The organism is Vibrio sp. QJM3NY_39, assembly GCF_057785895.1.
In genome coordinates, this window is record NZ_CM173506.1 from 1,614,802 (window position 1) to 1,730,144 (window position 115,343).

The 115,343-nt window shown below is 43.0% G+C and carries 82 protein-coding genes and 18 pseudogenes (2 of these 100 only partly in view); 45 read left to right on the forward strand and 55 right to left on the reverse strand.

The window, feature by feature from the left end; translation table 11 throughout:
• Together AC3CHU_RS23070 and AC3CHU_RS23075 are read right to left on the reverse strand one after the other, a co-directional pair.
• Positions 1-497, reverse strand: the 5' portion of a protein-coding gene (locus AC3CHU_RS23070; RefSeq protein ID WP_488525770.1) for a YfiR family protein. The gene continues 40 nt to the left of window position 1, outside the view; only the first 497 of its 537 coding nucleotides appear in the window; it begins with the start codon at positions 495-497; the stop codon falls past the left edge of the window.
• Complete coding sequence (locus AC3CHU_RS23075; protein WP_488525771.1) at positions 487-2,550, reverse strand: TonB-dependent receptor plug domain-containing protein; 2,064 nt, start codon at positions 2,548-2,550, stop codon at positions 487-489. Before AC3CHU_RS23075 ends, AC3CHU_RS23070 begins: the two co-directional genes overlap by 11 nt.
• Before the next feature lie 170 nt (positions 2,551-2,720).
• Between AC3CHU_RS23075 and AC3CHU_RS23080 the strand changes: the two genes are divergently transcribed.
• The 3 genes from AC3CHU_RS23080 (at position 2,721) to AC3CHU_RS23090 (ending at position 5,351) form a co-directional block, all read left to right on the forward strand.
• Positions 2,721-3,464 (forward strand): 5-oxoprolinase subunit PxpA, encoded by a 744-nt coding sequence (locus AC3CHU_RS23080; protein ID WP_017095551.1) that lies wholly within the window; start codon positions 2,721-2,723, stop codon positions 3,462-3,464.
• A gap of 176 nt (positions 3,465-3,640) precedes the next feature.
• Entirely contained in the window at positions 3,641-4,408 is a 768-nt protein-coding gene (locus AC3CHU_RS23085; protein WP_488525772.1) for a 5-oxoprolinase subunit B family protein, read from the forward strand.
• Positions 4,401-5,351 (forward strand): 5-oxoprolinase/urea amidolyase family protein, encoded by a 951-nt coding sequence (locus AC3CHU_RS23090; protein ID WP_372243723.1) that lies wholly within the window; start codon positions 4,401-4,403, stop codon positions 5,349-5,351. The genes AC3CHU_RS23085 and AC3CHU_RS23090 overlap by 8 nt, the downstream gene beginning before the upstream one ends.
• Before the next feature lie 305 nt (positions 5,352-5,656).
• Here AC3CHU_RS23090 and AC3CHU_RS23095 read toward each other — a convergent pair whose 3' ends face one another.
• From AC3CHU_RS23095 to AC3CHU_RS23105, 3 genes are all read right to left on the reverse strand, one after another.
• On the reverse strand, positions 5,657-7,111 hold the full coding sequence (locus AC3CHU_RS23095; RefSeq protein ID WP_488525773.1) for an FAD-dependent oxidoreductase: 1,455 nt from the start codon (positions 7,109-7,111) through the stop codon (positions 5,657-5,659).
• 531 nt (positions 7,112-7,642) lie between these two features.
• A complete protein-coding gene (locus tag AC3CHU_RS23100; protein ID WP_488525774.1) occupies positions 7,643-10,081 on the reverse strand; it encodes an ABC transporter permease in 2,439 nt (812 codons plus the stop codon).
• A 1-nt stretch (position 10,082) separates the two neighbouring features.
• On the reverse strand, positions 10,083-10,757 hold the full coding sequence (locus AC3CHU_RS23105) for an ABC transporter ATP-binding protein (RefSeq protein WP_004730959.1): 675 nt from the start codon (positions 10,755-10,757) through the stop codon (positions 10,083-10,085).
• On the opposite strand from AC3CHU_RS23105, the gene AC3CHU_RS23110 reads away from it, so the two are divergent.
• The 5 genes from AC3CHU_RS23110 (at position 10,756) to mrdA (ending at position 18,660) form a co-directional block, all read left to right on the forward strand.
• The gene (locus tag AC3CHU_RS23110) at positions 10,756-11,373 is read left to right on the forward strand and encodes an arylesterase (RefSeq protein WP_488525775.1); all 618 of its coding nucleotides are present in this window, start codon (positions 10,756-10,758) and stop codon (positions 11,371-11,373) included. The genes AC3CHU_RS23105 and AC3CHU_RS23110 overlap by 2 nt on opposite strands.
• Before the next feature lie 81 nt (positions 11,374-11,454).
• Positions 11,455-12,654: an enoyl-ACP reductase FabV gene (gene fabV / locus AC3CHU_RS23115; RefSeq protein ID WP_054546882.1), complete on the forward strand. Its 1,200-nt coding sequence runs from the start codon at positions 11,455-11,457 to the stop codon at positions 12,652-12,654.
• A gap of 178 nt (positions 12,655-12,832) precedes the next feature.
• Complete coding sequence (locus AC3CHU_RS23120; RefSeq protein WP_488525776.1) at positions 12,833-14,740, forward strand: sensor domain-containing phosphodiesterase; 1,908 nt, start codon at positions 12,833-12,835, stop codon at positions 14,738-14,740.
• A 119-nt stretch (positions 14,741-14,859) separates the two neighbouring features.
• A complete protein-coding gene (locus AC3CHU_RS23125; protein WP_237288892.1) occupies positions 14,860-16,515 on the forward strand; it encodes an ABC-ATPase domain-containing protein in 1,656 nt (551 codons plus the stop codon).
• A gap of 246 nt (positions 16,516-16,761) precedes the next feature.
• Positions 16,762-18,660: a penicillin-binding protein 2 gene (mrdA, locus tag AC3CHU_RS23130; protein ID WP_488525777.1), complete on the forward strand. Its 1,899-nt coding sequence runs from the start codon at positions 16,762-16,764 to the stop codon at positions 18,658-18,660.
• Positions 18,661-18,919: 259 nt separating this feature from the next.
• Here the strand turns inward: mrdA and AC3CHU_RS23135 are convergent, their stop codons facing one another.
• Positions 18,920-19,540 carry a DNA-J related domain-containing protein gene (locus AC3CHU_RS23135; RefSeq protein ID WP_017079221.1) on the reverse strand — a complete coding sequence of 207 codons (621 nt, stop codon included), beginning with the start codon at positions 19,538-19,540 and terminating at the stop codon, positions 18,920-18,922.
• Positions 19,541-19,848: 308 nt separating this feature from the next.
• Positions 19,849-20,688, reverse strand: coding sequence for an isopenicillin N synthase family dioxygenase (locus tag AC3CHU_RS23140; RefSeq protein ID WP_488525778.1), 840 nt, complete (start codon positions 20,686-20,688; stop codon positions 19,849-19,851).
• A gap of 202 nt (positions 20,689-20,890) precedes the next feature.
• On the opposite strand from AC3CHU_RS23140, the gene AC3CHU_RS23145 reads away from it, so the two are divergent.
• The gene (locus AC3CHU_RS23145; RefSeq protein WP_065206101.1) at positions 20,891-21,499 is read left to right on the forward strand and encodes a DUF2238 domain-containing protein; all 609 of its coding nucleotides are present in this window, start codon (positions 20,891-20,893) and stop codon (positions 21,497-21,499) included.
• 93 nt (positions 21,500-21,592) lie between these two features.
• On the opposite strand, the gene AC3CHU_RS23150 is transcribed toward AC3CHU_RS23145, so the two are convergent.
• From AC3CHU_RS23150 to AC3CHU_RS23170, 5 genes are all read right to left on the reverse strand, one after another.
• Complete coding sequence (locus tag AC3CHU_RS23150; RefSeq protein ID WP_017082269.1) at positions 21,593-21,844, reverse strand: hypothetical protein; 252 nt, start codon at positions 21,842-21,844, stop codon at positions 21,593-21,595.
• Between the two features lie 21 nt (positions 21,845-21,865).
• On the reverse strand, positions 21,866-22,774 hold the full coding sequence (locus tag AC3CHU_RS23155) for a DMT family transporter (protein ID WP_488525779.1): 909 nt from the start codon (positions 22,772-22,774) through the stop codon (positions 21,866-21,868).
• 65 nt (positions 22,775-22,839) lie between these two features.
• Positions 22,840-24,531, reverse strand: coding sequence for an SgrR family transcriptional regulator (locus tag AC3CHU_RS23160; RefSeq protein WP_237298114.1), 1,692 nt, complete (start codon positions 24,529-24,531; stop codon positions 22,840-22,842).
• Between the two features lie 154 nt (positions 24,532-24,685).
• Positions 24,686-24,919 (reverse strand): DUF3389 domain-containing protein, encoded by a 234-nt coding sequence (locus tag AC3CHU_RS23165; protein WP_004730938.1) that lies wholly within the window; start codon positions 24,917-24,919, stop codon positions 24,686-24,688.
• Between the two features lie 76 nt (positions 24,920-24,995).
• Entirely contained in the window at positions 24,996-25,421 is a 426-nt protein-coding gene (locus AC3CHU_RS23170; protein ID WP_108109013.1) for a hotdog fold thioesterase, read from the reverse strand.
• A 188-nt stretch (positions 25,422-25,609) separates the two neighbouring features.
• Here AC3CHU_RS23170 and AC3CHU_RS23175 point away from each other — a divergent pair, with 188 nt between their 5' ends.
• Positions 25,610-26,398, forward strand: a complete 789-nt coding sequence (locus AC3CHU_RS23175; protein WP_488525780.1) for a M48 family metallopeptidase — start codon at positions 25,610-25,612, stop codon at positions 26,396-26,398.
• An 85-nt stretch (positions 26,399-26,483) separates the two neighbouring features.
• Here AC3CHU_RS23175 and AC3CHU_RS23180 read toward each other — a convergent pair whose 3' ends face one another.
• On the reverse strand, positions 26,484-27,566 hold the full coding sequence (locus tag AC3CHU_RS23180) for a site-2 protease family protein (protein ID WP_488525781.1): 1,083 nt from the start codon (positions 27,564-27,566) through the stop codon (positions 26,484-26,486).
• 356 nt (positions 27,567-27,922) lie between these two features.
• Between AC3CHU_RS23180 and AC3CHU_RS23185 the strand changes: the two genes are divergently transcribed.
• The 4 genes from AC3CHU_RS23185 (at position 27,923) to AC3CHU_RS23200 (ending at position 33,906) form a co-directional block, all read left to right on the forward strand.
• Positions 27,923-29,176, forward strand: coding sequence for an outer membrane protein transport protein (locus AC3CHU_RS23185; RefSeq protein WP_488525782.1), 1,254 nt, complete (start codon positions 27,923-27,925; stop codon positions 29,174-29,176).
• An 18-nt stretch (positions 29,177-29,194) separates the two neighbouring features.
• A complete protein-coding gene (locus AC3CHU_RS23190; RefSeq protein ID WP_488525783.1) occupies positions 29,195-31,741 on the forward strand; it encodes a VolA/Pla-1 family phospholipase in 2,547 nt (848 codons plus the stop codon).
• Between the two features lie 264 nt (positions 31,742-32,005).
• Entirely contained in the window at positions 32,006-32,563 is a 558-nt protein-coding gene (locus AC3CHU_RS23195) for a PhnA domain-containing protein (RefSeq protein WP_004730927.1), read from the forward strand.
• Positions 32,564-32,712: 149 nt separating this feature from the next.
• Positions 32,713-33,906, forward strand: coding sequence for an ISL3 family transposase (locus AC3CHU_RS23200; RefSeq protein ID WP_488524348.1), 1,194 nt, complete (start codon positions 32,713-32,715; stop codon positions 33,904-33,906).
• Between the two features lie 38 nt (positions 33,907-33,944).
• Here the strand turns inward: AC3CHU_RS23200 and AC3CHU_RS23205 are convergent, their stop codons facing one another.
• From AC3CHU_RS23205 to AC3CHU_RS23225, 5 genes and pseudogenes are all read right to left on the reverse strand, one after another.
• Positions 33,945-35,099 carry a BamA/TamA family outer membrane protein gene (locus AC3CHU_RS23205; protein WP_488525784.1) on the reverse strand — a complete coding sequence of 385 codons (1,155 nt, stop codon included), beginning with the start codon at positions 35,097-35,099 and terminating at the stop codon, positions 33,945-33,947.
• Positions 35,100-35,355: 256 nt separating this feature from the next.
• A complete protein-coding gene (locus AC3CHU_RS23210; RefSeq protein WP_488525785.1) occupies positions 35,356-36,261 on the reverse strand; it encodes a LysR family transcriptional regulator in 906 nt (301 codons plus the stop codon).
• A 154-nt stretch (positions 36,262-36,415) separates the two neighbouring features.
• On the reverse strand, positions 36,416-36,841 hold the full coding sequence (locus AC3CHU_RS23215; RefSeq protein WP_488525786.1) for a hypothetical protein: 426 nt from the start codon (positions 36,839-36,841) through the stop codon (positions 36,416-36,418).
• A 16-nt stretch (positions 36,842-36,857) separates the two neighbouring features.
• On the reverse strand, positions 36,858-38,030 hold the full coding sequence (locus AC3CHU_RS23220; protein WP_488526328.1) for a patatin-like phospholipase family protein: 1,173 nt from the start codon (positions 38,028-38,030) through the stop codon (positions 36,858-36,860).
• 216 nt (positions 38,031-38,246) lie between these two features.
• A pseudogene (locus tag AC3CHU_RS23225) lies at positions 38,247-38,563 on the reverse strand (carbohydrate kinase family protein); the annotation flags it as partial.
• A gap of 359 nt (positions 38,564-38,922) precedes the next feature.
• Between AC3CHU_RS23225 and AC3CHU_RS23230 the strand changes: the two are divergent.
• On the forward strand, positions 38,923-40,254 hold the full coding sequence (locus AC3CHU_RS23230; protein ID WP_488525787.1) for a metal-dependent hydrolase family protein: 1,332 nt from the start codon (positions 38,923-38,925) through the stop codon (positions 40,252-40,254).
• A 225-nt stretch (positions 40,255-40,479) separates the two neighbouring features.
• Entirely contained in the window at positions 40,480-41,337 is an 858-nt protein-coding gene (pdxY, locus tag AC3CHU_RS23235) for a pyridoxal kinase (protein ID WP_488525788.1), read from the forward strand.
• A gap of 161 nt (positions 41,338-41,498) precedes the next feature.
• Here the strand turns inward: pdxY (AC3CHU_RS23235) and AC3CHU_RS23240 are convergent, their stop codons facing one another.
• The gene (locus AC3CHU_RS23240) at positions 41,499-42,410 is read right to left on the reverse strand and encodes a LysR family transcriptional regulator (protein ID WP_488526329.1); all 912 of its coding nucleotides are present in this window, start codon (positions 42,408-42,410) and stop codon (positions 41,499-41,501) included.
• A 226-nt stretch (positions 42,411-42,636) separates the two neighbouring features.
• Here AC3CHU_RS23240 and AC3CHU_RS23245 point away from each other — a divergent pair, with 226 nt between their 5' ends.
• The 3 genes from AC3CHU_RS23245 to AC3CHU_RS23255 all read left to right on the forward strand — a co-directional run bounded on the left by AC3CHU_RS23245 (position 42,637) and on the right by AC3CHU_RS23255 (position 45,352).
• On the forward strand, positions 42,637-43,380 hold the full coding sequence (locus tag AC3CHU_RS23245; RefSeq protein WP_488525789.1) for a hypothetical protein: 744 nt from the start codon (positions 42,637-42,639) through the stop codon (positions 43,378-43,380).
• A gap of 139 nt (positions 43,381-43,519) precedes the next feature.
• The gene (locus AC3CHU_RS23250) at positions 43,520-44,782 is read left to right on the forward strand and encodes a carbohydrate porin (protein ID WP_488525790.1); all 1,263 of its coding nucleotides are present in this window, start codon (positions 43,520-43,522) and stop codon (positions 44,780-44,782) included.
• A gap of 78 nt (positions 44,783-44,860) precedes the next feature.
• Positions 44,861-45,352 (forward strand): DUF3299 domain-containing protein, encoded by a 492-nt coding sequence (locus AC3CHU_RS23255; protein WP_488525791.1) that lies wholly within the window; start codon positions 44,861-44,863, stop codon positions 45,350-45,352.
• Positions 45,353-45,427: 75 nt separating this feature from the next.
• On the opposite strand, the pseudogene AC3CHU_RS23260 reads toward AC3CHU_RS23255, so the two are convergent.
• From AC3CHU_RS23260 to AC3CHU_RS23285, 6 genes and pseudogenes are all read right to left on the reverse strand, one after another.
• Positions 45,428-45,568: pseudogene (locus AC3CHU_RS23260) on the reverse strand (IS3 family transposase); the annotation flags it as partial.
• A 15-nt stretch (positions 45,569-45,583) separates the two neighbouring features.
• Positions 45,584-46,502, reverse strand: a pseudogene (locus AC3CHU_RS23265) (IS5 family transposase).
• A gap of 80 nt (positions 46,503-46,582) precedes the next feature.
• Positions 46,583-46,795 (reverse strand): annotated as a pseudogene (locus AC3CHU_RS23270) (transposase); the annotation flags it as partial.
• 308 nt (positions 46,796-47,103) lie between these two features.
• Positions 47,104-47,469 (reverse strand): hypothetical protein, encoded by a 366-nt coding sequence (locus AC3CHU_RS23275; protein ID WP_488525792.1) that lies wholly within the window; start codon positions 47,467-47,469, stop codon positions 47,104-47,106.
• Positions 47,470-47,496: 27 nt separating this feature from the next.
• Positions 47,497-48,855 carry a M20 metallopeptidase family protein gene (locus tag AC3CHU_RS23280; protein ID WP_488525793.1) on the reverse strand — a complete coding sequence of 453 codons (1,359 nt, stop codon included), beginning with the start codon at positions 48,853-48,855 and terminating at the stop codon, positions 47,497-47,499.
• A 614-nt stretch (positions 48,856-49,469) separates the two neighbouring features.
• Positions 49,470-49,613: pseudogene (locus AC3CHU_RS23285) on the reverse strand (IS5/IS1182 family transposase); the annotation flags it as partial.
• On the opposite strand from AC3CHU_RS23285, the pseudogene AC3CHU_RS23290 reads away from it, so the two are divergent.
• A pseudogene (locus tag AC3CHU_RS23290) lies at positions 49,604-49,750 on the forward strand (IS5/IS1182 family transposase); the annotation flags it as partial. The pseudogenes AC3CHU_RS23285 and AC3CHU_RS23290 overlap by 10 nt on opposite strands.
• Positions 49,751-49,916: 166 nt before the next feature.
• Here AC3CHU_RS23290 and AC3CHU_RS23295 read toward each other — a convergent pair.
• From AC3CHU_RS23295 to AC3CHU_RS23320, 6 genes and pseudogenes are all read right to left on the reverse strand, one after another.
• A complete protein-coding gene (locus tag AC3CHU_RS23295; RefSeq protein ID WP_488525794.1) occupies positions 49,917-50,288 on the reverse strand; it encodes a hypothetical protein in 372 nt (123 codons plus the stop codon).
• A gap of 9 nt (positions 50,289-50,297) precedes the next feature.
• Positions 50,298-51,962, reverse strand: a complete 1,665-nt coding sequence (locus tag AC3CHU_RS23300; protein WP_488525795.1) for an amidohydrolase family protein — start codon at positions 51,960-51,962, stop codon at positions 50,298-50,300.
• Between the two features lie 354 nt (positions 51,963-52,316).
• Entirely contained in the window at positions 52,317-53,174 is an 858-nt protein-coding gene (gene pdxY, locus AC3CHU_RS23305) for a pyridoxal kinase PdxY (protein ID WP_488525796.1), read from the reverse strand.
• Positions 53,175-53,380: 206 nt separating this feature from the next.
• On the reverse strand, positions 53,381-54,979 hold the full coding sequence (locus AC3CHU_RS23310; RefSeq protein WP_488519143.1) for a bifunctional aspartate transaminase/aspartate 4-decarboxylase: 1,599 nt from the start codon (positions 54,977-54,979) through the stop codon (positions 53,381-53,383).
• Positions 54,980-55,142: 163 nt separating this feature from the next.
• On the reverse strand, positions 55,143-56,858 hold the full coding sequence (gene aspT / locus AC3CHU_RS23315) for an aspartate-alanine antiporter (protein ID WP_488519144.1): 1,716 nt from the start codon (positions 56,856-56,858) through the stop codon (positions 55,143-55,145).
• A gap of 290 nt (positions 56,859-57,148) precedes the next feature.
• Positions 57,149-57,980, reverse strand: a pseudogene (locus tag AC3CHU_RS23320) (IS5 family transposase).
• A gap of 127 nt (positions 57,981-58,107) precedes the next feature.
• Between AC3CHU_RS23320 and tnpC the strand changes: the two are divergent.
• Positions 58,108-59,675 (forward strand): annotated as a pseudogene (gene tnpC, locus AC3CHU_RS23325) (IS66 family transposase).
• 77 nt (positions 59,676-59,752) lie between these two features.
• Here the strand turns inward: tnpC and AC3CHU_RS23330 are convergent.
• The 5 genes and pseudogenes from AC3CHU_RS23330 to AC3CHU_RS23350 form a co-directional block, all read right to left on the reverse strand.
• Positions 59,753-60,624, reverse strand: a pseudogene (locus AC3CHU_RS23330) (IS5 family transposase).
• A gap of 170 nt (positions 60,625-60,794) precedes the next feature.
• Positions 60,795-61,925, reverse strand: a complete 1,131-nt coding sequence (locus AC3CHU_RS23335) for a DcaP family trimeric outer membrane transporter (RefSeq protein ID WP_488525797.1) — start codon at positions 61,923-61,925, stop codon at positions 60,795-60,797.
• Between the two features lie 535 nt (positions 61,926-62,460).
• Positions 62,461-63,093 (reverse strand): DUF3299 domain-containing protein, encoded by a 633-nt coding sequence (locus AC3CHU_RS23340; protein ID WP_488525798.1) that lies wholly within the window; start codon positions 63,091-63,093, stop codon positions 62,461-62,463.
• Between the two features lie 41 nt (positions 63,094-63,134).
• Entirely contained in the window at positions 63,135-64,778 is a 1,644-nt protein-coding gene (locus tag AC3CHU_RS23345; protein WP_488525799.1) for an amidohydrolase family protein, read from the reverse strand.
• Between the two features lie 80 nt (positions 64,779-64,858).
• Entirely contained in the window at positions 64,859-65,692 is an 834-nt protein-coding gene (locus AC3CHU_RS23350; RefSeq protein WP_488525800.1) for a hypothetical protein, read from the reverse strand.
• 156 nt (positions 65,693-65,848) lie between these two features.
• On the opposite strand from AC3CHU_RS23350, the pseudogene AC3CHU_RS23355 reads away from it, so the two are divergent.
• The 3 pseudogenes from AC3CHU_RS23355 to AC3CHU_RS23365 all read left to right on the forward strand — a co-directional run.
• Positions 65,849-66,714 (forward strand): annotated as a pseudogene (locus AC3CHU_RS23355) (IS5 family transposase).
• Positions 66,674-67,092: pseudogene (locus AC3CHU_RS23360) on the forward strand (ISL3 family transposase); the annotation flags it as partial. The pseudogenes AC3CHU_RS23355 and AC3CHU_RS23360, both read left to right, overlap by 41 nt.
• A 44-nt stretch (positions 67,093-67,136) precedes the next feature.
• Positions 67,137-67,697, forward strand: a pseudogene (locus AC3CHU_RS23365) (IS5 family transposase); the annotation flags it as partial.
• Positions 67,698-67,826: 129 nt separating this feature from the next.
• Here AC3CHU_RS23365 and AC3CHU_RS23370 read toward each other — a convergent pair.
• Both AC3CHU_RS23370 and AC3CHU_RS23375 read right to left on the reverse strand, forming a co-directional pair.
• Complete coding sequence (locus tag AC3CHU_RS23370) at positions 67,827-69,488, reverse strand: autotransporter assembly complex protein TamA (RefSeq protein WP_488526330.1); 1,662 nt, start codon at positions 69,486-69,488, stop codon at positions 67,827-67,829.
• 224 nt (positions 69,489-69,712) lie between these two features.
• Positions 69,713-70,276, reverse strand: a pseudogene (locus AC3CHU_RS23375) (IS3 family transposase); the annotation flags it as partial.
• A 317-nt stretch (positions 70,277-70,593) separates the two neighbouring features.
• Between AC3CHU_RS23375 and AC3CHU_RS23380 the strand changes: the two are divergent.
• Positions 70,594-71,856, forward strand: a complete 1,263-nt coding sequence (locus tag AC3CHU_RS23380; RefSeq protein ID WP_488525801.1) for a carbohydrate porin — start codon at positions 70,594-70,596, stop codon at positions 71,854-71,856.
• Positions 71,857-72,034: 178 nt separating this feature from the next.
• Positions 72,035-72,172 carry a hypothetical protein gene (locus AC3CHU_RS23385; RefSeq protein ID WP_488525802.1) on the forward strand — a complete coding sequence of 46 codons (138 nt, stop codon included), beginning with the start codon at positions 72,035-72,037 and terminating at the stop codon, positions 72,170-72,172.
• Between the two features lie 39 nt (positions 72,173-72,211).
• Here the strand turns inward: AC3CHU_RS23385 and AC3CHU_RS23390 are convergent, their stop codons facing one another.
• Positions 72,212-73,132: an IS5 family transposase gene (locus tag AC3CHU_RS23390; RefSeq protein ID WP_488525803.1), complete on the reverse strand. Its 921-nt coding sequence runs from the start codon at positions 73,130-73,132 to the stop codon at positions 72,212-72,214.
• Between the two features lie 189 nt (positions 73,133-73,321).
• Here AC3CHU_RS23390 and AC3CHU_RS23395 point away from each other — a divergent pair, with 189 nt between their 5' ends.
• The 8 genes and pseudogenes from AC3CHU_RS23395 to AC3CHU_RS23430 form a co-directional block, all read left to right on the forward strand.
• Positions 73,322-75,409, forward strand: coding sequence for a carboxylesterase family protein (locus AC3CHU_RS23395; RefSeq protein WP_488525804.1), 2,088 nt, complete (start codon positions 73,322-73,324; stop codon positions 75,407-75,409).
• A gap of 84 nt (positions 75,410-75,493) precedes the next feature.
• Positions 75,494-77,230, forward strand: coding sequence for a hypothetical protein (locus tag AC3CHU_RS23400; protein WP_488525805.1), 1,737 nt, complete (start codon positions 75,494-75,496; stop codon positions 77,228-77,230).
• Positions 77,231-77,566: 336 nt separating this feature from the next.
• A pseudogene (locus AC3CHU_RS23405) lies at positions 77,567-77,671 on the forward strand (IS30 family transposase); the annotation flags it as partial.
• Between the two features lie 106 nt (positions 77,672-77,777).
• Positions 77,778-78,950 carry a patatin-like phospholipase family protein gene (locus AC3CHU_RS23410; protein WP_488525806.1) on the forward strand — a complete coding sequence of 391 codons (1,173 nt, stop codon included), beginning with the start codon at positions 77,778-77,780 and terminating at the stop codon, positions 78,948-78,950.
• 92 nt (positions 78,951-79,042) lie between these two features.
• Positions 79,043-79,207: pseudogene (locus tag AC3CHU_RS23415) on the forward strand (transposase); the annotation flags it as partial.
• A gap of 102 nt (positions 79,208-79,309) precedes the next feature.
• A complete protein-coding gene (locus AC3CHU_RS23420) occupies positions 79,310-81,025 on the forward strand; it encodes a cation:proton antiporter domain-containing protein (RefSeq protein WP_488525807.1) in 1,716 nt (571 codons plus the stop codon).
• Positions 81,026-81,185: 160 nt separating this feature from the next.
• Positions 81,186-81,546: pseudogene (locus AC3CHU_RS23425) on the forward strand (IS66 family insertion sequence element accessory protein TnpA).
• 109 nt (positions 81,547-81,655) lie between these two features.
• A pseudogene (locus AC3CHU_RS23430) lies at positions 81,656-81,913 on the forward strand (transposase); the annotation flags it as partial.
• 49 nt (positions 81,914-81,962) lie between these two features.
• On the opposite strand, the pseudogene AC3CHU_RS23435 reads toward AC3CHU_RS23430, so the two are convergent.
• Positions 81,963-82,415, reverse strand: a pseudogene (locus AC3CHU_RS23435) (IS5 family transposase); the annotation flags it as partial.
• A 224-nt stretch (positions 82,416-82,639) separates the two neighbouring features.
• Between AC3CHU_RS23435 and AC3CHU_RS23440 the strand changes: the two are divergent.
• From AC3CHU_RS23440 to AC3CHU_RS23465, 6 genes are all read left to right on the forward strand, one after another.
• A complete protein-coding gene (locus AC3CHU_RS23440; RefSeq protein ID WP_210450009.1) occupies positions 82,640-82,852 on the forward strand; it encodes a DUF1656 domain-containing protein in 213 nt (70 codons plus the stop codon).
• A gap of 10 nt (positions 82,853-82,862) precedes the next feature.
• Positions 82,863-83,729, forward strand: a complete 867-nt coding sequence (locus tag AC3CHU_RS23445; RefSeq protein WP_488519145.1) for an HlyD family secretion protein — start codon at positions 82,863-82,865, stop codon at positions 83,727-83,729.
• A 9-nt stretch (positions 83,730-83,738) separates the two neighbouring features.
• Positions 83,739-85,094 carry an FUSC family protein gene (locus tag AC3CHU_RS23450; protein ID WP_488519146.1) on the forward strand — a complete coding sequence of 452 codons (1,356 nt, stop codon included), beginning with the start codon at positions 83,739-83,741 and terminating at the stop codon, positions 85,092-85,094.
• Between the two features lie 321 nt (positions 85,095-85,415).
• The gene (locus AC3CHU_RS23455) at positions 85,416-87,074 is read left to right on the forward strand and encodes a hypothetical protein (RefSeq protein WP_488525808.1); all 1,659 of its coding nucleotides are present in this window, start codon (positions 85,416-85,418) and stop codon (positions 87,072-87,074) included.
• A gap of 191 nt (positions 87,075-87,265) precedes the next feature.
• The gene (locus AC3CHU_RS23460; RefSeq protein ID WP_488525809.1) at positions 87,266-89,380 is read left to right on the forward strand and encodes a carboxylesterase family protein; all 2,115 of its coding nucleotides are present in this window, start codon (positions 87,266-87,268) and stop codon (positions 89,378-89,380) included.
• A gap of 84 nt (positions 89,381-89,464) precedes the next feature.
• Positions 89,465-90,922: a phospholipase D family protein gene (locus AC3CHU_RS23465; protein WP_488519149.1), complete on the forward strand. Its 1,458-nt coding sequence runs from the start codon at positions 89,465-89,467 to the stop codon at positions 90,920-90,922.
• 88 nt (positions 90,923-91,010) lie between these two features.
• Here AC3CHU_RS23465 and AC3CHU_RS23470 read toward each other — a convergent pair whose 3' ends face one another.
• The 7 genes from AC3CHU_RS23470 to AC3CHU_RS23500 form a co-directional block, all read right to left on the reverse strand.
• Positions 91,011-91,892 (reverse strand): aspartate/glutamate racemase family protein, encoded by an 882-nt coding sequence (locus tag AC3CHU_RS23470; protein WP_488525810.1) that lies wholly within the window; start codon positions 91,890-91,892, stop codon positions 91,011-91,013.
• Positions 91,893-92,003: 111 nt separating this feature from the next.
• Complete coding sequence (locus tag AC3CHU_RS23475; RefSeq protein ID WP_488526331.1) at positions 92,004-93,722, reverse strand: autotransporter assembly complex protein TamA; 1,719 nt, start codon at positions 93,720-93,722, stop codon at positions 92,004-92,006.
• A 199-nt stretch (positions 93,723-93,921) separates the two neighbouring features.
• The gene (locus AC3CHU_RS23480) at positions 93,922-95,208 is read right to left on the reverse strand and encodes a DEAD/DEAH box helicase (protein ID WP_479307707.1); all 1,287 of its coding nucleotides are present in this window, start codon (positions 95,206-95,208) and stop codon (positions 93,922-93,924) included.
• Positions 95,209-95,351: 143 nt separating this feature from the next.
• The gene (locus AC3CHU_RS23485) at positions 95,352-96,092 is read right to left on the reverse strand and encodes a DUF1223 domain-containing protein (RefSeq protein ID WP_488525811.1); all 741 of its coding nucleotides are present in this window, start codon (positions 96,090-96,092) and stop codon (positions 95,352-95,354) included.
• A 213-nt stretch (positions 96,093-96,305) separates the two neighbouring features.
• Positions 96,306-96,494, reverse strand: a complete 189-nt coding sequence (locus AC3CHU_RS23490; protein WP_017079198.1) for a hypothetical protein — start codon at positions 96,492-96,494, stop codon at positions 96,306-96,308.
• Between the two features lie 312 nt (positions 96,495-96,806).
• Positions 96,807-97,808 (reverse strand): TerC/Alx family metal homeostasis membrane protein, encoded by a 1,002-nt coding sequence (locus tag AC3CHU_RS23495; RefSeq protein WP_488525812.1) that lies wholly within the window; start codon positions 97,806-97,808, stop codon positions 96,807-96,809.
• Positions 97,809-98,446: 638 nt separating this feature from the next.
• Positions 98,447-100,186, reverse strand: coding sequence for a bifunctional metallophosphatase/5'-nucleotidase (locus tag AC3CHU_RS23500; RefSeq protein ID WP_488525813.1), 1,740 nt, complete (start codon positions 100,184-100,186; stop codon positions 98,447-98,449).
• A gap of 238 nt (positions 100,187-100,424) precedes the next feature.
• Here AC3CHU_RS23500 and AC3CHU_RS23505 point away from each other — a divergent pair, with 238 nt between their 5' ends.
• On the forward strand, positions 100,425-102,230 hold the full coding sequence (locus AC3CHU_RS23505) for an ATP-dependent endonuclease (RefSeq protein WP_488525814.1): 1,806 nt from the start codon (positions 100,425-100,427) through the stop codon (positions 102,228-102,230).
• A 181-nt stretch (positions 102,231-102,411) separates the two neighbouring features.
• Here AC3CHU_RS23505 and AC3CHU_RS23510 read toward each other — a convergent pair whose 3' ends face one another.
• Both AC3CHU_RS23510 and AC3CHU_RS23515 read right to left on the reverse strand, forming a co-directional pair.
• A complete protein-coding gene (locus AC3CHU_RS23510; protein ID WP_146455691.1) occupies positions 102,412-102,906 on the reverse strand; it encodes a DUF1097 domain-containing protein in 495 nt (164 codons plus the stop codon).
• A gap of 204 nt (positions 102,907-103,110) precedes the next feature.
• A complete protein-coding gene (locus AC3CHU_RS23515; RefSeq protein ID WP_009845304.1) occupies positions 103,111-104,016 on the reverse strand; it encodes a LysR substrate-binding domain-containing protein in 906 nt (301 codons plus the stop codon).
• 260 nt (positions 104,017-104,276) lie between these two features.
• On the opposite strand from AC3CHU_RS23515, the gene focA reads away from it, so the two are divergent.
• Positions 104,277-105,728, forward strand: a complete 1,452-nt coding sequence (focA, locus tag AC3CHU_RS23520; RefSeq protein ID WP_054546901.1) for a formate transporter FocA — start codon at positions 104,277-104,279, stop codon at positions 105,726-105,728.
• A gap of 305 nt (positions 105,729-106,033) precedes the next feature.
• Here focA and AC3CHU_RS23525 read toward each other — a convergent pair whose 3' ends face one another.
• The 3 genes from AC3CHU_RS23525 to AC3CHU_RS23535 all read right to left on the reverse strand — a co-directional run bounded on the left by AC3CHU_RS23525 (position 106,034) and on the right by AC3CHU_RS23535 (position 107,570).
• Entirely contained in the window at positions 106,034-106,603 is a 570-nt protein-coding gene (locus tag AC3CHU_RS23525; RefSeq protein WP_114635371.1) for a YceI family protein, read from the reverse strand.
• Positions 106,600-107,139: a cytochrome b gene (locus AC3CHU_RS23530; protein ID WP_488525815.1), complete on the reverse strand. Its 540-nt coding sequence runs from the start codon at positions 107,137-107,139 to the stop codon at positions 106,600-106,602. The genes AC3CHU_RS23525 and AC3CHU_RS23530 overlap by 4 nt, the downstream gene beginning before the upstream one ends.
• Before the next feature lie 185 nt (positions 107,140-107,324).
• A complete protein-coding gene (locus tag AC3CHU_RS23535; RefSeq protein WP_488525816.1) occupies positions 107,325-107,570 on the reverse strand; it encodes a DUF2164 domain-containing protein in 246 nt (81 codons plus the stop codon).
• 285 nt (positions 107,571-107,855) lie between these two features.
• Here AC3CHU_RS23535 and AC3CHU_RS23540 point away from each other — a divergent pair, with 285 nt between their 5' ends.
• On the forward strand, positions 107,856-108,491 hold the full coding sequence (locus AC3CHU_RS23540; RefSeq protein ID WP_054546903.1) for a hypothetical protein: 636 nt from the start codon (positions 107,856-107,858) through the stop codon (positions 108,489-108,491).
• Positions 108,492-109,066: 575 nt separating this feature from the next.
• Positions 109,067-109,804, forward strand: a complete 738-nt coding sequence (locus AC3CHU_RS23545) for an EAL domain-containing protein (RefSeq protein WP_081279982.1) — start codon at positions 109,067-109,069, stop codon at positions 109,802-109,804.
• A 186-nt stretch (positions 109,805-109,990) separates the two neighbouring features.
• Here the strand turns inward: AC3CHU_RS23545 and AC3CHU_RS23550 are convergent, their stop codons facing one another.
• Genes AC3CHU_RS23550 through AC3CHU_RS23560 form a run of 3 tightly spaced genes read right to left on the reverse strand, consistent with a single transcriptional unit; the run spans position 109,991 to position 115,190 of the window.
• Positions 109,991-113,050, reverse strand: coding sequence for an efflux RND transporter permease subunit (locus AC3CHU_RS23550; protein WP_488525817.1), 3,060 nt, complete (start codon positions 113,048-113,050; stop codon positions 109,991-109,993).
• Positions 113,047-114,102 (reverse strand): efflux RND transporter periplasmic adaptor subunit, encoded by a 1,056-nt coding sequence (locus AC3CHU_RS23555; protein ID WP_488525818.1) that lies wholly within the window; start codon positions 114,100-114,102, stop codon positions 113,047-113,049. Before AC3CHU_RS23555 ends, AC3CHU_RS23550 begins: the two co-directional genes overlap by 4 nt.
• A complete protein-coding gene (locus AC3CHU_RS23560; RefSeq protein WP_488525819.1) occupies positions 114,102-115,190 on the reverse strand; it encodes an efflux RND transporter periplasmic adaptor subunit in 1,089 nt (362 codons plus the stop codon). Before AC3CHU_RS23560 ends, AC3CHU_RS23555 begins: the two co-directional genes overlap by 1 nt.
• A 150-nt stretch (positions 115,191-115,340) precedes the next feature.
• On the opposite strand from AC3CHU_RS23560, the gene AC3CHU_RS23565 reads away from it, so the two are divergent.
• On the forward strand, positions 115,341-115,343 hold the 5' end (the start) of the coding sequence (locus AC3CHU_RS23565) for a TetR/AcrR family transcriptional regulator (protein WP_114635377.1). Its footprint extends 738 nt past the window's final position; the window shows 3 of its 741 coding nt (coding positions 1-3); its start codon is at positions 115,341-115,343; its stop codon lies beyond the right edge, outside the window.

A 115,343-nucleotide genomic window follows, 5' to 3' on the forward strand; every position in this document is an offset into this window, starting at 1 on the left:
CCGATGACGTATTCACCGCGTCTTGCATTCACTAAGTTGATCTTAGGCTTTAGCTTATTATCGATGTGCGTTAGCTCAATGACTCCTCCCATGTCCGTAAAGTTTGGGATATCGCTAATCGTCACAGTATGTGGTGAGTGGGCTTTACGGCTAAATTCATCATTATCGAGATCCGATAGATAAGTGATATCACACTTAGGAGTCACCAATTGATGAACTTGAATAGCAAGAGAACGAATAGATTTTCCTTGTGTAATCGACGTCAGTGCTTTGCTTACCTTCTCATCGCCAATCACACAGAAGTTAACCGTATTCATTGTGCTTTCGTCGTTCCAACGAATAAAGTTGGCAATTCTAAATAGGTACACCGCTTTCACTTCATAAGGCTTGAAGCTAGCCGCCGATGTATTCAAAGGCACAATAAACATAGCTAAAGTGGCAATGCTGAGTTTAGTAAAACCAAGCTTAATACGGTACTTGAGCCACTTAGAATTCATGAGAGACCCTCACATATACGGACTCTTGGTTAGCACTTTTCTCAGACGTGAACTCAGCTTGATAACCGTCACTCTTACCAATGTTTTCAACGACCACTTCAATTAAAGGTGCTGCGGATGATTTTTTCCATGCAAGACGTGCATCAAAGGTTATTTCATGTGGGTAAGATTGCCATTCGTATTGAGTGCCATCGCCTGCTATCCAATAGTCTGGGTAATTCACATTAATGTATTGGCCGATAACATCGAATTGCCAGCTATCGGTGATATTCCACATCAACTGTGCCGTGGCTAAATGTTCATTATCAATATCGTAATAGACGCCAGTTTGTGGGCTAGATTTAGGGTCATCCCCCTTGTTTTCGCCTTCTAACGTTGAATAAGCATAACTAAGGTAACTGGTGAGATCTTCTGTAAGTTGATAACTTGCACCTAGCTCTAAGCCATAGGTTTTCGCTTTATAATCATCAGATAATGCACCGACATAGACATGATTCGCGGGGATATCATTCGGGTCATAGCTGTGGAAGCGTAGATTGTCATGTTCACTCAGGTAGATTGTTGCATCGAGCTCGAAATTTGAATTGTTAGAGTAGCGATACCCCATTTCAGCCGTTATGACGTCCTCTATTTCAAGGTTAGAGTTTGATTTATAGACATCCAGATAACTGTCGTTTGAATCGGTATTATAACTGTTGAAGTAGTATGTAGAGTTTGAATCCATATATGATGGTGCAACCACTGCACGGCTGAGCCCCGCCCACACAGAATGACGTTGAGTTAACTTATATAAACCTCGCAATTGAGGTGAAAGCTCAGTTGAATCATTCTGTGTAAAGTGCTCGACCTTGGCACCAATAGTAATAGATAGTGCTTCCGTCATTTGAATTTGAGACTGTATAAAAGCGTTCGCAATATAATCGTTGGCAGATTGGATATTGTAGGCTCGACCTTCGTAATCGGGATTGTACCAATCAACGTCCGAAATTTGGCTAGACGAGAAATCAAGATACATATATCGCAGGCCACCACCGAGTGTCATCTGATGCTTTACAGATAGCTGGTTGATATAGGTCGAATCAAAATCGAGGGTCGAGTAGCTTCCCGGAGCATCTGGCGCGTTATCCTCATTATATTCCCCCCATAACGAATATGAGAGTGTCGAACTTTCATCAAAATGGCGAGAGTCGTTGAATTGGACGTAAACAGATTGGCTCTTGTTATCGAAATCATTGGCTTGTGAACCGACAAACGAACCTGAGTTATCATATTGGAACGTATAGAGTTCCGACTCGTAAAAGCTTTTCTCGCCGCCGATACGCAATGACCAGTTTTCTTCAGTATTACTTGGTTGAAACACCATCCCAGCCGTTTGCGCTTTCCATTTTTCAGATTCGTTTGTGCGATACGTGGGTTCTTCTCGGTACTTATAGAATGCACGCACATTCACATCGTCATTAAAGCTTAAACCCTGACGAACACTAAACTCGTAATTATCAGTATTAGAAGCGACACCAGAGAGATACGTCCCTTGAGTATCATTGGAAGACTTAGTAATGATATTCACCACACCATTAACTGCATTGCCTCCCCAAATCGTTCCACCGGGGCCTTTTAATACTTCGATACGTTCGATGTCGGCAAGTATATAGTCAACATCGCTCCAATACGTGCCGCCATAGACTGGGCTAAATAAGCTTCGTCCATCCATCATCACGAGCATTTTGTTATACAGCCCATCATGAAAGCCGCGCGTCGAAACAAACCACGAGGTCTCGTTAAACTTAGTCACTTTGAGGCCGGGTACTAGCGTCAGCACTTCCGCAATGGTTTTCGCCCCACTGCGTTGAATTCGCTCATTAGAAAGTACATAAACCGATGAGGGAATGTCGGCAAGTTTTTGTGTCACTTTCGAAGCCGTTTCCATCTCAACATCTAACATAGACAACTCTTCAAGGCTCATCGACATGAGTTGGTCTAAAGAGTTTTCTTGAGCAGCTACAAAAACAGGTGTCGTTAATGCTAGTCCTAAGCAAACCTGGCGCGATATCATGTGCTCACCTAATATACAGATAGATATTAATCCTTTAATCAATAGTTCAACTATATATGAAATGCCATACTGGTAAATTTTCGGTATCGAAAGTTTGAGTCAGGTCACTGTTTATTTATGGCATTTATAAGACCGTCATTACTTACCTCAACGTAAAGGATTAGCACCACGTGACAACGAAGATTTTGCTTAATTGCGACATGGGAGAAAGTTTCGGCAATTGGAAGATGGGCGATGATGAGTCGGTCATGGAATGGGTCGATATGGCGAACATCGCTTGCGGCTTTCACGCGTCTGATCCGCACGTTATGTCCAAGACTATTAAACTGGCACAGCACTATCACACCCAAATAGGTGCTCACCCTGGTTATCAAGATTTAGTCGGGTTTGGTCGCCGTTCTATTCCTCATACTATGGACGAGATCAGTGAACTGGTTTGTTATCAAGTCGGTGCACTACAAGCCCTTTGCCGCTATCACCACACCTCTGTTGGCTATGTGAAACCTCATGGCGCCCTTTACAACGATATGATGGCGAATATTGATGTGTTTAATGCCGTTGCCCAAGCCGTCGCTGAATTTAACATCCCCTTAATGATCCTCTCTTCGTCAGACAATCAGCAGTATTTAGATATTGCTGACGATCATGACTTACCCCTCTTGTTTGAAGCGTTTGCCGACCGTGCATACTTGAATAATGGACAGTTATCGCCGCGAACACAAAAAGGCTCGGTTTACGTCAATCAAGATGACATCTACAACCAAGTCATGCAAATCATTAACTACGGTTCGGTCACGACCATTGAAGGTGAAAGACTGCCTATTGAAGCCGATACCATTTGTGTTCATGGTGATAACCCCCAATCCATCGCATTAATTAGAAAAATCAGACAAGACCTCAACGCTTTTAACTAATATGAAGCGTGTGATTGGTATGGCGCATGGCCTTATCGCTCGCCTTACGAGCACTTAACCAATTGCTCGTAAGGTCTAATTGCTTTGTATTGGTTTAGACACGGAAGTTAGAAACGCCAAATAAGCGAATAAAAGGCAGTAAGTAAATCAAAGGCAAGCAAAAGTATGGAAACGAAATGACGACGAATCAAATTGAGTTCAATATAGCGCCAGTCGCAGAATGCAGTGTTTTGGTCACCTTGGCGCTATCGCCTTCAAATAATCAATCTAGCGCTCAATATGCGCAGTACATGGCTCATTTTTCCGATGCTATTCGTCAAAACTTAGCATCTGTATTGATGAATGTGACACCGGCTTACCACACCATTCTGGTTGACTACTTACCTTATAGAATTTCAGAACATCAGCTCATGGAACAACTCAACGCCTTGTTGAGTCATGCTATTTCGTCCTTCTCTAGCGTTAGTAACACGCGTAACACTATCGAGCTTCCCGCCTATTACTCACCAGAAACAGCACTCGATTTAGACCGATATCAAGCCAAAGGCATGTCGCTGGATGAAATCATTCAACATCACACCTCACAAACATACAGCGTCAGTGCGATTGGGTTTACGCCTGGCTTTGCGTTTATGTCTAATGTGGTCAGCGAGCTTGCTTTGCCTCGTCATTCAACCCCACGTTTAAGTGTACCGAAAGGCAGCATCGCCATCGCGGATACGAAAACGGCGGTGTATCCTTCGGACTCACCGGGCGGTTGGAATATTATTGGCAATTGCCCGATCGCACTGTTTGATCACAGCCAATTGAAGAACGCTGATACCACGCAAACGCCGCTGTCTCTGCTTAATGTCGGTGATACGGTCCGTTTCATCGCGATTTCAAAACAAGAATTTGTAGAGCTTAGGCTTATGGAGATTAGTGGAGATGTCGCTAATGGTTAATACAATAGCTAAACCAACACTAACAGTGATTAAACCCGGCCCGTTGAGTTTGATTCAAGATTTCGGACGATTTGGTGTCGCTCATCTCGGGTTGACACAAGGTGGCCCTGTTGATGATTACTCGTATAGCTGGGCCAATCACCTGCTCGGAAACCCAGTCAACCAAGCGGCGTTGGAAATCACTCTTGGGCAATGCGCGTTACGAATCGACTTTGATTGTGAGATGGCGTTATGTGGTGGCGATTTACAAGCGAAGCTTGATGGCAAACCACAGTCGAACTGGCGTACTTTTCAAGCTTTCGCAGGGCAAGTTCTCTCATTTGGTTTACCTAAAAATGGTCTAAGGGCGTATTTAGCCATAAAGGGGGGCTTCGATGTTCCATCAACTCTTCATAGCTGTTCTACGGTGACTCGAGAAAAGATTGGTGGATTAACGCAAGATGGAGAGCCATGCCAGCAAGGGCAACAAATTGCGTTTACCCAACACAAACTCTCTCGCCCGTTTAAAGCGTTGAGTGTCACCTTCCGATACACGCCTAATTACAACCTACCAGTGAACCTGCGAGTGATTGAAGGCTATCAAAGCGAACTATTCTCCGAGTCAGCAAAAGAGACTTTGTATAACGCACAGTATCACGTTGACCAAAATTCAAATCGCATGGGTTATCGACTGAGTGGTGAATCGGTTGATTCACCTGATATTTCGCTATTGTCAGAAGGCATTGCCTTAGGTGCAATTCAAATCCCCCAAGATGGGCAACCTATCGTGTTGCTTAATGACAGACAGACTATTGGTGGCTACCCAAAGATTGGATGTGTCGCCAGAATCGATTTACCGCGCTTAGCACAAGCCAAACCTGGACATGCGATATCATTCAGCAAGGGAGATCGCTTAGGCTTACAAGATGTTTGGTGCCAATGGGCTCAATTTTTCGGTTATTGATGTGCCCCTGTAGATAAAAGCCACTTTAATACCAATCGTAGTAATTAACTGGTCACCCTAGCTTGTTAAAAATCTCGATAACTTCGTTAGAATTTTTGATTGTAGAATAACTACTTATCGAAAAGAGCCGCCTTGTTCTCAAGCTTTTTTCCTACGCTATTTTTGATCACTTACTTACTGTGATTGGTAGAATTTCGAACATGAAGCAAGACATATAAACTAAAAATCCAACTTACTGTTTGCAGCAAGCTGGATTTTTTTGGTGAGGTCATCATGATTTAAACGGTAGGTGAATCAGCGCAATTTTAAGCGTGGTCTTGACCTGACACCTTTGCAAGCGCTTCTGGGTATCCACGTTCTTGTGTCAAATCTATCGCTCTATTTTCAATAGCATTTAGATCAAGTGACATTGTCACCGAGTGCGTATCTTCAATCGATACTGACTCTGCGACATCAAACCAATGCTCAGCAACCTTTTGTGCAGCCTCTAGGGTTGAGGAAGCTTTGACTACTTCAAGTCGAGCATAGCGCTCACCACAGAATGAAACATCTGAAGCTCTTAAGCTCGGATCGGTTCCCGGAATCTGCTGTGCACCGAACAGAGGCTTACCACCTACCAGTGCAGAGCTAAAACTTGGGATGAACTGAGACATATGTGTTATCGCAGCGCGAGTTCTTAATTCAAGCTGCTCTTCACTCCAACCTGATACGATTTTCTTAAGAAGCTTAGAAGGCAGCTGAGGTTGTGATGAATCTGTTGATGATGAAACAAGCCCCCCCTCAAACAGAGTAATCCCTTCTGTCATACCGTGAAGTTGGAATACACCATCAGCGTACGGTGTTAGCTGAGCCATGCCTTGCGGTGTGCCTCTCGGGCCATGGAAGATAACCTCTGGCCACTCTTCCTTACATTCTTGCGAATACGGCCACTCTGTAACATATGCGGCTTTGAACTCAACAAGCCTTTGTTGCTTAGAACCGACAAAGTCATCCACGATGCCCGTCTCAAAGCCACTTGCATTAATCAAGTAGTCGGTCGTTAGATGACAGCTTTGGTTCTCAGCGTCTGTATAAGTCAAAGACCAGCCTTGCTCTAACGATTCAACAGATTGTAATCGGCTGTTGGTTAATACTGAGCAATTTGATTGTTGCCCCAAAGACAGTTGAGCGGTTGCAGATAAGCGGAATACACTCCAGCCATACTCTTGGACCATAGCAACAGGATACTTAAGGGTTTCTAGATCCGTATGTTTCGCAAAAGGAATACACCAATCATCAAGCGATGTTGGTTTCAGAGGCTGTGTTCGGGTAGCAAGTGCTAGTAACTCTTCTTTACCATACAGCTTGTAATACTCTTCCGGTTTACCAAGCACTTGGTTGCTTTTATCTTGATTAACAAGCTCAGCATAAGCGTTCTTGATTATCTTTAGACGCGGAAGTAGATCCAACGGCTCTCCACCATCACTGTGTGGAACAGCAATAATTGTCGGACGAATATTGATCGTGTGGGGAAACAAGCGGACAGTATCAATTGACTGAGTGAGCAACTGAAGACACTGCTCTACAGAAATATCCCGATACAAATTGCCGCCAGCGTGCAGGTGGCAAATTGGTGGGCCATTAACCAAACTCGGCCCTTTTTCCAAGATAGTGACCTTAAAACCCAACTCACTAAAGTGAATCGCGCTCGTTGTTCCGGCTATACCACCACCAACAATGGCAATAGAAGGCTGATTTGTATCCGTTTTGTTGTGGTTCATCGTGTTCTGTAGAATAAGATTAACTGCCGCTATTCTACTTTTGTTCTGCGATGAATTAAAACACATTTTTATCAAGGTCTTAGTTCGGTGGGATTTAATATCTATGTAAAAAACATAAATAATCTCTTGACTCAATAACTCCAGATAGAGTTTTAAAGGTTATTCTAACAGTCAAAATTGTCCTAAGTGACGCCACATAAAGGCTGCCTCAGTACTCTTAAAACATAGATGTTAACTTATCCCTAAAGTTATCCACCGTTTTTGTGGATAACTGTTGATAACGTTCTTGCTAAGTTGCGCAAACCCTTTGTTTACAGGGACTAACCGCTGTTCATTAAATCGGCATTATTGTGCGATTAGTTTTAAAAAACACTAAAAAATTGGAAAATTAAGGTGCGATATTCGTTACTTGTGCTACCCATTGGTCAAATAAAAAACGGTCTAAAGCGGCGCCATATAAATAGTGCATGACTAAATATAAATAATATCACTTTTAAACCGTTTTAAGCATTTGTGAGATCTCGCTAGCGACTAGCCAAAATCCTTGTTCACGGGGGCCAACAAACGTTTGATTAGGCTATTCACTACCGCGGCCAATGTGATGAACGTTAGTACAGGTAGCGCTATCCACAGCATTGGGTGGAGTGAAGGTTGTAATTCGAAGCCAAAGTTCATTACTCCTGCAACACTGAGCTCAGAACCCATCGCAGCAATCGAGCCAGCCACAAACGCCATTAACCCGTATTCACACCAAATAGTGTTGAGAATTCGCTTTTTACTCGCACCTAAAGTGCGGTACAAACGTATCTCTTGTTGTCTTTGAGACAAGCTCAATCGCAACAGAGTAAAGATTAGCAACAACCCTGCTACCACACCCAGAGCCGCAAGTACGGTTATCGACCAAACAATCTGTTTGAGCAACTCTTGGATCTTGCTACCCATCTTACGAATATCCATCAAACTCACGGTTGGGTGATTTCGAGAGAGTTCGTTGAGCATCTGATTATGTTGTTCTTCTAGTCGGAAGCTCACGAGCCAAGTAGAAGGAATAGAGCTCAAGACATCTGGCGTAAATATGAAGTAGAAGTTCGGCTTCATTTCTCGCCACTCTACTTTTCGGATGCTGTTCACCTTGGCAGAGACATTCTGGCTGTTGATTGTGAACGATAACTCATCGCCAATCTTTAGACCCAGCTGCTCCGCGACATCGGATTCTACGGATACGCCCTGCTCTTGTGTCCAGCTGCCTTCTAACACTTCATTGTACTCAGGAAGGCTATCTCCCCAAGTGAAGTTGATTTCGCGGCTTAGTGCATCTGTTTCTTGTGAGGTATCACTGTATTTTGCCGCTTCAACGCCATTAATGGTCGTGAGTCTTCCTCGTATAATTGGAAACGCTTGAGTACGCTCTACTCCGTTTGCATCAATCGTCTCGAGATAACTGTCTTTCTCATAGCTCGCAATATTCAGCGCAAACGCATTAGGTGCGTTCTCGGGCAAGGTTTGTTGCCAATCCGACAACAAGTCACTTCTCACAAGCCATATGATCGATAGCAGCATCAAAGATAGCGCTAGAGAACCAAATTGAATCCCTGTTGCTAATGGTGTGCGATTAATTCGGCTCAATGCCAAACGCATAGATGTCGACGTCGGCAGCTTGCCGACCAAACGCAGAACAAACGTACTGACAATCGCGAGCACTAAGAACAGGCATGCGATACCTGCTAGAACTATCCATACCAACAGATTGTCGCCGTACATCAGCATCATTGGAATTATAGGTACCAGCAATAACAAGTATTTCTTGTAGCTTTCATTTGATTGATGACTTGATTGAATCACGCTGATTGCCGAAGTGTTGACCAAGCCAATTAACGGAATACCAAGAGCAGGCACACCAATGAGGATGCTTGATAAAATCGCCAAAATGACAGGTTCAATACCATAGCTAGGAAGTGGTGTTGGCAACAAATCACCTAATGGTATACGAAGTAGAAACTCTAAGCCGACCCCTATTGTAATTCCCAGTACAGCGCCGATGACCACTAACAGAGACACCTGTACAAACAACCATTTAATGATCCATTGCTTGCTCGCGCCTAAACTCTTAAGCATCGCGATGGTTTTACGGCGACTCGCCACATAATGTTGGCAAGTGAGTACCAAAGTGGTCGCCGCCATGATCACAACGATAGCAACCGTTAGCGAAAGATATTGAGTTGTGCTCTCGAACATGTCGTTAGTGCGACTCGCAGAATCTTGCGTGCGCCAGCGATCGCTTGGTGTTAATTCTACGCTGTCTTGCGCGGCTTTCAGTTTTGTATCATCACCGTTTAGAAACAGCCTAAAGCTTACACGACTGCCCGGTTGAATCGCTCCAGTGGCCTCGATATCGCTGGTATGAATTAGCACAGCAGGCATTTGTTGGAATGGGTTAAAGCTCAAACCTGGCTCTTGGGTGATACGCCCTGTTATCGTTAAATCGGCATCGCCAATAGTGACATTGTCACCAATTTCAACCTCAAGCTGTGCAAATATACGCTCGTCTAACCAAAGTTCACCTGGCGCAACATGGTTACTAGACACATTGTCCGCACCTTCTAGTATCATTTCTCCACGTAATGGGTAATTACTTTCAACCGCTTTCACCGTCACTAGCTGCATCGAGTTATCACTGAATGCCATCGTTGAAAAACGGGTCAACTGAGAGCTTTTTAACTGTTCAACCTGAGTGAGGTCTAGCAAGGGTTGCGGGATTGGGTTTGCTGAGATAAACACGCTATCGGCAGTAAGCGCATCTTTGCCCTGTTTAACAATCACCTGCTCCATACGTTCGGCCAATGCCGACAATGCAAAAACACACGCAATGATCAGTGTTAATGCTATGGAAACTGGCCACAATTGACCGTGTCGAATCTCTTCGATACTCCATGAGAACAGGCGTTTATTCAGTCCGTTTGATGAATTCAATTTAGACTTCCTCTATCTGACCGACATGCATCTTAAGTGTTCGTTGGCAACGTTGTGCGAGTTTAGGATCATGCGTCACTAGAACAAGTGTTGTGCCATGTGATGAGTTCAACTCAAACAACAACTCGACAATTTTGGCTGCCGTTTGTTGGTCTAGATTACCTGTGGGTTCGTCAGCAAAAAGGATTTTTGGCTTGATCATAAAAGCTCGAGCTAAAGCGACTCTTTGTTGTTCACCGCCTGATAGTTGAGATGGCAGGTGATCAAGCCTGTCTTTTAAGCCCACTGATTCAAGCAAAGCCGTCGCACGTTCGATGTCTTCGTCTTCCCCTTTAAGTAGACAAGGAAGCGTGACATTTTGCAGCGCAGAAAGGCTTGGGATTAATAAGAAGCTTTGAAATACAAATCCTACCGATTCACTGCGGATCTTAGCCCTTGCTTCATCATCAAGCTGTGAAAGTGGCTGCCCTAATAAACTGATTTCGCCTTTCGTTGGCACATCAAGCCCTGCAAGCAATGTCATTAGGGTTGATTTACCTGCGCCAGACGTGCCGACAATCGCGACAGTTTCACCTTCACGAATATCAATATCGACGTGCTCTAGGATTGTTAAATGTTCTTGATTAGTAGACACTGTCTTCGAAACAGCTTCAGCTTTAATGATGGATGTATGCATGACTCGACTAATTTCCTTTTTATTCTTTATTATATTTTCAACCGCTTCTTTGGCTCAAGATACCGAGTTAGATTCTAAGTTACTGGTACTTGGTGATAGCTTGAGTGCTGGTTATAACATGGACATCAAACAGAGTTGGCCAAGTCTGTTGCCAAACGCATTAGCGAAGCATGACAAAACAGTTACCGTGGTAAACGGCAGTATTTCGGGTGACACAACTGGCAACGGGTTAGCTCGTTTACCACAATTACTTGAAGAACATGCTCCAGACACTGTTCTTATTGAGCTCGGTGCAAATGATGGCCTTCGTGGCTTCCCACCTAAGCTGATGTCTGCAAATCTTGATCAAATCATTGAGCAGATAAAAGCTGCGGGCGCCAAGCCAATTATGATGCAGATTAAAATCCCACCGAATTACGGTAAGCGTTACAACCAGCAATTTGAATACGTTTTTGCAGCGCTTGCTGATCAACAAAATGTGCCGCTTTTGCCGTTTTTCCTAGAGCATATCATCCTTAAACCTGAGTGGATGATGAACGACGGACTGCATCCAAAACCAGAAGCTCAACCTTGGATCGCTGAATGCGTCGCCGAAGAATTATATCAGTATCTTTAAGTTTTAATGGTCTAGCTCAATAAATTTTACACAGCTTTACGTTAGCCTGAGTGCATATCACCGTTAACTGTAAGGTTATTTATGCTGATCGAACCTATTATCAAGGGTGTGGTAGCCAAAAGCGCTCACCCTCTTGGCTGTCAAGAAGCTGTAAAGCAACAAATCAAGTTTGTTAAGAGTGCGCCGCAAATCAAAGATGGCCCCAAACGAGTACTGATTATCGGCGCTTCCTCAGGCTTCGGCCTTGCCGCTCGTATTGCCGTGACCTTTGGCGGTGCAAAAGCTGACACCATCGGCGTCTCATTCGAGCGCGGTCCTAACGAAAAGTCCCTCGGTAGTGCTGGTTGGTACAACAACATCTACTTCAAGAAAGAAGCCGAACGAGAGCAACGCACTGCTATCAACATCGTTGGCGATGCATTTTCACAAGAAACACGTACACAAGTTGTCGAAGCCATTGAAACCTACTTCGAAGGTGAAGTGGATCTGATTATCTATAGCTTAGCGGCGGGCGTTCGACCTAAGCCAAATACTGATGAGCTTTGGCGTTCTGCCATTAAGCCTATTGGTGAAAGCGTTACCGGCGCGACTATCTCGCTAGAGCACGACAACTGGGTGACAGACACACTTGCTGCAGCGACGGAAGAAGAAGCCGAAAGTACACTCAAAGTCATGGGCGGCGAAGATTGGGAACAGTGGATAGATGAGCTCATCAACGCTGAATCCATTGCCCCTGGTTGTAAAACCATCGCATTTTCCTATGTTGGTCCAGAAGTCACGCACCCTATTTACTTAGACGGCACTTTGGGGCGCGCTAAAATAGACCTTCATCAAACCAGCCATGCTCTGAATCTTGAACTAGCAAACTTCGGCGGTAATGCCTACGCGACTGTGTGTAAGGCACTCGTCACCAAAGCCAGTGTATTCATTCCGGGATTAAGTCCTTATTTGCTCGCTTTATATAAAGTGATGAAAGAGAAAGAGACGCACGAAGGCTGTATCCAACAAATGCAGCGTCTATTCAGCAGTAAACTGTATGGTCAATCAAAAGTCCCTCTGGACGGCGAACGCCTAATTCGGATGGATGAATGGGAACTCGATCCAGAAACCCAAGCCCATGTGACTGAGCTACTTGAAGCTATGGATGAAAACAACTTTCAAGCAATTGGCGACTATCAAGGATTCAAAGAAGAGTTTTTACAGTTGAACGGTTTTGCTCAACCGTCGGTAGACTATAAAGAGAAACTTAACACTGATGATTTTATAAAGTTAAAGCCTTAATCGAAACTTATCTCATTACTGAGACCCAGATTCACATTTGAAAACCTCTGCAAAATTGCAGAGGTTTTTTTGTGCAACATTTCTTATACTTAGTAAAAGTAAGATTCACAGTTTATTTGGTTCATCTTAATTAACACAGGATGTGTTGATGCATTTAGCATAATTGACTCGGAGTCATATGAAGAAGATAAAAACGATAGACTTAGATATCCCTGACGATATGGCCTCCAGTTGGCAGAATATTGTCGACCTCTTGGCTCAAATCACTGAAGTTCCCGCCGCACTTATCATGCGCGTTCACACCAACTACATTGAAGTTTTCTCTACCAGTCGCAGTGAGGATAACCCTTACAACAAAGGCGATTCTGAAACCTTAGGTAATGGGCTTTACTGCGAAACGGTGATGGAATCTCAGCAACAGCTTGTGGTGCCCAATGCGCTTGCCGAACCTGATTGGGAAAACAACCCCGATACAAAGCTTGGCTTAATCTCTTATTGTGGCATTCCGCTATTTTGGCCTAACGGCGAATTGTTCGGCACCATTTGTATCTTGGACTCGAAAGAGAATCACTATACGCCTACCTATATCAAGCTATTAGAGAGCTTTCGTACCTCGATAGAGTCCCAGCTTAAAACCTTGTTTCAGCACGCTAAGCTCACCCAAATGAATCGTGACTTAAAGAACCGGGTCTACACTCGCACTAAAGATCTTGCGAGTCTCAATTATTCTTTAAACCAAGAGATTGATAAGCGAAGAGCGGCTGAACAAAAGATAAACTTCCAAAAGAATCATGACATCGGCACCGGTTTTTTGAACCGAACCGCATTCGAGTCTCGCCTAAATAACAAACTATCGTCACAACAAAGGCTGACGGACAGTTCATTTGCGGTTATTCATATAGGGTTTACGAATGGAAGGCGCATACAGGCTCGATATGGCTATGACGCTTTAGACCAAGTGTTGGTTGAATACCGACAACGTATCGACAGTATCTCTGATATCGATGTACTAACTGCACGTCCTACTTCTATCGATCTCGTACTGGCCTTCAGCGTAAAAGATTTACACCAACGCCTAGAAGAACTTTGCCAGACGCTCGTTAAGGTCGGCCATTCAGAGTTCGATATCGACAGTGACAAAGTACATTTGCATGCCTTTATCGGGATTGCGATTACTGATAACGAAGACGATGCGGAAAGCATTCTCCAGAAATCATCAGAAGCCATGCTCGCCTGTAAAGATTCCGGGCAAAAATTCGCTTACTACTCTCAATCTCATACTGAACAACAAAGTCACATCAATAAGATCGAAGGTTATTTGCTTCAAGCTGTCCGTAACGATGACCTCATGCTCTACTTTCAACCTAAGGTATGTCCATTAACGCATCGTTGGGTTGGTGCTGAAGCCCTACTACGTTGGCGCCATCCAGTATTAGGTGATATCTCCAACGAAACCTTGATACATATGGCCGAGCAAAACGGCTTGATTTTCGAAGTCGGAAGCTTTGTTCTGCGTAATGCGATTGAAAAAGCGAAAGAGTGGTCCGAATACGTTGAAGATTTCAAGATGGCTGTGAATGTGTCTGCAATTCAACTCAAGAACGTGCACTTTGCGGAACAAGTGGTTCACCTACTCGAAACCTATCACCTAGAACCTCATTTTTTGGAACTCGAGGTGACAGAAAGTGGCCTGATTGCCGATGAAGTTGTCGCTAAGAATACCTTAGAATCGCTGCATGACATTGGCGTTACATTGTCACTGGATGACTTTGGGACGGGCTATGCCTCTTTCAGTTATCTCAAGAAATTTCCGTTCGATACGATTAAAATTGATAAGAGCTTCATCGATCAGATGCTTAACTCACACGAAGACTCGGAAATCGTTCGTTCTATTGTCCAAATCGCGAAGAAGCTCGACCTAAAAGTCACGATTGAAGGGATAGAATCTGAAGTTCAGGAGCAATTTATTATCAACGAGGGCTGCGATGTGGGACAAGGTTACCTTTATGGGCGGCCAATGCCGAGCCAAGAATTCGAACATAGTTTAATCAATCAAAACTATTTGGGGACAACCCGTTACGCTTAAAGCAAAAAAGAGCAGTTTGTTTTGGATTTAGGCCTACTTTCTCTTTACTCTAAAGGTGGTGATTTTTATAATCGCCGCCTTTCTGTTTTAATCTTCCCTTTATATAGGCATTCCTCGTTATGGATCAGTTGACTGCAAAGCTTAAAAAGCTCGAAAAACAAAACTTCCGCGCATATCAACAAATTAAAGGTCAATACGACTTTGCTGATTTCGAATTACACATCGACCACGTTCAAGGTGACCCGTACGCATCTTCTTCACGTTTTCGCGCAACACGCGCCTGGTCGTTAACAGGGTTAGGTTGGCTGAAAGAAAAGTCTTACGAATACCAAGTAGCAGCGCGTGATTTCATTGCACGTAGCTTCTCTGAATTTGCTAAGCAAGAAACGACTGTGTCTATCGCACTAACAGGCCAAACTGTTTTGGATAACACATCTGTGGTTTTCACCGAGCACGGTATCGAAATCCGTTTTCGTATCAACCTACCTGCTGATGGTCGTAGTATTCTTGCAAAGAAAGCAATCAACATCATTACATTCTATTTGCCTAAGTTTATTCGTCGCGCAACGCTTGAACGCGAACTCAACATTGAAGCGATGATTAAGCATTGTGAAGCCGTTGAAGACCAAGACGCGTTGCGTGCTCAATTGGAAGAAAACAACCTAGCGGCATTCGTAGCAAATGGCAGCGTATTACCTCGTATTGCTGGTAACTGTGACCTACCAATGAAAGGTGCGGTGCCTTTCTCTGCTCCAGAATCGTTGAGTGTTACGTTAAACACACCGAACAAAGGTGATGTGACTGGCCTAGGCATTCCAAAAGGTATCACGCTAATCGTTGGTGGTGGTTTCCATGGTAAATCTACGCTGTTGAACGCCGTTGAACGTTCTATCTACAACCATATTCCTGGTGACGGTCGTGAAGGTATCGTGACTGCGACTGATACAATGAAGATCCGCGCTGAAGATGGCCGCTGTGTTCACAACTTGAACCTATCAAATTACATCAACCATTTGCCGATGCAAAAAGACACGTCTGATTTCAGTACACAAGATGCGTCTGGCTCGACATCGCAAGCGGCTTGGTTACAAGAATCAATTGAAGCAGGCGTTCAAACGCTACTTATTGATGAAGATACGTCAGCGACTAACTTCATGATTCGTGACGAGCGTATGCAAGCGCTTGTATCAAAAGGGGCTGAGCCTATCACTCCACTTGTTGACCGTATTGGCCAACTTCGCGAAGAGATGGACATCTCAACTATCGTGGTAATGGGTGGTTCTGGTGATTACTTAGATGTGGCTGACACTGTGATTCAAATGCACGACTACCAAGCGGTCGACGTCACTGAAAAAGCACAAGAAGTCATCGCTCAACACCCTACTCAACGAACTAACGAATGTGAGACAGCATTAGAAACTTTTGTTCCTCGCTCGTTAAACCGTGCTGCACTGATGAACATTCTTACTGACGGCAAATTCCGAGTTAACGCGAAAGGCAAAGAGTCACTGCGTTTTGGTAAGGAATTCGCTGATCTTTCTGCATTAGAGCAGTTAGAGTCAACATCAGAAGTGAACGCGATTGGTTGGGCATGGTTCCAGTTTGCACAAACTCCGGGTTGGTCAAACAACCCTGCTAAAGAGTTTAGCGCTATCTTAAGCGATGAGTGGCACGTTAATATGCCAAACTACGGTGATTTAGCGAAACCAAGAGTATTGGATGTAATGGCCGCACTAAACCGTATGCGTAAGTCTCAGTTCAAACCTTCAAACTAAGTTAGATTCAAGCATCATAAATTGTATTGACGGCTCTCATTCTGAGGGCCGTTTTTTTATTCGCTAGCTCTAGATCTAAAGCCTTAAGACCGTCTCCTGCCTCACTTTTCTTGTTTGAAGATAAAACCCACCAATATTGTGCTTATCCTAAAAATCATGACACAGCTTTTACAAAACTATAGCGATATTCATATAAAGTTCCGACTCGACAGGTGTAACCAAATGTAACAAACCCTTGAGGCTTCAATGAATCATAAACGCGTTAAGATGCGTGACCATAAAAAAGAAGTAAATCTGTTCAAAAACCGTGTAACCGTTGCGTTTTGTGGGATCTTGCTGTTCACTCTTGTCTTAGTCGGCAACCTTTACCGACTTCAAGTCGAAAATTTTGAAAGCTATCAAACTCGTGCCGACGGCAACAGAATCAAAGTATTACCTATTCCCCCAACTCGCGGGCTCATTTACGACCGCAATGGTGTGTTGCTCGCCGAGAATGAACTTGTCTTTAATCTGACGATGATTCCAGAGCAAACTGATGATGTCGATGCAATGCTTACCAAGTTGGACAAATACATCCCGCGAGAGGCTGAGCAGATTGCTCGTTTCAAAAAGCGTTATCACAACACTCGCCGTTTCAAATCTGTCACGATACTAGAGAACCTAAGCGAAGAAGAAATTGCTAAGTTCTCAGTGCACCAGTACCAATTCCCCGGCTTATCGATCGATACCAGCTTGAAACGATTTTATCCAAATGGAGAGGTACTTACCCATGTCTTAGGATATGTCGCACACATCAATGATAGCGATCTTAAGAGACTAGAAGAAAAAGGCATCGAAGCGAATTATCAAGCGACGACCATTATCGGTAAGCTTGGTGTCGAACGCTATTACGAAGACATTTTGCACGGCACCAAAGGTTATCAAGAAGTCGAAGTAAACAGCCGTGGGCGAGTCGTCCGCACCATTGAGTATGTAGCTCCAGTAGCAGGAAAAGATATCGTATTAAATATCGATCTCGAACTACAAAAATACGTATTCGACCAGCTTGATCACCGAACAGGCAGCGCAGTCGTTCTGGACCCGAAAGACAACAGTGTACTTGCAATGGCATCAAGCCCCAGCTACGACCCGAATCTCTTTGTCGACGGTATTTCTAGCAAGAACTATCAGCGTTTATTGAATGATCCTGCTCACCCATTGGTAAACCGCACTACTCTCGGCGTTTATCCTCCGGCATCTACCATCAAACCATTTATGGCAGTAGCTGGCTTGCAAGAGCATGTCATCTCTGAGGATACGATTCGTGATGATCACGGTTCATGGCAAATCCCTGGTTCTAAGCGTAGCTCTAAATCATGGCGAGACTGGAAACGCTGGGGTCACGGCCCTGTCGACGTTACTCAAGCCATTGAAGAGTCAGTGGATTCGTTCTTCTATCAAACCGCTTTTGACTTGGGCATTGACCGTATCTCAAGCTGGATGAATCGCTTTGGTTTTGGTGAACCTACAGGTATCGATATCTATGAAGAGAGTACCGCCAACATGCCAACTCGAGAATGGAAGATGATGCGCTATCGTACCCCTTGGTATCAAGGTGACACAGTTCCAATTGGCATTGGTCAGGGTTATTGGACATCGACACCAATGCAACTGGCAAAAGCGACTTCAGTGTTGGTCAATCATGGAAAGGTGATGCCACCTCATATCCTGAGAGCAATCTTGGATCATGGTGAGGACTTTGACACACAACAACTCGTTACACCTGAACCTATGCCATCTATCACTGAAGTCCCTGACAAAATATGGGATGTACCCATCAATGCAATGAGACTCGTAAACCACGGCAGCCGAGGTAGCGGCAGGCGCGCATTTAAGGGAACTAGCTACACTAGCGGCGGAAAATCAGGTACGGCACAAGTCTTTGATCTTGCGAAAGATCAGGTCTATAACTCGAAGAAGTTGGCTAAGCATTTACTCGACCATGCGCTTTACACGGCTTTCGCACCTTACGAGCACCCTGAGTATGTCGCGACGGTGGTCATTGAACACGGTAACGGAGGTTCAAAAGTTGGTGCTCCTTACATTCGTAAGGTATTGGATTACGCATTTGAGCATAAAAGTGGTGAAAGCAAAGACCACTCGTAGCATCAATAAATGTAGTAGTAACAATAAATGAAGTAGTAACGACGCTTAATCTAGTTGCAACACATAGTGTAGAAACAGCGCATAATGTAAAAGCAACACATAACGTATTTACAAAACATAATATAGTTACAGAATATAGCTTAATGACGACAAAGCCCCACTTGTATCACTCACAATGTGGGGCTTTTCAATTTTATATATTAGGGCCTAAATTTCACTCCAAAGAGTCAATAAACCGCGCAATAAGAGTTACATTCGATTACGAGCTTCGTAATACATTCCATGCTTCACAGAGCGTCTGAAATTTCGCCGTATTTCCCTCGTCCCGATCTGGATGCCAGCGCAAAGCCAATTGTCGCCAGCGCTTTCTAATCTCATGGTGAGTCGCGTCCAACGGTAACTCAAACAAGTTTAACGCTCGGCTTCTATCCATATCGAGCTCATCACCACCGACAAACTTTCTGTACCGAGTCCAGAACTCGTTCAGCAGCCTTTTAACTTCGCCCTCGTCCGCTTCATAGTTAATCCAATTAATGTAGTATTCTCGAAGTGGGTCTTGATGATCGATGCTGTGACTGCTTCCGTGATAACGACCATTCATCAATTCAATGTCCATCGCTTGGACTTGTAGCCAACCATCAGGGTGTAAGGTTTCTTGAAGCTGATAAAGCGCATTCATGATGAGGAAGTTCTTTTTAAACAACTCTTTCTCAGGTGCTGGGTCTAGCACCGGCACAAACCCAAGGTCGTTAAGATGAGCCGCCAATGTGTGTACTTTCCAGCCGCTTGGCTTTTGCTTGAGCACTTCCATAATCGGCCAAAGCAATGGGTTCTCCATATGGCAATGAAAGTTTGCTCTCACCTCTTGATGATTCGACATAGTGGACTCAGTTAGATTTTCTGTATTAATGGATGACTAGGGCATTGGATACAATGAGCAACCTACATCATACCCATTGGCGTATCTCTTTTAATTGAAAGCGATTTTCTGTGATTTGTCGAGCTAATGGACCAACAACTTTCAAACGCTTGGCTCAAAGGCCCCCTTTCATCATGAAACTGAAAGTCATTAAGTGAGTGCAACCGCCATCAATGCAGAAGTGATCCTGAAGTACAGGTACAAAAAAGGTCAGCAATTTAGCTGACCTTTGATATCTATACCAATTTTAGCACGACATATTTCGCTAATTAGATAACGCCAAGTTCTCTTAGGCGCTCCATTAGGTACTCGTTTGCTGTGTACTTTTCTGACAGCACAACTTCCGGTTTCGGGTGAAGGAATAGAGGCAAAGAGATACGAGATTTCTCTTGGCGTTCACCTGATGGATTGATTACACGGTGAGTTGTCGATGGAAAGTAACCACCCGATGCCTCTTGAAGCATGTCACCAATGTTGATGATCATGTTGCCGAAGTCACACGGAGCATCTAACCACTCGTCGTTTTGAGCTTTAACTTGAAGGCCTGGCTCGTTTGCTGCAGGAAGAACAGTCAGTAAGTTGATGTCTTCGTGTGCTGCTGCACGGATAGCGCCTGGCTCTTCGTCACCTTGCATTGGTGGGTAGTGAAGAACACGAAGCAGAGTCTGCTCACTGCCGTTGATCATTTCAGACAACGCGATAGAGAACTTCTCTTGTACTTCTTTAGGAGCATGAGCTTCAACCCATCCTAGAAGCTCTTGAGCAAAAGCATTCGCACGTTGGTAGTAATCTAGAATCTGTTCTTTCAGCTGCTCAGGAATTTGGCCCCAAGGGTATACGTGAAAGTACTCTTTGATGTCTTTTACAGTGTGGCCCTTAGCAACTTCAGACACTGATGGTGGAAAATATCCATCTTGTGTTTCAACATTAAAGTGGAAGTTCTCTTTCTCTTCAGAGATGAAGAATTGGTACCAGTTTTCGTAAATAGACTCAACAAGCTCTTTCGGGATTGGATGGTTCTTAAGAACACCAAAACCAGTTTCACGTAGAGAGCGAACAAATTGTTCTGCTGCGTCGTCAGCAAGGTAATCGACAGTTTCCAGTTTCATGACTTTTCTTTCTTGTTATGTAGTGATGGAGCGATTTTAAGGATCGCTTTGTTGTAAATCAAACTTTTGTGAAACTCTCGCAACCGTTTGTCTAGATACTGGGCGATAACGCCAGTTTTCAACAAATATGGTGATTACAGCCCAATTGAACACTGTTCAATATTGTGTAACACTATTAAAAACTTCGACGAGAGATCTCGATATGACAATTACGCCACTTGCTCAAAATCGACCATTGCTTTCATTAACGACGCTTTATCTGATTGTGTTTCTATTTTCAGCGTTTGCTCCCTCTTCAAGAGCAGTATGGATTGCCGAAATTGTTCCTGCTCTAGCGATATTAGTAGGTATCTGGTGGCTATCAACCAAGCTCACCTTCACTAAGACTGCCTACGTTTTAATGTTCATCTGGTTGGTTCTGCATACGATTGGCGCTAAGTACACTTTCGCTGAAGTCCCCTTTGATTGGTTTAATAACCTGATTGGATCTGAGCGTAATAACTTTGACCGCGTGGCGCACTTTTCGATTGGTCTCTACGCTTACCCGCTCGCTGAATATTTGATTCGTAAGAAATTGGCTCAACCAGTACTGGCATGTTTCTTTGCCTTATTTGCGATCATGAGTGTTGCCGCAGGTTACGAAATTATCGAGTGGTGGTATGCCGAGATTGCAGGTGGTGATGAAGGTATCGCGTTCCTTGGCTCACAAGGTGATATTTGGGATGCACAGAAAGACATGCTGTGTGATACAACGGGTGCTATTGTCTCGCTATTACTTCTGAAACTTCAAGGGCGAGTTAGAGATCAGTAGTTCGTGGATAGCCCGCTCAACTTCTTGCTTATAAGCTAATAAGTCGATTTAAATGCCACGACACAGAAACTGTGTCGTGGCATTTGTTCTTTTCTACTTCATAGTCACCTTGCCACCCACAAACTTGTAGGCTGGCGTACCTCGAACCAAGGTATCTCGCGCGAATTCAATCCCACATTCAGGGCACACACATGGCTCTTTAGTGAAATCTTCAACAATACGTTCCTTAAAACACTTCACGAGGGCACCTTTGCCACCTTTCCGATACTTAAAAAGTTGCGTTTTGCATTTCGCACAGAAAATCTGAACCGTTTTGGTTGGTTGTTTCTTGTTTGGTTTAGCCATAGAAGTTAATGATTGAACTCTTTATTTCTTAAGTTTAGGTGCGACAAGAACCAAGCTTATCCCGAGTAAAATAACGGTCGATGAGATAATAAATTGCATGGTGACCGGCTCGGAGAGTAACAAGACGCCACCGAGTGTCGCGATAACCGGCACAGAGAGCTGTGCAATGGATGCGACCACTGTATTAAGCTTTTTCACCACGGAATACCACAAACTATAACCCACACCTGAAGCCACTGAGCCCGATATAAGCGCGTAAATCAAACCTTGCTCAGTGATAGAGACTTGAGGCATTGCATTAGGTATTACAACTAGAAGGCTTAAACCTGCAAGGATAACTAGCGAGCTAAATCCAAAGTTAGCGGTCGTCGATTGCAGTGCGTTTAAAGATTTCTTTCCTGCCAATGTGTAAATACCCCACCCAACTCCTGCCAGAGACATCAAGATGATAGAAACTAAGTCTGGTGCCTGTGTCGATTCAGTTGGCATTAACAAGTAAACAAGCCCTGCCACCGATAACAAACATCCGCCCCACTCAAGTAATGACATTCTGTTTCCAGAGAACAAGTGTGCGACAATCATCGTAAATTGTACTGCGACAAACAACACCAGCGCACCAAGACCTGCACCAAGCTTTAAGTAAGCGAATGAGAAGCCAAACATATACACAAGCAGTGACAATATTGATGTGAATTGAAACTGTGACTTTAGCTTTGTATATACCGATGTGCTGTTGTTTGCTAACTCCTGTTTATACTTAGATTGGGAAGATAAAGTGAATAAAATCAGAAGTGTAAGCGCACCAGATAAGATGCGCACGATCGAAAAGCTCAAAGGATCAATCGTTTGATCCATTAAAGCCCAGCGACACAAAACTGAATTAGCAGCAAAGGCCACCAGCGTAATAAATGTAACCATCACAGTTTGCATCGTTTTGTCCTAATTGAGTTATTTGGTCCTAATAAGTGTTCTTGGTTTTCAATCAACGTTGGGTTTCAATCAACGTCAGGCTTCACCCAAACTTGGCTAAAGTCGAACCAGCCTAATGCATTACACTTTGCGTTCTGCAGCGTACCGCATTGGTCTTTGTTTACACCTAGCCAACAGTGAAACATAGGGATCAACTGATTGCTTTGCACAAGTTGTTTCCCGAGTTGTCTTGCTGGGAATTGCTCAAACTCGCCCGAGCGCCAACGATCAATCATGTGACACCATTGGTCGAAGTCTTCAGCTGGGCTAGATTCATCAAGAAAACTGTAATCCATTAACCAACCAGCCAATGCATCGTCTCTGTTGTTAGCGATACCCATTGGATTAATCCAAATATCAACATTATCGGCGTGTGGAGGATCGGTTTCGTAACCGATAAGCTCAACATCGACATTATATTGCTTCAACACGGTGACAATCGCTTTGGCAAGTGTTGGGAACATCGGGTGTTGGCATTGGTACGCCAATCTAATGGTTGGTTTCGCATTTGCTGGTGGACAGACTGGCGTGTTTAACTTTATGTCATACCAGCCAGGTTTTATCCCATAGGCGTGTAGAACGCCCAAATCGATGACGGTCTCTTTTGGGATATGAACAAACAGATCAGCTGCATTCAATGCGTTAGACAAAAACTCCGCCCATGCGGGATCTTGTGCAATGCCCTTCTTTCTATTCAATAGTAAATACGTACAACCGGGATCAAGCTCTACTTCATCACTATCACCACGGTCGGCCATTACCGGTTTCGAAAGGCTTGGGTAAACCATAGAAGAATACGCTTCATCAACCACCCAAACCTCAACGCGATCAATCAACGGCCTGAAACCAAAGTATCCGTTGAAAGCCGTTAGTACGAGTTGCTTCTCATCGTTCTTCTCAATGCGATACGGCCCCGTACCAATTGGTCGAATATCGTAGTCTTCGCCACGTAAAATCATCGGTAAAGTGACCTTAGCGACCGATTCCGTGAGCGCGAGTGGGAAATACTTATCTGGGCGTGTTAAGAAGACATCGACCACGCAATTTGCGGGTGAAGAGACATCTTTAATATGCGAGAACAAATTGAGTGGTTCGAGCGCAAGAAGCGTGTCGACAACATGATTCGTTAATAGAGGCTCCCCGTTATGAAAACGAACACCCGGCCTCAAGAAGAATCGCCATTGATAGTCACTGATTTTTTGCCATGAATGAGCAAGATCGGGGTGTAACTGATCATTTTCATCCAGTCGCGTTAACCCACTAAAGACTTGGCAGGCAATGTGCTGCTCTGAACGTCGCATCGATTTTGTCGGGTTAAGCATTGAGAGCGGTCGGTAATAAGGCAAACGAATGACCTGCTCACCTTCTTGATATTGCACACCCAAATAGTTTTGAATAACCTGAGTAAGCTTGGCAGCATTGTGGTCAAGCACTGACAGCGCCTGACCAATTTTACCTTCCTGTAAGTACCGCCTCGCTAAGTTTTCACTGACATCGCAACGATTCTGCTTAAAGATAAGTTGAGATAACTTACCTCGGCCAGCCGCCGGTAGCCACTCTACCCAGCCTTGTTCTTCAAGTTTGTTGAGTACCATTCTTGCATTACGACGGGTACAACAGAGTACATCTGTTATGTCATCGAGCTGAACATCAGAATCTTTACCATCGAAGTATTCAAACAGGGTTTCAAATTGAACGCGAAGTCTTGGGCTACTCATAAAGAGGAAAACTTATTCAAAGGACATTGGATTCAGTTTCCCTATTTTAAGACGTAAAATCAATCTTACTGACGTGTTTTTATTGCGAATTATTGGGTATGACGTCCCAAGATGTTATTCAAACAGAATGGCTAAGTACTTTTGCAGCATACGGTTACATCACATCGCAGCCGATTTCATTGGCGATGTCACGAAGCTGTTGTTCATTATCTAATTTAATTGACCACTTGCACTCAGAGCCATTCGCCGAAATGACATTTGCCCCTTTTCCAATTAATTGAATCGCATCAACTTGCGCTTGCAGCGTGACTCTATGTTCACCATCTAAACGAACAACCAGCTCATGTGCGGTTGCGATAACTTTTCCACTTTTAAACGTTATGACCATCGGTTTCTCTAGCTACTTCTTTTAAATACAAATTACTATTTTCTAAATAGAACACAGTTAACTGCTGCCTACTCTATTATCGCTTATATTTCTTCACCGCAATCGTTAATCGACTCGTACAAACTAAGCGTTGGCGCTCGTCAGTGATATTGATTTGCCATACTTGGGTAGAGACACCAAGATGAATAGGTTCAGCAGTACCTATAACATGGCCTTCACGCATTGATCTTACGTGATTCGCGTTGATATCTAATCCAACACAATAGTAGCCTTCTGGTACGCAGAAATTAGCCGCCAATGAGCCAAGCGTTTCAGCTAGCACAACCGATGCGCCGCCATGAAGCATGCCTAGTGGTTGGTGCGTAAAATGACAAACCGGCATGGTTGCCACTAAGGAATTATCGTTTACTTCTGTGTAAACAATGTTGAGGTGCTCAATTAAGGTATTTTTTGAGGTCGCGTTGAAGGTATCTAGGTCAACGGGCTTTTTCCAAATACTCATATGGGTTCCTTAATTATTGACTTTATTAGTGCGTGAATCGCTTTATTAGTGAGTGAATAGCTTCATTATCGTTAATAGTGATCTTAACGATAACAATGTTTTTAAATACAATACTTATCTTACAGCTCTTAGTTATTACGCAAGTTGATGTTAACATGCATAAAAACCGAATACACAGAGGATATTGTATGACGTCATGGATGAAGTTTGCCTCGCTTCTCACACTTGCAGGCCTAACCGCATGTAGCGCTTCCCCGACAGGAAGAAACCAATTACTGCTTTTTTCTGATCAAGACATGTCTCAACTTGGGGCGCAATCGTTTGAACAAATGAAGAAAGAACAGCCAATAAGTAAAGACGCGAAAACGAACGCTTATGTACAGTGCGTTGCAAATAGCATTACTCAACATATTCCAAAACAAGGCTTTAGTGAATGGGAAGTTGTTGTTTTTGATAGCGACCAAGTGAATGCCTTTGCTTTGCCGGGTGGCAAAATTGGCGTATACACAGGGTTACTTAAGGTAGCGGTCAATCAAGACCAACTCGCAACGGTTATTGGACACGAAGTAGCTCACGTTCTCGCTGACCACAGTAATGAGCGTCTATCTCAGTCTCAAATCGCTAATACTGGCCTATCTATTACTAGCGTCGCGTTAGGCGCTTCAGAATATAAACAGTATCAGGGAATGACAATGGCTGCGTTAGGCTTAGGTGTTCAATACGGTGTTGTTCTACCTTATGGTCGAACTCAGGAGTCTGAAGCCGATATTGTAGGCTTAGAGTACATGGCTCAAGCTGGGTTCGATCCAAAACAAAGTGTCGATTTGTGGCAAAACATGGCGAAAGCATCAGGTGGGAACCAACCGCCAGAATTGCTGTCTACGCACCCTTCCCACAGTACGCGTATCAAAGATCTACAGGCGACGATAAAAACGTTACCTCAATCAGGTTCACCAAGACCAAATTGCAAAGCGTAATCTAACATTCGTTTAGACGCTAAACTTCGAATACAAAAATGCCCTATCCGTATTGGTTAGGGCATTTTTTGGTTTTTGATTCTTGTTAAGTACCAAGAATTTGCAATGGTAGGCTTAATAGCTGATCACCCGTAGATGCAAAATACCAGATAACACCGATCAAACTACTCACTAGACCCACATACCAAACAAACGACACGACTTGACCGTATTTGTCTAATGGCAACAAGTGACTGTGGTGACGCCCTTTCCATTCGAATAGTATTTCCACACTGCCCATAATCAATAAGAAGCCAAACAGGGTCAAATTCAACTGATAACTCAGTACCACGCCAGCAATAGCTGCCGCAACACACAGGACAATACCAAGCACACTGTTCATCGAGAAACTGATACTTTTTAGTACATGTCCGCCATCGAGAGGCAAAATCGGCAATAGATTAAACAAGTTTAATAATGCGTTAAATACTGCAAGCCCGGCGAAGAACATTTCGCCAGTCGCCCAGTACAACACCATAAATATCAACGAAAGTATCAAGCCAAACAATGGTCCCATGATCGAGATCACCACATCTTGCCATCGCGTATTGATCTTTTCGTCGGATAACGCCAAGCCACCAAGGAACGGTATTAAGTAGATGCCTTTGGTCTTCATTCCAAAGTATTTCATTGCTCTAATGTGGCCATATTCATGGAACATTAAACAAGCGATCAAGGCTAAAGCGAACTGAATTGAAAATAGCCACGAATAAGCGGCTAAACTCGCAGAGGCAAGTACCACCTTGATTAACTTGGCACTCTTGAGGGCTTTCATTCCCAGCGAAACTAACCCGATTAAGCTAAAACGTTTCTCTGGTTTTGGTGCGACAACCGGGGTTTGTTGCTCGATATCTTTGGTGTTTCGATTGCCTTCGGTAACGATTTGGCCATTCACGGTCGCTTTATAGGTCATCTCAAACGGTTGCCACTGAACGGCCGCCTCAACGTGACACTGCAACGTTTCCTCACCTGCAAGCAGAGTAAATGCATGAGCTCGAGCGTCATCTTGATCTGTGGTTGCGTCTAATTGGGACACCAAAGTATTGTCCCAGTACAACTGTTGCCACCCTGCCATTGACCCCTCTAAACGAAGTGGTTTTCCAAGAAACTCTATCGCGAGTAATTCCAAACTTTAATTCCAATTTAATGACTATCAATATGAATCGATATTATGCCGATTTAGCGATTAACGGTAAACATAAACAAAGTTGTTACATATTGAGCAGTTGAACACTATTTATACCAGCACCTAACATAAACATTCTGGTCACACCTCCAACCACCCATAAATCATTGATTGTGGTTATATTATTAGTGTTAGAGTGCCACCCCTTAAAAACATTACTTCACAAAATGACAACTCATTCTTTGACTTTACATTAAACATGAATTTAACATGCCGTTTACATTGGAGCTAAAACACCAACAACGCTCAGTGTGTTTTCAATAATAAGAATGAGATTTGATGCCCTAGGAGGGTCAAGGATGAAAACAATACAACGCTCTCTCGTTTCACTTTCTGTGCTATTTGCATGTAATTCACTTGCGGCTGGTTTCCAAGTTGCTGAGCACTCTGCCTCAGGTCTTGGTCGCGCATTTTCAGGTGAAGGTGCTGTAGCTGATAACGCGAGTGTACTATCGAGAAACCCCGCCGCAATGACCCTATTTGATACAGCCCAATTTTCAGGCGCGGTTTCTATCGTTGATCCAGAGGTTAACGTCACTCAAACCAAAATTAGTGATAGCGATTTCAATCAGAGGTCTTCTGACGTAGCCCCTTTGCAAATAGTCCCGGCCGCTTACTACATCAGTCCAATCAATGAAAAGTGGGCATGGGGGATTGGCATGTTCACTACATATGGCGTTGCTACTGATTATCCCGACGATATTTATGCAGGTGATTTAGCTGGTGACACATCTTTGGTGTCCGTAAACCTAAACCCAAACATTGCTTACAGAGTAAATGAAAGCTTAAGCCTCGGTGCTGGTATCAATCTGGTATATGCGGAAGCTGAATTAAATAGACATCAAGGCAGCTTACCTTTTGGTGGTGAATCAAGTGACAAATTAATTTCAATGACTGGTGAAACATTCGCTTTTGGGTGGAATGTCGGTGCATTGTACGAACTAAACGAGTACAACCGCTTTGGCTTTGGTTATCGCTCATCCGTTGAACTCGACTTTGATGACGGTGAGTTTACCGATTACACGGGTTCAAAAATGGAAAATAACGCTCCAGGTAAGACAACCGGACGTTTAGAAATTGAACTACCCGATATCTTTGAACTATCTGCTTTTCATCAACTTAACGATGCTTGGGCAATACACTATGGTTGGCAATTAACCAAATGGAGTAAGTTCAAAGAATTAAAAGCAACGAGTTCAGATTGTAAAAATAATGAGTGTTTCTTAAAAAACGAGCATTACGAAGACAACCAAAGATGGTCTGTTGGTGCTACTTACATGGTTAACCAAAGCTGGACTCTACGTGCAGGTTTGGCATATGACGAACAAGCTGGTGAAGCAACGTTAAGCATCCCCGATAGCGACCGTATGTGGTATTCAGCCGGTTTAACTTATGCAATTTCTGAAAACATGACTGTCGATGCAGCATTTGCATTAGTACAAAGCGAAAGCGGCTCGTTTACCGAAACCGATGCAGCAGGACAAAAGCTTACATTTGATGCTGAAGGCGTTGCTTACCTTTCAGCGATACAACTTAACTACACCTTCAACTAACCGTACGGGAATAATTACATGAACAACAAATTTTCTTTATCTCTCGTATGCTCAGCATTACTGCTTGCTGGCTGTGGGGACAATAGTGAAAGCTCTGGTGATTCAACAGCGGCACCTTATTCAGATGCAATCAACCAATCATTAGCTAGAAGTTCAAAAATTAGCTTCACTCTTCTAGGTAATGAAGCGGATGTTCCTCTTCCTTCGTTTTTCTTGTTCGATACCAACGATCACACTCTGAATATTCCGTTAGATGCAAATTCAACTGGACTCTTGAATGATCCAAAAATAGCCATGGGTGAAGCTGATGGTTGGAGTACTATCATGCCGTTCACTATTAATGTGAATCTTCCAAGTGATAGGACGCTGAAGAATGATGTCGTGATGAACGGGACGACACCGTTTAGTGCGCACCTCAATGCTGGGGTAAAAGTTGCTAAAGTCGATGTTGATCTGAGCACTGGTGTCATGTCTAACTTTACTGCGCTAACTGCTGGCGTTGACTACTTAGTGGCATCTAGCGATTTTAAGACCATACAAGTTTTACCTCTTAAAGGTTTAGATCCTAGCTCTGACTACATTTATGCATTAACTGACTCAATTATTGATAGCGCAGATGAACCACTAGGAACATCAAGCTCCTACGCGTCTTTAAAAACGACAGATATAGACCAAGCAGGCTCGCTCGATTTACCACAAAAAGTCATCCATCAAGTTGAAGCGTTATTCGCTGGCTATGGCTCTGTATCAAGCTCAGATGAAATCATCTACTCATCTTGGTTTACTACGGCGTCGGCAGGTAACGTAATGCTAAATACTAAAAATGCGTTAGCACTAGGGTATGAATCAAGCCAATCTCAGATTTGGCAAGGCAGCGCCAACCCGAACAATATTGATGCAGACATGCTCAATAGCCTTTACGAGATAGAAATTGATACTGCTAGCCAAATTCCAAATACTATGGCATTTGATACCGCGCTAAGTGTTGATCCATACGCAAAAGCGGTACTGGGAACAGATGGCATTAATGCCCTCTCGACCAATTATGCTGGTTTAAAGTTAGCAACGGGCAGCGAAATCACGGTCTACCGTGCTAAAGTTAAATTGCCGTATTTCCTATCTAATGACACGGCGAACAGTGGTTGGAAAACTCAGCCTTGGCGCAGTAGCATGCCGAGTGTCCTCAAGATCCTCAAAGTTCTAACGTCTGGTTCGGACGCAGACAAAGGTGAAATAGCAAGGCAACTATTTGTACTGGGTATCACTGACCCAGCGACTCAACTACTCGACCCAAACTACCAAAAGAACCTAGTTGGCGCGGAGTTGACTTTAGCGGACGGGTCTCAACTGGACCCAGAACGAATCTTAACCAAATACAGTGCCGTTCCACAGATTCGCTCTGTAGAAAGCGTTGATGTCATTATGTTTATCCCTTCTGGTGGCCCTGTCGGTAACAGCCTGCCAGTACTTCAATACCAGCATGGTATTACCAGTTTAAAAGAGACCAGTTACGCTTTCGCGTTGCAGCATATTGCGGGCGCAATCCAAACCGGCCAGCAACCTTATGCCATTGTTGCGATTGATCAACCACTGCATGGCCAGCGAAGTCTTGGACAAAATGGAGAAGTCGTGACTACGCCAAACACACCGACTGTGTACATGAACCTTGAGTACTTACCGGTTGCCCGTGACAATATTAGACAAAGTGCGATTGATGGCATTGGTTTGAGACTTGCTCTCAATAACGGTACTGGTGCACCATTTAGCTCTTTAGATACGAGTAACGTCTCTTTGATGGGACATTCTATTGGTGGCATTACCGGCATTAGCTCTTCAGCGGTAGCCAACACCAAGATTGATGCGACATTCGGCATTACGGTTGATGACGAACTTGCTTATAAAGCGACAACGTTAGCGAATCCAGGCGGTGGTATCGGTCCATTCTTACTGGAATCTGGCTCATTTTCAGGAACAATAAAGCATACGGTAATAGGTGCTCAAGTCACCGCCTATCAAGACTATTATGCCGTCAATTGTTATAACAAAACGCCGGCAGTTGACGATGGTGATTGCTTTGATGATTTCTATGCAACGCTCAGCGGCTCTAACGCAAGTGATGAACAAAAACAAACAAAAGCCGTGGTTGATGCAACGCTCACGTCATTCACTTATGCGGCGCAAACAGTGTTAGATAATGTTGACCCGATTAACATTGCGACACTTATGTCTGGCCCAGTACTTGGCATACAAGCAGAAGGTGATGAGACAATACCTAATACGACTCAACTGCCTACAGCTGGCACACAAGCTCTGTTTAGCAAACTTGAGTTAAAGAACAGCGTTAATCATTCTACAGGCCAATTATTGGCTTCTTACTTTGCTCGCACTTCATTTGCTGAGCATAGTACTGTGATTGCACCACAAAAATCTCACCTACCTGCAGAAGACGATAGTGCCGCGCATGAAGAAATGGTGTCACAAATTGTGCAATTCAATCTCAACCAAGGTAATGCGACGGGTAGCTTAGTCGTTAACTCTGCACTGCTTGATGCAACGATTGATTAGCAACAAGTAACTAATGATTAAAAGGCAAATAGCCCAGATCATTAAGCCAAGTTATAACTTATTCATGCCAGCCTAACCGCTGGCATTTTTGTATCTGTCGTTCGAACAATTCCCCTAGTTAACCGTTTGCATAGAACCTTAAAACACAAATGGTTGATCTCAGCTAAAATTAATCAAGACAGAATACCGTACGACCTCTTTCTTTATTGTAAATAAAGTGGATAATAGCCCCGTAATTTAATACCTAATAAATGTGAGTCCATTATGTCTTCTGAAGCTACGATGCTAGAACGCTGCCAATCTAAATGTGAACTATGTGGTTCTGATTCTTCTCTTACTGCATACGCAGTACCGCCACACAGCCACGTAACAGTGGATCACGGCATCATGGTATGTGACAAATGCCTGGGTGAGATTGACGATCCAAAAGATATCAACCACTGGCGTTGCCTAAGCGACAGCATGTGGAGCCAAGAAGCGCCAGTTCAAGTAATGGCGTGGCGTCAACTTACTCGTCTGAACTCTGAAAGCTGGGCTCAAGACGCGCTAGACATGATGTACCTTGAAGAAGAAACATCAGTTTGGGCACAAATCGGCATGTCTGCTGATGACAAGCCTCTTGATGTGAACGGCGTTGAACTTAAAAAAGGTGACGACGTAACAGTAATCAAAGACCTGCCAATCAAAGGTACTAACCAAGTGATTAAGCAAGGTACTGTTATCCGTGGCATCAGCGTTGGTGACGATCCTAAGCTTGTTTCTGGTAAAACAAACGGCGGTCAATCAATGTACGTAATCGCTGAGTTCTGCCGTAAGAAGTAATTCTTCTTTTCGCTGAACAAAATCTAAAAAGGCGCTGAATAGCGCCTTTTTTCTGGTTCATCGCGGATTAGCGGGAACTAAAAACAAAAACGGTAGTAAGTGATATGGTTTAGTCGCCAAACAAAAATCATACACAAACTACCGTTTCTATGCCGAATCATACTTTCCTATCTTCATTCTGGGAAGGCTTTCAAATAGTAAAGTCTCTCCAGACTGCATCACTTATTACCCTGACTCTTAAACCTAGCTCTGAGGCTAAATGCCTTTGTGGTCTTGAGGCCGAGGCTATCCATGAGTATCAATGGCGTCACGTAAAGGATGCCATGTTGCTCGGTGTGCCTGTTGAACTTTCCGTTCAAACTCGAAGGATTAAGTGTCGTGACTGCGGCATAAAAACAGAATCTCTCTCTTGGTTAGAGCCTTATGCTCGTATAACAAAGCGCCTAAAAAGCTATATAGAACAACTGCTACCCCTGCTTCCCATTAAGCATATATCCCAAATTACGGGCGTTCATTGGCACACCATTAAAGAAATAGATAAACGCCGACTTCGACAAGTGGTGCCGCCAGTGAAATGGGGTGAGCTAAAGCAGCTCGTGATGGATGAGTTCGCCATCTTTAAAGGGCATCGATATGCCACCGTCATCGCTGATGCGAAGACTCATCAAGTCATTTGGGTTGGATTAGGCCGCAGCCGCAAGGACATACGGCCGTTCTTCGAGCAGCTAGGCGAGAATGGGGTAAATATCGAAGCAGTAGCGATGGACATGAATACGGCTTTTGACCTTGAAGTTCAAGCGCACTGCCCGAACGCAAAAATCGTTTACGACTTATTCCATGTTGTTGCTAAGTTCGGTCGCGAGGTGATGGATAGAGTCAGAGTCGACCAAGCCAACAAACTCAAGCAAGATAAAAAAGCGAGGCAATGGGTGAAGCGCTCACGGTGGGTACTGCTGAAAAATAGAGGCAACTTAAATACACGTCAAGATAGCTATCTTACTGAAATATTGAATATCAATAAGGACTTAATGACCACTTATATACTCGGAGCCCAACTCAAAGAGCTTTGGTATTGTGAATCCGAAGGGCACGCGAAGGGGCTCTGGGACACGTGGTGGGAACAAGTGCAAGAGAGTGGAATTAAGCCATTGAAAGAGTTCGCACGAAAACTGAGTCCTTATCTTCACGGCATTATCGCATCGGCAAGTTATCCGTTGAACACCTGCACACTGGAAGGGATAAACAACAAGATAAAGTTAATCAAGCGAATGGGGTATGGGTATCGAGATACAGACTACTTCTTCTTGAAGATAAAAGCGGCTTTCCCCGGAAAGCCGCGATGAACCTTTTTTCTTGGGAAAATTTCAACTCATGAGTTGTTCTAGAAACCACTGCCTATATTAAAGTAGATAGCTCGCTCTTCATGGCTCTGCGCGTAGTCCATACCAAGGTGTAAACCGTAACGTCTTGCGATTTGATATCGAAAACCGACACCTCCTGCATTTACCGTACTATCCTGACTTATCCTGCTATCTTGTTTTGCATTACCAGAACCGTAGAACCCCGAAACCTTCCAGCGATGATTAATGCTATACGTCAATTGCCCTTGTATAGTTTCAATCTCATCCCCTTGATAACGGTAAGAAGACACACCACGTAAAGAAACATAAGGCTTCGCTGTTGGTGATACAAACAGATCTTTCTGTTCGAAGTTTTGATAGTTTGCGGCCAAGCCTAACGTCCATTTATTGGTGATTGGGATATAAGCTTCACCATCAATATTGAGATTACGGTAATTGTAATCACTGCCAATGGCATCATCATAAATCATGTAATCAGCAGACAGCTTATAGCCCTTAGTCGGATAAAATAGGTTATCTCGCGTGTCATATTCTGCCTCTAACCCTAAACCTGATGTGACCGATTCGTTACCCAGGAGTTTATCTAAAAGTGTATTTTCGAATTCAATTTCAGACTTTGCCAGTAATTGCTTTATACCCAACATCCAAGGTGTATTTCCGAGTCTAAACTGTACCTTTTGAGACAGTACAGCAACGGAAGTTGATGTGCCTATTCTCAGGTCATGGTCAATCGGTGCCCAATCGATTGATGTGTACAAATCTAAATTCGCAACACCAAAACCGCCCCCCCCAGTATAACGAATAGCATCATTCATCCATGAACGTCTATGGCCACCAAAGACAAACCAAGTCTCATTTTCTGTACCGACTGCGCCAACCACTGACATTGCAGAAGGAACAAGCTGTGCACCACCATCTATAGCAGAGAGTGCTGCCTGCTTTCGTTGTCGCTTTTCTTCATCCGTCTCATGTAGAAACAAGCCAGCTACACCGCCACCGTAACCTATTGCAGGCTCGGTAATCAAAATTGGAATAGGTAAAAAGCCCGTCGCATTTTCTGCGATGTGATGGCCCATATCAAATTTGCCATCCACAGGATCGTAAAAAGACGCCATAGTAGAAAAAGGGATCAATAAAGAGCTTGAAAATAACGCAAGCACACCACTGCAGTTCATATTAATTGCCTCAAAAAAACCGAGGCGCGAACCTCGGTTGAAAATTTGCTTCCGTGCAATAAACATTAAAAATAATAACATTTTGCTACAAAGAAAGTTCTTTATCAGCGCAAGCATAATAGCTAGCTCTTAATATTTCCCCTACTCTCATATGGAGGGTCTCGCCCTACAAAATCAAATAATCCATAGATCGTATGAACGAAAAAGGCTCATATAAATGAGCCTCTATAAGCAAATAACCTGTGTTATTGGTTCATTAATCTCGCTTTAGCAATCGCTCTACGTTTTCTTTGATAACTGCTAAGACTGATGACTTAGCTTCGCTAATTTGTTTAGAATGAGGACACCACAGTGCAAAGCCAAATTTAAATCCTTGTTCCATTTCAGACGATTGTATAGGTTCGATGTCGTAATGCGAAAATTCAGAATGAGCGAACGTTTTTGGTAGAAGTGCCCATCCTAAGCCTGCTTCAACCATTTTGATAACTAGCGCTAATTGGTCGACTTCTTCATTGTCAGAACTAACGGTTATTTTTTCGGACATTCCTTCTTCAATGAAGGATTTTAAGACAAACTGCTTCGCATTTCTTAGCGCTAAAAGTACATCTTCTTTTGCCAAAGATGAAAACTCACCATTTTTTTGAACGAAAGGAAAAAATTCTATATGGCCTAAAAAGGTGGCATCAAAACTGTGTATTCCACGACTGTCATGCACGTTGACCAGTCCAAAATGATACTCACCGCTCTGAAGGCCTTGCTTAATGTCTTTTTTATTTCGTACTAGAAAATTCACTCGCATCATCGGGAAATCGCGACGCAACTTCTTTCGAATATCCACAAGTATTTGATGAGGTATCACACTTGAATAAGCAAAAGTAATATTTTCCAAACCGCCATAAGACAAGCTCAAGGCTACCTTGTCGAAAGTGCGTGCTTGTTCAATCGTTTGCTTAGCATAGTGATAGAGATGGTGGCCATCTTCTGTTGGCTTAACCGATCGTCCAACCCTTTCAAATAGACTTACCGCGAGTTGGTCTTCAAGGTTAGTAATAACTTGGCCGATTGTTGTCCTATGCTTGTTAAGCTTAACCGCAGCCTTGCTGAAAGACAGTTGGTCATAGACAGTCACAAACGCGAGAAGTTGTTCAATGCTGAAATTCATTTTGTTGTGCTTACTTTTAGTCGTTATGTATTTAAATTATCACAGATTGACGTAATATCTACTTTGTTAGAATAATAGTGAAATGAATTCGTCTGGTTTATACAAAAAACCTACTCAAGTCAGTAGGTTCTATCATTGATGTGTAACGAATAACTTAAATGTATTCGATAACTCGTGCTAAGTAGTTAAAGTCGCCTGAATCACCGTGGTAATTGCGGTAAACATCGACACTGAAATATCTAGGTTGATCCGTTTGAATATGTTCAGCAATACGCTGCTCAATAGACTCTAGAGTTTCACCCGTTTGCGAGTAAATGTATTTTTTGGTGTTTTTTTGAAGTTGGCGTTGCTTGGCTTCTTCGTGTGTAACGTAATTGTTCACTTCAACCCACAGACCAATGTAATCAATCGCCACATAATCTGAATTTTCTTCAACCATGACTAACGCCGCTTGTTGTTGAACGTCGACCAGTTGTAGCATGTCATTATCGACTTTCTGTTGATCCATTGAGATCCCATTTTGTGCCACTGCAGCGCTAGACGTTGCCATGATAAGTAGCGTTAATGCTGTTTTATTCATTTTACAATATCCCTAATTAAGGTAATTCGGTTACCCAAGGTTCACCCTGAGTTGCTTTGTGATAACCATATTCGTATATGGTTAATAAGTAATGTTCATCAAACATGTCTTTGGTGCGTTTCGCATATCCAAAGTCGTGTTCCATATAAGTGAATTTCATTTCTATGTTATTGATTTCACTGATGTATTTCATTCGATATAGGTCACCACGTGTCTGAGCAAGAGTCAGGCTTGATACACTCTTTGTTACCAAATCGAGTCCCTTATCTCTGAGCGAGTGATACGGTGCTTTCAGCGAACCATTTCGAATAACATCGAGTTGTGGTGGCGCCTTTAACCCAAGTAAATCTGAGATCTGTTGATAATCAAAGTTAGATGGATTGAAGAACACTTGAGTCGCTAAGCCACCATCGACGTGTAACTCTTCAAAAATTACACCTTCATGTTCCACATTGATAAACTGCGGTGGGAATACTCCGGGAATGGAAGCGCTTGCCGCCAAGACCTTATAAATGAGTTCAGACTTATTTGGCATTTCACTGTTTGCTATTGCGCCCACATTCCAAATGACAAGCTCGCCAGAATCAAAATGTGTGGTGCCAATAAACAGACGTTTGCCGCTGCGATGTTGCGTTGCAATTTGCTCAATCATCGGTTCAGGGAAAGCCTCAGCAATAAACTGGTACAAATGTTCTCCATCGGTAAACGCATCTTTAAAGACAGTGTTTAAAAAGTTCTTTTTTCCAAGCACTGATTTATCATTGATGTTCAACATTACTTCTTTCATCTTCGAAAACGCATCTCCCCCGATAAACACAAACGGTGCCATTAATGCTCCTGCGCTGATGCCAGTCACTATCGAGTAGTCCTTCAGTTGGCCTGATTCTTCAAGCCCTATTAAGATACCCGCACCAAAAGCTCCGTTTGCGCCACCTCCTGACAATGCCAAGATGTTCAGTTGATCGCCTGATACGGTAATCGGCGTGGTTTGATCGTCTGCAGAGTATAAGAAGTCTGGCGCCTCACTCGCCCAAATACGCAGTGGCTCTTCTACTGATGATGCATCTTCTACAATGACGTCTTTGTAATTGTCTTTGTTTACGCGTACATCCAGTGTGTGAGGTGAACTACAAGCCACTACTAGGAATGACAAAGCAACGGTAAGACCCGAAGAGATTAGACGGTTCATATTTAGGCTCATTTAATTTTCTCTAACGTGATTCAGAGACTCTGTTTAATAAAATGAAAAAGCAGAGCAGTTAATAAATAGGATAAAGTGAAGTCCATCTCTTTGTGGTCGTAATATAGCTAGAACCGGGCTTAACTCGTAATCTCGTTTGTAGGACGCTATCCACCGATTTTCGCCCTGTTGCCTTCGCCTTAAACACTGTTGGAGTTAAACGCTCTAGCCTATTTTAACTACGTTGAAATCGTGGGTAGGCTCAACAAATTCATATTGAGCATTAATCGTTTGTAGTTCCCAAGTGCCATAGCTCTTAGTCAGCTCCAATACACCGTAGACGGCGTTGTTTGCGTGACGGAGTGCAACCACCGGAGACATTTTTTCATTAATCTCGCAGTAAATAGGCCCGAAATAAGGTCGCCAACACCAACCGGTTGCTCATCAAATTTGATGTTCGGTCGTTGAGCTAAATAGCATACTTTTTTCGTTGCGAGGATCATACTGAATGCGTCGTCGGGTAATGAGTGTAGATGTTGCACGTACGGTTCTTAGGGTGGTGACACTTGGTGACAAGTGTCGTCCACCCAGCATTTTTGAGATAGAAAGTGCCACAGATAAGAATTCAGCCTATGACGATTTGGGCAAAACCTACTTAAGGGTTCAATTCTTTACCAATCGTCGCCAAAACTACTACGCTTACAAGGTGTCAACATATTGGCCTCCAAACCAATTGAGTCGCATACAAATCATTGCAAGCTATCCCTCCTACCGTAGGTTGGATCAAATAGGACGAGCCATTGCACATAGCTTGTTATTGGAACATAGAATATGAGTTAATACTTTCAACAAAGAGCTAACAGCAAATTTTACAAAATTAACCAACCTTAGGTAAATGAAAATGAATAATCTCACCATACTAAGCGCACTGATTGGCAGCTGTCTTTCATTTGGGGCACTAGCTGATTCTGTATTAATCACTAATGTCGATGTCTTTGACGGCGTCAATGAAGAACTTACGGAAGACGCAAATGTGTTGATCGTAGACAATCTAATTCAAACAATCTCAACAGATGATATCATTCATGAAGGTGCTAAGGTCATTGATGGCAATGGTAGAACGATGATACCAGGTCTGTCTGATGCACATACTCATATAATGTGGACCGATGATATCGAAACACTCATCTATGGCGCACCCGAAGGTTGGTCTGGAACCCTTGCTGGTGTTAACGCAGGCGAAATGCTGCAACGTGGTTTCACTACCATTCGTGACAATGGTGGCCCAGCTTTCGGCTTGAAAAAAGCTATCGACGAAAACATCGTTCCTGGGCCTAGAATTTTACCCGCTGGAGCGTTTATTTCACAAACATCAGGCCATGGCGATTATGATCAGCGTATGTTTTACATGTCACCTCACTTTACAGGCCAAATCGACAAAGCCTACATTAGAGGATGGACAATAATTGCTGATGGCGTACCTGAAGTACAAAAAGCATCACGAGATGTGTTTCGCTCAGGCGCAACTCATTTAAAAATCTTTGGTAGTGGCAGTATCACAGGCGCTCATGATCCATTGGATGTGACTGAATATACTTATGAAGAACTCAAAGCTATTGTGACCGAAGCCGACAAATGGGGTACTTACGCTGCTATTCATGCCTACAGTGATGAAGGCATACAAAATGCAATCAAAGCCGGTGTGAAAAGTATCGAGCACGGATTATTTGCATCTGAAGAAACCATGAAATTGATGAAAAAGAATGATGTCTGGTTCTCAACTCAATTTTTAGCCTTTAGCCTCTCCCCAGAGAAAGCAGGAATGAAAGGTGATTCAATCCCTAAATACCTAAAAGCACAACAAGGGGCCCAAAATGGGTATGAGCGTGCAAAAAAAATGGGGTTAAAAATGACGTTTGGTACCGATATTTTAGGATCGCTGACTCTTCACCGTATGCAAAACCGTGAATTTATCGCGCGCAGCAAGTATTTCACGCCTTATGAAATCTTAAAGCAAGCAACATCACAAAATGCAGAGCTATTTGAATTATCGGGCGAGCGCCACCCTTATAAAGAAGGAAAGCTAGGTGTAATTCAAGAAGGCGCTTATGCTGACTTGTTGCTTGTGGACGGAAATCCACTTGAAGATATATCTATCTTAGCTCTTCCCAGTACAAACCTAGATCTGATCATGAAAGACGGTGTTGTATATAAGAATCAATTAGACAAATAAAGTCTTTGATTAAACACCACAATTCGAGTTTAGTCCACTCCGCCACCTGATCTATCAAGTGGCTTTTTTGTCTATTTACCGTTCAATTCTTATATACAAGTAGAAATATTTTAACAAATGATACGATCCTACAAATGGTATTTAAGAATTATTAAATTCCTGAATATTGTAGTGTTTATATTCATTAACACTATTTGGTATCAGCCTAAGTTTTGAGAACAGATTATGAAAAGTATTATATCGATTCAGTCTCACTTTGTGAGTGGGCATGTAGCCAATAGTTCAGCTGTCTTTCCTATGCAAAAAATGGGAATGGAGGTTTGGCCTATTCATTCCGCACAAATCGCAACCACCAAAGAGTACATGAATAGCATATTACATAAAAGTTGTGGCGCGAAAGAAATTCACTCACGTATTCAAGAACTTAACAGCGCAGGAAAGTTAGCCGATTGTGGTGCAGTTCTGGCGGGATATCAAGGGAACGAACGTCAATATCAAGCAATTGGTGACGCAGTGAAGCTCGTAAAAGAATGTAATCCGGAAGCTCTATTCATATACGAGCCAGAATTTTTATTAAGTCAATACTCGCTTGGAGTATCAAGTAATGTTCTCGATATTATTAAACAGCAACTGATTCCAATGTCCGATGCGGTAGTACTGAACGAACGTGAACTGAGTGAGTTGACAAAGCTAAATGTTGAATCTGTTGGAGAAGCCGTCACTGCGTGTGAAAAGGTACTCAAAACAGGGGCAAAAACGGTCATAGTAAAGAGTATTGACGGTTTAGAAGCCGACACCTATACCCTACTTTTAGCAACACGTTATGCCTCATTTTTTGCGAGTTTACCTAAGATCAATTTTGATGAAAAAGTGTCTGGCATTGGAAACTTATTTTCTGCTCTTTTTACTGCAGGATTAGTCCGAAACACATTGCCATTAGAGTCTTTTCGCCATGCCCTCAATGCTGCATACGGTGTACTAGAAGTCACAAATGAACAAGGTAAGAGTGAGCTTCAAATTATTGATGCGCAATATGAGTTTGTTGAGCCTACCCATGAGTTTGAGGTATTCAAAGTTGAATAGATAATTCACGTCCACGTTTTTTAAATGAGAAAGAGTGCCTCACTGTTTAGCAAATATAGACGAACTTTGTCGTCGTCGTGCATCAAGAGTGTCGTACCTTACAGGCCTCAAACGCTATTTATTTGAATGAGTTTAGTCCTGCACAAACGTGACTTTTACGTTCAACTATCTAGCTCTTCTAGCACGTAATCAATATACTCTTGCAATGCACTGAGAATCGATTCTCTGATTTTTTCCAGTTGGCTTGAATGTGGACTCCAAAGTGAGATTGGGACCTCTAAACTTTTTTTCCACTCGGTAACTTCTAACTGAATTAAATTTTGGTTAACGTATTCTGATTTTATAACTGATCTAGGAAGTAAGGCCCAACCGTGACCAAGCTCTACCAGTCGTATAACGACAGAATGTTGGTCTATTGCTTCATAGTTTGGTGAAAGTATGACTTTATCGGACATCCCCTCTTCAATCAGAGATTGCAATACCAATTGCTTCGTGCTTTTTAGCTTAACAAGCATCTCCTCAGGAGGGGTGCGTGAAAGCTCACTGTTTCTTGCCCCAAACGGAATAAGGGATAGTGTTTCTAAATATGTTGAGTGAAAGCTATTAATCGCTGTACTGTCATAAACGTTCACTATCCCAAAATGCAAATCACCCGATTCAATTCCTTGTTTGATTTTATCTTTCCCACAGACAAATAAATTAACTCTGAGATTCGGACAATTTTTAGCTAACTGCATTCTAATATCAGCAATAGCAATTTGTGGGACGAAGCTACAATACCCTATGTTAATTGATTCTAAATCGCCAGAAGAGAGACTCATCGCAAGCTTATCGAACGTTTTTAATTGCTCTACTGCTTGCTTTGCATATCGATACAACGATGTAGCTTCTTCAGTTGGCTCCACCGAACGGCCGACTTTAACAAACAAATTCACTTGCAAAGTATCTTCTAGATTAGTCACGACCTGACCTATCGTACTGCGATGTTTGTTCAGTTTGACTGCGGCTTTGCTTAAAGACTTTTGTTCGTATACAGCGACAAAAGTGGCCAGCTGTTCAAGACTAAAATTCATCATATCTCCATTCATTTTTCTAATACGCTACCACAGCTGCATTAAGTAATTTTTTTGTAATCAAGAAAAAATGTACAACAGCACATTGATCATATTGCTTATTCACTTCTCAATACTATATACGAGATTTTTTTTGTCCAGTTTAACCCTACAAACGTGAGTTAGGGGTCAGAGTAATTCTTTGTACCATTATCGCATCAACTGATTACCCACTTTGGAAACTAAAATGACACTGAATAAAAAATTTGCACTAACGGCTCTTGCCGCACTCATTCTTTCTAGCACTTTAGTGATGGCTGAAGAAGATCACGACCCTTCAGATATTGCAAGAGCGACGACCTCTTTCACTGTCGGCGCAACCAATAACGGCGATGTAAAGGGAGCGCTAACGTATGCATTTTCCGTTAACGACACTCAACAAGGCATGGTCGCTCTAGAAGGCAACATGGATAAAGAAGGAAAGTATTCAGATGCTCGCGCTCAATACTTCCATGTATTCAACTTTGATGACCCGACAGTACCAAAAGTCGCAGCATCTCTCGACCTTATCGATAACGCTTCAATGACGACTGCTGCGCTAGGTGCTGTTGTAGCGATTACACCCGTCGAACAGTTTTCTATGTATCTAAGAGGTGGTGTTTTAGGCGGAGAATACAGTGATGCAATGACGCGTCAATTCGGTGTGAGTGACAACGCAACCGTGGGTGGTATGGCTGCGGGTTACTTTACAGTTAAGACGGGTAGCGATGGCACCTACGTAATGGTAAGCCCTGAATACACTTATACTGGGGGCGATATCGAAACCAGCACTCTAAAAACCTCTTTACGCATTGGTACACCAATGAACACTGCAAAAACTCATTGGGGAGAATTCCGTATTGAGAATACTTACGGAACAATGGAGTCAGAATCAATGACACTCGACGTTGATGACACCGTTGCGTGGTTTATGTACAAGTCTTTCTTCTAAGCAAGCAACATAGATAATTGGTTATGGTTCTGTTGTCCATAACCCGTCTCCATTTTGAGCTATACTCAAATTTTATATCCGCATTGAAAGTGAAATGCGTCACGTTGATTTTAAGAAATAATCATTCATCGAGGTCACAATGAAACCCACTTTTAGCCTATCTGCAACCGCGACAATACTAATGTCAGTGATGGTAATCTCTACAACCGTATTTGCTGCAGATAACACCAATGAGTTTGAAGATCTTACAGTGATGAGAGATACACCTGTTGAACAATCTCACTTTGACTCTTGGAACGCAACCAAAGCTCATTGGCAGGAAGAGTACGGACTCCAATTGGGCGTTGATTACAATATGCTTGGATTAACAGCAACGGATGCGCTAGGGGATTCTTCAGCAGCTTCAGGGGCGCTTAGAGTATATGGTCAATGGGATATGGTACATACCGATTCAGGGTCAACGGGCGGTATCGTGTTCAAGTTTGAACACCGACACAAATATACCGACTCATCGCCAAAAGATTATGGTTTAAAGGATTTAGGCTATCTTGGTTTCGCACACTCTTTATACGGTGATCAAGGTTTTAGAACGACACACCTATTTTGGCGTCAATCTATGCTTGATGAGCGAATGGTGGCCTATGCCGGATTTTTGGATATGACTGACTATACCGATTTTTATGCTCTAGCCAGTCCATGGAACGACTTCAATAACGGTGTTTTTACCACAGGTAACGGTACGATTGGTGGCCTTCCTGATGGTGCTCTAGGGGTGATGCTTGGTGGTTTTATGACTGACAATGTATACGCTTCAGCGAGTATTCTTGATGCGAAGGGGAACGCCTCTGATCTCAGCCAAGGTGTTAAAGACTTCTTTGACACTGGCGCGACATGGAAAAGTTTAGAGGTTGGTTATACACCATCGAAAGAGATGCTGTTCATCGATAACGCTCACATATCTTTTTGGCAGCGCGATGCGGTTGACAATGATAAAGAGGGGCACGGTGTCAGTGTTTCAGTCTCCGGCCTTGTAAACAATCAATGGCTTCCGTTTGTTCGAGCAGGTTGGGCGCAAGATGGTGGTGCCATGTATGACGCATCAGTTAGCGCTGGCTTTGGTTATATTCCAGCTAGTCGTTCAGAAGATATGATAGGGCTCGCATTTAACTGGGCAAGTCCAATGGCAAGCACATTTGGTGATATCGATTTCGACGATCAATACACCGCAGAGCTATATTATCGCGCTAAAGTCACGCCTTGGCTTCAGTTGTCACCTAGTGTTCAAGTTATGAACCACACCGCGATTAACGTCGACGCCATACAATCAGGTGATTTGGCAAACGCACTGATAAAAGATAAGACCGATGTCGTATTTGGATTGAAGGCTCAATTTCTATTCTAAAAAGAAGCGTCACTAGAAAAGCGGCCCCAAAGACTAGGGGGCCGCTATCATCTGAATGAGTTTAAAAGGCATATCTCTATGATTTCCAAATTTTTGTCACACATGTCCATTTTGATCGCTGCGATATTAAATGTTTCGCTTGCAAATGCTGGTCAAACACTTGAGTGGATCGATCTTATTCCTGAGCAGGAGCGCTCTGCATATCTATCGGGATACGATGCCCAAATCAACCACAATGGACCGCAGGCTAAACAGAGTGCCATTGGATCAGTTCGTCAGGATTTAGATGGTAACGAGGTCACCATTGCTGGATTCGTTATTCCCCTTGAAGGCACAGAGTCGAGTGTCACTGAGTTCTTGTTGGTTCCTTTCTTTGGAGCCTGCATACACGTGCCACCGCCGCCCGCTAATCAAATAATTTATGTTAAGTTTGAAGAAGGTGCTCCGGTGACTAAACTATGGGATGTCGTTTACGTAACAGGCGAACTGACGACCAAAACTCTCGACACCGACTTAGCAACAACTGGGTACTTATTAACAGCTGAAAGCCTCAGTGAGTATAAAGAATAAGCGGACAAATAAAGACAGGCGAAACAAATAACTTACGAAGTGGATTGATCTGCTCCAGTCAGACTGGACACCGCATTAAGCGACATATTGTTTTTCAAAGTTAACTGAGCTTACATACCCAAGAGCACTGTGCCTTCTTGTTCGATTATAATCAACTTCGATATATTCAAAAAGCGCTTGGCGCATATCTTCTCGCGTCATTATAGGTTCGTATTGGCTTTGTTGCGTAATTCAGTTTAGAGACAGAGCTGCCCGTTTTGCATGTTTTTTAGTCAATACGACAAGTTTCAGGCATACCTGCCTAGTGAGCTTATTCAACGCTTTTATCATCGCGTAAGTTTCACCCACTTGTGCATTGTAATTTCTTAAGCTTAACCGTCCTCCTAGCAACTGTTTAACTCGATACATCGCTGTTTCTGATAATGAACGTTTATGGTATCCATACCGCTTTTTCCAATACTTATTCGAGCCGTATAACTTCTGACAACCCACGGCGAGGGTGACCACGCTGCCCCCTCTCTTGGGGGAATTAAGCGCAATAGCTCCCTTAATCTTAATAGCAGCGTGACACGCTCTCGTGTCGTAAGCCCCATCACCAGGGACCTCAAAGATACTGCGGCGTGTTTGTTTCGGTAAGTTCGGGAGTACTTCCCCGTCCGTAACCGTCGATAAACTTAGCTCGGCTGCAATAATTTCATGAGTGCTTGTATCGACGGCAACATGCAGCTTTCGCCAGACTCTGCGCCTACCATCCGTCCCGTGTTTTTTGACTTTCCATTCACCTTCGCCATAAACCTTAAGGCCAGTTGCATCAATGGCTAGGTGCTGTATCACTCCTCTCGTTTTAGTCTTAAATGAGACCTCAACTTGCTTGGCTCTACGGCTGATGCAGGTGTAATGCGGACAACTTAACGGTAGAGTCGATAAATCCTTGCAGCGCTCTCAGCGACATAGAAAAAACTCGTTTCACCATTAGTGCTGTCGTGATAGCTAAATCACTGAACCGACGCGGCCTCCCGCTCTTATTCTGTTTGCTTTGCGCCCACCCGCTTATCGCCTCTTCATCAATCCAAAAAGTCAAAGAGCCACGGTTAATAAGTGATTGGTTGTATTGCTTCCAGTTGGTTGTTTTGTAACGTGGTTTAGGCATGAGGCTACGAGAGATAGTGGACGTAGCAGATTAGATCGTAGGTTCTGGATTTAGTTCCATTGAATTACGCAACAAAGCCGTTTGGCATTTTCAGTGGCGAGTTCTCTTTCTCTATCTCTATCTCTATCGCTGATTTTCGCGTCTTTTTTGACGGCTTTACGCCATCCATAGATTTGAGATTCATGTAACGATAGTTGTTGTGCGGCAGCAGCGACACCGACTTTGTCTGCTAACTTAAGCGCTTCGGCTTTGAATTCAGGAGCATGTTTGATTCGTGTTTTTTTAGTTGTCATGGTTCACCTCGTTAGTGATTGTACTCACTTAACTCAGTGTCCAAAACTTCTGGTGCGGATCAAATTCTTAGAATGACAGAGAAGTGGATTTGATGCGTGGCAAAAATCGTGTTTATCGGCTCATGAAATAAACCAACAATAACGCTGCTCGCGGGTAGGACGATAAAGTCCTCCCTTAAATAGCTCTAGTGGTAGTTGCATTTTTCATGGCAATTTGGTGCAAACAACCTATGAACAATGTGATTATCAAACTAAAAATTCCAGCGACATAAAGAACACTGGAACTTTCAGTTGAATATGGATAAACCTTATTGAACTACAAAACAGACATTAGTTTCATGCGCGTGAACGACACCTAGCTGAGTCACTTCTGCGCAATATGTGCCAGCTTCCCAGCCGCTGGTATCCATATTGGTTGAGTATGATTTTTCTTCCTTATCCAAAGCAATAAAAACTTCATTAATTGCAGCATCCGCACCCTTTGGTTTAACACTCAGGTGAATCTCTGGGATGTCACTGTGCGGAGCTAGTAATTTAAAATTGACGCCGTCTTTAACGCTTTCCATTTCAGTCGGTGAGCTGAAAAATATATGATCTCCGTGGGCCCACGTGGAGCTAGAGAAAGCGCAAATTGCTGCCAATAAACCGTTCATGATTAGTGATGATTTTTTCATAATGTAATACTCTAATGAAAGTTTAAATTAAAGCTTATTGCCATTTAGATGATATTCAGCAATCGAATCAATAAGCTCAAGTTGCAACGCCACTCCCGCTGGCAATGCTCTCTCATCAATATCAAACTCAGGCGTGTGTAAGCCTGCAGTAATTCCCTTTTCTTTATTCGCGATTCCCAGCGAATAATAAAATGCCGGCACTATCTGGGTGTATGCAGCGAAATCCTCTCCCCCCATACCAGGGCGCATGTAAACATCGACGTTTTCTTCTCCAAGCACGCGCTTACCAGCATCAACTGCCATATTAAAGATATTTTCGTTGTTAACGGTTCCTGGCGCCTCTACGACGAAATTCAATTCAATGGGCATGTCCATTGCGATTTCAGCACCATTTACAATCTCTTGCATACGCTTTTTGATCAACTCATGGTCCTCTTTCGTTGCAGCACGAGTCGTTCCCGATAACACTGCTTTGTCGGCAATTTGGTTAGCAACAGTTCCGGCTGTGAACGTAGACACAGATACCACACCAGCATCAGCTGCAGCAATATCACGAGACACAATAGATTGAAGCTGGCTGGTCACGTAAGCACCAGCAAGAACCGCATCTTTTCCTTCTTCAACGGCCATACCTGCATGGGCCGCTTTGCCTTCAACTTCAATCGTAAATCCAGTCGCAAAGGCGCTCCAATTCAACGGAGTCAGACCAACACGGCCCCACTCTCTCGTTGGATCAGAGTGCAAGCCAATAATGGTGTCTACGCCTTCTAGTACTCCTGCATCAATGAGCGCTTGTGCTCCTTGACCTATTTCCTCTGCAGGTTGAAAAATTAAACGCATATTGGTTTTAGGCTTCACGACATTGTTGGCATACATTTGGGCGATACCTAAAACGATTGCAGAGTGTGCGTCGTGGCCACAAGCATGTGCTTGGCCTTCAATTATAGAACGATAACTGCGGCCATCATCAACTTCTAAAATGGGTAAGCCGTCGAAATCACCTCGTACACCAATAGTGAATGATTCGTCTTCACCTTTGATGTCTACCATAACACCTAACGTATCACCGACCGCTTGTGGATTGAGCCCCATGTCTTGTAAAGTCTTCATTAAGTATGCATGAGATTGAGGGGTTTCGAAGCCAACCTCTGGTATACGATGTAAGGTGCGACGATATTTAGACAATTGGTCTTGCATTGCTAATATTTCGTCGGAAATTTTCATCTGTTCACCATTAGTTTCAACAATGGCTTCCGCGGGTACTGGTGCACCGATAAGGTGGCCTTTCCCTGTGATAATCATACGATCGGCAGCGAATACATTGGCAGATATCGTTAGTGAAAGTGCAGCAAGAATTGAAGTAGACAGTCTAGTGGGTTTATACATAATCATATTCCAAATAAAAGATTGAAAGTACAGATGAGAAACTCTTCTAGCTAAGTATTCTAGCCTATGTCTTTGCCATTGAGTCAACTAGGTGACTAAACTATAGATACTTTTTCTTACAAGGTTTCTCTCGTGACCTGTGTCTTATTAACAATAGTACGGTTGAACACAGAAATAAACCAACACATTACGTAGGATCTGATCAGACAAAATTATTCAAGTGGCGATTTACCATGGTAAACAATGGGGGTAGAAAGTGGCTGAGCAAGGTAATTGTCGCTCCATCAGTCTCAAATCTATGGGTGGCGTAAAAATGCGAAGAACAAGATCTAGCGGTTGAAGTCGCTAAGATCAAATGGCAGTTAGCTGAACAACCCGAAAGTTCAAAGTTGCTGATTCAGATCAACGCAGTGCTGTACCTCACAATTAGAACTCTTAGCGTTACTATCTCTGAAAATTAGAATAGATCAGAGCAGCAGTGACATTAGATATGTCTATAGGCTTTGTTCCGTAATTCGGACAAAAAACCTAGCGACCCGAAATTAAACAGCTCTTAAACAGTATACTGAGTTTCAGGCATACTAAGTCCAGTAAGCTTGTTCAGCGCCTTCTCATGGCGGAGTGAGCGGAACAGTTCGCTTAACTCGTATGGCATCATGACAGTTTCTAGTGTCATAAGGGCCATCTCCTGATACTTTAATGATTTTACGATGTGCCTGCTTAAGTAGGTTGGGGAGCACTTCGGCATCACAAATATCGTCACTTGGTCGAAAATGCCTTTGCGAGAATTAAGCATTGTCTAGCTATTTCAAGTAGATATAACAAGCTAGAAAGGAATTATGCCAGCATGTTATCACTGGCATTCATGTTAATGTGGTTGCCGATGTATTGTTGAACACGAAATGTACAGCAAAGATCAACACGCCCTAGACACTGTTCACTCTTTTCGCCCCAAACTGGTTAAATTTTAACAGCGACATCTATCCTTCCAGAGGAGGATTTTGTAGATTTGATAACAATTAGAATATAAATCAGTTCACATAATAGCAATGACGTAATCTCTAGTGAACTATTGATATATCACTATAACGTTGCAGTTTCATAACCTTTGTTCTCTCCCATAAACTACTTCCATTCATGACAATCTCTACCTCTCGATGGTCGTCGCAAAACGCCCAAGACGGCTTTCCTTTAAAGCTAGATTCTATTTCTGATACTTGTCCTTGCGTTAACTTAGACACATCCAAGCCAACGTCATAAGCGTATGTTGAAAGCTTGCTCTTTTTCACTGGCTGACTATTTATGTTGGGTTCAGCAAGCGGTTGATACGTATCTAGGACCGTAACTTGGTTCGCTAAATCATCAAGTGAAGAGGCGTGACTTACGCCTCCAAACGAGATTGCGCAAAGTAGTACAGTAGCGGCAATTCTCATCACATACTCCTACTTGTTTTTAAACGTCGGGTTACCATCTGCTCCAGATTGGGTTGCGGAGAACGTTGGAATCGTAATATTTTTCAACCAGCTCGCTTTATCAATACCCTTGAAACGTCCCTTATCTTCTGGTGTATAACGAATAGGTTGACCTGCCCATACTTTCTTGAACTCGCCATCATCGACCACTTTTTGACCATTAACAATCACATAAGAAATACCAGATGTTGGCTTACCTTGTTCACCCGCTTTATAGGTTGAGTTGTCTTGAACAGTTTCTGGATCAAAAATGGTGATATCAGCCACCATACCTTCTTGCATACGCCCACGTTTCTGCATGGACTCTAAGCCCTCATCACCTAAATGTTTCGCTGGCCAGTAAGTCATCTGCGCTAAGGTAAACATAAGTGGAACACCCTCTTCACGCGCCATTGCGAATACTCGACCGCGCGTACCCGCTGTACGTGGGTGACCTTTATATTCCGTGTAGTCCGCATCCCAAGAATCAACACCTAGCCCCGAATAAATAGAGTCAGCTGCGACTGTCATGTGAGGGATCTGCAAGAAATACTTCAACCACTCTTTACGTGGTGGACTGAAAATTACGACAAGGTGTCCTGGATCCTTTGCTGCCAATTCTAGATACGCTTCTTTGTCTAAGAATTTGTCAGACTCTGGGTCATATAAGATGTCCTCGTACTTATAACCAAATAGCCCCTCAACACTTTCTGGTATTAAGAATGACGAACCAATAGCAGTTGATGCAGCGTCGTAAGGGTAGTATTCTGACCACATGTTCATGCCTTGCTCACGAGCAGATTTAAGTTTCTCCTCAACTTCCCACCAACCAAATTCATTGTTGTGAAGCATTAATAGCCCTGCTTTGAGTGCTACAGCATTTGCAAAGACTTCATCAAACCCCAGTTGTCCTTCTGGGTTTACTGGATTGCCATGAAAACGAGTATGAGATGCGGTGAATCGCCCCCAATTTGCCGCCACCTTTTGCGATTCATACATTTCAAATGATGTAAGACCGTTTCGCATGTATGCGGTTGTCGATGCTAGATTAATAGCACCATCTTGAAAGCCCTGATCCAAAATAGTCAGAATTTGGTTCATTTGTTCTTCATCAGCCTTGGTATCAGACCATCCACTGACCCCATCTTTGGCAGCTTCTGTACGTAATTTACTCAAAATATCAGGCGCGTCATACGCTCGGTCAATTTTCACTTCAGGGTCCAGAATCTCAAGCCTGGCAGCTTCTTGACTGATTCCAGTGCCATAGTTCAAAGGCCAAGCATCTTTCTTATTTTCATACCATTCAGCTACGCGAGTTGCCCCTACTTCTAGGTCCATCCCCGTGGTCACACCATCAAGAGCTGCCAGTTTAATTGACAGACCGTCAAGAGAATGAAAGTGTGTATCAATAAACCCCGGAGCAACAACCTGACCTGATGCGTCAATAACCTTACTACCTTCTAATTGATCGGCAGAAATTGTAATAATTTGACCGTCTTTTATTCCGACATTAAGCACCGCATCCAGCATGGTTTCAGGATCCATGACCCGACCATTTTCAATCACTAAGTCGTAGTCTGCCGCCGACAACGCTCCGGCGTTTAACGTCAATGCTGCTAGCACTGACACAGTAATTAATTTCTTATTTACTTTCATTTTTTTGCCCTTATATTTTTGCTAGTTTCTTATTTATTTGAGCTACTACAGAACGATAAACACTAGACTAAATGCTCTCAAGACGTTTGGCTCTCGATCTGGCTTTTATTCTATGTGTACCAAACTATAGTACATAATCACTTATGTAGGATCAGATACAACGGCGTACATCGTTCCCATTTTGCACCAGAACATTTGATACAAGCGGTACACCTCAATCCATTAAAAAATGAATGGCGACAAAATGGCGGCAGAGACTGTAATCGACCGTTATTTAGCGGTTTTATTCGTAAGCTCGTTTGTAGGACGCTATCCATCGAATAGCCATCGCCACCACATTTAGAGTTAAACGCTCTAGGCTATTTTGACTACGTTGAAATCGTGGGTAGGCTCAACAAATTCATATTGAGCATTAATCGTTTGTAGTTCCCAAGTGCCATAGCTTTTAGTCAGTTCCAATACACCGTAAACAGCGTTGTTTACGTGACGGAATGCAGCCACCGGAGACATTTTTTTCATTAACCCTGCAGTAAATATGCCTGAGATAAGATCGCCAACACCGACCGGTTGTTTATCAAATTCGATATTCGGTCGTTGAGCTAAATAGCATGCCTTTTTCGTTGCGAGGATCATGCTGAACGCATCATCGGGTAATGAGTGCAGATGTTTCACGAGCACCATCTTTGGCCCAAGTTCCAATGCCTTCTTACAGGCTGTAACCGCATCATAAAGCGAGTGGATTTTGTTACCGGTCAATTCGCTCAACTCAAATTGGTTAGGCACGATGACATCAGCTATGGGCAGCAAATGTTGGGCAATAGCCGCTTTCACGCCGTCATCAACAATACAACCTTTATCTGGGTCACCCATTACAGGGTCACAAATGTAGAGTGCACTGTGATTTTTATCTTTGATGAGATTTACCGCTTCAGCAACCGCTTTGCATTGGTCTGCACTTCCCTGATAACCCGAGAGAACCGCGCCACAGTCTTTCAATGCACTGATGTTGTCTAAGCCTCTAATTAAGTTTCGAATATCGTCTGAGCCAAATGTTTGTCCTGTCCAACCTTGCTCATATTGAGTGTGATTAGAAAACTGAACAGTATGGATTGGCCACACATCGAGTCCCATCCTTTGGATTGGAAAAACCACAGAGCTGTTGCCTGCATGCCCATAAACCACGTGAGATTGAATAGAAATAATGCTTTTCATGCGTCGCTCTTTCAGTTTGAAATGGATTTAATTACTTAGATAAGACGACTAAATAAACACAACGGAACATCAAGATAGGAAGTTTTATCGATCTAACCACTGTGCTTATTTGGTCGGAATAGCCTCGACATCGCCGAGGCTTATTCTTAACGAGTTGGACGTCATCGGCTTAAAATCATGTATTCGATTCTAAGCCTGACTTGAACTTATGCGCCTTGAAACTCAGCGAAGTGTTCGTCTAACACCTTGCGAGTTGCACGACCAATCAGTTCGTACTCGTGGTGAGTCAGGTTAGCTAGCGATACACGAACAGAAGCGTGAACTACATCGAAACCTTTGCCTGGAAGCAAGATAACGCCAGTTTCGTGTGCAAGGCGGAACAGGAAGTCTTTGCCCTTCTCGTTCGCTTTGAACCATTCAACGAAAGCTGGGCCGTACAATTTGCCACCCAAAGTGTCGAGCTCAAGCAATGTGTAGTAGTCCACACGATCTTTGTTTTCTTCAATTTCGATACCCATGTTTTTGTACAGAGTTTTGTAACGCTCGCGAATGATGCGTTTGCACGCTTCTTTGTAGTTTTGCTCTGAGTCCATTAGGCAGTTCAATGAGAACAGCGCCATTTGAACTTGTTGTGGTAGTGAAAGACCCGCTGTGTGGTTTAGTGCAACACTTCGGCTATCTGCAACGATACGATCGATGAACTTAATACCACGTGGTTCTGGGTCAAGCGTTTTGTAACGATCATCCAGTTCCAGTTGACGTGATTCTGGTAGGCTGCGCATTGCATCATCGAACACGTTATTGTGCTGAATCGCAATCGAGCCAAGGCGCCAGCCTGTTGCACCGAAGTACTTTGAGAATGAGTAAACACAAAGTGTGTTGTATGGAAGTTTGGCAAACAGTGAAACGAAATCGTCTGCGAATGTGCCGTACACATCATCGGTGATAATGAACAGATCACTACGTTGTGTGTTAACGAAGTCTGATAGGTTATCAAGCGTCTCATCTGAGAACTTCACTGATGCAGGGTTTGCTGGGTTTACCACACATAGCAGTTTGATGTCTTTGTCTTCAAGCTTCTCGATTTCAGACATAGGTAGCTGCCATGTTGTCTCATCTAAACGAAGTTCTACAATCTCAAGTTCGTATTCTGAAAGCTCAGGGATTTCTAGGTAAGGTGTGAAGATTGGTGTGATTAACGCAACCTTATCGCCCTTCTTTAGTAGACCATTGTGAAACATTGTTTGGAATGTGTACGTCATTGATGCTGTTCCACCTTCCGTTGCAAACAAATCGAAATCCGTCGTCATTGGCATTGGACCGTACATCTCTTCTGCAATGTATTGTTTTACAACACTTTCGATATTCGTCAGCATGCGTGGTGGTACTGGGTAGTTACACGCTAAGTACGCATTCACTAGCTCATTTAAGAACACTTGCTTCTCGATACCTAAGCGATCTTTTGCGTAGCTCAGAGCTTTTTCAATGAATTGAACACCTGGGTTCTGTTGATTATTGTTTGCGTAAGAATCAAAACGCTCAACAATACCAACACCATCTGGAATGCCGCCAAAGCTACCATCTAAATATGAATACGTGCGCTCCGCCTCCATTACGGCAAATTCACCCAAGCGAATAAATGCTTTACGTGGCAGTGTTGCTAGGAAGTTTGGATTACCACGACCCGCATCTAATAAAGCACGGTCTGGCACTGTTTGTGCAACTTCAATTAATTTATCTTTCAATTCAAAAGGGCTTAAATCAGCGAATTTTGAAAAGTCGATAGTAGTGTTTTTTGTAGTCATAATATTTACCTAATAGTTTAATTTTAAACACTTTCAATTAGAATGAAGTGTTTTACTTAATTGTAATTATTCAGACCTAACCTATTTAGTTATTTGGTAGCTCTGTTAATAATTTGATGATTGTTTTAGCTGTTTTATATCTATAATTAGTTCGAGGTATTAATTACATACCCGCATTAACGGTAATAATGCCGACGATAATTGGTCCCCATAACGTCAGTAACACGTTAGCTACAGCGTAAGTCACAGTGAAAGAGAATACTGGCGTTGCGTTGCCTGTTTTTTCCATCAATGCTGCGAATGCTGGGTTTGCACTTCGACCACCAGTCACACAACCTAAAGCCTCTACTGGGTTCTTGATCTTCAATACAAAGTACGAGAAGAAGAATGAAATAATCTGTGGAATGATGGTGACCGCCATACCCAAGAACAGAAGCGACATACCGTGTTCTTTTATGGTATCAACCGCTTGAGGGCCTGCTTGTAGGCCAACAATCCCTACAAATGCCGCTAAACCAAAGTCGCGAATGAAGTTTGCTGCACCCGCTGGGAACTGAGCCACATGCGGGTTTCGGCTACGTAACCAGCCGACAAGCAAGCCAGAAATCAAACAACCTGCACCAGAGCCAATCGTTACAGGAATACCTGCAATCTTGAAGCTAATTAGGCCAATTAGAAGACCCAGCACCATACCGAAACCCAGTACGATGAAGTCAGTCATAGTCGCAGAACCCATGCGCTTACCGATGTGTTTTTCAACTCGGTTGATGTCTTGAGCGGTACCCGTTAATTGAATAACATCGTTTTTCTCGACAATCAGGTCATCAGTAATGTCCATTGAAGTACCTGCACGCATGTAGTCTGTCACATACACGCCGCGGAATGAGCGCTCGTTTGAGCTGTCTTTGATTTCTTTTAGCGAGTGACCTATTAGCTTGCGGTTATCAGCGATAAGTTGACGATTTTCTTCAATAACTTCATAGCTTTCCGGTAATGCTACTTCATTGCTTTGTGCCTTGCTCTGTAGCTCATGAACCGCATTTCTACGGCCGGTAACCACAACCAGGTCGCCTGCTTTAAGCGCAGTGAACTTGTCTGCACTTAGCTCTTTTCCGTCGCGCTCAATAAGTTCGATACACGCAGCAAGTGATGATTGATTCAGTTGTGCTAGCGTTTTCCCAACCAATTTATCGTCGTGAGTTACTTTAAAAGCACGTGTCACTAGAGCGGTGACTGCATTAAATTCGCCGTCTGCTAAATCGCGTTTGCCGTTAGAGTTTTTCTCTTCTAGAGCAATAGCTTCAGATCGGATATCCCACTTCATGAGCGTTGGGAATACCCAAGTCACCATCAAGATTGGTCCTAAAGAACCAAAGATGTATGTTACAGCGTAACCAACTGCTACGTTTGTCTGCATCATGTGCTTGGCTTCTTCAGATACGCCGCCTAAACGTGCAATCGCATCGCCTGCAGTACCAATGATCGCAGATTGAGTTAAGCCACCAGCCGCTAAACCTGCAGCTGTACCTCTATCTAGGTCAAATAACCATGCAGCAGCAAGCACACACAATAAGCCTGAAACCGTCATAACAACCGCAGAGAGCAGAATGTTAATGGTTCTGAAGTTAAGGGCTTTAAAGAATTGAGCACCGCCTTGATAACCCACAGCATAAATAAAGAGCGCAAAGAAAATACTTTTTACGCCGGGATCAATCTGAACACCAAATTGCCCAATAATTACGCCCATTAATAATGTTCCGGCTACCCCGCCTAAAACAAATCGGCCGATAGTAATTTTACCAACCATATAACCTAATGAGAGTGTAATAAATAGTGCGACAAATGGTGCCATGTCAAACAGATTAGAAATAATGTCCATGACAAATTTACTCTTGTTACAAAATATAAGGAGTAAATAATCTAACGAATAACTTAATAGTGATATTTGTTGGATTATTCAATTTAATAAAGCAGCTCGTTGCTTCGAACCGAATATTAAGAGCAAAAGGTTTTAATATGTAATCTCATTTGATGGATCAGATCATCACTTTGACTATTTGGATAACTCTTAATGCGTAATTTACTTCTAAAGTCGTTGTTTTAACTGCATTTAGCGGCTTTGTTGCGTAATTAAATTTATAGATAGAGCTACCCCATTTCGTGTGTTTCTTAGTCAATACGACAAGTTTCAGGCATACCTAACCCAGTAAGCTTGTTCAACGCTTTTATCATCGCGTAAGTCTCACCCACCTGCGCATTGTAATGTCTTAAGCTCAATCGTCCTCCTAGTAACTGTTTAACTCGATACATCGCTGTTTCTGATAATGAACGTTTATGGTACCCATACCGCTCTTTCCAATACTTATTTGAGCCGTATAACTTCTGGCAACCCACGGCGAGATTGCGAGGGTGACCACGCTCCCAGAAGGCTGCCCCCTCTCTTGGGGGAATAAGCGCAATAGCTCCCTTAATCTTAATAGCAGCGTGACACGCACTCGTGTCGTAAGCCCCATCACCAGAGACCTCAAAGATACTGCGGCGTGTTTGTTTCGGTAAGTTCGGGAGAACTTCCCCATCCGTAACCGTCGATAAACTTAGCTCGGCTGCAATAATTTCATGAGTGCTTGTATCGACGGCAATATGCAGCTTTCGCCAGACTCTTCGCCTACCATCCGTCCCGTGTTTTTTGACTTTCCATTCACCTTCGCCATAAACCTTAAGGCCAGTTGCATCAATGGCTAGGTGTTGTATCACTCCTCTCGTTTTAGTCTTAAATGAGACCTCAACTTGCTTGGCTCTACGGCTGATGCAGGTGTAATGCGGACAACTTAACGGTAGAGTCGATAAATCCTTGCAGCGCTCTCAGCGACATAGAAAAAACTCGTTTCACCATTAGTGCTGTCGTGATGGCTAAATCACTGAACCGACGTGGCCTCCCGCGCTTATTCTGTTTGCTTTGCGCCCACCCGCTTATCGCCTCTTCATCAATCCAAAAAGTCAAAGAGCCAGGGTTAATAAGTGATTGGTTGTATTGCTTCCAGTTGGTTGTTTTGTACGTGGTTTAGGCATAGAGCTACGAGAAGGAGTGAACGTAGCTGATCAGATCGTAGGCTCTTGATTTAGTTCCATTGAATTACGCAACAAAGCCGCTCTCACGATCAAAAGTGACTGAGCTTGAATCTACGGTACTCACACTTCGCCAATCTCTAAACGAGAGCGAAACAACCATCCAATCGCTGGTTGAAAAACTCAACCTAGCGTAGCGTAAACGCTTTGGTAGCAGTAGTAAAACCATGCCCCCTCAGGACTTAGAGTTCAATGAGGCGGAGACTCATGCCGATACGACAGGTGAAGATGAAGCGACCAGCAATCAGAATGATGAAACATCGGACGCGAAAAACACTTCATCCGAAACAAAGCGTCGTGGTCGCCCTAAGCTTCCAGAAGACTTGCCGCGGGAGCGTGTCGTGGTGGACATTCCAGAATCAGAAAAAACCTGCTCGAGTTGCCAGTTGATGCTTTGCAATATGGGGCAAGACACCCGCGAAAAACTGGTGTATATCCCAGCTAAGTTGTACGTCGAAGTCACCGAAAGACCCAAATACGTCGGTCGTCAGTGTAACGCGCTAGGAGAAAAGACCCTCGTGTTGATGGCTCCACCGCCGCCAGCGATTATCCCGAAAAGCATCGCAACCCCCTCTTTGCTTGCGCAAATTATCACGAATAAATACCACTACGCCCTGCCTCTCTATCGCCAGGAGTCTTTGTTCAAACAATATGGAATAGAGCTCAGCCGTAAAACGATGAGTCAGTGGATACTGCGTTGTGCTAATAAGTTAGAGCCGTTAATCGTCTTACTGAAAGAAACCCTCCTTGCTCAAGATGTTCTGTTCGCGGATGAGACCACGTTGAGCGTGCTCGATGACGAGAGAAAGAAAAGCTACATCTGGTTATACGGGTTTGGTCCAGACCGAGGAGGCCATGCACAATCTCCCGGTATCGTCCTGTTCGACTACCAAGATGGGAGTCGGGGCACCACTGCCCTCAATCGTATCTGTCAGATTACACCGGTTATCTTCATGTTGATGGGTATAAGGCGTATGAAAAGACAGAGGCGAAGTTGGTGGATTGCTGGGCACATGCAAGACGCAAGTTCATTGAGGCCGAGCAGAGCCAACCAAAAGGCAAGCAAGGAAAAGGGGGAAAATCCAGTGGGCAGTCAGTTGGATCCAAAAGCTCTATCGTGTTGAACAAGCGCTCAAAGATAAGACGAGGGAAGAACGATATGTTACCCGCCAATCAAATACTCAGTCTCTGCTCAATGAGTTCAAGGAGTGGTTAGATAAATCGGTCACCCAGGAGCCCCTAAGAGTAAACTGGGTGATGCGATAAGCTACATCTCAATCAATGGTCGAAGTTAGTACGAGTTATCGATGATGGTCGGTTAAGCATGGATAATAACCGAGCGGAACGCTCAGTACGTCCGTTCACGGTAGGGCGGAACAACTGGTTGTTCTCGAAGAGTCATAATGAAGCACGGGCCAGTGCCGTGCTGTACAGTCTTATCGAAACCACGAAGGCTAACGACTGTGAGCCGTATGAATACCTCGAATACGTGCTACGAGAAATTCCAAAACTGAGGAGTGAGGACGACCATGGTCATCTTCTTCCTTGGAACATGCCAAAAACGGAATAGTCCGTATCTCAAAAATAATGCCGTTCAGAATGACAGATACCGCCTTAGTTGGCGGTATCTGTGTTGATATTAGGAAGTCAATGAGTCGATTCGCAGACGCTTACTATGACTTTGTTCATGGCTTTGACGTTCGCAAGTGCTTCACCTACTTGAGCGTTGTAATTTCTCAAACTTAGTTAGCCACTAGTTAAGCCTTTATATCGAGACATTGCTGTTTCAGATATTGAGCGATCATGTTAACCAGAGTCTGCTTTCCATTGAACTAAAGCATCATCTTTTAAAGCTTGTACGGCTTCGTTTCTTGCATGTCCACCTTCCCAATACCCTGCATTTTTACGCGGAGGTATTTATGGAGTTAGCTCTTTTCGTTGCAGCACCTTATGACACTCTTTCGTATCATACGCTCCATCACCCGAGACTGCGTTAATCTTCCTTCGAAGCGGATTGAGTAACGTTGGTAGTACTTCACTATCTCCGACATTGACTAGACTTACCTCAGCGCTAATGACTTCATGTGTATCTACATCAACAGCAAGGTGCAGCTTTCGCCGTGTTTTCTGACTTTCCACTCTCCCTCGCCGAACGCTTTGAGACCCGTAGAATCAATAGCGATATGACGAATTGGCCCTCGATACTTATTGCGATACTTTACTTGCACAGTCTTCGAACGCTTGCTGATGCATGTATAATCGGGAGAGCAGAGCGGTACGTCCATCAACTTAAACACTGAATCGATGAACCCTTGTAGAGCGCGAAGCGGAAGAGAAAATATGCCCTTTATCATAAGGGCTGTTTCAATAGCGGTATCCCTGTATTGGAATCCTCGGCCTCGATTCCCATGGTGCGTGGTACATTTCCATGCTTTAACGGCCGAATCATCAATCCAAAAAGTCACTTTGGTGTCGAAAAAAAATGGGTGAAGGAAGTGGCGGAATACTCTAACCAACACTAAGAAAGAAGGTCATGGAAGGTAAAAACGCAATACACTCACAGCCTTCAAAGTATTCCAAAGTACGAATTTGGTTTACTGATGTGAGCGGCTTTGTTGCATAATTAAGTCTAGAGACAAAGCCTCGACAACAGTTTGCTCTATAATGATGGTAGCGAACAGATTATTTTTTAGTACTTCCATTCCATACCGAGCATAATTCTATGATTGTCTCTAGAGTCCAACACGCTTCGCTCATATGTTGAATAATTGTATTCAACACCCACCATTAAATCAGGTTGAATATTCCACAGTAAATTAGCCATAATATATTCACTAGACGTTAATGTATCTTGCTCCATTACAACTTGTGAATCTAAGGCATCGCTCTTAACCGAGCCATAAGCAAAAACAGATTTAAGGTCTTGCTTCCAATGTCTTGTGTATGATGCCATAAAGCTATGTGTTTCTCGAACCTCGAGAGACTGTTCAGCTTCATTCCATGTTGCGCCAGTTCCAGATAAGCCTAATAGATATCTGTCTGTTCCTTGCCCTGTGTATAACAATAACGTCACTGTATTATTAAGAGTGATGTTCCACCCTCCGGATAACTGAACACCGTAACCCAACTCTTTATATTCATGCTCATTAGAAGACAGACGTATCTGACTCAGCGCAACCGTCGCTCGTAACCAACCGCGCTGATTGTCTAATTCTAGGCCTACCACTAAATCGGGCAATGACCCACTGGTATCAATGGTATCAATGGTATCACCCGATGGATCTTGAATATCCGAATTGGTGCCACTTTCTAATGCGATATCATAGCGAAATAATCTGAAATTTTGTGACCAACGGAGCATTGGTTGACGTTTAAATACTACACCGCTTAATGTTGGTTCAGCTAGTGACAGAGGATAATTACGCATATCCATAAAGGTAGACCAAGTTTGTCCAGCCAATAGATCGCCAGACTCGATATGGTAGGTCAAGTAGGCTTCTCTTAATCGTGGTGACATGTTACCGTCATTATTGGCGTTGAAATCAACCACCAACTTAGAGTCAATGGAGGTGCCATTATCAAAACCCTTTAGCGCTACCAGTTTAAATTGAGATAAAGTGGCATCTAACTTTGAATCACTATGATTGCTTTTACCAAATAGGCTATTTCCGGGGATATTTATTCCCACTCCAGCGACATCACTGTCATGAATCAGTATTGTTTTAATGGATCCACCAAAATCAAACACGGTTTCTGACGCAGAGCTGGCCGCGCTCATCATTGCGGCACTAAGTACCAACACTGTGGATTTCATTTTCATAATGTTACCTACTGTATTTACATTATTTTGTTGCGTAATTCAGTGAAACTAAAACCAGAACCAGAGATCTGTTCAGTTTCATTCATTATACATCGTATCCTTATGCTTGAACTTCGTTACAATACAACCAAGCGATCGCTCCTGTGGCTCTTTGACATTTTGGACTGGTGAAGAATCGGTCAACAGTTGAGTATAAAGCAAAAAGATAGGGGCTGCTGACCACGTCGATTCAGTGATTTAGCCATCACGAAAACACTTATGTTAAAAGAGTTTTTTCTACCACTGAGAGGCGTGTTTTGGTTTTGGCGAAAGAAATCTTAACTCCTTCCCGTGTTGTTCAAAACAATCACGAAAGACCAACACGCCTAATACAAACGGACCGAAGTATACTTGACGAGTCTGATAATGGTGGTCACGGCACGAGCCTATCTCTAAACTAAAACACGTAAAAAAGATCGTCTTTATCTCGATTTACAAATCTACATCGCCTCCCTCTTTTGGAGTCTCTAACGCTTATTACATATCCCTCCCCAATCTAATATTTTATGACTGATACAGCACTCATTACATATGAAGATTGAATGTCTACATCCCCATCTATAAAACTAGTCTCTATGCTACTAGGCTTTGCATTCAGTACCCCCTCTATAATAAATGCTTCATAGATGCTTTCAATGGCCACACCTTGAGAATAATTAACATAAATAATTTGATTTGACGGGGGAGGTGGAGTGTGTATGCACGCTCCAGCTGTAGGGACGAAAAAAAACTCCGTAACCAATAGCTCTTCCATAACAAGTGGCACGATAAAGCCACCTATCACCTGTTGCTTACCGATAATTTTTTCATTTAATTTAAGGGGGGCACTAGCTTTGATCCTTCTTGCTTGAGCCAAGTATGGAGCTATATCGACCTCATCTAACTTGAGTCTTTGTTGTGCGAGGATTACTCGCTCAGGCGTCCTAGGTAGGAAGCCTGATTGAGTTAAATGGTAGTTAACGACAATCTGCAACTCAACTTGCTGCTCTGGACTAACTTTTTTAACTATTAAAGGAGCGCGGGGTGACGTGTTTTCACCTCTCAGTTCAGACCATGGCAACAGCGGTTTATTCGTCGCTCCCATCGCTCCAATACTTATTAAAAGAAGAATTAAGACGATATGATTCATAATTGTCCTTTGGCGCTAACTTTCCGAGTCGTCAAATATAATCATGACTGGTTTGGGACAAACTGACGCGGGCTCAAATCAAGTTTATCAACATTGTTTCCTTTATCCTCTACAGGAAACCTTATGGGTTTGCCTGGATAAATCTTCTGAACCTTTGAGTCCTTCACGACCGTGACTCCATTAACTATAACATAAGGCAAACCTGTTGTTGGCAAGGCCCCTTCTCCGATTTGATAGGTCGCATTATCAGTGACCGTTTCTGGGTCAAAAACGACAATATCCGCGTCCATTCCTTCTTGCATTCTTCCTTTCTTTGCAAAATGTTCTATTCCGCCCAGCTCTTCAAAATACTTAGCATGTAAATAGCTCATTTTTGAGATAGCTTCCATCAAGGGCATTATGTTTTCTTCTCTTACCATTCGAAGAACTTTCCCCCGTGTTCCAGCTGCACGTGGGTGAGCGGATTTGCCTTCATAGGTTTCATCCCAAGAATAGTATTCGCCTTTAGAATTTAGCAAAGGCATCCCATCTGAAACGACAACAACATCAGGCATCGCTAGCCAACGAGCAATATCTTCGACTTTATTATTAAAAATCAATATTGGGCTTCCTGGATTATTTTTTCTAGTATCGTCATATATCTCTTTGTTCCATCGCGTTCCATCAAGATTAGATATATCTGAATAAGAAATACCCATATTAGGCATGTTTTTCTCTAGCACAATGTCTGTGGAAGCCATAGTTGAACCAGCAGCGTATGGGTAGACTTCTCCCCAAACTTTAGCGCCCTTTTCTCTAGCCGTATTAATCATCGGGATACTATATTCCCAATCTTGAATACTGTTATGGTGCGCGACCATAAACGGAGCATCTAAAACCAAAGCGTTTGCTAGCATTTCTTGTATCCCTAACAACCCTCCATTTGGTGGCCTCACGCCTGCAAATCGAGTATGCGCATTAGAAAGGCGCCCATACAAATTAGAAAGCTCTTGGTATTTAAATAGTTCATAGTGTGTAAGCCCAGTAGTCATATATCCAACAGGCACCCCCACACCTAACGCCCCTTGTCTTAGTCCTTCGTCAACCAAATGGAAAATACTTTCCATCTCTTCTTTGTTGGCTAGGGTCGCTGACCAGCCCGGCTTACGACCTTCTTTCTGAGCTTTATGACCGGCAGCATTCAATAATACACTGAACATGTCACCAGCATCGTTTCCGAGATTAGCGACATCGGGCCCATCAAGCACACTCATGCGCGCTAAACCTACATTTAATACTGTCCCATAATTAGTTTGTGTTTGACCTTCAGCATCATTATAGAATTTCGCTACGTCTCTAACACCAGCTTCAAAATCCATCATTGTAGTTAATCCATCTCGAAGGGCGAGTTTCCTACCAAATGGGTCTGTCGCATGATGATGCCCTTCAATAAAACCTGGAGCAACGACATGTCCGCTAGCGTCAATGGTCTCTTTGCCTGAAATTGTCTTTTCGGTAATGAGTAAAATCTCACCGTCTTTTATCCCAACGTTTAGAATCGCGTCAAGACCTGTTTCTGGGTCCATGACTCGACCATTGTTAATAGTAATATCAAACACCATTTCACTTGCATACAATGATCCAACGCTAGAAAAAGCAGCTAAAAGGAAAATAAAATTACAACATTTTTTTATATTATTGTGCATATATATCTCCTAGGGTATTAATTTTCAACAAACAAAAAATTAATACCCATTTAAATTTCAATACGTTAAACTGTATATTCTTACCAAGGCAAGGCAACTACCGGAGTAATTATAAATCTAAGTTGGTGCTCTATACCGAAACTATCAGGGCTTTCTATATAATTCCAATACTGAAGCCCAAACTTAATAGGACTTCCTCCAATTAAAGTTGTTTTAGCGAAACCTATACCAAGTGGGAAAGACAACTTATTTCCGTCGCTAGCTTCGTGGTTATAGCTCCAGGTCGGCTGCGCTTGGATTTGCCAGCCATCATCAAGATTTGCAGTATAGAAATATTGGCCACCAGTAATGCTAGTATCGGAGTCATTACTACCACCGACATTCCATTGATGGGTAATTAAAGCACCAATGACCCCCCAACTTTGCGCATAAGCTAAAGCAAACTCAGGGCCAAGTAGAAACTGCTTATTACCTAATTCATCTTTCGTTGCCGTTGGTAGTGTTCCTACAATACCCCCTATTGTTATTAGACCTGTTTTGAAAGAGTGCCCTACAGCCACATCAAATCCTATGTCTCCTAGACCTGCGCCTGAATCTTTAAAATTGTCCACATTATAATAAGGTTGGTCAAATACTAAGGGAATGTTAGGCCTGACAAATAAGTTAGTTCCTTCTGCAAGAGGGATCGGTAGAACAGGTTGAAAACTCATTCGGTATCCACCCTGGCTCCCCGCACCATTTAAATCTCCTTGATAGCCCAAATAATCAAAGTTAAATGAAAGGGAGCCCATTGTTGTATTAGGGTTAGCTAACTCATGTGCTATCTCTTCTAAATCTTTATCACCTCCCTCATTAGCGGTTACGGCCAAAGAAGAAAAACAAATTACCGAAAATAAACTCATAATTTTAAACATATACTTTTTCCTTAAAATATCCCACCAGAAAAACATAGTTGTCGGATGTTAGCTTGTCAATTGGCCAGGGTGAGAGCGGCTTTGTTGCGTAATTCATTGGAACTAAATCCAGAACCTACGATCTGATCAGTTACGTCCACTCTCTCTCGAAGCTCTATGCCTAAACCTCGTTACAAAACAACCAACTGGAAGCAATACAACCAATCACTCATTAACCGTGGTTCTCTGACCTTTTGGATTGATGAAGAAGCAATAAGTGGGTGGGCGCAAAGCAAACAGAATAAGCGCGGGAGGCCACGTCGGTTCAGTGATTTAGCTATTACGACAGCACTCATGGTGAAACGAGTTTTTTCTATGCCACTGAGAGCGCTGCAAGGATTTATCGACTCGATATTTAGGTTAGCCCATGTGCCGTTAAGTTGTCTGCATTACACCTGCATCAGTCGTAGAGCAAAGCAAGTTGAGGTCTCATTTAAGAATAAAACGAGAGGAGCAATACAGCACCTGGCCATTGATGCGACTGGCCTAAAGGTTTATGGCGAAGGTGAATGGAAAGTCAAAAAACACGGGACAGATGGCAAGCGTAGAGTTTGGCGAAAGCTGCATATTGCCGTTGATACAAGCACTCATGAAATTATCGCAGCCGAGCTAAGTTTATCGACGGTTACAGATCGAACTTACTGAAACAAACACGCCGAAGTACCCTTGAGGTGTCTGGTGATGGAGCTTACGACACGAGATTGTGTCATGCTGCTATTAAGATTAAGGGAGCCATTGCGCTTATTCTCCCAAGAGAAAGGGCAGCCTTCTGGGAGCGTGGTCATCCTCGAAACCTCACCGTGGGTTGCCAGAAGTTATACGGCTCAAATAAGTATTGGAAAGAGCGGTATGGGTACCACAGACGTTCACTATCAGAAACAGCGATGTATCGAGTTAAACGGTTGCTAGGAGGGCAACTGAGCTTAAGACATTACAATGCACAGGTGGGTGAAGCGCTCACGCTGGGTACTGCTGAAAAATAGAGTCAACTTAAATACACGTCAAGATAGCTATCTTACTGAAATATTGAATATCAATAAGGACTTAATGACCACTTATATACTCGAGCACAACTCAAAGAGCTTTGGTATTCTGAATCCGAAGGGCACGCGAAGGGGCTCTGGGACACGTGGTGGGCACAAGTGCAAGAGAGTGGAATTAAGCCATTGAAAGAGTTCGCACGAAAACTGAGTCCTTATCTTCACGGCATTATCGCATCGGCAAGTTATCCGTTGAACACCTGCACACTTGAAGGGATAAACAACAAGATAAAGCTAATCAAGCAAATGGGATATGGATATCGAGGTACAGACTACTTCTTCTTGAAGATAAAAGCGGCTTTCCCCGGAAAGCCGCGATGAACCTTATAATTTGCTTCGCCAAAAGTAAAACCATAACCAACACCATGCCAAGAACAATGCTAACTGATATTCGCTGGGAACTGCTACTCCAAGTTATGAAAAGTACAGGTCGTATTTACGATAAAACTGAACATCGAATGACATTTGAAGGAATACTTTATCGAATGAGAACAGGTATTCCTTGGCGAGATCTACCCTCTGAGTTCGGAGAGTGGAGTACCGTTTACAGACGATTTAATCTTTGGTCAAAGAAAGGAATTTTAGATAATTTTTTCAAAAGCTTATCTAGCATGGCTGATTTTTAATGGGTCTTTCTTGATGGCTCTATAGTTCGAGCGCATCAGCATAGCACAGGTGCAGCTACTGAAAGCTCAGAGCAAATAGGAAAAAGTCGCGGGGGCAACTCAACTAAAATTCACTTAGCCGTGGATAGTGGTGGCCTGCCGATTTGCTTTGATTTATCAGAAGGACAACGCCACGATATAGTGCATGCCGAAAGCTTAGTTGAGCAACTCGATGAAGTTAATACCATCGTTTGTGATAGAGGATATGACAGCGAACCTTTCCGTACTTTTGATAAGGAACGTGGCTACCGATGTATTGTTGAACACGAAATGTGCAGCAAAGATCAACACGCCCTAATAAATACACGAAACGGTTTAGCTCTGTCTCTAAACCGAATTACGCAACAAAGCCGATTCGAATCAACGGAGTGCTTAAACAACGTATAAACATCAAAACTGAGTACCCAAGGAAAAGTGAATACGAAATTCATCACCTTTAGGTGCATCTAAGCCGTAAGCAAAATCTAATTTCACAGGCACAAATTGTGAGTTCCAAATCAGGCTAAGACCTGTGCCACGCTTCCAATCAGCTTCATCATCAAACGCATCACCAACATCGAGAAAGGCGCCCAACCAAATCGAACGGTACACTTGATGTTGATACTCAAGCCCTGCCGTTAGCATGTAGCGTGCCCCCGTTAATTCACCGTTGTCATCTTTTGGAGAAATCGATTCATAACCATAACCTCGCAAATTGCCATCGCCACCAGCAAAATAACGCAGTGACGACGGGACGTCCGATAACGATTTGGCAATGTTTATGCCAACGTTAGAACGGAAATGGAGCTTCTGGCTTTCGCTAATATCCCACGAAAGCACGCTGTTTCCTTCTAACCTCAACAACCTTGAATCAGAAAACAGATTAGGGTCAGAGTACTCAACAGAATAGATGTGTCGATGATTGAACTCCAATTGATCATTTTTACGATCAACCTGAGAAAAACTAATGCCAGGTAACAGCAATTGCGATTGGTCTTCCTCAGACGCCTGACGGTACTGTTCATGCAAATATTTGACGTAAATGGCGCTTTGCCAATAGTTGTCTAATTGCCAGTAACGTTCAAACTTAAGATCGTTTGAAAAGCTTTTTGTATCTCGATGATCAATTCGTTTTGATTCAAACTGAATACCAAAGTAATCGGTTATAACTTTCTCTGTTGGGATTTTGTAACCCAACTGCAGTGATTGCTCCTGTTCAGACAAGGACGTCTGTGTTTCAAAGCTGTGCCCTCTTCGGTTATACCAAGGCATTGACCAGTTGAGAGAGGCTCGTAAGCCGAGATCGTTAGAATAGCCACCACCTACCCGAACAATATTACGAGAGTTTGGCTCAGCAATGATTTCGATTGGAACCTCTAGGTTGTCACCGAGGTGGTTAAAGTCACCTTGTACCACGACATTTCGAAACCATTGAGTTTCAGATAAATCAGACTGCAGTTCACCCAACTTGATTGTGTCAAAGTCATCACCTTGTTTAAAGGTTGGAATTTTCTCGATACGAGTGGGCTCAACTCCATCATCAGGGACGCTAATAGAGCCAAACTTGTAGCGTGGGCCGCTTGAAAAATGCAGGTGTATGTTGGCGATGTTGCCACTAGGAATAACCTCAATCTTAGACTCAATAAACCTACCTTCAAAGTAACCTTTCCGCTTTGCTAAAGAGAAAATTGCCCGTTTAGTTTGGTCGTATTCCTGGTGAGACAAAGTTAGGCCGACTTCTAACTTGCTTTGATTGAGTATATTTATGAACTCTTCATCTTGGCTTGCTTCCCCTGTAACTTTTACGACCGAGTCTGTAATGCGCATGACAGGACCAGAATCGATATACAGGGTTATGTTATCCGGGTCTTTAAGTTCGATATTTAACTGAGGGTGATAGTAGCCATAAGGGTTGAGCGCGTCTTTAATACGTTTCGCTAGCTTAGTTTTCGATAACTGTGATACGGGAACATCGACTAAAGGATCCAAATATAAATTTACATTTTCGGCGAGAGTTTTGTTGAGCCCTTTAACCTTAAAGTCTGCGCCTATCGTGTAGGGTTGGATAATCATGAAAAGTGAGGCTGCCAGTAGTAATTGTTTAATCAAATTGTTCAAGCGGTTACTCCGTTATTCTAAACTCGGTTATAACCCATCAACTTGAAGATGCAGGTTTGAACACCTGAAAATTATCATTGATTCGAGACGTCAACTAATCTGCAAACACAGGAAGAGTCAAAGTAAAGAATTGCTCCATTGCTTTTGAATGATCTGCACCAGATAGACTGGACACTTTGTTAAGCGACATATTGTTTTTCGAAGTTAACAGGGCTTAGGTACCCAAGAGCACTGTGCCTTCTTGTTCGATTATAATCACTTCTATGTATTTGTATTCAAAGAGTGCTTGGCGCATGTCTTCTCGTGCCATAATAGGCTCGTATTGGATTGCTTCTACTTTCATCGAGTTGAAGAAGCTTTCAACACAAGTGTCCCAACAGTTTCCTTTCCTACTCATACTTTGTTTAAGTTTATGAGCTGCGATTAACTCTCGGTAATCCTTTGAACAATATTGGCTACCACGATCGCTGTGAATAATCACACCCTCTGCGGAATAAAGCCATTGAGAGTGCATCACAAACTAACGTTGCTGTCATTCTTGTACTCATAGACCAGCCACTGACTTACCGTGAATAAAGGTCAATAATGGCGGCTAAATACATCCAGCCTTCACTTGTTGCAAGATAGGTGATGTCTCCAGCCCATTTTTGATTCGGTGCTGTTGCATTAAAATCTTGCTCAAGCAAGTTCGGAGCGATTGGTAGCTTATGCTTACTATCGGCCGTACATTTGATAATCCTGCTTAATAGAACTAAAATAACATATAAACACCAGCACACAACAAGACACTTATGGGTTGGTGATATCATTTCTAACGAAGTGACCAAATTCAGCTTACCACTATAGAGTTACAATTCAACCGTCGGTGATATTGAAGCCAACACCCTTAAAATTCTTTGCGCGTTGGTACACCAATGAACGCTGAAAAAACTCACTAGGGTGAATTCTGTATTGAAAATACCTACGGCACAATAAAAACAGCATCAATGAAGCACTGAGTTCATTTATATTTAAATACGAATACTTTACTTTTGATTAATAAACAAATAGTGAGACTAAAATGACAACGAACTTTCGCTTATCGGTAGTATCCTCGATGTTATTGTCACTTCTTTCTGCCTCTGAGCATATATTTGCTGCTGAAGACAATAATAAATTTGAAGATAGTGTGGTGATGCAAGATTTGCCCACAGAGCAACCTCATTTTGACTCTTGGAATCAAACAAAGGAACACTGGCAAAAAGAGTATGGATTGCAGCTTGGTCTTGATTATAACATGTTGGGATTGGTGGCAAATGATGCGCTAGGTAATTCTTCTGCCGCTGCGGGTACGTTGAGAGTGTATGGTCAATGGGATATGGTTCATACTGATTCCGGTTCAACAGGCGGTATCGTGTTTAAATTTGAACATAGACATAAATACACCGACAGCTCTCCAAAGGACTTCGGTTTAAAAGATTTAGGTTACCTAGGCTTCGTTCACTCTTTATATGGTGATCAAGGGTTCAGAACCACACATCTATTTTGGCGTCAATCTATGCTTGAAGACCGGATGGTCACTTATGCTGGCTTTTTAGATATGACTGACTATACCGATTTTTATGCATTGGCTAGTCCTTGGAATGACTTCAACAATGCGGTTTTCACTACAGGTAATGGAACCATTGGCGGTCTCCCTGATGGTGCATTAGGTCTGATGCTAGGTGGTTTTCTTAATGACAATATCTATGCCTCAGCAAGTATTATTGATGCGAAAGGCAATGCCTCAGATCTCACGCAAGGTGTAAAAGATTTGTTTGATACAGGTGCTACATGGAAAAGTGTTGAGTTAGGTTATACTCCTTCTAGTGACATGTTATTCCTTGACAATACACACGTATCTTTTTGGCAGCGGGATGCCGTTGGGAATGATAAAGAAGGACATGGCGTAAGTCTTTCTTTATCGGGTCTTATTAACAACCAGTGGCTTCCGTTTATTCGAGGCGGTTGGGCTGATGACGGCGGCGCGATGTACGATGCCTCTGTCAGCGTGGGCTTTGGTTATATTCCTACCAACCGGTCAGAGGATATGATGGGACTGGCATTTAATTGGGCAAGTCCAATGGCAAGCACTTTTGGTGATGTCGACTTTGATGATCAATACACAGCCGAGTTGTACTATCGCGCCAAAGTAATATCATGGTTCCAGCTATCCCCAAGTGTTCAAGTTTTAAACCACACCGCCATAAAGGTTGATTCATTAGAATCAGGCGATATAGAAAACGCACTGATTAAAGATAAGACCGATGTCATATTTGGTTTAAAGGCACAGTTCCTATTTTAAACAATTATCATTAGATAAGTCGGGGCAATTACCCCTAATCACACCATTAATTTGAGTTAATAAATAGGATAATATAGATGAATTCTATAGTTTTGTTGTAAGCGTCTTTAAATCGACTCATTCAATCCTTTCAATAAACGTCGTAACCTTTAACTTTGATCGTTAAAGGTACTCGAAAATGTCTCAGCATAGATCTCAACAAGAATGGCTACGCCTTGTGCAGCAGTACTACATTGGTGAACAACACGCTGCTCAGTTTTGTTTAGAGCACAACCTTCACCCAAAAACGTTTGATAACAACGGCTTTGTTGCGTAATCAAATTTATAGATAGAGCTACCCCATTTCGTGTGTTTCTTAGTCAATACGACAAGTTTCAGGCATACCTAACCCAGTAAGCTTGTTCAACGCTTTTATCATCGCGTAAGTCTCACCCACCTGCGCATTGTAATGTCTTAAGCTCAATCGTCCTCCTAGTAACTGTTTAACTCGATACATCGCTGTTTCTGATAGTGAACGTCTGTGGTACCCATACCGCTCTTTCCAATACTTATTTGAGCCGTATAACTTCTGGCAACCCACGGTGAGGTTTCGAGGATGACCACGATCCCAGAAGGCTGCCCTTTCTCTTGGGAGAATAAGCGCAATGGCTCCCTTAATCTTAATAGCAGCATGACACAATCTCGTGTCGTAAGCGCCATCACCAGACACCTCAAGGGTACTTCGGCGTGTTTGTTTCAGTAAGTTCGGGAGGGCTTCTCCATCTGTAACCGTCGATAAACTTAGCTCGGCTGCGATAATTTCATGAGTGCTTGTATCAACGGCAATATGCAGCTTTCGCCAAACTCTACGCTTGCCATCTGTCCCGTGTTTTTTGACTTTCCATTCACCTTCGCCATAAACCTTTAGGCCAGTTGCATCAATGGCCAGGTGCTGTATTGCTCCTCTCGCTTTAGTCTTAAATGAAACCTCAACTTGCTTGGCTCTACGACTGATGCAGGTGTAATGCGGACAACTTAACGGTACATGAGCTAACCTAAATATCGAGTCGATAAATCCTTGAAGCGCTCTCAATGGCATAGAAAAAACTCGTTTGACCATCAGTGCTGTCGTGATAGCTAAATCACTGAACCGACGCGGCCTCCCGCGCTTATTCTGTTTGCTTTGCGCCCACCCGCTTATTGCTTCTTCATCAATCCAAAAGGTCAGAGAACCACGGTTAATGAGTGATTGGTTGTATTGCTTCCAGTTGGTTGTTTTATAAAGAGGTTTAGGCATAGAGCTACGAGAAGGAGTGAACGTAGCTGATCAGATCGTAGGCTCTTGATTTAGTTCCATTGAATTACGCAACAAAGCCACGCTTACGTGCAAAATCTACTGGTTGGTCTATAATAAATTTTGAAGGGACCACAGGAATTTGAGCAAATAGTATTAAAACAGAGATTACTTAGCCTAATAGGGAACTATATGAAATGGATATTTCGTCAGTCGTGGATATTAGCAGGATTATTTACAATTGGTTGTAGCGACGACCCTAGCACTTTAAAGTTTACTCCTACCCCCACTCCTGAATTGCCAGGAACAGAAACAATAGAAATAAAGGTTAGGGAAGTAGTACTTACAGCATTACTTGAACCCGTAATGATTACCACCTTAGATAGTCAACCAAGCTCAGTGAATATAGAAGCTATAAAAGGCCTTCCTTACGCCTCTGCTGAGCGTTTCGCACACAGTGAAATGTTACCTCTATCGAGTTTAGTCGTACAACAGCCTTTTAATGCTACTGAATTTGGTGATATTTGTCCGCAGGCTAATACCGAACTGCCGATGTCTGAAGCTTGCCTAAATCTAAATATATGGCGTCCAGAAGGCACTGAAAAAGAAGACAATTTACCCGTTTATGTTTATCTTCATGGAGGCTCATTTGAGGCAGGTTCAGGTCAAGCACTTGATATCATTCCTGATATAGTGGTGGCACAAAGTATTTCAGACACTTTATTGGGAGAAAGACAACAACCGTTTATAGGCATTACTCTTAACTATCGCCTTGGTTTACTAGGGAGTTTATGGCAAGAAGACAACGGAGATACCAAAGGTGGTAACTTTGGTCTAGGAGATCAAAAACGAGCCTTACAGTGGGTCAATCAGAATATACAATATTTTGGCGGAAACCCCGATAATGTCACAGTTTATGGACAAGGTGCTGGGGCAACCTCAATTAACCTAATGCAACAAATCCTTCCCCCCTCTTCAGACCTTACCGGTTTCGATAATGCAGCAGGTCAATACTTCCATCGAGCAATAATGCAAAGTTTGCCTTTTGGTTTACCGATTAAAAGCTATCAATTAGCCGAAGATACTTACACAAGTGTCGAGTTAATTATCGAATCACTTTATCCTGAAAGCAGCTTAGATGAACTAAGCGTAGCCGAACTATTAACGCTTCAATCGAAGGTTAAATCAGAAATTACTGGGCGTTTGTTTGGTTTACCTGATGGCACCATCGAAAATATTGTTAGTGATATTTTAGATGGTCTAGACAACGGCGATAGCGCAGCAATTATTGGGGCCAAACTTGCTTTAATTTATGGCACGACCATTGCTGCTATTGAACCAAGAGCTAAAATGTTAGCTTTTGCACCCTACCTAGAAGCGCATACCGAGTGTATCTCATCTGGTTTATTTGGTTGTAAAGAATACGCTGATTACTCAGGTTATCATGTTAGGGAACAGGTCATGAACACCACGTTAACAGTTCCTTCCGTGGTGGGTTTTAATAGCGACAATTCAAATTCTTACACAGCAGCTTTTAAAATTCCGTTTGTTATTAACCTCGAAATTGCAGGGTTTAGTTTACTTGATTTAATAATGGGTTTACTTGATATCGAAACTTTGCCCACAGATATCGATAACTATATCCCTTACAGTGATGAGAGTGTAAATATACCAGTGTATTCGATTTTATCTGCGATTATTAATTTGGATAATTTAAGTGCCTTAGATCTTGAAGATTTTGCACCAGCGCTAGACGATACCAAGTTGGCCGGTATTAAAGAGAACATGAGCAAATTCAATGCGCTAAATAATCAACTTATTTTTAAGTGTTCGGCTAGAGATTTTGTACAAAGAAACTCTACCGACAACCGTGCTACTCTTTATCATTTTGATTATACAGCTAACTTCAATACCAATGTGTTGGATGATTCGATTTTGGGTACGCTTGGTAATTTAAGCTGTTTTTCAGGTAAGGCTTGTAACAAAGCTGAGACTCCATTCATTTTCAACCGTTTATATAATGAACGTGGCTCGATAATTGCTCCAAAAGATGCCGATACCGCACTGATGCAGGACCTATCTAGGTTGTGGTTTAGTGATGCGATTTTCGAAAACTACACTTATGTCGACGCAAAGGATAATATTTTAATGGTTCGTAATGTGACCGTAGAATCAGAAAAGCAAGGCAAGATTGAAGAAATCAACGATTGGGGAAGTACCATTAATGTAGGCGTCGATAACCAAACCTTAAGTGGGATCTGTGAGGCTATTGATTATTAACACATGCTGATTGTTTAACTCTCTATGGTTGGTGTTACCAACTATAGCGTACATTTTATTTTTATGCGGTATCCATGGAGGGATATGATGGTTCCATTATATGAAAGACTTCAAAATACGTTTACCCCGCTCGTCAAGGCGTTTTGTCCATCCGTAAGATTAATACTAATTGGTCTTTCTGTGTTATTCGCTTTACCCGCGTTTAGTGTTGATAGTGCACAACAAGACGCGATGAAGGTTGATATCTTTGACGAAAATGGGATCCCAAAAGAGTTACCAAAGTTTGGGTTAAGCTCCTTGAGTATTGGCGATCACATTGTTGAACATGTAAAAAAAGAAGTTACCATTGGTGAAGGTACAGCCGTGTCTAGTTTCTTTTTGGTTCAAAGTACAGATATTAAAGGAAATATCGACGTAAGGGTTAAATACTTTGATAAAGACATCGGGGATGAAGACGGAGAACCAGGGCTGTTCGAAGGTAATGACGGTCTAGACTCCATTGAAAGTTTAGCGAAAACCGAATACAAGTTACGCCAATACGCAGAAGCCTACGACCGATCATCGATAAAGGTTAGAGAGGTTAATAAAGAAACTGTGATCGTTTCTTTTAATTACTCTAAATATGCTTTGCCCCAAGATATTGCGTATTTCAGGTTTATGCACGTCGAAATTACCATCGTCAATTCAAAGCCACAGTTAATGGTGCTGACCAATACGGAGCCATTTAAATATGGCAAGTACAATTTAGATGATTACCGACAAGAAGTGTTGATCGACTATTTGGAAGATGGCCGCGTTATCATGGAAACTAAAACGGTTATGGCTACCGGCACATACAAGAAGAAGCCCGTTTCATTGGTCGTTACGATAACCCCTGTTGCTATATATGATGATATCTTAGGGACTATAATAAAAGATAAAGAAAAACTGCGTTTGGTTTCTGACCCACGGATTAGAGAGAAAGAACTTCAAGTTAAGCGAGCACTTCCTCTGATGGGCGACTTGGTCAGAAGACAAGGTATAGACTTACCCCTTCCTTACGGTGTTTCATTTGCCTACCGTAACCAAAATATGGATATAGATTTCACCTCGTTCAATTTAGGCTTGGGCGCGTTAGGAGCTGTTGATCTAAATAAAGATTTTGATCCCACTAAAAGCTTCGCCACAGTAAATGCCCAAAGCTTTACTGTGCGTGGTGATGTTTACATTTTACCTTTCTGGAACGTTTATGGCTTGATAGGAAAAGTGAATGTGGCTGCTAATGTCGATGCCGAATACACCGCAGCAACCATGAATGAAGTGCGTGACTCTCTCAACGGAAAAATCCCTGGCCTGGGGGATGGTGTATGCAAAACTTTAGCTGAAAATGGTCTACCTTTCTGTAATGTGGGCCGCCTTAGAGTGCCACTTAAACTCAATTATGACGTCGCAGGCGTAGGTACGACGTTGTCTGTAGGTTATCGGGAGTACTTCGCTTCATTAAATGGCAGCTTTACTAAAACACGTCTTGAAGGTAAAGATAACTGGGGGGATACGTTAATCACCGTTCAACCAATGGTTGGCTATCAATTTGTCGATTACCGTGCCCAGTTTTTGATTGGTGCAGAGTACCAAGGTTTAAATTCGAAGTTGGAAGGGAATTTGGGGTACGTAGATAGCCTAGGAGGGGACTTTGAATATGATGTTGGCGTGGATATTAATCAGTGGGCCTACTTAATTGGATTTAACAAACAAATCGGTAAACACTACAACATCACCGCCTTATATAACAAGGGAGAAACCCGAGAAGCCTATACGATCAACCTTGGTTATCGATTTTAGGGGCTGATCTTAGAGTTACTCGTTTCCTGATTCGATCGGTTAAACACTCTATTTAACCGCTCTCGTCATCATAGTAAGCCTCCAAAGCCAAGACTGTTGCTCTTCGTTTTCTGGGCAAAACATCAAAGGTTGAGATAGAACTATTTAATGTATCTATTTGTATCCCCCGATTTCAGATAATAATTGCGACATTCATGGAAAGGTGCAGAAGAGGAACCCAACTATAGAAAGTGGTACGCTCCTCTCGCCAAAGAAACAAGCAGTACTACCATGAATTATCAGCAATTGACCTAAGCCAGAAGACACCAGATTTCTGCTCTTTTGGAGCTAGGGATTTCAGTTTTTGAAATTGCTTTATCGCAGATAAATTATCGACCGAGAAAGTGTTTAGACTTCAAGCAACCAGCGATTGTCGTTAGAGAAATGGCATTGGCTGCTTGATATTGGCGAGTTTCGCACTTTGCAGTTGAATTAGAGCCTTACTTTCTGCTTGGGCAAGTAGAGAGAAACACTTTACTCTCCATTAAAATAATCGAGTATTCAAAATATGAAAAATTTTTTACTGATCGTTTTTAGTTGCTTTTTACTTTCCGCTTGTAGTTCCAAACATGACTTGGAACAACGAGTAAGCAAAGATAACTTTCAATCAGCAAGTATCGGTCCAAACAAACAAGTCCAGAGCGCGGAGCCCTACCGTTTCTGGGGGTACCAGAATCCAGATTTTTTACTTGACGAACTGACTAAAAAAACCGTGTTAAACACGTCTTCGGACTCCTTAAATATCCTAGCCTTATCAGGTGGTGGAGCGAATGGCGCGTTTAGTGCAGGAGTAATTAATGGCCTATACGACAGTGATCAACTACCTGAATTTTCGATTGTTACAGGTGTAAGTGCTGGAGCCTTAGTTGCGCCCTTTGTTTTTGTCGGTGGCGAAGAAATTCCCAAATTGAAGCAGGTAATGCTAGGAATTGACGATAAAATGATCCTCGGTAATACCAATTTTCTAAATACTCTAATCAAAGATGCTTTCACTAGCGGAAAAAGCTTACATGACTTTATTGTGGAAACATTCGATGCTTCAATGATAGACAAAATTGCGTTGGCCCACAATCAAGGAAAACGTCTCTTTATTGGTACTTCGCATTTTGATTCAGGGGCTCAGGTTATTTGGAATTTAGGGCGAATAGCAGACAGCGATCTTGTTAATAAACAGAAGTTGATTCATCAAGTATTAGCTGCCAGTGCCTCAATACCCGGGGTATTTCCACCTCAGTTTATCGAAGTCACGGTAGGTGGTAGAATTAGAGAAGAATTACATGTAGACGGCGGCCTAACCGCACAAGTTTTTATGGGAACTTCAGGTTATAGCTATAGCCTAATTACCGAAATATTAGGTTTAGAATTAAAACCCAATGTGTATGTGGTGCGTAACGGTGTATTAAGTGTTCCTTATAAAGGAATAAAAGATAAAGGCGTTGATTTGCTGAGCCGTAGTGTAGAAAGCCTGACTATTCAGCAAAATCGCGGCGACCTATACCGAATGATACATGTTAGCGAGAGAAATGGTTATAACTTGCAGCTCACCTTTATTGACGATGATTTTAAGCACACAAAAAAAACTAAAGAGATGTTTGAGCATGAACATATGTTGGCTTTATATCAATATGGTTACGATAAAGCCAACTCGGACTCATTGTGGTCTAAGGATCTACCACATTAGCTAGGGCATGTTGATCTTTCGTGAGTGTTTTTTGAACAGCATGGTAAAGAGTTATAATTTGCTTCGCCAAAAGTAAAACCATAACCAATACCATGCCAAGAACAATGCTAACTGATATTCGCTGGGAACTGCTACTCCAAGTTATGAAAAGTACAGGTCGTATTTACGATAAAACTGAACATCGAATGACATTTGGAGGAATACTTTATCGAATGAGAACAGGTATTCCTTGGCGAGACCTACCCTCTGAGTTCGGAGTTGAACTCGGCATCGCTATTGGCTTAAGTTGATTATCCGCCTAGACTAACACGATCGCTAACCCTAGCAGTTAGTTAACGCAACCCCAAAAAAGGTCTTATATGGAAGCTGATAGTTTTTTCCAATTTGCTACGCTTGTTCTCTCCACAATCACCTTATGTATCGCGATTTCCTCAACACTTCGTTTAGGTACAGTGGTCGGTTTTATTATCGCTGGCATCGCATTAGGGCCTTATACCCCGGGCTTGATAGCCGCCACGAATGTTGAACTATTACAGCAAATTGCAGACTTTGGCGTGATATTGTTTTTGTTTACTATCGGTTTAGAAATAAAACCTATCGACCTGTGGGGAATGAAGCGAAGCCTTATAGTTCAAGGCTTGGGGCAAGTTTTAGTCACCGCGAGTGTGTTCTCATTCTTGGGTTACATTTTAGGTTTTGCTTGGGAAACGGGCTTTACTCTGGGTTTGATTTTTGGTCAATCATCTACCGCAGTAGTTATGACCATGCTTAAAGAGAACAATGAACTCAATACTTTTCACGGCAAAAACATCTTCACTAATTTAATGGGGCAAGACATCAGCATTGTGCCCATCATGGCTATAATCCCTATTCTTGCCCATCAATCTAACCCAACATCAAACGGTGCGCTATTAAGTACTCTACTGCTTATTTTAGTCGTTCTGGCCATTTTAGCTATTGGGCTATATTTACTGCCATTTGGGCTACGTTTAAGTGCCAAAGCGCATAGTAAAGAAGGTTTCATGTTATGCCTATTTGTGTCTATTTTTGCCACCGTATGGATCGTAGATGAAGTTGGGCTTTCGGCTACTTTAGGGGCTTTTTTACTGGGAATTTGCTTATCCAACTCTAGCTTTCGTTTTACGGTAGAAAACATCATTAATCCTTTTAAAGGCATTTTAATGGGCTTGCTCTTTATCTCGGTTGGCATGTCCATAGACCTCGATTTAGTGTTAAGCAATTACCAAGACTTAATTATATTGCTGATATTAGTGATTAGCCTTAAATTATTGGTGTTGTATACGCTGGCTCGGTGTGACAGCCAAACCAAAGCCACCAGTATAAAGACGGCCTTTGCCTTAAGCCAGGTGGGAGAATTTGCCTTTGTATTGCTGGGGCTTGCTGCAAGTTTAAATGTACTAAATAGCGCTTATGCAGCGCTAGGGATAATTGTTGCCAGTATCAGCATGGTTCTTACCCCTTGGATATACAAATTGGGTAATTATCTTGCTAAGCGGGTACTTCAAAAAGAGCAACCTACACAAGTCAAATCGAGTGAACCGCTTGAAAGTGATGATAGACAATTAGTCATCATTGGACTTGATGAAGTGGGCCGGCTAATGGCAATGCTAGCTAAAAGAGCGCAAATCCCCTACATCGCTTTTGATTCAGAATTTAGCTCCGTTGAAAACGGCAAAAAGCTAGGCTTAAACGTGCACTATGGCGACATAATGCAACCCAGTATTCAAGAGCGAGCAAAACTACAGCAAGCCAAAGCGGTATTTGTGTCTGTGGACCATCCCGGCTCTTTGCGAAAGATTTGTTTAATGTTATCCCAGTACCCCTCTTTGGAAACTTATGCGCGAACTAAATCCAGAGCCGATGAATTTTTCTTAAAAGAGCAAGGCGTTCAATACGCCGGCTCTGTTTACATAGAAAGTACCTTATTGAGGGGCCGCGATCTGCTGTTAAATTTTGGCCTTGAAGATGAACAGGTTTTTCGACTTATCGATGACGTCAGAGCAGATTTGTTTGAAAGCGACTACCTAAGCTATAAAGCCACCAGTGAGACTTAGTATTAAAGCTAGACCCGACACTAAGTGTTTTGCGATCTAAAAGATCCTGCCCTATGTTGACTTAAAAGCGTATCAATTTCACTGTAGCAAAACATTCGCGGCTCTCGACTACCGTAAGCGCGTCATGAAGCCTTCATTCTAATCTTCCAGCACGAATAATATGGTCAGCTCTCCAACCCAAAGGAGAGTTGAAACGGTAAAACGACGCACCAACCAAGAATGGAAGCACTGTTTGCACAATATGAAAGCAGCAATATTATACCCAGCGCGTTTTTTGGCGAACAACATGAACTGAGTTTATCCGCATTCTTTGTAAAGCGGCGTCGGCTTCAAGCAGCAACCCCGTCGACGACTTTGGCTTTCTCAAAGCCAAAGTCGTCGAAAAGACAACAAAATATCAGGCTGCCCAGACACCAACACATAACATGACACTGCTTGTAAACGATATTGAGTTGAGTATTTCGCAAGACACGCCAGCGGCCTATCTTGTTGAACTCATACCTATCCGGAAAATTAACTGATCAGGTCAATCCAATCTCTAGGGCGTGTTGACCTTTCGTGAGTATTTTTTGAACAGTATGGTAAAGGGTTATAATTTACTTCGCCAAAAGTAAAATCATAACCAATACCATACCAAGAACAATGTTAACTGATACCCGATGGGAACTGCTGCTACAAGTCATGAAGAGCACAGGTCGTATTTATAATAAGCCTGAACATAGAATGACTTTTGAGGGAATACTCTATCGAATGAGGACCGGTACCCCATGGCGAGATTTACCTCCAGAGTTTGGTGAATGGAGCACTGTTTACAGGCGTTTTAATCTTTGGTCAAAGAAAGGCATCTTAGTTAAATTTTTCAATCAGTTATCAAGCACTGCCGATTTTTAGTGGGTATTTCTAGACGGCTCTATTGTTCGAGCGCATCAGCATAGCACAGGTGCAGCTTTCGCCACGCTCTTCGCTTTTCATAGCCGTGTTTTCTGACTTTCCATTCTCCCTCACCGAACGCTTTGAGACCCGTAGAATCAATAGCGATATGACGAACTGGTCCTCGATACTTATTGCGATACTTTACTTGCACAGTCTTCGAACGCTTGCTGATGCATGTATAATCGGGAGAGCAGAGCGGTACGTCCATCAACTTAAACACTGAATCGATGAACCCTTGTAGAGCGCGAAGCGGAAGAGAAAATATGCCCTTTATCATAAGGGCTGTTTCAATAGCGGTATCCGAGTATTAGAATCCTCGGCCTCGATTCCCATGGTGCGTGGTACATTTCCATGCTTTAACGGCCGAGTCATCAATCCAAAAAATCACATCTCCACGTTTACAGAGTGCGCGGTTATATTGCCTCCAGTCCGTAATTTTAGCTTTTGAATTTCCCATTTTTATACTCGTTCATACACTCATAAGAGATCAGATCGTAGTTATGGAGAAAGGTTCAATTCGATTTAAGCAACAACGTCGCTTACGGCACTAAAGAAAGATGCAGTTAACATAGTCACCGAATAAATTCGGACTTTTGATGGATCCGATCCTCTTTACGCGATTATCACAATAAATTGAACTCCGTTATCTTTGTATTCATCAAACAAATAGAGAAAAGAACCATGAACACAATGCCACATGAACTTGTGTGGGGTGAAGTCTACTTCCCACCGCTGTTATTGGTTATCGCACTGGCTTACATATTGACAATACTAACAGGGTCAATCGCTACAAGGTTTGGCCTTCATAAGTACGTCGCCTTTCCTGCAATAGCAGAACTGAGCTTGATCGTGATTTTTACTGGCGCTATCGGCCATTTTATTACCATTTTTTGAGGCACTTACTGTGATCAAACGTTATCTCATCACACTTTTATTATTGGCTGCTGCGGGAACTGTGGTTTATAGCTATTACCAGTCGTACTCAAGTAACCCGTGGACCAGAGACGGGCAAGTGAGCGCTTATATTGTCTCGATTACACCTCGAGTAACGGGTCAAGTGACTGAAGTGCATGTCGAAGACAACTCGAAAGTAAAAAAAGGCGATCTTCTTTTTGAAATCGATCCGAGTATTTACAAGGCGACCTACAGAAAAGCACTTGCGACTCAAAAACAAGCGTTTGCCCTACTCGCCAAAGCCAAAAACGAAGAGCAACGCGCGTTGAATTTAGAGAAAAGAACGCCCGGTGCCGTACCAGTTCTTACTCTAAACAACTTGAACAACGCGGTAGAAACCAGCACCGCGAATGTAGAACTGGCAAAAGCGAACGTAGAAGAAGCACATCTCAACCTTGAGTACACTAAGGTATACGCGCCTACTAACGGCTACATCACTAATCTGAACCTACGAGTGGGCTCTCAAGTTGTCGCGAATTCACCTGTGGTTGCGTTAATTGATGAAGATAGCTTCTGGATTGAAGGTTATTTCAAAGAGACTGATTTAGTCGGCGTCGATGCTCAGGACACAGCCTATGTCACCTTAATGATGCACAACAATGTTCAACTAGAAGGACATATAAAAAGCATTGGTTTTGGTATCGCTAAGCAAGATGGCAGCACAGGTAATGATTTATTGCCAAACGTGAACCCAAACTTCCAATGGATACGTCTCGCTCAACGCATCCCTATCAAAGTTAAGTTAGACAAAATACCAGAAGACGTACAACTACGTGTTGGTATGACTGCCTCGATTAAAATAATCAAAAATAGCTAGGTGATTCTTATGTTCACTGCATCGACTAAAGACGCGATTAAAGCCGCACTATCTATCGTTATCGCAATCTGCCTAGCGTTGTGGTTTGGTTGGGAAAAACCGTATTGGGCGGCGATAGCCGTAGCAGTGATGGCATTGAACGAGAGTTTCGCCCATTCGATAAACAAAGGCCATAACCGGTTAATGGGAACCTTGTTAGGAACCAGTTATGCCTTTTTCCTTATCGCCATATTTTCTCAAGATCGCTTCTTGTTTCTTACTTTTTTCACCCTATTTCTTGGGGTATGTATCTTCATGTCGAGCGATGAAAAGTACGGCTATATCTTTTCAATAGGATTTGCCGTGTGTTCGATTGTTGCTTGCATGGGCGGGTTTGATAGCCAAACCACCTTTCACTTTGCTGTAGTTCGACTTCAAGAAACACTACTAGGTGTTGTGGTGTTCTCTTTTGTGTATCGCATCCTGTGGCCTGTGAATACAGAGCTCAACTTTGTACAACGTTTCGAAGCCAGTAAACAAGCCTTGTTAGATGCGATGGAAAAAACAGGCGACATCGACATTGCCGCACTTGAAAGCAACACTGCGAATATTGATAAGCTGTATCAACTTTTAGATCTGCCACTAACCGGAAGTTACCACCTTAAAGAGAACATCCAAGCATGGAGTTTGCGCATAGATGAAATGGCACATATCCAAGATACATTACTCAAACAAAGTAACATCGAATCAGACTTGGGCATCCAATGGGCAGTTCTAACTAACAACTTGAAGACGTTCGATGTATTAACACCAGACCAATCACTTGTGGAAGGTGAGCCTAATGTAATGGGTGATCATAAAGAAGTGTCTTGGCATCATGCTCATCGCACATTTGTTGAACATTTGAATGAAGATGGACGCAAAGTGCTGCAAGGCGTGTCGATGTTTATCACATCGCTCTTGATTTGGATTTATCTTCCAGTTCCGGGTGGTTTTATATTTCCTATGTTAGCCGGTGTATTCTCTTCTATGGTGCCGACCATGCCACCAAGCGTTATTAAGGATGCCTTCTATGGTGTTTTGGGTACAGGATCGGTGATTCTGTTGCAGTACATCTTTGTGATGCCATTAATGACAGAGTTATGGGAGCTGGGTCTATTCTACTTCCTTAACATTATGGTGATATGGAAAGTGTTCGCCACGCCTAAACTCATGGTGCATCGAATACTAGGTGTTAATTTGTTAGTCGTACTGACATCTGGAGCACTTAACCTCACCCCGGTTTACACAATAGAAACGCCACTGTTGATGCTGGTGAATATTTTGATCATTTTAATGATAGCCAAGCTGTTTACTGATCTATTTAGAGTGAAGGTAACCGCTTAAAAATAAATACATTCACCACGATAACAACACGGCCTGCAAAGTATTTTACTAAGCAGGCCGTTTTTATCTAATTAAAGCGCCTACAAATCATAGTCTTAGTATCAAAACTAACTAAAGTAGGATAGCGTCCATCAAACGCGATTAACGCGATCTGCCACCTACTCTTAAAATCCTCTCATTGATTGACGCAATGCATTTTTAGTCGCGACATTCACACTAGCAATCCTAATGGATAAATACATAACAACTGAACACGAAGTTCAGTTTTACATCGACTGTGTGAACCTCGAAGGTTTGAGGTTACTCAGCGTGGAATCCGTCATGAGTTTTTTTGAAATCCGCAACAGCGCCCGTAAGACCCATACTCTTTCTGTGTTAGCGAGCGCCTTATTACTTACTACTCCCACTTTTGCGTCAGCAGCGGAAACCAAGACTTACACCGAAGTCATGGAGCAAGGTCGAGCACTGTTTGACAAATATGGTATTAGCCATGACTTGCCAAAGCTTGCAATCAGCTCACTTGTACAGGGTGAGCACCTAGTTGAGCACGCACATCGTACTCTGAAAGTTGGTGATGAAGTTCGTGACTCAAGCGTTTACCTCGTCAAGAACACCGATAGCAAAGGCAACATCGATCTTCGTATCAAATACAACCCAGAAGAACTGGATGATAACGAAAACCTGCTAGATGAAATCGAAGCGTTCACACGTACCGAATATCGCTTACGTGATTATGCAGAAAGCTTTGATTCAGCTTCGGTTCGCGTGAAAGAAATCGACGATAACAAGGTAATCATCAGCTTCGACTATTCGAAGTATGGACTACCTCAAGACATCGCGTATTTCCGTTTTTTGAATGTCGACATTGAGTTAATTGATGGCGAACCCAAGCGAATGCTAATCACTAACGATAAGCCATTCAAACATCACGTATACAAAGTAGAAACTTATCGTCAAGAGATTAAATTCCACACATTGGATTCAGGAAAGGTTGTTATTGCTAGTAAAGCGACTGAAGTCGTAGGTACATCAAAGAATAAGCCTATGAAGATGACGAGTTTAACTGAACCCGTTGCACTGTATGAAGACGACAACGGTGTACAGATACTGAATGAAGACAGACTTCAAGAAGTATCAGACCCAAGAATGCAAGAAGCAAACGTGAAGCTAGACCGAGTTTTTCCGTTAATGGGTGACATGGTGCGCCGTCAAGGCATTGATTTGCCTCTTCCATTCGGCGTATCAGTGGCTTATCGCAACCAAGACATGGACATTCCAATGACTGATTACGTGATTGGTGGTGTTCGCTTGAATGACTTATTTGATCCTGAAGATAGCGTTGCGACAGTTAAAGCAGAAAGCCTTTCGATACGCGGCGATGTAAATATCCTGCCATTCTGGAATGTATTCGGATATGTAGGAAAGGTAAACGTTGATGCGAATGTGGATGCGGCTTATACCGGCGCAGCAGGTGAATACCTAAAAGACAAGCTCAATGACAAACTGCCAGGGCTAGGTAACGCACTTTGCGAAGGTGTCTCTGCCTTATGTAACAGAGGCCGTTTGAATGTACCACTGCATCTCGAATATGACTTACGCGGTGCGGGCACCACACTATCTGTTGGTTACAAAGAGTTCTTTGCCTCAGTGACAGGTACCTACTCACAAACACGCCTAAAAGGATTAGATGATTGGGGCGATGGCATCGTCACTATTCAACCAATGTTGGGTTATCAATTAGTTGACTATCGCGCTCAGTTTTTCGTTGGTGCTGAATACCAAGGTTTAAATTCACGTATGCAAGGCACCGTAAAAACCGATGACATCGAATTTGATTATGACGTTGGTGTCGACATTAACCAGTGGGCATTCTTAACCGGATTCAATAAGCAGATCGGCAAACATTACAACATGACGATGTTGTACAACAAGGGCGAAACGCGCTCGGCTGTAACATTGAACCTTGGTTATCGCTTCTAGCCCTACATCATGCATTGAGTGGTCACGGCCACTCTTGATGGGTGGCGTCCTACTTATGCGATTCCATCAATCAATTAAATGTATTTAATATACATCCCATAAGAAAATTACATACATCCAAGCACGACAACGGTCGACGATAGCGCACGGAATTGCTGGTTTGGTAACAACAAATAACTGTGGACGTAACAATGAAACTCAACAAACAATTAATTCCTGCTGTGACTATCTCAATGTTACTCGCTGCTTGTGGTAGTGATACAGAACCTACTGTTCCTATGCCAAACAAACCAGAGCCTTTAGTACCGGCACCTGCTGAACAGTTTACTGCGCAAATCGGCGAAGTGATGATCAAAGCGACCAAACAAGAACTTGTTGTGTCTTCTAATTCTGAAGATGACAAGCTGGCTTCTGTTGAAATCTTTAAAGGTATTCGCTTTGCGGATACTGAACGTTTTGAGCACAGTACCCCTGTAGAAGTTACTGAGCTGCTGAACTCAGCAGGCATCGTCGATGCCACTTCGTTTGGTGATGCTTGCCCACAATTAAAAACCATTTCACAGACACAATCTGAAGACTGTTTGAACCTGAACATTTGGCGCCCGGTAGGCGTAGATGCTGATGCAGACCTACCGGTTTATGTATTCATCCACGGTGGTGACTTTGAATACGGCTCTGGTGCAGAAGCACTTGTGCACGGTGATACCGTGGTTGCTCAAGGAAGCGACGATGGTAAGCCTTTCATCTATGTAAGCTTAAACTACCGTCTTGGTCAATTAGGTACTCAATGGATTAAAGGCGCGAACAAAGATGGCAACTATGGCCTAGGTGACCAGAAGCGCGCTTTGGAGTGGGTACATAACAATATCGCTGACTTCGGTGGTAATGCTCAAAACGTAACCGTTATCGGTCAAGGCTCAGGTGCCATGTCTATTGGTTTCTTGCAGCAAGATGAAGAGATCGCAGGTCAATATTTCCAACGTGCCATCATGCAAAGTAACCCGTATGGTTTTGAATATCCTAGCTATGACGTGGCTAAGAGCCGCAACAATAACTTTGATGTAGACACTTCGGCCGACGAGATCATGGAGTCGCAAGAGACAGCTTTGAATGGTATTGAACAGCTAAAAAATTGGTTGTTAGGTTCTTTGCAAATCCCAATTCTGAGCCCAACCGCAGATGAGACTCCAATGTCAAACCTGATGCCTTTTGCTCCATACATATTGTGTGAAAAAACGAGTCTCCTTGGTAGCTGTAGCGAATCAGCAAAATCACCAATGCAAGCAGGCTTCTCAGTACCAACTGTCCTAGGTCAAAATGCACATGAAGCGAACAGCTTTGGCATGCTCTTTACTACTACGTTCTTAATTCCGACAGTCATCGAGTTATTAACAAATGATGAACCTGAACTGCTTACTAATGAAGATCCAGCAAAGCTAGCTCTAGCTATGGTTAACTGGTTAGAAGATGAAAACAATATCGTTCTTCTGCAGCAAAAACTATCTGAGCAAGCAAGCGATGAAGTTTCAGCAGACCTTGTATTGCCAAGCAGTGCTTACAGCGCAGTAACGGGCTTATTTTATGGTGCCAAGCTAGAAGGTGATCTACTTGAAATGACTGGATGCATTGATACCAACGATATTACGGGTACCGTAGGTTGCTTGGTTGACATTGTTGAGATCACTAGCCATCAACAAACCCAAGATATTCTGGCTCTAACTGATTTCTACCCTAACTCAGAAGCTGACATAGGTGGTGCTCTTGACAACATGAAACAATTTAAAACCCTGCTAAATGACACCTTGTTCAATGGCCCAGCTCGTTATATGGCAGCAAACAACGAAGTAGAAGCAACGCTATACCACTTTGAGCACAAACCAAGCTTCAACATGTGGAACTTTAAAACAGGTCTAAATGAAGAAACGGGCGAATACGACCAACTGTCAATCATTGATCTATTCAAAACGATCGGTTGCATCAGCGGTGCATGTAACGGTTCAGAACTGCCATTTATGTTTAACAAAGCTGTACGTTTTGACGGTAGTGAGATTCACCCGACAAGCAGTGAGAAGGCGTTGATGAGCGAAATGTCACGCCTATGGTTTAGCGAAGAATTATTCATTAACTACCAGTACAGCGACTCTGCCGACAATGTATTAGTTATCGAATCTCAAGGCTTTAGCGCTAGCACAACCTATGACTGGGACTATGCTACAAACCCAGGTGTTGATCCAAAGCTTCGTGAAGGTCGCTTAAACGGTTTAGAAGATCAAGGTCTTATGCCTTGGCAGTGGTACCTAAACTAAACAGACTCAACACCCCTCCTACTTTATCGGCCAGCTCGCTGGCTGTTTTTATATCCAAAATTTACTTTCAAACGCAGGTTATTTATGACACTTAGCAAACTAAAAACAACATGCACAATGATGTTAATTGCTTTAGTCACAGGGTGTGCCCAACCTTATCCCGATGTTGAACCTGACTTCGAAGCAAATTGGCAAAGTACGGAACACCAAGCAGAAGTGTACCTGATCCCGACTGCGCCAGAAGCCTTCGCACGTCGTATCGAGCTTGTTCGCCAAGCACAACACTCAGTTGATATGACCTACTTCTCTTGGGAGCGTGACACACTTGGTTTGATGCTTCTAAACGAGCTAAAGCAAGCGGCGGATCGCGAGGTTCATGTCCGACTGACCTTAGATGACCTACTGGTATTTAATGATAAATGGCTAGCGGAATTGGACTCACACCCCAATATTGAGATTCGACTATTCAATCCTTTTGAGTCACGTAAAGCGGGCTGGATTGGTCGCGCCTTTAACTTCTCGACTCACCAAAAACAACTGGATAATCGGCTTCACGAGAAGTACTTCAATGTTGATCATCACTCGATGATTTTAGGTGGAAGAAATATCGGCAATGATTACTTTGGCTATAGCGAGAATGCCAACTTCTTTGATATGGACGTTTTGTTTCGAGGTGACGTAATCGCGTCTTTCGACAACAATTACCAAGCGCTTTGGGACAGCCAATATGTAGTGCCAATTCAAGAGCGAATCAAAGTCAAAGAACAAGACCAATACAAAGCGTTTACCAAGGCAATAAATAAAGGTGAGAAGAATAAAAAGCCGATCACTTTCGATGTCGAGCAACAGATACATCGCCTAAGCGAACCAAGGTTTATTAAAGCATCGGTAACGCCTTTATTCGATTCATTAGAGAAGCTAAATGACAACAAGCCCTACTTTCGTCAGCGTACAGAGCACTTAATGAAGCAAAAAGTACCGACACCTTCTAAGGCTATGATTTCAACCCCATACGTGGTACCAAGTGACCAGCAGTTTGTGTTTATTGATGCATTGACCGAACAACAAGCTCAAGTGACATTAATCACAAACTCTTCGGCGTCGAATGACTCTGGGTTTATACCCGCCTACTACGAACAACATCGTCAAACTTTGTTGGACAAAGGGGTTAATATTTTAGAATACAAAAGCGATGCGATAAACGACGACCATTACTTTCATGTTGATACCTATTATCACAATAAGACTGTAATTCTAGATGAGCGTGTTACTTATATAGGCTCATCCAACTTCGACCCAAGATCAGACTTTCTCAACGTTGAGTTTGGTGTGTTGATTGAGAGTGAAGAGTTTGCGAAGCAAGTGACACACTACTTAACACGTCAGAAAGAGGATTTGTTCTGGACTGTATCGCGAGCCCAATCAGGCGAGACTACTTGGGTTTCAGGGGAACAAAAACAGACTAAGAACCCTGATTACAGTTCATGGAATAAATTGCCGGATTGGTTGTTTCAAAAAATGAATGGCGAGTTTGAGCTTTAAGTGCCGAGCTTCGAGTTCTCACCAGTCCAAATGCAAAAAAGCCGCGTAATTCGCGGCTTTCTCATGTTTCAAATAGACGTATCGGAGCTTACAGGCGGTAGGTCATCGCTCTCTTGGCTACGTAGTTCACCATATCTAACGTTGTATAAATCGAATCGACATCGTTAATGTCGTAATCAAGATGGTCACGTTCAACATACTGCTCTGCTAATCGATAGATATCAACGACACGTTCTGCAACAGCTTCCATTGGGTCAATAAAAGTAAGTGCTGGAAATGCAGTTTCAAGCTGCTTTCTAACCAGAGGAAGTTCAGTGCACCCCAGAATGACCGTATCAACGCCCTTCTCTACGATGCTTTGAACCGCAACAGCAAGAAGTGCCGCATTACGGTCAAACTCGCCTGCTTTAATGCCGTTGGTTTCTCGGATTGCTTGCCCACATGCGGTCATCTCACCCGTGACTTCGCCATAGATAGCGCTATGAACATTATGCTCTTGCTCAAAAGCATCTGGTTTAGCGAATACAAGATTGGCGTCTGTTAGGTAGCGATCATAGATTCCCGAGTTGTATGTACCGTTGGTGCACAAAATACCGACAATGGATTCAGGGTTCTGCTCTTTGATTTGATCAACCGTGGTTTGAAGCATATCGACGATATAAACATTGGTATGTTTTTGAACTTCAGGTCTGAAGTAATGGGCGGTGTTGCAGGTCATAACGCCAAATTGAACATTGGCGTGTTCTAAAATGCACGCTGATTCAATCAACTCTGGGACAGGGTCGATACCGCCTTCGTTTATTGCTTCAGAGCGATCTGGGATATCTGAATTTTTAACCACAATCATGGCCATGTGGTCTTGGTCTTTAAGCGCGCCGTGTTCAATTTCTTTCTTGGCGACGATATCTTGGAACAAAGCATCTGCTTCAGGGCCCATATTACCAAATACACCGAATCGTACCTTTTTCATTGTTTTTACCTTTGTGTTTGCTAGAGCACAAAGGTTATTACGCTCTGTCGATTTACTTGAATCCCATTCAATGGATCGCATCCTCGTGAGCGCTTAAACAACGTACAAATATTAGAACTGAGTGCCCAAGGAAAAATGAATACGAAACTCATCACCTTCAGGGGCATCTAAACCGTAAGCAAAATCGAGTTTTATAGGCACAAATTGTGAGTTCCAAATCAGGCTAAGGCCTGTGCCGCGCTTCCAATCCGCTTCGTCATCAAACGCATCACCAACATCGAGAAACGCGCCCATCCAAATTGACCGATAAACCTGATGTTGATATTCAAGCCCTGCCGTTAGCATGTAACGCGCGCCTGTTAATTCACCGTTCTCATCTTTCGGAGAAATCGATTCATAGCCATAGCCTCGTAAGTTCCCATCGCCACCAGCAAAGTAACGCAATGACGATGGTACATCCGACAACGATTTAGCTATGTTAATGCCAACGTTTGAACGGAAATGGAGCTTCTGGCTTTCGCTAATGTCCCACGAAAGCACGCTGTTTCCTTCCAGCCGCAACAACCTTGAATCAGAGAACAGACTAGGGTCAGAATACTCAACAGAGTAGATGTGTCGATGACTAAGTTCCAATTGATCATTTTTACGATCAATCTGAGAAAAACTGAGGCCTGGTAACAATAATTGCGATTGATCTTCCTCAGACGCCTGACGATACTGTTCGTGCAAATATTTGACATAAATAGTGCTTTGCCAATCACTGTCTAGTTGCCAGTAACGTTCAAACTTAAGATCGTTTGAAAAACTATTGGTGTCTCGATGATCAATTCGTTTCGATTCAAACTGAATACCAAAGTAATCGGTCGTCACTTTCTCTGTTGGGATTTTGTACCCTAGCTGCAGTGATTGCTCTTGTTCAGACAAATACGTCTGTGTTTCAAAGCTGTGTCCTCTTCGGTTATACCAAGGCTTGGACCAGTTTAAAGACGCTCTTAAACCGAGATCGGTAGAATAACCCCCACCCACCTGCACAATGTTGCGAGAGCTTGGATCAGCAATGATTTCGATTGGCACTTCTAGATTGTCATCAAGGTGGTTTAAGTCACCGTGCACAACAACGCTGCGAAACCACTGAGTTTCAAACAAGTCAGACTGCAGCTCACCCAACTTGATGGTGTCAAATTCGTCACCTTGCTTGAATGTTGGAATTTTATCGATACGAGTAGCTTCAACACCATCATCAGGAATGCTGATAGCGCCAAACTTATAGCGTGGGCCACTAGAAAAATGCAGGTGAATGTTGGCGATGTTTTCGCTAGGAATCACTTCAATCTTAGACTCGACAAACCTACCGTCAAAATAGCCTTTACGCTTTGCCATAGAGAAAATCGCTCGTTTAGTTTGGTCGTATTCTTGGTGAGATAATGGTGAGCCTGAATCTAACTTACTTTGCGTGAGTATTTTGATGAACTCTTCATCTTTACTCGCTTCACCTGTGACTTTTACAACCGATTCTGCAATGTACATGACAGGGCCAGAATCGACGTTCAAGGTGAGGTTATCACTGTCATCAAGTTCGATATCTATCTGAGAATGATAGTAACCATAAGGGTTGAGCGCGTCTTGAACCCGTTTCAATAACTTAGTATGGGATAGCTGGGAAGCTGGGACATCAACCAAAGGTTCTAAGTATAACTCTACATTTTCAGTGAGAGTTTTGTTTAGCCCTTTAACCTTAAAGTCTGCACCTATCGCAGCGGGGTGAATAACCATGAAGAGTGAAGCTGCCAGTATTACTTGTTTAATCGAGGTCTTCACGCCATTACCCAGTTGCTCAAAACCCGAATAGGTTATGAGCAAAGCGTGAAATCACTGAATCTCTTATAGAGGACGTCGTCCTACGAACTAATGTGCCTTCACTTTAAACATAAGTTCAGTTGTTCATTCGCCAATTACATCTCTTTATCTAGCAGACACAAAAAAGGCGCAATTAAGCGCCTTTAGAAATTCTATTTTTACTGATTCAATATCAGTTGTTTCTCAACCAAACATCTTGGTTTTTAGGTGCTTTCTTCTTTTTCTTCTTGCCTGTACCAGCCGGTGGCGCAACGGGTTTTAATGCAGCAACAAGTTCAGCCGTAGCTTCTTCATCCACTTCAAAACCTTCAATTTGCTCACGCTCAAGACGGATTTTGTTCTTCTTCTCAATGATTGTGAAGTGATGGTAATCTTCGTGATCGATCAAAGATAGCGCTAGACCAACCTCACCCGCACGACCACTTCGGCCAATACGATGCATGTAGTCTGACGGGCTACGCGGTAGGTCAAAGTTGATTACTACTGGTAGCTTTTCGATATCCAGACCACGTGCCGCGATATCTGTCGCGATAAGAACGTCAATCTCGCCAGATTTGAAGTCTTCAAGAATACGAGTACGCGAACCCTGCCCTTTATCGCCGTGGAATACTTCTGCGATGATACCGCGCTTGTATAGCTTGTCTGCAAGGTGCTCACAGCTGTTTTTCGCGTTTACGAAGATCAGTGCTTGGCGCCACTCGTGTTGTTGAATCAGGTGCGCTAGCAATGCGGTCTTACGACCTTTTTCTACTTCGAATACACGCTGAACCAGAGTGCTCGCATTGGCACTTTGAAGTTGAACTTCAATTGGATCATTCAGTAGTTCGTGAGTCAGCGTTTTAACTTGCTCGGGGAAAGTCGCAGAGAACAACAAGGTTTGTTTTTTGCTTGGCAGAAGTTTCAAGATCGCGTCTAGTTCTTCTGTAAAACCAAGGCTTAACATTCGGTCAGCTTCATCAAGCACTAACGTTTTTACTTTATCTAGCTTGATAGCGTTGCTTGAGATCAGATCCAGCAAACGACCCGGTGTTGCCACCAAGATATCTGTGCCACCACGTAGCGCTTGCATCTGAGTGTTCACCGACACACCACCGAAGACACAAACGGTTTTGATTGCACCGTTGAAATGCACTGCGTAAGACTTAACGCTATCGGCCACTTGCTTAGCAAGCTCACGAGTAGGAACTAAGATAAGACCAGACACAAAGTTACCTTTGCCCGAACGACGGTCTAAAGGTGCATCTTCATGGATCTGCTGTAACAGTGGAAGTGCAAATGCTGCGGTTTTACCTGAACCCGTATTTGCACCTGCAATTAGGTCGCGTCCTGCTAACACACTTGGAATAACTTGCGCTTGGATAGGCGTTGGCTGTTGGTATTCAAGCTCGGTTAAGCGAGCCATCAAAGGAGAGATTAAGCCAAGATCAGAGAAGTTGGTTGGTGTTGTGGTGTTAGTCATTAATTGCAGGAACTCAAAGCTAAAATAATAGCGCGCTATATTAACGTATTTCAGCAGTATTACGTAACTAAATCGCCCCTTTCTCCCGTGTTTCAGCGATTAAGCCCCTCTAAAACACATCCAGATATCAAGTTATCGCAAATTTAGTTAAGCCACCCCGCTACCGTTTGCTCTGGAGCATACGAGTTAGGCTCTGTTAACCACACGGCTACTGCGTCAGGTGTGGCAACTAACGGGGAGAAGTCGATATTGAATTGCCATTCAGACTCACCACGTTGGTAGCCATCGTAAACCACGACAAAATCGTTCTCAAGTTTCTTACCTCTGTTCTCGCCCGCTTTAACGCTGGTGACTTCGTTCATCGCCAACAAGGCAATATGAGCGACATAATCCCCTTTGCTTTCGTAACTCACACTGAACGTATCGCCTTCATGGTGCACTGTTAATTTGGGATTAGTTTGTTGTTGGAGCGAAGGCAACGTTCTGTCTAGCCAATTAAAGTAACCACGCCACTCTTTTCCATTGACAACGAAGCCCGGTGTATAGACGCCACTTGTTACCCCATAAGCTTTGTACAAACGTTGCTTCTGACTGAATGCCTTGCTGGCGAACTTGTCTCCCCAGCCTAAGTAATCCCAGTAGTCTACGTGATAAGCAAGCGGTATGACCTCGGTCCAAAGTTTTGGATGATCTGCAAAAGTACTAAGGTACGTGTCAGCAGGCGGACAACTAGAACAACCTTCAGAGGTAAACAGCTCAATAACCTGAGCAGGCTGGCCTTCGTTACTCCAGGTTTGTGCAAACGACACAGAGGAATAGGCGCCGATCGGTAAGGCAAATAAACAAAGTTTAATCAATGATGAATTGCGTGTGGCGTGTGACATACCGAGATCCTTGTACAAAGCGAATTTACTGGCGCTCAAACAAAGACCGTTATGCCTAAGTATTTCTTTCAGGTGATGAGTTTCTTTCAGGTGCTGGGTTTATTTCAGATGTGTAGTTTATTTCAGATGCACAGCTTATTTCAGATACAAAAACGCCAGCTTTAGAAGCTGGCGTTTTTTAAAATTCTATATTTTTACATGTTAACGCAGAGATTAACGGTTGATACCGATATCGCGTTGCATGTGACCAGATAGGTCGCTTGCGTAGTAACTACGTGGAGAGTTGTCTACGAAAAGAATATCGAAAATGTGTGCAATCAATCCTTTGATGTTAACCGAGTAGGTCTTCTTATCCATAGAGTTAGGAACAGCGATAGTATTCATTTGCATTGCTTGAGCCATGATTGCCTCTCTATAAATTTGTTTATGTGGTTCGTTCTGATGACAAGAATAATAGGTGATCTTTTGCAGGTTAAAAAATGACTAAAATTAGAAATTCAGATTAGTTTTTCTAATAAAACAAATCATTAACAACACCTCGAAATACATATTCACGCTTGATGAGTAAAAATTCACAGCAGTGCCTAAATCATGCATTTAGTACAAATAACCCTCAAACAACAGCGGCCAATGTCACAAAAAATTTACATAAATAAATTTCAAGCTTCATTGACCACCTAATTATTATCGAGTTTTCGATAAGTTATTTTTGTTTTAATTTACTTGTTTAATGTCTGGCTTCTTCGCATAAATCGACGCTATAACCGCAATCGTCATAGTAGAAATTAGAACAGCTAACGACCAATACGTTGGGATAGCCCACTCACTGTCAACCAATAGCATTTTCACACCAATGAACACCATGATGAATGCCAGTGCAGGCTTCAAGTAGATGAACTTATCCATCATGCCTTGCAGAACAAAGTACAAAGAACGAAGGCCAAGCAATGCAAATACGTTTGCAGCCAGTACTAAGAATGGCTCTCGCGTAACGGCGAAAATTGCAGGAATAGAATCCAGTGCAAACATGACATCCATAACCGCAATGGCACCAATCACCAACATCATTGGCGTGAGTACCCATTTAGTGCCTTGCTTGATCATCAACGCGGGACCATGGAAGTCTTCTGTCACAGGCATCACTTTACGAAGTAACTTCTCAGGTAGCGTATTCACACTCTCCTCTTCGCCCTTGTCTAGCGCCAGTTTAATACCCGTACCAATTAGGAACGCAGCAAATACATAAAGCACCCAGTGGTATTCAGCCAATAGCTGAGCACCTAATGCGATCATAATTGCGCGAAGCACCAATGCACCAATTACGCCCCAAAGAAGCGCACGAGGTCTTAGATGCTCAGGAACTTGGTATTGAGCAAAGATCATCGCGAAAACAAACAAGTTGTCTACGCTCAATGATTTTTCTAGCAAGTAACCGGTAATAAATGACACGGTTGCTTTTTGGGCTGTGTATTCACTATTTGGCGCATAGATGTCCCAAAAAAGGTAAATGGAACCAGCAAATAAAAACGCGAGCACAAACCAGAAAACGCTCCAAATTGCCGCTTTCTTGATGGTTACACTACCACCACGAGTCTGATAGATGTCAATAGAGACGAGAATGACTGTCAGCAGGAAAAAGCCCGCATAAGTCGTCATGATTGGCGATGAAAAAAAGGATTCACTATTTGTAGATAATAGAGATTGAGTTGAGTTCATTATTCCTCCGGGCGGAAGAACTGTACAAAGACCTTCCGCAAACAAAACTATCAAGTTCCACGACGGATCTTGATTGTGATTGCGTTGGTCTCGTTGAAGTGAAATATGGGATTTCACCTTTACATACCGGATAGACTCTTGGCCTAACGAGATGACGATATGTAAACTTGCGCTAACTACTCCCCAAACGCGTGGATAATATTCCTCTATCTTTGTTTCGTCTAGAAAAATTTTCGGAAATAAATAAAAAAGGAGCAAAACGCTCCTCATTTATTTCTATAGGCTTGTCAAAACGACATTCGTATTGATTCTGAGAATACTACTGAGAGGATTAACCCCTACTACCGTTACTCATGATACAAATCCGTTACTCAATGATGCGAATAACGAACGAGTCTGGTACGCGCTTTGTCTGACAGTTCACTTCAAGGCACGCTACATTATAAACCTGCAGCGGGTACCAAGTACACTAACGCAGACCAAACCGATACCCAACCAACCACCGCTACCGCATCTAACCAATCTTTCTTATCCATGCTTATCTCCACAAGAAGGCAACCTGCAGGAATAAAGCATAAACAATGCCAAATTTATAAATAGGTAAAACTAATAACACCAATCACAAGTATTAACTGTGGCTATCTAAAACACTCCAAACAATTCAGCGGTTCGTTGTGTTGAAGCGACTCTGGGTGGTCTTGCAGAAACTCGATGAAACAGTCTGCCATTGAGTCGGTCGTAACCACGCCATCACCTATCATATCTAGGACTGCGTTATAGCCCTCTTTTCCTTTCATGGTGTAGGCTGACGACGCGCCTCGATAGACACGGTCACGAGAAACAGCCTGCCAGCCCAATGCTTCAGAGTGAATTTCTAAATGGTGAATCCTATGCCCTAGAGGCGCTTCTTTGTGATAACAGAACCTCAGGTTATGCGTATAAGGGAAACTGCCTGAACCTGTCCCTACAACGCCATTATCCAAAGCATTGTTGATTGAACCTTCAAGCATGCCTGCGATCGTTTCACCTTTTACTTCATACACACCAATGGGTACGGCAAACGGTAGTAGTTTTCCGGCAATATCGGCAACAGAGACGTCGCCGCTATTCAGTGAATTTCTAACACCACCTGCGTTGTGAATGGCAAATTCAACTTGATGCCCTTTTTTGTTCATTAGGTAGTGAAATGATTGAGCAACTAAGGGCGCTAGTTGGCTCGGGCCTTTCTCGTCCGGGATGCGTATGTGGCGCAGTTTTGTATCTGCATGAGCAATAACTTGTTGCTGAAGCTTTCGAACTCTCGGCTGATATTTATCCGTAAGAATGCTCTGAAGTTCCGGATCTTTTTTACATACCGCAATATTCTGGTGGTTGTTTAAGAACTCACACGCCATATCGTGGGCGTCATCTTGTCCTACTTCACTCAGTTTCGCGTCTATAAACAGTCGACGGCCTAACAGCAGTTCGTTCTTACCGTTAAAGTGAGTCACTTTGCCTTCAGCATCGAACTCGATTTCGCAGTGTCCGAGGCTCATTGCGTGGAAACCCGCTTGCACAACATAGGTGTCACCGACTTTCACGCCGTAATCATCATCTTTAACTAAGCCAATATCAGAGAAATCACCTTGTAAGCGATGACTATGACCACCAACAATGACACCAATACCTGTTACGTTGGCTGCTAACTCTAAATCAGCTTCGTAACCAAGATGGCTAAGTAACACAATCTTGTTGATGCCAGCTTTATGAATCTGCTCAATGGTCGCTTTTGCTGTTTCTAAAGCATTTTCAAATGGTGTATCGATATCTGGATTAGCAATGCCTGCCATCTTGTCGATGCTTAAGCCGAATATGGCTACCTTCTCGCCATCAAACTCTTTCGTTATAAAAGAAGCACTTCGCGTTTCAGTCAGATAAGGCTTAACAATTTCGTTGTCCGCTAAGGTATGAGTTTTATTGATATCCTCATTCGATAGATTCCAGTTACCGGCCAACAGCGGGAATTTGATTCTTTTCGCGAAAATCGCAACGGGCTCATTACCCATGTCTAGCTCATGATTGCCGAGCGTCATAGCATCTATATTCAGAGCATTTAAAAGGTCGGCGTTCGCTTTTCCTTTGAGCAAAGAAAAGTACAAAGTGCCCTGGAAGCAGTCTCCGGCGTGTAAAAACAAGGTTCCAACCTTTTGTCGATGGGCATCTTGTTCTATTTGTTTGAAACGTGTTGAGATTCGAGCAAAGCCACCAGCACTGACATAAGGTTCAATGATGTGGTTGTTCATTTTAAGTGATAGCTGTAATGAGGTTGGTTCAAAGTATGAGTGGGTGTCGTTGATGTGTGCCAACACTATTTTTGTCGGCTTATTCTTTTTAGTCATATTTTCTTCTCTCTTTGTCCCTTCATACTAGGTCGAGAATCATGACAGAATCGTGAATTTTATGAAACTGCACTGCAAAAAAATACTCGAGATAGATCAAAAATCTCGTTTCGATCCGTATAAATAAACAACGGGTTTTGTGACAGGTGAGCATACCGGATTGGTATTTTTCGATTATGATTAAACATATCTGTTAGCTTTCAAACAATTAGCAGAGCCTTCCGTTAGGAGTAAGCCTATGCAACTAGAAAGAATCGAGATTTCTGGCTTTCGAGGTATTAAGCGCATGTCACTCGCGTTTGATGAGCTAACCACGCTGATTGGTGAAAATACTTGGGGTAAGTCTTCATTATTGGATGCCCTTTCCGTCGTTCTTCCCTCTGACGGTGTGCCATATCACTTCGAAATGACTGATTTTCATGTCGATTACTCGGTTTCACATCCACAGTCTCAACATCTTCAAATTGTTCTCGCATTAAAAGCCAATGACAAGAGCGAACTCAACGCTGGTCGTTATCGCAAGCTCAAACCTATTTGGGTTCAAGATGAGTTTGGCATCTATCGTATCTATTACCGAATCAGTGCCACATTAGAACAGTATGAAACGACCACAAACTACGCATTTTTGGGTTTAGACGGTGATCCGCTCAAACTTCATCACTCAGAAAAGCTCGCTCAAGAATTAATGACCTTACATCCTGTGATCCGTTTACGAGACGCAAGGCACTTTGATCGCCCTTTCAACGGAAATTCACTCAACCACAATGCTCACCTGCCGACTAATGTTCACGCTAATAACGGTCACGCTAACAATGCAAACGGAAATGGGAACAACAACCCAAATAACGGACATGGGAACGGACATAATCACACGACCAATGGTCATAGCTCGAATGGAAATGGCAGCAATGGCAACGGCAATAGCAATGGCCGTCAGGCAAGAATAGAAAAGCGCATCGACAACACCTGCCGCCGTCTTATGGCGATACCCGGACATGTTAATAAAGGTGAAATGCGCAGTAGTCTTGAGTCAATGCAAAGCTTAATAGAACACTACTTCTCGTTTAAGAGTGTCTCACGTAAGAATCCGAGAAAACCGCGTGACGGGCTACTGTACTCCGCTGGCGCGAACGACAAGAGCATTCATCAATTGGTCGAGGAGACCAAGAATAAGCAAACTCGGCTGTTATTCATGGGGTTACTTAACGCATATCTACAGGCCAAAGGGCCGACTGACTTAAGACGATGTGCGCGCCCTCTTTTGATCCTTGAAGATCCAGAAGGTCGACTGCACCCAACGCACCTAGCAAGGGCTTGGAGCTTAATGCAGAAGTTACCCATGCAAAAAATCCTTACCACCAACAGTGGCGATCTACTTGCTGCTGTACCACTTCAATCGATTCGTCGTTTGGTGCGTCAGTCCGATAAAACCATCGCTAACCAACTCAACATGAACCACTTTAGCAAAGATGAGCTTCGTCGAATTGGTTTTCATATTCGTTTCCATCGTTCAGGTGCTCTGTATGCTCGCTGTTGGTTATTGGTAGAAGGTGAGACTGAAGTTTGGTTGTTTAACGAGCTAGCCAACCAATGTGGGTATAACCTTGCTGCGGAAGGCGTTCAGATTATTGAGTTCGCTCAATCAGGACTAAAGGCATTAATCAAAGTCGCGCAAGAGTTTGGCATCGATTGGCATGTCGTCACCGATGGTGATGCAGCAGGCAAAAAATATGCGGCAACAGTGCTATCTAAACTTGGGAACGATCAAGAGCGACATCGCCTCACAGAACTGCCTGATAGGGACATCGAGCACTACTTGTATATGAATGGGTTTGAGAACTTTTTCAGAGACATGGTTAAGATTCCTTACGATCACCCTATCCCAGCGAAAAAAGTCGTGGCTAAAGTTCTTAAGAAACACGCAAAACCAGATCTGGCTTTAGCGATCGTGTCTCATTGTGAGAATCAAGGACAAGACTGTATTCCCTTGTTATTAAGGTGGACGCTAAAACGTGTCATCACCATGGCAAACGGCAACACCTAAGCGCTTTAATTAATTGATAGATGCTATTGGTTCTTCTGCAGATGAATTTTTTGACTGATTGGCTTAACCAAGAACCAAAAAAGGCACACCAAGTGGTGTGCCTGTATAAATCGATATACAAATTAATTGGGGGTTATCTTGCAAGAGTTTACAGTCACTAAACTACGGCTTAACGTATTAATTAGGCCTTAGCTTGCTTAGTGTGTTGTTCAACCACTTCCGAAGATTGAGTCGATTTCTCGTGAAGCCATAGCCCCGTTGCTTTCATCAAGTATCCAAATACACCACCAAGCAGTAAAGATGGTACTACAAGTTGCCAATCGCCACCTGCAGCAAACGTCGCACAACAACCAATGAAGGTTCCTGGGATATAACCTAGCCACGCTTGTTTCGCTTGGATACACATAAAGAAAGCCACAATAGCGGTAATCATATAGCCTAAAATCTCTAACCCTGCGAAGGTTGAGCTTTCGATAATCACCATTGCCCAGAATACGCCTGTCATGTTGGTCAATAAGCTACCGGCTAGTCCTTTAGCGCCGCCGGTTGGCGAAGCAAAATAACTGGTGCAACCTAAGAAACCTGCCCATGACAATAAGCCGAAAGAGATAGCAATCCATCCCCATAGACCTGACAAAATACCTGTTGTTAATGAAATCGCGACTAATGTACTCATACTATTTCTAAAGCCTAATTACGTAATTTATCGCAACCGGATTTAGCCTCACTTAAAATCAAGTAAGCATATTATGGGAAGAACACCCTTTTTTAGCCGATCGCGATCACATTAATAATGTATGCGAACATGCATTTATCACCAGATGGAGACCGGAATCGCTTGTTCAACATAAATAGTTATTAGTCTTTTATCAATTTATCGCTACAGAACCGACGGTTTGCCTTTCATCATGCGCTTACCTTCTCGCTTAATACACTCAGCAAGTGGGTTCTCAGCCATATCAGCACGCCAGATAAAAGACAGTGTTCTTTCCATTTCAAGCTCAGGGACATTTAACGTGACCAGTTGGCCAGACTCAACAAACTGTTCGACATCGAGATAAGGTAAACACGTTAAATATGGGCCGTTTGCAACCAAACTTCTTAAAACAGGAACGTGTTCATACTCTCGCCAAACATCAAGATCACCAATTAAATGATGAATAGAGCTATCAAAAACTTTGCGAGTACCCGAACCATGTTCACGTAATACCCATTTTGCTTGTTCTAATTGCGCCAAGCTTACTCGTTCACGCTTGGCAAACGGGTGATGAGCCGATGCAACCACCGTTAAATGGTCAGTACACCACACTTCTTGGTGAACTCGGTTGTCATCACAACGACCTTCGATAACACCCAAGTCATATTGATAATCTAATACGCCATCAATAACCGCATCGGTACTTTGTACGCCGAGCGAGATTCGCATCTCAGGAAAGTCGTTATCAATAATACTGATGAGGTCAGGAACAAGGTGTTCCGCTGGTGTTTGGCTTGCACCGAGTTTGAGCTCTCCACTTAGTAAGTGCTGCTCATAAAAACCCATCTCAATTTGCTGCGCATCTTGCAGTAAACGCTTCGCTTTAGGCCTTAGCCACATACCCCAATGAGTAAGGGCCATTTGCTTGCCCTGCCTTTCAAACAAAGGCCTGCCGAGCATTTTTTCCAACTGTGCAAGAGACATACTTGTCGCCGATTGAGTCAACGCCAATCTGTCTGCTGCTTGACTTACACTCCCGGAATCTGCCACTGCATCAAATACCGCGAGTTGCTTTAATGAATAACGCAAAATTCATCCTTAATTCTTTTAATAACTTGTGTCCTGTTGCTCGTTTTTTCTTAAGCCGATGAGCAATCAATTTCATTCTACGCGTAACCCAATCTATATCAATAAATTTGATGTGGTTTCTAAAAATTATCAATTTTACCTCTACCCCTCTACCCCCTAATCTGGAATGGCAGGACACAAACGAGCCCTGCAAAACATTACGGATTAACTAAGTCATTAACACTAGGAATTACACATGACGGATTGTTCAAGGGGGGGATATGGCAACCAGCACTTCTGAAAATCAGCAACTGTTCTCGCCAACAGAAATGATGGCGGAAGCCGAGAAGTTTGCATTAAGCAAAGCAAATAAAACCAGCAGCATGACATTGAGTTTGGCAATCATGGCTGGCGCATTCATCGGGCTTGCTTTTTTATTCTACATCACGGTGACCACGGGTAGCGCTGATGCTGGATGGGGATTGAGTCGTTTAGCCGGCGGTCTTGCATTCAGTATGGGGTTAATCCTGATTGTGATTTGCGGTGGCGAGCTGTTTACCAGTTCAGTGTTATCAAGCATTTCATGGGCTAACAAGCAGATAACCTTCACCAAGATGTTGTCTATCTGGGGCAAGGTCTACGTCGGTAACTTTATTGGAGCCATGTTCCTATTGGCTTTGGTAAGCGCAGCAGGCTTATATCAACTGGATGGCGGTCAATGGGGCTTAAACGCTCTGAACATTGCTCAACACAAGCTACACCACAGCCCTGTTCAAGCTTTTGCTTTGGGTGTGCTTTGTAACTTATTGGTGTGTTTAGCGATTTGGTTAACGTTCAGCTCTGCGAACGCCATGACCAAAGCAATGATGACCGTATTACCCGTTGCAATGTTCGTTAGCTCAGGCTTTGAGCACTGTGTGGCGAATATGTTCATGGTTCCACTAGGCATCACGATTCAAACATTCGCACCAGAGAGTTTTTGGATGCAAATTGGCGCGACACCAGCCCAATACGCAGACCTAAACATCATGAAATTTGTCACCGCAAACTTAATACCAGTGACAATCGGCAACATTGTAGGTGGTTCAGTATTGGTCGGCTTAGCCAATTGGAGCATTTACCGTCGCCCGCAGCTGAAAGCAGCAAAAATTACAGCAATTACACAAACAACAGAAATTACGTCAGTTAAGGAAATCACTATGAACACAGCAACGACTATCAAGCAAATCATGAACACTCAACCAATTACACTGAGCGTAGAAATGCCTACATCAGTCGCGATTGACTCTCTTCTAGACGCTCAACTTGTTAGCGCTCCTGTTTGCGATGTTGAAGGTCGTCTAGTGGGTATCTTCTCTGTTCATGACGTAATGGTTGACCTTTGGTGCCAAGACTACATTCCGACTAAAGGCCAGAAAGTGGTAGACCTAATGAGCCGTGACGTAGTCGCTATCTCTGCTAGTGATAAGTTGGTCGATGTTGCTGAATTCCTATGTATCGACAAAGAGCAACTTTACCCTACTACAAGCATGGGCTACGCCACTCGCCTGACTTCTCTTTCTCTAGAAGAGCGTGCAAAAGCGATGAAAGTAAGCCAACCACATATGCTGCCAGTGTTAGAAAATGGCGTAATGGTCGGTGTGTTAACTCGCATTGAAGTGATGCAAGCACTACGTCCAATTTACGGTGACCGACTAAACGTGGTTCCAAAGGCTGAACTAGAAACGGCTTAACTAATCGTAAGTTGAACTATTAGGGATTAGTAATTCAATTAGATAACTCAGTCATGGCAACGTTGACTGGCAGAAGTAAATGGTGGCTTAAGACGCAGTAAAAGGTTTGACACAAAACAGACCTAAACGCGTGGCCATTTACCTCAATAAAAAAGGCGCAAAGTGAAAACTTTGCGCCTTTCTCTATTTCTAGCTGTTTTGCTACTTACCAACTAGCTAACTAGCTGCTGACCTCTTTAGTATCGACCAAACTTTTGATGTTTCTAAAAAATGTTGATACCTGTCAGCGAATATTGAAGGCTAGATTATTTCTTTACACCTTCAACGTGCAGATCCATGTCTACATAGCTTGAAGCGCCCATTACTGGAATGTTGAAGTCAGCAAGCTCTAGACGAGTTGTACCAACGAAACCAGCACGCTCACCGCCCCATGGGTCTTGACCAGCACCAATGAATTCAGCTTCGATAACGATAGGCTTAGTTACGCCATGAAGTTTAAGGTCACCCATTACTTCAAGTTTGCCGTCACCTTTATCAACCACTTTCGTGCTGTTGAATGTAGCATCAGAAAACTTGCTTGCATCGATGAAATCACCGCTACGGATGTGCTTATCACGTTCTGCGTGGTTTGAGTCAAGACTTGTAGTATCAACCGTTACGTTTATTTTAGACGCTTCAACGTTGCTTTCATCAAATGAGAAATCACCTGAGAATGTGTTAAAACGACCTTGGATAAAGCTGTAACCTAGGTGGCTAACTTTAAAGTTAACTGAAGCATGCGCACCTTTTGTATCAATCACGTAATCAGCGGCGTTCGCAGCGAAAGGCATTGCCATAGCAAATGCTAATCCTGTAGCGATAATTGACTTTTTCATTTTGAAGCTCCTATCATTTTTCGTAGCGTATCGTCTTTGTCGATAACGTGGTGTTTTATCGCCGCTAAGGCGTGCACTGATGCCATAATGATCAGTACCCATGCAGCATAGTAGTGAACCGTACCTGCGAGATCAGATTGGTTTGCAAACAGTTCACCCATACTTGGTACAGTGAACCAATTGAAAACCTCGATCCCGCGGCCATCTGATGTCGAAATCAAATAACCTGAAACAAATAAAACTGCTAAGTTGATGTACATAAAGCCGTGAGCGATCTTCGCTGCTGCAACTTCATAGCTTTTACCTTCCACCTTAGGTGACGCGGTAACTAGTTTCCAAAGAAAGCGGAGAACAGTAACTGTAGCCAAAAGAATGCCTACCGAACGGTGGTAGTCTGGTGCTGTTTTGTACCACTCGCTGTAGTATGAAAGATCAACCATCCATAGGCCTACACCAAATAAGCCAAATATTGCGAGTGCTGAAATCCAATGCATTGCTCTTGCTAAGGGATTGTAATTTTTAACGTTGTTGTCCATGCATCTGTTCCGAATGTTGACGAGTCGTGTAATTTTGAAAAGCGTACCCTACACTAAGTTTGTGTAACATATTATTTACCAAGCTTTACATTAGTTACATCATTTCAAATTAAACAAGTTATTCAAAATTTTTGAACAAGTTGCTTTATTGACAAATTTCTTTGTCGAACAATCGCTTGCTGTGTCTATATTTCAACGATTTGTTCAATTTCATAGAGCTCATCTGAGATATCCAACATTTTTCGTTCCATGACTTTCTGAGCATCTTCTATCCCATTGTTGTAATAAACAGCGCCAAACTTTTTGCTGATGAAATCGACCAAAAATTCTGTGTCGAACTGACCGAGTTCTACATCGAGTTCATCTTGCAGGTACTTTTGAAGGGCATGGGTAAGCTCAGACTTTTGCTTCGAATCTAATTGAATGGTCATGAATGTTTCCAAATAAAGAGTAAGTAGATCAATTGTGATTAGCTGACTAAGATTAAGCTAGCCACCAGTAACTTTGCTAACTAAGCATAATCCTTCTAACTAATTAGAATTCCTCATAATTTAGAATACAGACCATTGAAGTGCCAGTGCTATCCATAAAATCGCTCGGCAATAGCTAATTTTGATAGAGGGATCAAGAACTCGCACTTTGGCGATAGGTAATGGAACCTCAATTACCGTACTATTGCCCATCAATAAGATAGTAACTGTGTATAAGGGACTTCATTGTTATTAGATCTAGTGATTAAAAGCGTCAATCAATTTCAAGATGATTGCCTAAAGCTATGTGAACGCCACTACCCTACGGTACACAATCAAGGAATCAGTGAGCATCACATCGGCAAAGCCTTTGCCCGACGAATGGAACACACCTTTGTTAGCTTTAACCATGCAAGCAACATCAGCCCACTCGAAATGCTCTCTTCTGGTGAAAACCCTCGACACTTCCGAATCTCTTCTGAAATAGGTACCGTTTGGATGATCAGCCATCATATGGTGAGTGCAGGAAAAACCTGTCGTAAAAAGTTGATGCTAGACATTCATAACTGGCAGCAAGAGTATGGATTTGCCATTCAGCCAAATGACGTTTTGATCATTGTCTCCGACCATTGGATAAGCCGAAGTAAAAACAGTAGTGAGTTGTTACATTGGTGGATGGGAGAACTCCCAGACGAGATAACGGAATACAGCCAGCAGGGCATCACCCTAAGAGAGAGTGATTCTCAATTCGCTTCCGATTTAAATAACAATTTCAGAATCAGCCCTTGCTTTATTAAATTCAGCCACCCACTCAAACGGTCAGGAAATCAACAATTGGTTCGTAAATACCTGCAACTTTATGCGGTACTTCAATGGCAGTGATAATACGGGTCAACTTTTTCATTCAATATTGAAAGTAAATTGTTAGACCTTCATCCCAATATTTTATAAAAGACAACTCATTCCCTGTTCATTAATTATTCGAACCTTCTGTTTTAATTATTAATAGTTGTTGTACTTGCCGTCTCGATTTTGAGAGATAGATACCATTTCTATGTAACTCGCTTAGTCTCTCTGTTTTGTAACTTTGACATTCCCCCACAATCTAAGCCTTTAACCCTACTTTTCTCTGGTGTATCAGCATTCTAGCCTTATATTGGCTGGGGTTAATATGAGAGACGTTACTTAGCCATTAAATTCAGTGCAACTATCAAATATAGTGAATGATAAGTAAATTTAATGGCTAATGTCATTTATCATGCTGATTTTTCGTTAATTATATTTATTTAAATATTGACCCTACAAATGAATTTTTATTAATTGACAATTTACTTACACCTGTCAATATTGTGACAGCCATGACGTATATTTTCGTCATTAAATAAACACCTTTATTAGCGACTATGATTTTATCAGACAGAAGTGAATTTATTAGCTGTATATCTGTGGATGCCGATATGCAGTTTATTGCGAAATATCAAGACTTAACACTTAGAAGTGTCTATCAACCTATATTTGACAGTTCAATGACTCAGATAGGCGTTGAGGCTTTGGTTCGTATTTCGAATAGCAAAGGGGATGTTGTTCGTCCTGATCACTTCTTCCATTCCGACGATACCTTGTGCACTGACAAGATCAATGTAGAAAGGCTGAGTCGCGCTATCCATATCCGTAACTTCGCGCAATCGAATATTCGTCATTTACACCTCTTCCTAAACGTTCTTCCAAACGTTGGTGAGCTGTTTGCCGCAGAAAAAGTCAGTGACAGCCTGTTGGCTAAACGCCTGCATGAACTTAACCTTTCATGCGAACAAATCGTCATGGAGCTGGTAGAACTGAATGCAGAAAGTGAAGAACGCTTGAAAGATGCTGCTCACTCTCTCGCAGAGAACGGCTTTCAAATTGCTGTTGATGATTTTGGAACACAAGCGTCAACAGAACAGCGCGTTCGTCATATTAATCCTCATATCATCAAGATAGATCGCTCTGTCATGTTAGATTTTGAACAAGGCGACACAAGCGAGATGGAATTGGTTCTTAGCCTTGCTAATCAAATTGGTGCTAAGACCGTAATCGAAGGTATCGAAACCGAACAACAGCTCGCAGCAATGCAAAGCTTAGGCTTCGATATGTATCAAGGCTATCACTTAGCCATGCCAAAGCCGATTGAGTTAGATCTCCGCCTCGCAATCTAGAACTGCCCCTATTCTCTATTCTACAGGAAGCCGCTTTACCATTGGTTAGCGGCTTTTTAATACCTATCTCTTTCTTAACGCAACGTTCGCTGACACTATAGTCCCTTAGTCGCCAAATCACACCCATAAAAAAGCCCAGTCAAAATTGACTAGGCTGGCTTAAAAGAATCTGTTTTATATCATTCCCTAATAACCCGCAGTGGACGGTTTGATTCTATATAGAATAGCGAACATCACTGGTACTACTATTAGCGTTAGTACTGTAGCAAAGCCTAAGCCTGCCATGATGGTAATCGCCATCGAGCCGAAAAATGCATCGAATACCAAAGGAATCATACCCAAGATAGTCGTCAATGCTGCCATAGATACAGGTCGTACACGGCTGATCGCGCTGTCGACAACCGCTAGGTATGGGTCTTTACCTGTTGAGAGTTCGGTGTTGATCTGGTCAAGCAGGACGATTCCGTTTTTCAAAATCATGCCGCTTAGGCTCAGTAGGCCAAGGAACGCCGTGAAGCTGAATGGCATATTGGTACCTAACAGACCAATCGAAACACCAATGATAGAAAGTGGTACCGTAAACCAAATCACAAGTGGCTTACGAAGCGAATTAAACAAAAGCATGGTGATGATAAACATCAATAAGTAACCCATTGGTAGTGAACCAAATAGAGATTCTTGTGCATCTTTCGAACTTTCGTACTCGCCACCCCAGCTAATGTTGTAACCTGCTGGTAGCTCTAATGCTTCTACCTTTGGTTTAACACGAGCAAACAAGCTAGCCGGCGTTTCATCACCCAATACATCATGATCAGCCAGTACGGTTAGCGTACGTTTTCTATCACGACGTTGAATCAGTGGTTCAGACCATTGAAGCTCTACACCATCAATCACTTGTTCAACTGGAATGTAGGTTTGTAACGATGGGCTCCAAATCTTCACATTGTTCAGTGATTCAAAATCAAAACGCTCTGCTTCAGGTAAACGCGCAACAATAGGCAACATATGAGTACCATCACGCAGTAAACCGATGTTGTAGCCACCAAACGCCATCTGTAACGTCTCGGACAGATCCGTCTTTGAAATGCCAAGACGACGAGCCTTTGATTCGTTAAACAGTGGCACTAGCTCTTTGGTACGTTCACGCCAGTCGTGACGAACATTTCGAGAGCTCGGATCCGCTAACAAAATATCTTCTACTTGAACCGCGATGCTGCGAAGTATCTGTGGGTCTGCGCCACTAATACGTGCTTCTATTTTTGAAGCTGGTGACGGGCCAAACTCAATCAATTTGAATTGGAACGTGGGTTGTTCAAATTTGTTGGCTAAGTCCTTGTCTAACTCCTCTAGGACTTCGAACATGGTGTCACGGTCAGTGGTTCTTACTTGTAACTGGCTGTACGCTTCGTAGCTTTTTTCTGGTTGGTATGTCAGCGCGAAACGTTGCATGCCCTGCCCAACCGTTGTGGTTACAAACTCTACGTCGTCTTGTTGACGAATATAGCTTTCGACTTTTTCTGTCTGCTTGATCGTTTCACGAACATCAGTACCTTCCGGCATCCACATGTCTACATAGAACATTGGCGTGTTTGATGGCGGGAAGAACTGCTGTTTCACCATACCAAAGCCGACAACGGAAACCGCTAATAGCGCAACCATGCTGACAACAGTAAGCCATCTAAATCGAAGCGCTACTTTCAGGCACGCACCAAATACAACGAACAAGATGCCTTTGTAAGGGTCTACGTTTCCATCAACCTTGTCTTCTTCTTTAAGCAACATCTCAGCCAGGAAAGGCGTTAATGTTAGCGCCGTTACCCAGCTCAAGAATAGCGAGAAACACAGTACCCAGAACAACGAGCCCATGAACTCGCCCGTTGCATCTTTCGACAAGCCGATAGGTGCAAAGGCTGTGATAGCAATAATGGTTGCACCTAATAGTGGCCATTGTGTTTGTGTCACGATGTCTTCCGCTGCTTCAAGCTTGGTTTTGCCTTTCTTCAAGCCAACTAAAATACCTTCAACGACAACAATCGCGTTATCCACCAGCATACCCAGTGCGATGATCAAAGCACCCAGCGAGATACGGTGCAGTTCAACATCGTTGTAGTCCATAAGAATGAACGTACCGAATACAGTCAGCAACAGAACCAAACCAATGATCAAACCACTGCGCAAGCCCATCGCGAACAGAAGTACGATGATAACAATTGCGACCGCTTCCACTAGGCTGATCAAGAAATCAGCAACGGACTTGTCCACTTCTTGCGCTTGGTTGTAGAAGTAATTCAACTCAACACCGGCTGGCTTAATGCTTTCTAAACGCTCAAGCTCTCCATCAAGCGCATTACCGATTTCCACCACGTTTACGCCCGAAGAGAACGCAATGCCTAGGTTGATTGCTGGTTTGCCGTTATAAGTTAATACATTGCCTGGCTTTTCTTGGATTCCGCGAGTGACCTCAGCGACATCTTTCAAGCGAATCAGGTTACCTGTATCGCGGCCATGAATGATTAAGTTTTCTAGTTCTTCAACCGTACTTAAAGTGCCATTCGGTTTGATCGTTAGGTTTTGGCCATTGAGCATTACCTCACCTGCTGACACCACACTGTTTTGTTGTGATAGCAGTGACGTAACCATCGACATATCTAGATTCAGCGCGGCTAAACGCTCAAGTGACATCTCAACAAACAATTGCTCTTGTTGGTCACCTGCAATGCTTACTTTGCCTACGCCTTCAACCAGTTCGATTTCGCGTGTGAGATAATCAGCATATTGTTTGAGTTCAACGTAATCGTAGCCATCACCCGTCAGCATGATCATCACGCCAAACACATCACCGAAGTCATCAATGATCTGAACTGAGTTAACACCACTAGGAAGCGTGGGCTGTAAATCGTTGATCTTACGACGCATTTCATCCCAGATTTGTGGTAGCTCGTCTGGACCGTAGTCCATCTTCATGCTCACCATAATTTGAGACATACCATTCGACGACGTTGAGGTTATCTTGTCGATATAAGGCAGCTGTCTTATCTCTTTTTCAAGCGGGTAAGTCAGCTCTTCTTCAACTTCCATTGACGTAGCGCCAGGGTAAGTTGAAATAATCATTGCATCTTTAATGGTAAAAGCTGGGTCTTCCAAACGGGATAGATTACCAAAAGACGTCACGCCACCAATGGCCAATATGACGAGAAACAGCCAACTTATTACTTTGTTTTTTATTGAATATTCTGCGATGTTCATTCTGCTTTTCCTGACAATTTGATTCCGTCACGGAGTTTTCTTAGATTCGAGTTTACGAGTCGATCACCTTGCTCAACACCGTGAGCGATTAATGCGCCTTGGCCACTGATCTTGTCGACTTCTACTTCGCTTTTGAATGCTTGTCCGTCTTCCATTTTCCACACATAAAACTGATTCGCTTCAGAACCCGCTTCTAAAGTTGTCATTGGTAATTGGTAGCCTTGAACATCGCTCAAGCCGGCTTTCGCCATATCCACGTTCACCGTAACGCTGGTGCCCGGCAGGATTTCGTTTTTAGGTTGTTGCATCTGCATCCAAAATTCGTAAGTACGCGATTGCGGGTGCAATTCACTGGTGTGCTCCAAATACGTCAGGGGATATTGCCCAGTGTGACCGCCAAAGGTCGCCTCAGGACGATAGCTATTTGAACGCATGTCTGGACTGATCGATGCCAAGATCGAATCTGATACTTGAATTCGTACATACACCTTATCGTTCTGGTACACGCTTAATAGTGTTTCACCCGGTGTCGTGTTTTCGAAACGTTGCTTGTCCACGGTAGAAACGGTCCCGGAAAATGGCGCTAAAAGCTCTGTGTAACTTAGCTTGCGCTCTGCAGCCGCCAAATTCACCGATGCCAGCTTATAGTTAGCCGTTAGTTGGTCTAGCTCTGACTGCGACAACATCTTGCTACCAAACATCTCCGTACCACGGGCTAACTGCTTGCTCGCCAGTTTGAATTGAGAGTTAGCATCAGTAAGATCTTGGAGATACGTCGCGTTGTCTAAAGTTGCAAGTAGCTGGCCTTTTTCGACGTTGTCACCGGCTTCAACCAAGACTTGTTGAATTTCGCCTGCGAGCTTAAATGCCAAGGGGGTCAATTCAGCGGGCATTACCTGACCGTTAAAACTTCTGAATTGATCAGTCAGCGGCGCGCCAACTTCAAAGGTAGAAACTAACAGAGGGGGTTGTTCACGATGCACGACTTCACTGTTACAGGCTTGAAGCAACATAGCCGACCCGACAACAATTGATAATTTGGAAAGGTTCATTAAATACCGCCCTCACGTAACCAAGCTTTAACTTGCTGTCCATCGGATAACATATCCACACCCGCTTCAACGATAAGGTCACCAGACGACAATCCATCAATAACCTTGCCTTGCTCATCAAGAAGGACTTGTACTTTAGAAATCAATTGAGAGTCAGGGTTATAGCGCCATAGCTCACCATGGTCAGCTTCTTTGGTTAACCAAGCTGAATCAACAATGCCAATACCGTAGTCAGATTTATGCTTCTGAACTTCAACTTGCGCTGTCATTCCAGAAAGTAAATTGATGCCTTCCGGTTTTTCGATGGATACAACCGCTTGGTAGCTGTTGGTGTCTTCATCTGGTTGTGTAGAGATTTCTTTAAAGCGAGTCGGGATACGAATACCACGGTGGCTATCCATCACAACCCACATGTTTGAGCTCGTTAGGTCTTGAATAGAACGGTCTTCAAGCTTTGATACTGGAATTGAAAACGTCACGTCCATCTCACTGTGATTCAAAATATTCAGTACAGGCTGCTTTTCTGCGATCAATTGATATTGTTTTCCAAACACCATCGATACCACGCCATCGAATGGAGCAACTAAGGTGGTGTAGCCAAGGTTTGTTTTTGCTTGGTCCAACTCAACGTCAGCGGCAGTAAAGGTGTTCACGGCTTGGTCGTAGTAATCGGTACTGACTAACTTTTTCGCGTACAACTCAGAAGCTTGTTTGTATTGGCTATTCGCAAGATCAAATTTGGCTTGTGCTGCATCAACCGCAATACGGTAATCCGTCGCATCTAATACGGCGAGCACCTGACCTTTCTTCACTTCTTGTCCCATACGAACATCGAAGGTTTCAATGTCGCCTCCTACTTGGAAGGAAAGCGCAGCACGGTCGGTTGCATCTACTTTTGCGATAAAGCTATCAAGCTCGATATCCGTCTGCAAAGGAATCTCAAACAGCTTTACAGGCTTAACAACTTGAACCGTTTCTTCTGACTGAACCTTATTACATCCGGTCAAAGAGCCTGCGAGCAATAGTGCTGCAATCACAGCTCCCATGCGCTTGCTCGATATGACATTGATAGACAAATTGGACTGCATGATGTCTCTCCATTTAATTATTATGATTTATTACACAGGTGGGCAGTATATTCAAAATTCCGTAATCCACAAGCTTTACTTTCCACCTGTGCAGTATTTTTTATTTGAGTAAAAACAGTGTAGAATGTGGTTATCAGGTAAATGTGTGAAATG

Coding starts and splice junctions, on each gene's coding strand:
- AC3CHU_RS23195 (WP_004730927.1), top strand. CDS start 32,006: ATGTCTTCTGAAGCTACGATGCTAGAACGCTGCCAATCTAAATGTGAA.
- AC3CHU_RS23510 (WP_146455691.1), bottom strand. CDS start 102,906: ATGAGTACATTAGTCGCGATTTCATTAACAACAGGTATTTTGTCAGGT.
- AC3CHU_RS23500 (WP_488525813.1), bottom strand. CDS start 100,186: ATGACTAAAAAGAATAAGCCGACAAAAATAGTGTTGGCACACATCAAC.
- AC3CHU_RS23490 (WP_017079198.1), bottom strand. CDS start 96,494: ATGGCTCAAGCAATGCAAATGAATACTATCGCTGTTCCTAACTCTATG.
- AC3CHU_RS23460 (WP_488525809.1), top strand. CDS start 87,266: ATGAAACTCAACAAACAATTAATTCCTGCTGTGACTATCTCAATGTTA.
- AC3CHU_RS23210 (WP_488525785.1), bottom strand. CDS start 36,261: ATGAATTTCAGCATTGAACAACTTCTCGCGTTTGTGACTGTCTATGAC.
- AC3CHU_RS23190 (WP_488525783.1), top strand. CDS start 29,195: ATGAACAACAAATTTTCTTTATCTCTCGTATGCTCAGCATTACTGCTT.
- AC3CHU_RS23160 (WP_237298114.1), bottom strand. CDS start 24,531: ATGAGTAGCCCAAGACTTCGCGTTCAATTTGAAACCCTGTTTGAATAC.
- AC3CHU_RS23390 (WP_488525803.1), bottom strand. CDS start 73,132: ATGCCTAAACCTCTTTATAAAACAACCAACTGGAAGCAATACAACCAA.
- AC3CHU_RS23155 (WP_488525779.1), bottom strand. CDS start 22,774: ATGCAAACTGTGATGGTTACATTTATTACGCTGGTGGCCTTTGCTGCT.
- AC3CHU_RS23125 (WP_237288892.1), top strand. CDS start 14,860: ATGGATCAGTTGACTGCAAAGCTTAAAAAGCTCGAAAAACAAAACTTC.
- AC3CHU_RS23450 (WP_488519146.1), top strand. CDS start 83,739: ATGTTCACTGCATCGACTAAAGACGCGATTAAAGCCGCACTATCTATC.
- AC3CHU_RS23345 (WP_488525799.1), bottom strand. CDS start 64,778: ATGCACAATAATATAAAAAAATGTTGTAATTTTATTTTCCTTTTAGCT.
- AC3CHU_RS23095 (WP_488525773.1), bottom strand. CDS start 7,111: ATGAACCACAACAAAACGGATACAAATCAGCCTTCTATTGCCATTGTT.
- AC3CHU_RS23525 (WP_114635371.1), bottom strand. CDS start 106,603: ATGAAAAAGTCAATTATCGCTACAGGATTAGCATTTGCTATGGCAATG.
- AC3CHU_RS23350 (WP_488525800.1), bottom strand. CDS start 65,692: ATGTTTAAAATTATGAGTTTATTTTCGGTAATTTGTTTTTCTTCTTTG.
- AC3CHU_RS23555 (WP_488525818.1), bottom strand. CDS start 114,102: ATGAACCTTTCCAAATTATCAATTGTTGTCGGGTCGGCTATGTTGCTT.
- AC3CHU_RS23370 (WP_488526330.1), bottom strand. CDS start 69,488: ATGATTATCCAACCCTACACGATAGGCGCAGACTTTAAGGTTAAAGGG.
- AC3CHU_RS23175 (WP_488525780.1), top strand. CDS start 25,610: ATGACGTCATGGATGAAGTTTGCCTCGCTTCTCACACTTGCAGGCCTA.
- AC3CHU_RS23440 (WP_210450009.1), top strand. CDS start 82,640: ATGAACACAATGCCACATGAACTTGTGTGGGGTGAAGTCTACTTCCCA.
- AC3CHU_RS23215 (WP_488525786.1), bottom strand. CDS start 36,841: ATGAATAAAACAGCATTAACGCTACTTATCATGGCAACGTCTAGCGCT.
- AC3CHU_RS23185 (WP_488525782.1), top strand. CDS start 27,923: ATGAAAACAATACAACGCTCTCTCGTTTCACTTTCTGTGCTATTTGCA.
- AC3CHU_RS23120 (WP_488525776.1), top strand. CDS start 12,833: ATGAAGAAGATAAAAACGATAGACTTAGATATCCCTGACGATATGGCC.
- AC3CHU_RS23105 (WP_004730959.1), bottom strand. CDS start 10,757: ATGCATACATCCATCATTAAAGCTGAAGCTGTTTCGAAGACAGTGTCT.
- AC3CHU_RS23340 (WP_488525798.1), bottom strand. CDS start 63,093: ATGAATCATATCGTCTTAATTCTTCTTTTAATAAGTATTGGAGCGATG.
- AC3CHU_RS23410 (WP_488525806.1), top strand. CDS start 77,778: ATGAAAAATTTTTTACTGATCGTTTTTAGTTGCTTTTTACTTTCCGCT.
- AC3CHU_RS23300 (WP_488525795.1), bottom strand. CDS start 51,962: ATGAAAGTAAATAAGAAATTAATTACTGTGTCAGTGCTAGCAGCATTG.
- AC3CHU_RS23505 (WP_488525814.1), top strand. CDS start 100,425: ATGCAACTAGAAAGAATCGAGATTTCTGGCTTTCGAGGTATTAAGCGC.
- AC3CHU_RS23560 (WP_488525819.1), bottom strand. CDS start 115,190: ATGCAGTCCAATTTGTCTATCAATGTCATATCGAGCAAGCGCATGGGA.
- AC3CHU_RS23110 (WP_488525775.1), top strand. CDS start 10,756: ATGACTCGACTAATTTCCTTTTTATTCTTTATTATATTTTCAACCGCT.
- AC3CHU_RS23310 (WP_488519143.1), bottom strand. CDS start 54,979: ATGACTACAAAAAACACTACTATCGACTTTTCAAAATTCGCTGATTTA.
- AC3CHU_RS23395 (WP_488525804.1), top strand. CDS start 73,322: ATGAAATGGATATTTCGTCAGTCGTGGATATTAGCAGGATTATTTACA.
- AC3CHU_RS23380 (WP_488525801.1), top strand. CDS start 70,594: ATGACAACGAACTTTCGCTTATCGGTAGTATCCTCGATGTTATTGTCA.
- AC3CHU_RS23250 (WP_488525790.1), top strand. CDS start 43,520: ATGAAACCCACTTTTAGCCTATCTGCAACCGCGACAATACTAATGTCA.
- pdxY (WP_488525788.1), top strand. CDS start 40,480: ATGAAAAGTATTATATCGATTCAGTCTCACTTTGTGAGTGGGCATGTA.
- AC3CHU_RS23220 (WP_488526328.1), bottom strand. CDS start 38,030: ATGAACCGTCTAATCTCTTCGGGTCTTACCGTTGCTTTGTCATTCCTA.
- AC3CHU_RS23335 (WP_488525797.1), bottom strand. CDS start 61,925: ATGAAAATGAAATCCACAGTGTTGGTACTTAGTGCCGCAATGATGAGC.
- AC3CHU_RS23090 (WP_372243723.1), top strand. CDS start 4,401: ATGGTTAATACAATAGCTAAACCAACACTAACAGTGATTAAACCCGGC.
- AC3CHU_RS23465 (WP_488519149.1), top strand. CDS start 89,465: ATGACACTTAGCAAACTAAAAACAACATGCACAATGATGTTAATTGCT.
- AC3CHU_RS23535 (WP_488525816.1), bottom strand. CDS start 107,570: ATGACCATTCAATTAGATTCGAAGCAAAAGTCTGAGCTTACCCATGCC.
- AC3CHU_RS23140 (WP_488525778.1), bottom strand. CDS start 20,688: ATGAAACTGGAAACTGTCGATTACCTTGCTGACGACGCAGCAGAACAA.
- AC3CHU_RS23400 (WP_488525805.1), top strand. CDS start 75,494: ATGATGGTTCCATTATATGAAAGACTTCAAAATACGTTTACCCCGCTC.
- AC3CHU_RS23165 (WP_004730938.1), bottom strand. CDS start 24,919: ATGGTCATAACGTTTAAAAGTGGAAAAGTTATCGCAACCGCACATGAG.
- AC3CHU_RS23495 (WP_488525812.1), bottom strand. CDS start 97,808: ATGAACTCAACTCAATCTCTATTATCTACAAATAGTGAATCCTTTTTT.
- AC3CHU_RS23150 (WP_017082269.1), bottom strand. CDS start 21,844: ATGGCTAAACCAAACAAGAAACAACCAACCAAAACGGTTCAGATTTTC.
- AC3CHU_RS23530 (WP_488525815.1), bottom strand. CDS start 107,139: ATGGACAACAACGTTAAAAATTACAATCCCTTAGCAAGAGCAATGCAT.
- AC3CHU_RS23085 (WP_488525772.1), top strand. CDS start 3,641: ATGACGACGAATCAAATTGAGTTCAATATAGCGCCAGTCGCAGAATGC.
- AC3CHU_RS23550 (WP_488525817.1), bottom strand. CDS start 113,050: ATGAACATCGCAGAATATTCAATAAAAAACAAAGTAATAAGTTGGCTG.
- AC3CHU_RS23485 (WP_488525811.1), bottom strand. CDS start 96,092: ATGTCACACGCCACACGCAATTCATCATTGATTAAACTTTGTTTATTT.
- AC3CHU_RS23170 (WP_108109013.1), bottom strand. CDS start 25,421: ATGAGTATTTGGAAAAAGCCCGTTGACCTAGATACCTTCAACGCGACC.
- AC3CHU_RS23480 (WP_479307707.1), bottom strand. CDS start 95,208: ATGACTAACACCACAACACCAACCAACTTCTCTGATCTTGGCTTAATC.
- aspT (WP_488519144.1), bottom strand. CDS start 56,858: ATGGACATTATTTCTAATCTGTTTGACATGGCACCATTTGTCGCACTA.
- AC3CHU_RS23145 (WP_065206101.1), top strand. CDS start 20,891: ATGACAATTACGCCACTTGCTCAAAATCGACCATTGCTTTCATTAACG.
- AC3CHU_RS23205 (WP_488525784.1), bottom strand. CDS start 35,099: ATGAACTGCAGTGGTGTGCTTGCGTTATTTTCAAGCTCTTTATTGATC.
- AC3CHU_RS23200 (WP_488524348.1), top strand. CDS start 32,713: ATGCCGAATCATACTTTCCTATCTTCATTCTGGGAAGGCTTTCAAATA.
- AC3CHU_RS23295 (WP_488525794.1), bottom strand. CDS start 50,288: ATGAGAATTGCCGCTACTGTACTACTTTGCGCAATCTCGTTTGGAGGC.
- AC3CHU_RS23135 (WP_017079221.1), bottom strand. CDS start 19,540: ATGTCGAATCATCAAGAGGTGAGAGCAAACTTTCATTGCCATATGGAG.
- AC3CHU_RS23275 (WP_488525792.1), bottom strand. CDS start 47,469: ATGAAAAAATCATCACTAATCATGAACGGTTTATTGGCAGCAATTTGC.
- AC3CHU_RS23075 (WP_488525771.1), bottom strand. CDS start 2,550: ATGATATCGCGCCAGGTTTGCTTAGGACTAGCATTAACGACACCTGTT.
- AC3CHU_RS23385 (WP_488525802.1), top strand. CDS start 72,035: ATGTCTCAGCATAGATCTCAACAAGAATGGCTACGCCTTGTGCAGCAG.
- AC3CHU_RS23280 (WP_488525793.1), bottom strand. CDS start 48,855: ATGTATAAACCCACTAGACTGTCTACTTCAATTCTTGCTGCACTTTCA.
- AC3CHU_RS23230 (WP_488525787.1), top strand. CDS start 38,923: ATGAATAATCTCACCATACTAAGCGCACTGATTGGCAGCTGTCTTTCA.
- pdxY (WP_488525796.1), bottom strand. CDS start 53,174: ATGAAAAGCATTATTTCTATTCAATCTCACGTGGTTTATGGGCATGCA.
- AC3CHU_RS23255 (WP_488525791.1), top strand. CDS start 44,861: ATGATTTCCAAATTTTTGTCACACATGTCCATTTTGATCGCTGCGATA.
- focA (WP_054546901.1), top strand. CDS start 104,277: ATGGCAACCAGCACTTCTGAAAATCAGCAACTGTTCTCGCCAACAGAA.
- mrdA (WP_488525777.1), top strand. CDS start 16,762: ATGAATCATAAACGCGTTAAGATGCGTGACCATAAAAAAGAAGTAAAT.
- AC3CHU_RS23420 (WP_488525807.1), top strand. CDS start 79,310: ATGGAAGCTGATAGTTTTTTCCAATTTGCTACGCTTGTTCTCTCCACA.
- AC3CHU_RS23470 (WP_488525810.1), bottom strand. CDS start 91,892: ATGAAAAAGGTACGATTCGGTGTATTTGGTAATATGGGCCCTGAAGCA.
- AC3CHU_RS23545 (WP_081279982.1), top strand. CDS start 109,067: ATGCAGTTTATTGCGAAATATCAAGACTTAACACTTAGAAGTGTCTAT.
- AC3CHU_RS23455 (WP_488525808.1), top strand. CDS start 85,416: ATGAGTTTTTTTGAAATCCGCAACAGCGCCCGTAAGACCCATACTCTT.
- AC3CHU_RS23245 (WP_488525789.1), top strand. CDS start 42,637: ATGACACTGAATAAAAAATTTGCACTAACGGCTCTTGCCGCACTCATT.
- AC3CHU_RS23240 (WP_488526329.1), bottom strand. CDS start 42,410: ATGAATTTTAGTCTTGAACAGCTGGCCACTTTTGTCGCTGTATACGAA.
- fabV (WP_054546882.1), top strand. CDS start 11,455: ATGCTGATCGAACCTATTATCAAGGGTGTGGTAGCCAAAAGCGCTCAC.